Origin of the sequence: Rahnella sp. AA, assembly GCF_002834385.1 — a bacterium.
Taxonomy (GTDB): Bacteria; Pseudomonadota; Gammaproteobacteria; order Enterobacterales; family Enterobacteriaceae; genus Rahnella.
The window spans coordinates 1-115343 of sequence record NZ_PITQ01000009.1 but is presented as its reverse complement, the minus strand read 5'-3'; the positions used below and the strand labels follow the sequence as shown (position 1 = coordinate 115343).

The 115343-nt window shown below is 54.3% G+C and carries 100 protein-coding genes (1 of these 100 running past the window's edge); 52 read left to right on the top strand and 48 right to left on the bottom strand.

Features of this window, described 5'->3' with window-relative positions:
- Positions 1–129 carry the final stretch of a YchO/YchP family invasin gene (locus tag CWS43_RS20235; protein ID WP_101078887.1) on the top strand. 1377 nt of this gene lie to the left of the window's left edge, so 129 of the gene's 1506 nt are visible here — the last part of the coding sequence; its start codon lies beyond the left edge, outside the window; the stop codon is at positions 127–129.
- Between the two features lie 3 nt (positions 130–132).
- On the opposite strand, the gene narL is transcribed toward CWS43_RS20235, so the two are convergent.
- Positions 133–783, bottom strand: a complete 651-nt coding sequence (narL, locus tag CWS43_RS20230; protein WP_101078886.1) for a two-component system response regulator NarL — start codon at positions 781–783, stop codon at positions 133–135.
- Positions 780–2570: a nitrate/nitrite two-component system sensor histidine kinase NarX gene (gene narX / locus CWS43_RS20225; RefSeq protein ID WP_101078885.1), complete on the bottom strand. Its 1791-nt coding sequence runs from the start codon at positions 2568–2570 to the stop codon at positions 780–782. The genes narL and narX overlap by 4 nt, the downstream gene beginning before the upstream one ends.
- A gap of 365 nt (positions 2571–2935) precedes the next feature.
- Here narX and CWS43_RS20220 point away from each other — a divergent pair, with 365 nt between their 5' ends.
- The gene (locus CWS43_RS20220) at positions 2936–4354 is read left to right on the top strand and encodes a NarK family nitrate/nitrite MFS transporter (protein WP_101078884.1); all 1419 of its coding nucleotides are present in this window, start codon (positions 2936–2938) and stop codon (positions 4352–4354) included.
- A gap of 35 nt (positions 4355–4389) precedes the next feature.
- On the opposite strand, the gene CWS43_RS20215 is transcribed toward CWS43_RS20220, so the two are convergent.
- Positions 4390–5283 carry a LysR family transcriptional regulator gene (locus CWS43_RS20215; RefSeq protein ID WP_101078883.1) on the bottom strand — a complete coding sequence of 298 codons (894 nt, stop codon included), beginning with the start codon at positions 5281–5283 and terminating at the stop codon, positions 4390–4392.
- 264 nt (positions 5284–5547) lie between these two features.
- Here CWS43_RS20215 and CWS43_RS20210 point away from each other — a divergent pair, with 264 nt between their 5' ends.
- Positions 5548–5799, top strand: a complete 252-nt coding sequence (locus CWS43_RS20210) for a YdgH/BhsA/McbA-like domain containing protein (RefSeq protein ID WP_101078882.1) — start codon at positions 5548–5550, stop codon at positions 5797–5799.
- A gap of 503 nt (positions 5800–6302) precedes the next feature.
- Positions 6303–7217 carry an AraC family transcriptional regulator gene (locus CWS43_RS20205; protein ID WP_101078881.1) on the top strand — a complete coding sequence of 305 codons (915 nt, stop codon included), beginning with the start codon at positions 6303–6305 and terminating at the stop codon, positions 7215–7217.
- Between the two features lie 54 nt (positions 7218–7271).
- On the opposite strand, the gene rcnR is transcribed toward CWS43_RS20205, so the two are convergent.
- Entirely contained in the window at positions 7272–7544 is a 273-nt protein-coding gene (rcnR, locus tag CWS43_RS20200; RefSeq protein ID WP_101078880.1) for a Ni(II)/Co(II)-binding transcriptional repressor RcnR, read from the bottom strand.
- A gap of 121 nt (positions 7545–7665) precedes the next feature.
- On the opposite strand from rcnR, the gene CWS43_RS20195 reads away from it, so the two are divergent.
- On the top strand, positions 7666–8574 hold the full coding sequence (locus tag CWS43_RS20195) for a nickel/cobalt efflux protein RcnA (protein ID WP_101078879.1): 909 nt from the start codon (positions 7666–7668) through the stop codon (positions 8572–8574).
- A 96-nt stretch (positions 8575–8670) separates the two neighbouring features.
- Here the strand turns inward: CWS43_RS20195 and CWS43_RS20190 are convergent, their stop codons facing one another.
- The 3 genes from CWS43_RS20190 to CWS43_RS20180 form a co-directional block, all read right to left on the bottom strand.
- Positions 8671–8943, bottom strand: coding sequence for a YqjD family protein (locus tag CWS43_RS20190; RefSeq protein ID WP_101078878.1), 273 nt, complete (start codon positions 8941–8943; stop codon positions 8671–8673).
- A 112-nt stretch (positions 8944–9055) separates the two neighbouring features.
- Positions 9056–9859: a DeoR/GlpR family DNA-binding transcription regulator gene (locus CWS43_RS20185; RefSeq protein ID WP_101078877.1), complete on the bottom strand. Its 804-nt coding sequence runs from the start codon at positions 9857–9859 to the stop codon at positions 9056–9058.
- A gap of 23 nt (positions 9860–9882) precedes the next feature.
- Positions 9883–10920: an alcohol dehydrogenase catalytic domain-containing protein gene (locus tag CWS43_RS20180; protein ID WP_101078876.1), complete on the bottom strand. Its 1038-nt coding sequence runs from the start codon at positions 10918–10920 to the stop codon at positions 9883–9885.
- Positions 10921–11110: 190 nt separating this feature from the next.
- On the opposite strand from CWS43_RS20180, the gene CWS43_RS20175 reads away from it, so the two are divergent.
- The 8 genes from CWS43_RS20175 (at position 11111) to CWS43_RS27695 (ending at position 17398) form a co-directional block, all read left to right on the top strand.
- Entirely contained in the window at positions 11111–11566 is a 456-nt protein-coding gene (locus tag CWS43_RS20175; RefSeq protein ID WP_101078875.1) for a PTS sugar transporter subunit IIA, read from the top strand.
- A gap of 118 nt (positions 11567–11684) precedes the next feature.
- Complete coding sequence (locus tag CWS43_RS20170; protein WP_101078874.1) at positions 11685–13109, top strand: PTS fructose transporter subunit IIC; 1425 nt, start codon at positions 11685–11687, stop codon at positions 13107–13109.
- A gap of 26 nt (positions 13110–13135) precedes the next feature.
- Entirely contained in the window at positions 13136–13405 is a 270-nt protein-coding gene (locus tag CWS43_RS20165; RefSeq protein ID WP_101078873.1) for an HPr family phosphocarrier protein, read from the top strand.
- A gap of 80 nt (positions 13406–13485) precedes the next feature.
- Complete coding sequence (gene deoC, locus CWS43_RS20160; protein WP_101078872.1) at positions 13486–14163, top strand: deoxyribose-phosphate aldolase; 678 nt, start codon at positions 13486–13488, stop codon at positions 14161–14163.
- 66 nt (positions 14164–14229) lie between these two features.
- Positions 14230–15249: a Gfo/Idh/MocA family oxidoreductase gene (locus tag CWS43_RS20155; protein ID WP_101078871.1), complete on the top strand. Its 1020-nt coding sequence runs from the start codon at positions 14230–14232 to the stop codon at positions 15247–15249.
- A gap of 199 nt (positions 15250–15448) precedes the next feature.
- Positions 15449–16378 (top strand): LysR family transcriptional regulator, encoded by a 930-nt coding sequence (locus CWS43_RS20150; RefSeq protein ID WP_101078870.1) that lies wholly within the window; start codon positions 15449–15451, stop codon positions 16376–16378.
- A 100-nt stretch (positions 16379–16478) separates the two neighbouring features.
- The gene (locus CWS43_RS20145) at positions 16479–16973 is read left to right on the top strand and encodes a DUF2501 domain-containing protein (RefSeq protein ID WP_101078869.1); all 495 of its coding nucleotides are present in this window, start codon (positions 16479–16481) and stop codon (positions 16971–16973) included.
- Between the two features lie 302 nt (positions 16974–17275).
- Entirely contained in the window at positions 17276–17398 is a 123-nt protein-coding gene (locus tag CWS43_RS27695; protein WP_255414164.1) for a hypothetical protein, read from the top strand.
- Between the two features lie 34 nt (positions 17399–17432).
- Here the strand turns inward: CWS43_RS27695 and CWS43_RS20140 are convergent, their stop codons facing one another.
- The 11 genes from CWS43_RS20140 to CWS43_RS20090 all read right to left on the bottom strand — a co-directional run bounded on the left by CWS43_RS20140 (position 17433) and on the right by CWS43_RS20090 (position 28377).
- Positions 17433–17663 carry a hypothetical protein gene (locus tag CWS43_RS20140; RefSeq protein ID WP_101078868.1) on the bottom strand — a complete coding sequence of 77 codons (231 nt, stop codon included), beginning with the start codon at positions 17661–17663 and terminating at the stop codon, positions 17433–17435.
- Between the two features lie 304 nt (positions 17664–17967).
- Complete coding sequence (gene nth / locus CWS43_RS20135) at positions 17968–18606, bottom strand: endonuclease III (RefSeq protein WP_101078867.1); 639 nt, start codon at positions 18604–18606, stop codon at positions 17968–17970.
- Complete coding sequence (locus tag CWS43_RS20130; protein ID WP_101078866.1) at positions 18599–19297, bottom strand: electron transport complex subunit E; 699 nt, start codon at positions 19295–19297, stop codon at positions 18599–18601. Before CWS43_RS20130 ends, nth begins: the two co-directional genes overlap by 8 nt.
- Entirely contained in the window at positions 19290–19922 is a 633-nt protein-coding gene (gene rsxG / locus CWS43_RS20125; protein WP_101078865.1) for an electron transport complex subunit RsxG, read from the bottom strand. The genes CWS43_RS20130 and rsxG overlap by 8 nt, the downstream gene beginning before the upstream one ends.
- A 9-nt stretch (positions 19923–19931) precedes the next feature.
- Entirely contained in the window at positions 19932–20984 is a 1053-nt protein-coding gene (gene rsxD, locus CWS43_RS20120; protein WP_101078864.1) for an electron transport complex subunit RsxD, read from the bottom strand.
- Positions 20985–23108 carry an electron transport complex subunit RsxC gene (gene rsxC / locus CWS43_RS20115; protein WP_101078863.1) on the bottom strand — a complete coding sequence of 708 codons (2124 nt, stop codon included), beginning with the start codon at positions 23106–23108 and terminating at the stop codon, positions 20985–20987. It abuts the gene before it with no gap.
- A 1-nt stretch (position 23109) separates the two neighbouring features.
- Complete coding sequence (gene rsxB, locus CWS43_RS20110; RefSeq protein WP_101078862.1) at positions 23110–23676, bottom strand: electron transport complex subunit RsxB; 567 nt, start codon at positions 23674–23676, stop codon at positions 23110–23112.
- Positions 23676–24257 carry an electron transport complex subunit RsxA gene (gene rsxA, locus CWS43_RS20105; RefSeq protein WP_101078861.1) on the bottom strand — a complete coding sequence of 194 codons (582 nt, stop codon included), beginning with the start codon at positions 24255–24257 and terminating at the stop codon, positions 23676–23678. Before rsxA ends, rsxB begins: the two co-directional genes overlap by 1 nt.
- Before the next feature lie 39 nt (positions 24258–24296).
- Entirely contained in the window at positions 24297–24737 is a 441-nt protein-coding gene (locus tag CWS43_RS20100) for a DUF2569 domain-containing protein (protein WP_101078860.1), read from the bottom strand.
- Between the two features lie 255 nt (positions 24738–24992).
- The gene (gene dcuC, locus CWS43_RS20095; protein WP_101078859.1) at positions 24993–26357 is read right to left on the bottom strand and encodes an anaerobic C4-dicarboxylate transporter DcuC; all 1365 of its coding nucleotides are present in this window, start codon (positions 26355–26357) and stop codon (positions 24993–24995) included.
- An 811-nt stretch (positions 26358–27168) separates the two neighbouring features.
- Positions 27169–28377 carry an FAD-dependent oxidoreductase gene (locus CWS43_RS20090; protein WP_101078858.1) on the bottom strand — a complete coding sequence of 403 codons (1209 nt, stop codon included), beginning with the start codon at positions 28375–28377 and terminating at the stop codon, positions 27169–27171.
- A 290-nt stretch (positions 28378–28667) separates the two neighbouring features.
- Here CWS43_RS20090 and CWS43_RS20085 point away from each other — a divergent pair, with 290 nt between their 5' ends.
- From CWS43_RS20085 to CWS43_RS20060, 6 genes are all read left to right on the top strand, one after another.
- On the top strand, positions 28668–29381 hold the full coding sequence (locus tag CWS43_RS20085; RefSeq protein ID WP_101078857.1) for a FadR/GntR family transcriptional regulator: 714 nt from the start codon (positions 28668–28670) through the stop codon (positions 29379–29381).
- A complete protein-coding gene (locus tag CWS43_RS20080) occupies positions 29368–30546 on the top strand; it encodes an aminotransferase class I/II-fold pyridoxal phosphate-dependent enzyme (protein WP_101078856.1) in 1179 nt (392 codons plus the stop codon). The genes CWS43_RS20085 and CWS43_RS20080 overlap by 14 nt, the downstream gene beginning before the upstream one ends.
- 65 nt (positions 30547–30611) lie before the next feature.
- Positions 30612–31895: a sugar ABC transporter substrate-binding protein gene (locus tag CWS43_RS20075; protein WP_101078855.1), complete on the top strand. Its 1284-nt coding sequence runs from the start codon at positions 30612–30614 to the stop codon at positions 31893–31895.
- 58 nt (positions 31896–31953) lie between these two features.
- Positions 31954–32877 (top strand): carbohydrate ABC transporter permease, encoded by a 924-nt coding sequence (locus CWS43_RS20070; protein WP_101078854.1) that lies wholly within the window; start codon positions 31954–31956, stop codon positions 32875–32877.
- A 10-nt stretch (positions 32878–32887) separates the two neighbouring features.
- Positions 32888–33730: a carbohydrate ABC transporter permease gene (locus tag CWS43_RS20065; RefSeq protein ID WP_101078853.1), complete on the top strand. Its 843-nt coding sequence runs from the start codon at positions 32888–32890 to the stop codon at positions 33728–33730.
- Between the two features lie 4 nt (positions 33731–33734).
- A complete protein-coding gene (locus CWS43_RS20060; RefSeq protein ID WP_101078852.1) occupies positions 33735–34829 on the top strand; it encodes an ABC transporter ATP-binding protein in 1095 nt (364 codons plus the stop codon).
- Between the two features lie 698 nt (positions 34830–35527).
- On the opposite strand, the gene CWS43_RS20055 is transcribed toward CWS43_RS20060, so the two are convergent.
- Positions 35528–36820 carry an MFS transporter gene (locus tag CWS43_RS20055; protein ID WP_101078851.1) on the bottom strand — a complete coding sequence of 431 codons (1293 nt, stop codon included), beginning with the start codon at positions 36818–36820 and terminating at the stop codon, positions 35528–35530.
- 142 nt (positions 36821–36962) lie between these two features.
- Between CWS43_RS20055 and CWS43_RS20050 the strand changes: the two genes are divergently transcribed.
- The 4 genes from CWS43_RS20050 to CWS43_RS20035 all read left to right on the top strand — a co-directional run bounded on the left by CWS43_RS20050 (position 36963) and on the right by CWS43_RS20035 (position 41755).
- Entirely contained in the window at positions 36963–37862 is a 900-nt protein-coding gene (locus tag CWS43_RS20050) for a LysR family transcriptional regulator (RefSeq protein ID WP_101078850.1), read from the top strand.
- Positions 37863–38030: 168 nt separating this feature from the next.
- Entirely contained in the window at positions 38031–39254 is a 1224-nt protein-coding gene (locus tag CWS43_RS20045) for an ROK family protein (RefSeq protein WP_101078849.1), read from the top strand.
- 208 nt (positions 39255–39462) lie between these two features.
- Positions 39463–40149, top strand: a complete 687-nt coding sequence (gene bioD, locus CWS43_RS20040; protein ID WP_101078848.1) for a dethiobiotin synthase — start codon at positions 39463–39465, stop codon at positions 40147–40149.
- A 109-nt stretch (positions 40150–40258) separates the two neighbouring features.
- Positions 40259–41755, top strand: coding sequence for an MDR family MFS transporter (locus tag CWS43_RS20035; RefSeq protein WP_101078847.1), 1497 nt, complete (start codon positions 40259–40261; stop codon positions 41753–41755).
- On the opposite strand, the gene CWS43_RS20030 is transcribed toward CWS43_RS20035, so the two are convergent.
- The 5 genes from CWS43_RS20030 to CWS43_RS20010 all read right to left on the bottom strand — a co-directional run bounded on the left by CWS43_RS20030 (position 41752) and on the right by CWS43_RS20010 (position 49181).
- The gene (locus tag CWS43_RS20030; protein ID WP_101078846.1) at positions 41752–43410 is read right to left on the bottom strand and encodes an iron ABC transporter permease; all 1659 of its coding nucleotides are present in this window, start codon (positions 43408–43410) and stop codon (positions 41752–41754) included. The genes CWS43_RS20035 and CWS43_RS20030 overlap by 4 nt on opposite strands.
- Before the next feature lie 47 nt (positions 43411–43457).
- Complete coding sequence (locus CWS43_RS20025; protein WP_369825903.1) at positions 43458–44399, bottom strand: ABC transporter substrate-binding protein; 942 nt, start codon at positions 44397–44399, stop codon at positions 43458–43460.
- A gap of 86 nt (positions 44400–44485) precedes the next feature.
- A complete protein-coding gene (locus tag CWS43_RS20020) occupies positions 44486–45235 on the bottom strand; it encodes an ABC transporter ATP-binding protein (RefSeq protein WP_101078845.1) in 750 nt (249 codons plus the stop codon).
- A gap of 709 nt (positions 45236–45944) precedes the next feature.
- Positions 45945–47450: an L-arabinose isomerase gene (gene araA / locus CWS43_RS20015; RefSeq protein ID WP_101078844.1), complete on the bottom strand. Its 1506-nt coding sequence runs from the start codon at positions 47448–47450 to the stop codon at positions 45945–45947.
- 51 nt (positions 47451–47501) lie between these two features.
- On the bottom strand, positions 47502–49181 hold the full coding sequence (locus CWS43_RS20010; protein ID WP_101078843.1) for a ribulokinase: 1680 nt from the start codon (positions 49179–49181) through the stop codon (positions 47502–47504).
- 415 nt (positions 49182–49596) lie between these two features.
- Here CWS43_RS20010 and CWS43_RS20005 point away from each other — a divergent pair, with 415 nt between their 5' ends.
- From CWS43_RS20005 to araC, 4 genes are all read left to right on the top strand, one after another.
- Positions 49597–50583 (top strand): arabinose ABC transporter substrate-binding protein, encoded by a 987-nt coding sequence (locus CWS43_RS20005; RefSeq protein WP_101078842.1) that lies wholly within the window; start codon positions 49597–49599, stop codon positions 50581–50583.
- Positions 50584–50710: 127 nt separating this feature from the next.
- Positions 50711–52294, top strand: coding sequence for an L-arabinose ABC transporter ATP-binding protein AraG (araG, locus tag CWS43_RS20000; RefSeq protein WP_101078841.1), 1584 nt, complete (start codon positions 50711–50713; stop codon positions 52292–52294).
- Positions 52295–52312: 18 nt separating this feature from the next.
- The gene (araH, locus tag CWS43_RS19995; protein WP_101078840.1) at positions 52313–53317 is read left to right on the top strand and encodes an L-arabinose ABC transporter permease AraH; all 1005 of its coding nucleotides are present in this window, start codon (positions 52313–52315) and stop codon (positions 53315–53317) included.
- Between the two features lie 177 nt (positions 53318–53494).
- Positions 53495–54430: an arabinose operon transcriptional regulator AraC gene (gene araC / locus CWS43_RS19990; protein WP_101078839.1), complete on the top strand. Its 936-nt coding sequence runs from the start codon at positions 53495–53497 to the stop codon at positions 54428–54430.
- Positions 54431–54826: 396 nt separating this feature from the next.
- On the opposite strand, the gene CWS43_RS19985 is transcribed toward araC, so the two are convergent.
- Both CWS43_RS19985 and uxuA read right to left on the bottom strand, forming a co-directional pair.
- Positions 54827–55129 (bottom strand): hypothetical protein, encoded by a 303-nt coding sequence (locus tag CWS43_RS19985; protein ID WP_101078838.1) that lies wholly within the window; start codon positions 55127–55129, stop codon positions 54827–54829.
- Between the two features lie 32 nt (positions 55130–55161).
- Entirely contained in the window at positions 55162–56346 is a 1185-nt protein-coding gene (gene uxuA, locus CWS43_RS19980) for a mannonate dehydratase (RefSeq protein WP_101078837.1), read from the bottom strand.
- A gap of 196 nt (positions 56347–56542) precedes the next feature.
- Between uxuA and CWS43_RS19975 the strand changes: the two genes are divergently transcribed.
- Positions 56543–57241: a FadR/GntR family transcriptional regulator gene (locus CWS43_RS19975; protein WP_101078836.1), complete on the top strand. Its 699-nt coding sequence runs from the start codon at positions 56543–56545 to the stop codon at positions 57239–57241.
- Positions 57242–57930: 689 nt separating this feature from the next.
- Here CWS43_RS19975 and bcsG read toward each other — a convergent pair.
- Genes bcsG through bcsE form a run of 3 tightly spaced genes read right to left on the bottom strand, consistent with a single transcriptional unit; the run spans position 57931 to position 61411 of the window.
- Positions 57931–59577 carry a cellulose biosynthesis protein BcsG gene (bcsG, locus tag CWS43_RS19965; protein WP_101078834.1) on the bottom strand — a complete coding sequence of 549 codons (1647 nt, stop codon included), beginning with the start codon at positions 59575–59577 and terminating at the stop codon, positions 57931–57933.
- Positions 59574–59807: a cellulose biosynthesis protein BcsF gene (gene bcsF / locus CWS43_RS19960; protein WP_101078833.1), complete on the bottom strand. Its 234-nt coding sequence runs from the start codon at positions 59805–59807 to the stop codon at positions 59574–59576. Before bcsF ends, bcsG begins: the two co-directional genes overlap by 4 nt.
- A 5-nt stretch (positions 59808–59812) precedes the next feature.
- A complete protein-coding gene (bcsE, locus tag CWS43_RS19955) occupies positions 59813–61411 on the bottom strand; it encodes a cellulose biosynthesis protein BcsE (RefSeq protein WP_101078832.1) in 1599 nt (532 codons plus the stop codon).
- 204 nt (positions 61412–61615) lie between these two features.
- Here bcsE and bcsR point away from each other — a divergent pair, with 204 nt between their 5' ends.
- Genes bcsR through CWS43_RS19930 form a run of 5 tightly spaced genes read left to right on the top strand, consistent with a single transcriptional unit; the run spans position 61616 to position 70795 of the window.
- On the top strand, positions 61616–61816 hold the full coding sequence (bcsR, locus tag CWS43_RS19950) for a cellulose biosynthesis protein BcsR (RefSeq protein WP_101078831.1): 201 nt from the start codon (positions 61616–61618) through the stop codon (positions 61814–61816).
- 1 nt (position 61817) lies between these two features.
- A complete protein-coding gene (gene bcsQ, locus CWS43_RS19945) occupies positions 61818–62543 on the top strand; it encodes a cellulose biosynthesis protein BcsQ (RefSeq protein WP_101078830.1) in 726 nt (241 codons plus the stop codon).
- Complete coding sequence (bcsA, locus tag CWS43_RS19940; protein WP_101078829.1) at positions 62540–65155, top strand: UDP-forming cellulose synthase catalytic subunit; 2616 nt, start codon at positions 62540–62542, stop codon at positions 65153–65155. Before bcsQ ends, bcsA begins: the two co-directional genes overlap by 4 nt.
- Complete coding sequence (gene bcsB / locus CWS43_RS19935; protein WP_101078828.1) at positions 65152–67503, top strand: cellulose biosynthesis cyclic di-GMP-binding regulatory protein BcsB; 2352 nt, start codon at positions 65152–65154, stop codon at positions 67501–67503. Before bcsA ends, bcsB begins: the two co-directional genes overlap by 4 nt.
- A gap of 4 nt (positions 67504–67507) precedes the next feature.
- Positions 67508–70795, top strand: coding sequence for a cellulose biosynthesis protein BcsC (locus CWS43_RS19930; RefSeq protein ID WP_369825902.1), 3288 nt, complete (start codon positions 67508–67510; stop codon positions 70793–70795).
- A gap of 854 nt (positions 70796–71649) precedes the next feature.
- Here CWS43_RS19930 and hutG read toward each other — a convergent pair.
- The 3 genes from hutG to hutC all read right to left on the bottom strand — a co-directional run bounded on the left by hutG (position 71650) and on the right by hutC (position 74726).
- A complete protein-coding gene (gene hutG / locus CWS43_RS19925) occupies positions 71650–72486 on the bottom strand; it encodes an N-formylglutamate deformylase (RefSeq protein ID WP_101078827.1) in 837 nt (278 codons plus the stop codon).
- Complete coding sequence (hutI, locus tag CWS43_RS19920; protein ID WP_101078826.1) at positions 72483–73745, bottom strand: imidazolonepropionase; 1263 nt, start codon at positions 73743–73745, stop codon at positions 72483–72485. Before hutI ends, hutG begins: the two co-directional genes overlap by 4 nt.
- A gap of 180 nt (positions 73746–73925) precedes the next feature.
- A complete protein-coding gene (gene hutC / locus CWS43_RS19915; RefSeq protein WP_101078825.1) occupies positions 73926–74726 on the bottom strand; it encodes a histidine utilization repressor in 801 nt (266 codons plus the stop codon).
- Between the two features lie 240 nt (positions 74727–74966).
- Between hutC and CWS43_RS19910 the strand changes: the two genes are divergently transcribed.
- The 10 genes from CWS43_RS19910 to CWS43_RS19865 all read left to right on the top strand — a co-directional run bounded on the left by CWS43_RS19910 (position 74967) and on the right by CWS43_RS19865 (position 86881).
- On the top strand, positions 74967–76340 hold the full coding sequence (locus tag CWS43_RS19910; protein WP_101078824.1) for a formimidoylglutamate deiminase: 1374 nt from the start codon (positions 74967–74969) through the stop codon (positions 76338–76340).
- Positions 76337–76918 (top strand): HutD family protein, encoded by a 582-nt coding sequence (locus tag CWS43_RS19905; RefSeq protein WP_101078823.1) that lies wholly within the window; start codon positions 76337–76339, stop codon positions 76916–76918. The genes CWS43_RS19910 and CWS43_RS19905 overlap by 4 nt, the downstream gene beginning before the upstream one ends.
- 232 nt (positions 76919–77150) lie before the next feature.
- Positions 77151–78131, top strand: coding sequence for an ABC transporter substrate-binding protein (locus CWS43_RS19900; RefSeq protein ID WP_101078822.1), 981 nt, complete (start codon positions 77151–77153; stop codon positions 78129–78131).
- 17 nt (positions 78132–78148) lie between these two features.
- Entirely contained in the window at positions 78149–79030 is an 882-nt protein-coding gene (locus CWS43_RS19895; RefSeq protein WP_101078821.1) for an ABC transporter permease, read from the top strand.
- Entirely contained in the window at positions 79030–79815 is a 786-nt protein-coding gene (locus CWS43_RS19890) for an ABC transporter ATP-binding protein (protein WP_101078820.1), read from the top strand. The genes CWS43_RS19895 and CWS43_RS19890 overlap by 1 nt, the downstream gene beginning before the upstream one ends.
- Before the next feature lie 117 nt (positions 79816–79932).
- The gene (gene hutH, locus CWS43_RS19885) at positions 79933–81483 is read left to right on the top strand and encodes a histidine ammonia-lyase (RefSeq protein WP_101078819.1); all 1551 of its coding nucleotides are present in this window, start codon (positions 79933–79935) and stop codon (positions 81481–81483) included.
- A 61-nt stretch (positions 81484–81544) separates the two neighbouring features.
- Positions 81545–83227, top strand: a complete 1683-nt coding sequence (gene hutU, locus CWS43_RS19880) for a urocanate hydratase (RefSeq protein ID WP_101078818.1) — start codon at positions 81545–81547, stop codon at positions 83225–83227.
- Between the two features lie 181 nt (positions 83228–83408).
- Entirely contained in the window at positions 83409–84563 is a 1155-nt protein-coding gene (hisC, locus tag CWS43_RS19875; RefSeq protein ID WP_101078817.1) for a histidinol-phosphate transaminase, read from the top strand.
- Positions 84560–85708 carry an alpha-hydroxy acid oxidase gene (locus CWS43_RS19870; RefSeq protein ID WP_101078816.1) on the top strand — a complete coding sequence of 383 codons (1149 nt, stop codon included), beginning with the start codon at positions 84560–84562 and terminating at the stop codon, positions 85706–85708. The genes hisC and CWS43_RS19870 overlap by 4 nt, the downstream gene beginning before the upstream one ends.
- Before the next feature lie 81 nt (positions 85709–85789).
- Positions 85790–86881: an iron-containing alcohol dehydrogenase family protein gene (locus CWS43_RS19865; protein ID WP_101078815.1), complete on the top strand. Its 1092-nt coding sequence runs from the start codon at positions 85790–85792 to the stop codon at positions 86879–86881.
- 79 nt (positions 86882–86960) lie between these two features.
- On the opposite strand, the gene CWS43_RS19860 is transcribed toward CWS43_RS19865, so the two are convergent.
- Positions 86961–88904, bottom strand: coding sequence for an exoribonuclease II (locus tag CWS43_RS19860; protein ID WP_101078814.1), 1944 nt, complete (start codon positions 88902–88904; stop codon positions 86961–86963).
- A 148-nt stretch (positions 88905–89052) separates the two neighbouring features.
- Positions 89053–91359, bottom strand: a complete 2307-nt coding sequence (locus CWS43_RS19855) for an FdhF/YdeP family oxidoreductase (protein ID WP_101078813.1) — start codon at positions 91357–91359, stop codon at positions 89053–89055.
- Positions 91360–91836: 477 nt separating this feature from the next.
- Here CWS43_RS19855 and CWS43_RS19850 point away from each other — a divergent pair, with 477 nt between their 5' ends.
- A complete protein-coding gene (locus tag CWS43_RS19850) occupies positions 91837–93006 on the top strand; it encodes a serine hydrolase (RefSeq protein ID WP_101078812.1) in 1170 nt (389 codons plus the stop codon).
- A gap of 73 nt (positions 93007–93079) precedes the next feature.
- Here CWS43_RS19850 and CWS43_RS19845 read toward each other — a convergent pair whose 3' ends face one another.
- The 5 genes from CWS43_RS19845 to CWS43_RS19825 form a co-directional block, all read right to left on the bottom strand.
- Entirely contained in the window at positions 93080–93934 is an 855-nt protein-coding gene (locus tag CWS43_RS19845) for a pirin family protein (RefSeq protein WP_101078811.1), read from the bottom strand.
- A gap of 155 nt (positions 93935–94089) precedes the next feature.
- Entirely contained in the window at positions 94090–94317 is a 228-nt protein-coding gene (locus CWS43_RS19840; protein WP_015697366.1) for a hypothetical protein, read from the bottom strand.
- Between the two features lie 204 nt (positions 94318–94521).
- Positions 94522–95460, bottom strand: a complete 939-nt coding sequence (locus CWS43_RS19835; protein ID WP_101078810.1) for an ABC transporter substrate-binding protein — start codon at positions 95458–95460, stop codon at positions 94522–94524.
- Positions 95461–95469: 9 nt separating this feature from the next.
- Positions 95470–96567 carry an LLM class flavin-dependent oxidoreductase gene (locus tag CWS43_RS19830; RefSeq protein WP_101078809.1) on the bottom strand — a complete coding sequence of 366 codons (1098 nt, stop codon included), beginning with the start codon at positions 96565–96567 and terminating at the stop codon, positions 95470–95472.
- A 176-nt stretch (positions 96568–96743) separates the two neighbouring features.
- The gene (locus CWS43_RS19825; protein ID WP_101078808.1) at positions 96744–97610 is read right to left on the bottom strand and encodes an aldo/keto reductase family oxidoreductase; all 867 of its coding nucleotides are present in this window, start codon (positions 97608–97610) and stop codon (positions 96744–96746) included.
- 97 nt (positions 97611–97707) lie between these two features.
- On the opposite strand from CWS43_RS19825, the gene CWS43_RS19820 reads away from it, so the two are divergent.
- The gene (locus CWS43_RS19820; protein WP_101078807.1) at positions 97708–98610 is read left to right on the top strand and encodes a LysR family transcriptional regulator; all 903 of its coding nucleotides are present in this window, start codon (positions 97708–97710) and stop codon (positions 98608–98610) included.
- A gap of 24 nt (positions 98611–98634) precedes the next feature.
- On the opposite strand, the gene CWS43_RS19815 is transcribed toward CWS43_RS19820, so the two are convergent.
- Complete coding sequence (locus CWS43_RS19815) at positions 98635–99546, bottom strand: LysR family transcriptional regulator (RefSeq protein ID WP_101078806.1); 912 nt, start codon at positions 99544–99546, stop codon at positions 98635–98637.
- Between the two features lie 192 nt (positions 99547–99738).
- On the opposite strand from CWS43_RS19815, the gene CWS43_RS19810 reads away from it, so the two are divergent.
- Together CWS43_RS19810 and CWS43_RS19805 are read left to right on the top strand one after the other, a co-directional pair.
- The gene (locus CWS43_RS19810; RefSeq protein ID WP_101078805.1) at positions 99739–100344 is read left to right on the top strand and encodes a cysteine dioxygenase; all 606 of its coding nucleotides are present in this window, start codon (positions 99739–99741) and stop codon (positions 100342–100344) included.
- Positions 100337–101956: a rhodanese-like domain-containing protein gene (locus tag CWS43_RS19805; RefSeq protein WP_101078804.1), complete on the top strand. Its 1620-nt coding sequence runs from the start codon at positions 100337–100339 to the stop codon at positions 101954–101956. The genes CWS43_RS19810 and CWS43_RS19805 overlap by 8 nt, the downstream gene beginning before the upstream one ends.
- 44 nt (positions 101957–102000) lie before the next feature.
- On the opposite strand, the gene CWS43_RS19800 is transcribed toward CWS43_RS19805, so the two are convergent.
- On the bottom strand, positions 102001–102267 hold the full coding sequence (locus tag CWS43_RS19800) for a DUF3811 domain-containing protein (protein ID WP_101078803.1): 267 nt from the start codon (positions 102265–102267) through the stop codon (positions 102001–102003).
- 168 nt (positions 102268–102435) lie between these two features.
- On the opposite strand from CWS43_RS19800, the gene CWS43_RS19795 reads away from it, so the two are divergent.
- Complete coding sequence (locus tag CWS43_RS19795) at positions 102436–103554, top strand: ABC transporter substrate-binding protein (protein ID WP_101078802.1); 1119 nt, start codon at positions 102436–102438, stop codon at positions 103552–103554.
- An 84-nt stretch (positions 103555–103638) separates the two neighbouring features.
- Here the strand turns inward: CWS43_RS19795 and CWS43_RS19790 are convergent, their stop codons facing one another.
- The gene (locus CWS43_RS19790) at positions 103639–105768 is read right to left on the bottom strand and encodes a TonB-dependent siderophore receptor (RefSeq protein WP_101078801.1); all 2130 of its coding nucleotides are present in this window, start codon (positions 105766–105768) and stop codon (positions 103639–103641) included.
- 195 nt (positions 105769–105963) lie between these two features.
- A complete protein-coding gene (locus tag CWS43_RS19785; RefSeq protein ID WP_101078800.1) occupies positions 105964–106335 on the bottom strand; it encodes a protein YebF in 372 nt (123 codons plus the stop codon).
- Positions 106336–106573: 238 nt separating this feature from the next.
- On the opposite strand from CWS43_RS19785, the gene CWS43_RS19780 reads away from it, so the two are divergent.
- Positions 106574–107446 carry an NAD(P)-dependent oxidoreductase gene (locus CWS43_RS19780; protein ID WP_369825908.1) on the top strand — a complete coding sequence of 291 codons (873 nt, stop codon included), beginning with the start codon at positions 106574–106576 and terminating at the stop codon, positions 107444–107446.
- A gap of 43 nt (positions 107447–107489) precedes the next feature.
- Here the strand turns inward: CWS43_RS19780 and CWS43_RS19775 are convergent, their stop codons facing one another.
- From CWS43_RS19775 to CWS43_RS19765, 3 genes are all read right to left on the bottom strand, one after another.
- Positions 107490–108539 (bottom strand): HlyD family secretion protein, encoded by a 1050-nt coding sequence (locus tag CWS43_RS19775; RefSeq protein WP_101078965.1) that lies wholly within the window; start codon positions 108537–108539, stop codon positions 107490–107492.
- Between the two features lie 47 nt (positions 108540–108586).
- The gene (locus tag CWS43_RS19770) at positions 108587–110323 is read right to left on the bottom strand and encodes an MFS transporter (protein WP_101078798.1); all 1737 of its coding nucleotides are present in this window, start codon (positions 110321–110323) and stop codon (positions 108587–108589) included.
- Between the two features lie 187 nt (positions 110324–110510).
- Positions 110511–110969: a MarR family winged helix-turn-helix transcriptional regulator gene (locus CWS43_RS19765; RefSeq protein ID WP_101078797.1), complete on the bottom strand. Its 459-nt coding sequence runs from the start codon at positions 110967–110969 to the stop codon at positions 110511–110513.
- 226 nt (positions 110970–111195) lie between these two features.
- Between CWS43_RS19765 and CWS43_RS19760 the strand changes: the two genes are divergently transcribed.
- On the top strand, positions 111196–111609 hold the full coding sequence (locus CWS43_RS19760; RefSeq protein WP_101078796.1) for a VOC family protein: 414 nt from the start codon (positions 111196–111198) through the stop codon (positions 111607–111609).
- A 152-nt stretch (positions 111610–111761) separates the two neighbouring features.
- On the opposite strand, the gene gap is transcribed toward CWS43_RS19760, so the two are convergent.
- Both gap and CWS43_RS19750 read right to left on the bottom strand, forming a co-directional pair.
- Positions 111762–112772 carry a type I glyceraldehyde-3-phosphate dehydrogenase gene (gene gap / locus CWS43_RS19755; RefSeq protein WP_101078795.1) on the bottom strand — a complete coding sequence of 337 codons (1011 nt, stop codon included), beginning with the start codon at positions 112770–112772 and terminating at the stop codon, positions 111762–111764.
- Between the two features lie 78 nt (positions 112773–112850).
- Complete coding sequence (locus CWS43_RS19750) at positions 112851–113828, bottom strand: GlxA family transcriptional regulator (RefSeq protein WP_101078794.1); 978 nt, start codon at positions 113826–113828, stop codon at positions 112851–112853.
- Between the two features lie 199 nt (positions 113829–114027).
- Between CWS43_RS19750 and CWS43_RS19745 the strand changes: the two genes are divergently transcribed.
- Both CWS43_RS19745 and CWS43_RS19740 read left to right on the top strand, forming a co-directional pair.
- A complete protein-coding gene (locus CWS43_RS19745) occupies positions 114028–114633 on the top strand; it encodes a transglycosylase SLT domain-containing protein (RefSeq protein WP_101078793.1) in 606 nt (201 codons plus the stop codon).
- Between the two features lie 126 nt (positions 114634–114759).
- The gene (locus tag CWS43_RS19740) at positions 114760–115122 is read left to right on the top strand and encodes a cupin (RefSeq protein WP_101078792.1); all 363 of its coding nucleotides are present in this window, start codon (positions 114760–114762) and stop codon (positions 115120–115122) included.
- Positions 115123–115343: the final 221 nt, after the last annotated feature.

Here is a 115343-nt window from a genome sequence, read left to right as displayed (position 1 = left end):
TATCGTCTGTCGGTGACGGTGGAAGACAGCAAATCGCAAAAGGTCACCTCGAACTGGATCACGCTGACCGTTTCCCCGCCGCTGACGGCGCAGCCGCAATACAGCGAAGACGCCGGGCTGAATTTCTGACCGTTAAATCACATTACTCTGCAGCACCCAAACTGCCGCTTCGACGCGTGATTTTAGCTTCATTTTTTTCAGCAAGTGCTTCACGTGAACTTTCACCGTGCTTTCGGTGATGTTCAGGCGGCGGGCAATCATCTTATTAGGCAGGCCTTCCGCGATAAGCTTGATGATGTCGCGTTCGCGCGGTGTCAGGGACTGAATATCACGGTCACCGCTCGGGCGGCTTTCACGCAAACTCGCCGCCAGCACCGGCGTCAGCGCTTCACTGAGCACCATTTTGCCCGCTGCTGCGTTATGCAGCGCCGTGAGCAAATCTTCCGGTTCCATATCTTTAAGCAGGTAACCGTCAGCGCCACGTTTTAACGCAGTTACCACATCATCTTCATGATTTGACACACTAAACACAACGACGCGGCCTGAAAGGGAGATTTCGCGCATCTTATCCAGCGTATCCAGGCCGTTCATGCCGGGCATATTCAGATCCAGCAGGATCAGATCCGGGTCGAGCTGTTTCGCCAGTTCGACACCTTGTTCGCCGTTGCTGGCTTCGCCAATGACTTGCAGGCTGGCATCGATCGCAATCAGCTGTTTTACGCCGTTGCGCAGCATAGGATGATCGTCAATCAGCAAAATTGTGGAAGGGGTAATGTCGTTCATACTTGCTCCTGAGGATTGACTGGCAAGGCTTCCGGGCGAAAATGCACTGTGACTTCAGTGCCGCCTTCCGGGCGCGGGGCGACCCGGCATTTGCCATGTAATGTGCTGGCACGATCTTGCATGATGATCAGGCCGTAATGGTTTTGACGCCCTGCGTCAGGGGAAATGCCTTCACCGTTGTCGCAAATACGCAGGGTGATTTCGCCTTCATCGGCGTGCAACGAAAGGGAAACTTGTGTCGCTTTCGCGTGCTTATACGCATTGTTCAGCGCTTCGCGGGCAATGTGTAACAGGTGAATGCCCTGATTCGCCGGAACTGAACGCGGCGGAATTTGATAATCAAAATCTATCGCAAGCCCCATGCGGCGCGAAAATTCGTCTACCGTATGTTGCAGCGCAGCCCGCAGGCCGGGCGTATTAATCGTCAGGCGGAACGTGGTCAGCAGTTCGCGCAACTGGCGGTAAGCGGTGCTCAGTTCTTCGCGCATCTGCTGCAATAGCGCGTTGTCTTCCTCGCACAGCCTTTCCTGATGCATCTGCAAACAGGCCACCTGAATTTTCAGGCAGGAAAGCGACTGCGCCAGCGAATCGTGAAGCTCACGGGCAATGGCCGAACGTTCCTCCATCAGCATCAGTTGCTGTTGATCTTCTGCCTGCCGCGCCAGCATCAGCGTGCTGGTCAGTTGCTCAAGCAGCGTATTCACCAGTTGTTGCTGATCGTCATTAAGATGCTGCCCCGGCGGCAGTTGCGCCAGCAGAACGCCATAGTTTTCGCGCTCATCGCGCAGGCTCCAGCTCAGGGACTCACCGTTTTCCCCCGCATGTTCTCCCACTTTCGGGCTGACCGGCTGGCGCGGCGAGGCCTGGCTGAATTCATTAAACACCTCAGCGCCGTTATTTTCGTATTGCCGCACCTGCACACCACTGAGCGGCGTCAGCGATTGCAGTTCTTTCAGCACCGGCTGCATCCGTGTTTCAAGCGGTGCGCTGGTGTGCAGCTGGCGACTGACGCGGTAAAGATAATCCAGCACCCGGTTTTTTTGCTGCAGATCGGCGGTTTTTTCCGCCACACGTTGTGCCAGGTTATCGACCATTTCGGCCAGCGCCGCCGACATGCTGTTGAGTGAATCACCAAGGATATCCATTTCGTTATGCGCGTTGCCGGTCGCCACGCGCTTGCGTTCATAACGGCGGCTGAAATCACCGGCGGTAATCGCGCTGGCCTGAGAAAGCAGGCTCCGCCATGGCGTCAGCAGATGGCGGCGGAGGAACCAGATGGTCAGCGCCAGCAGGATCAGCGTGAAAGCCACCAGACCACGCTGGATCATCGCGATTTGCTGCAAATGATATTCGGTTTTGTGCTCCAGCTCCGCCACCAGCACGTCGAGCTGGCCGACAAATACGGCCATATTGGCGGAGACGTCCTGCGGATGTTTCGCCGCCAGAACCTGATCGCGCAACGTCGTTTGCCAGTAATGGCGCAGGGCAAAAAATTGCGGCTGGAGGTTTTCACGCTCGACGGCCTGCAATAAATCGGCACTGTTCTGGTCAATCTCCATCTGCCGGATATACACGGCATTTTTGCCGTTCAGCGGCACTTCCGACAACAAACGGTAACTTTGCATACGCAGCGAACCGGCTTTATTAATGGCATGGGCGTTACCTTCAATACTTCCCGCCATCCAGGCCGCCATGCTCATTCCGCCAATGCCCAGCAGGCCGAGCAGCAGCATCAGCAACGTGATCTGGCTGATAAGCGACAGAGAAGGCAAAGCGCGTTTAAACATAACTGGAGTTCCTGGATTAATGTCGGAAGCGATAAATACCGTGTAAAGCTGAGACGCCCTTAATAACTGAGTGGGCATTTTTTATGATCAGGGGGAGTTTCCCTATACCTCTTTGTGATTACTCCTTTATTTCCGTCCGGGTGATGCCCGTAATAATCTGCAGCGGGTTAACTGACCAACTCAATGAATTCTAGCACTTTATCCTAAATACGTCGGGTACTCACAAAGGATTCAGGGGCTTTTTCCCGGCTTTTTACACCCGCCGTTGCGTTGATTTGCATCAACATGCGGGGGCGGTGCTCTACCTAGTGTGTGCGGCATAACTCAGTTATTACAACAATAACGCGCTGCTACTCGAGGTACTTATGTCACACACATCTGCTCCATCAACGGAAAAGCCGTCACGCCTGTTGCAGGACTGGCGGCCTGAAGATCCGGCATTCTGGGAAAAAACCGGGCATAAAGTGGCAAGCCGGAATCTCTGGATTTCAGTGCCTTGCCTGTTACTGGGTTTCTGCGTCTGGATGCTGTTCAGCCTGGTTTCTGTAAACCTCAACAAAGTCGGCTTTAATTTCACCACCGACCAGCTGTTTATGCTGACTGCCATTCCTTCCGTTTCCGGCGCACTGCTGCGCGTGCCTTACTCGTTCATGATCCCGCTGTTTGGCGGTCGCCGCTGGACGGCGATCAGCACGATCTTCCTCGTGCTGCCGTGCGTCTGGCTGGGTTTTGCGGTGCAGGATACAACAACGCCGTACAACATTTTTCTGATTATCGCGCTGCTGTGCGGTTTCGGTGGCGCAAACTTCGCGTCGAGCATGTCGAACATCAGCTTTTTCTTCCCGAAAGCAAAGCAGGGCGGCGCGCTGGGTATTAATGGCGGGCTGGGTAATCTGGGCGTCAGCGTGATGCAACTGGTGGCTCCGCTGGTGATTTCCCTCGGCGTGTTTGCGGCGTTCAGTGATAAACAAACGCTGGCGAACGGTGCTGACATCTGGCTGCAAAATGCGGCCTGGGTCTGGGTACCGTTCCTGATCCTCGGCACGATCGCGGCCTGGTTCGGCATGAATGATCTGGCATCGTCCAGAGCGTCAATCCGCCAGCAATTGCCGGTACTCAAGCGCGGCCATCTGTGGATCATGAGCGTGTTGTATCTGGCGACATTTGGTTCGTTCATCGGCTTCTCTGCCGGTTTTGCGATGCTGACGAAAACGCAGTTTCCGGATGTGAATATCCTGCAATACGCCTTCTTCGGCCCGTTCTTCGGTGCGCTGGCCCGCTCCGCAGGCGGAATGCTGTCTGACCGTCTGGGCGGGATCCGCGTGACGCTGGTGAACTACATTCTGATGGCTATTTTCGCCGGCTTGCTGTTCCTGACCCTGCCGGTGAACGGTGCGGGCGGTAACTTCCCGGCCTTCTTCGCGGTCTTTATGGTGCTGTTCCTGACGGCCGGATTGGGAAGTGGTTCCACTTACCAGATGATTGCGGTGATTTTCCGTAAACTGACCACTGACCAGGCTAAAGCGTGCGGTGCAACCGACGACGAAGCGCTGCGCGAAGCAGTCACGGACACCGCTGCCGCACTGGGCTTCATCTCTTCCATTGGTGCCATCGGCGGTTTCTTCATCCCTAAAGCCTTCGGTACGTCACTGGCGCTGACCGGTTCACCGGCGGGCGCAATGAAAATCTTCCTGGTATTCTACGTCGTCTGCGCCTTGATCACCTGGCTGGTGTACTGGCGTAAGCTCAATAAAGGCTTTGCGACTAAGCAAGCCAGAAAATAATTGGCAGAGAAGGGGCTTCGGCCCCTTTTTGTTGATCACACCCTGTGGCGCAGCGACTCAATCAGTAAGGCAAAGGCAGGGGTATGTTGCTCGCGGTTGGGGTAATACAGATAGTAACCGGGAAAAAACGGGCACCAGTCATCCAGCACCTGGATAAGCTCGCCTGATTTCAACTGCGCCTGCACCGTATCCTCAGGAAGGCACGCCAGCCCGAATCCGGAAACCGCGGCGTCAATGCGCTCCACCAGGTGATTGAACGTGACCTGGCCGTCTACTTTCACTTTCATCTTTTTACCGTCTTTCTCAAACTCCCAGTGATACATCCCCCCGGTCGTCGGAAGCCGCATGTTAATACAGCGATGGCTTTGTAAATCACCGGGGACATCCGGGGCAGGGTATTTGCTGAGATAATCCGGTGAACCGACGACAATCATGCGTAAGTCAGGGCCAATTCTAACCGCAATCATATCTCTGGCAATGGATTCACCGAGGCGGATACCGGCATCAAACTGGTCATCGACAATGTTGGTGAAAGCATTGTCCACCACCAGTTCGACATTAATCTCAGGGTAGAGGGCGAGAAACGTTTTGAGTTTGGGCCAGACGACGGCTCTGGCTGCGTGCTCACCAGCGGACAGGCGAATATTACCCGCCGCGATGCCGTTGAGTCGCGTAATGGCTTCAAGCTCACGTTCGATATCGGCCAGACGCGGTTCCAGGCTGGCAATCAGTTTTTCACCCACTTCAGTGGGGGCGACGTTCCGGGTCGTGCGCGTCAGCAGGCGCATATTCATGCGTGATTCCAGCCCTTTAATCGCGTGGCTGAGAGCTGACTGAGAAACACCAAGTTTGGCAGCGGCTTTAGTGAAACTTCTTTCGCGTGCGACGACAAGAAATAAGACCACATCATTAAAGTTTTTCTTGAGCACAACTCACCTCTTTCCCTTCGCCGGTTATTCTGACATTTTTGTCAGAAATATAATGGTGCATTTTTATCAGATGGATGATATAGGGCTTTAATACTTTCCCTACATGCCATTTTTATTAATGAGCGCAATTCATAACGTTAATCAATCTGCCTGTCTAACTCTGTTTCTTCGTTGCTGATATTATTTAGTGAGTCAGTGAAGGATGTAAATACTCTATACAGTAACTGACATAACTTTCAATTTATCCCATCCGGAGAACACATAATGAACCGTATCCTGACTGCTGTATTTTTAGCCTCACTGACTTACACTGGCCTCGCGTGCGCGGCACAGCAGGTCAGTTCCCCCGCGGGTAAAGTGAAAGTCGGGGTAGTCTCAGTTTCGCATCTTCTTACCGTCGATGAAGTTGAGCACGCGCTGAGCAGTAAAGCTGATGCTGCAGGCGCAACGTCTTATCGTATTATTGCGGTGGGTGGTCAGAACAGAATGTTCGGTGTTGCAGATATTTATAAATAATGGCACAGACAATTGCAATAAATTTACCTTTACGCCAATCTATGAGGCGGTTGAAAAATTGGGGTGACAACTCTTAATTTATGGTTTTTATTTCCCCGCAAGGTGGCGTGAAGTCATGGCCGGCATTTGACCGGCCAGCTAATCGCCTCTTTTATTCATGATTAAATCAGCACGCATCAATAACGCCCTGTTATTTAACACTCTATTTCCGCCCCCGTTTACCGGCTTCATCGCTATTATTTTATCCTTGCAGCCAGCGTGAAAATTCATTCCTTACAATCCCCCCTATGCCTGAGACTACCCGGGGTTTCAGCATCTTGCCCTTATCCCGTCATTTCTTAGCGGATTGTTATTATCAGCATAAGTAGTGGAAAATGTTTGCCCGAAAAGATGTCATTTTTGCCCGATATGACATTTAACTTTCCCGTGCTGTGGGTGTTTGTCAGCAAGAATAGAAGACGATAGGATATAAAGATGATGACGAATACCGGAAACAAGACAGAATGTTAACTGACAGCTTGCTAAAAATGCTTGCAGCCCTGGTCAGTGAATTTGCCCAAAAAGACGGCGAGCCGTTGATACTGGATAATGACCTGATCGCTTTTCGCCGCACACTGACGACTGAACTTATCCCCTGTATTTACGAGCCCAGCATTGCGCTGATCCTCCAGGGGAAGAAAAAAATCCTGCATGGCGGCAAGGTCTATGAATACGGGCCGGGCAGCTTGCTTTTAACGACGCTGGATGTTCCCGTCATGTCCTGCGTCACCGAGGCAACGGCGGCATCTCCCTACGTCGGGCTGTTATTCAAACTGGATACTGGTCTGCTGGCCGAAAATATAGATCTGGTCAGCAGCCCGGCAGGAACGGGTTCCGTGAATTATCAGCCACTGAGTATCTGCTCGCCTGACCCCGGATTGCTCAGTGCCTTCACCCGCATGGTTGAAGTCTCGCAATCGCCGGTGCTTAATCCTTTACTGGCGCCGTTGCTGAGAAAGGAAATTGTGATCCGCTTATTGCACGGGGAGGGCAGTGCACACATCCGGCATGCTGCACAGAGAAATGAATCAGTCAGCAAAATCTCCCGTGCAATATCCTGGCTGAAAGAGAACTACACCCAACCGTTCAGTCTGGAGGATTTGGCAGGGAAAGTTTTCATGAGCCCTTCAACGTTTCGTCAGTATTTTAAAAGGGTCACAGGTGTCAGCCCCCTGCAATATCAGAAAAGTTTGCGTCTTCACCAGGCGCGAAAATTGATGGTAAATCTGGATATGGACGCCGGACGGGCCAGCCTGGAAGTCGGGTATGAAAGTGTTTCGCAGTTCAGCCGGGAATACAGCCGGCTTTTTGGTCTGCCACCGCTCAGGGACAGCAAAATTTTGAAAGCCAGTTTTATCTCGCCGGATAATGTTCACTGAGATGTAATGGCCAGAATGACGCCGGGCGGTGGGTATCGCCCGTGAGGTGTGAAATTATTTTATATAGGAATTTAAAACACTTAGCACAACGTCCAGATCGGTTTCGCGCTTCACCACATCGTCTTCATGCACGATATGTTCAGTAAGATGTCCTTTAATGACTTCCCGCATCAGACCATTCACTGCCCCGCGAATTGCCGCGATCTGCTGCAAAACAGCAGCGCATTCATGGGGTTCATCCAGCATTTTATGTAATGCCGCAACTTGCCCCTGAATTTTGCTGGTTCGCGCTTTCAATTTTTGTTTATCGCGGATGGTATGAGACATGTTAACTCCGTTAATGATGCTGATTCTTATTAAGCATAACATTTTCGGTATACTGGGGGGTAGTATTTGATACTGGGGGGGAGTACTATCATTTCGTCTAATGTAATCGAGAATCATTAACATGAATGACTTTTCAGCACTTTTGCAGCAGGGTAATGCCTGGGTATTTATTCCGAGCGCCATATTGTTAGGGGTTTTGCACGGCCTTGAGCCGGGTCACTCGAAAACGATGATGGCGGCATTCATCATCGCCATTAAAGGCACCGTCCGGCAGGCCGTCATGCTCGGGCTGGCGGCCACGGTTTCACATACTGCCATCGTCTGGCTGATTGCGTTTGGCGGGATGGTCATCAGTAAGCGTTTCACCGCCGAATCGGCTGAACCCTGGCTCCAGATGGTCTCAGCGGTGATTATTCTCGGGACGGCCACGTGGATGTTCTGGCGGACATTTCGTGGGGAAAGCGCGTGGAAGCAGCAACAAAACGGCGCGGGGCATACACACGCTCACGGTGCTCATGGCCACCACCACGATCATCCGCATGATCATCATCACGATCACGGGATTCTTCAGGCGGCCAGCGTGCCTCACGCCATTCACGCCAGGCCGGTGAACCTCACAGGGTTTCGCGTTAATGTCGCTGCGCAGGAATATCAGGACGCACACGAAAGGGCGCATGCGGGGGATATCGCGCGGCGATTTGCGACACAGGAAGTCACCAACTGGCAGATTCTGTTCTTCGGCCTGACCGGCGGGTTGATCCCGTGTCCGGCGGCGATCACCGTGTTGCTGATTTGCATCCAGCTGAAAGCCCTGGCGCTGGGTGCCGCGCTGGTGGTGTGTTTCAGCCTCGGGCTGGCGTTAACGCTGGTGACGGTGGGGGTCGGCGCGGCGGTGAGTGTCCGGCAGGTTGCAAAACGCTGGAGCGGATTCAATACCCTTGCACGGCGCGCCCCGTATTTTTCCAGCGTGCTGATCGGTATCGTCGGGATTTATATGGGCGTACACGGATATATCGGGCTGGCGTCGTAAGGAAGAGAACCGGCGGGGTGATTCACGAGGCAATAAAACAAAGAAAGCCCGACGGGCTTTCTTTTGCTGAAGCTTCAGACTGGTTAACCGTAAGGCTTATTTGCGGCCAAGCAGTAAACCGAGCACGACACCGATAGCGCCTGCGGCGATCAATCCTGACAGCGGATTTTCTTTAATCTTTTCTGCAACATCCGAAACCGCGTCACTTGCCTGAGCAGAGTATTTGCGCGCCGCGCCTTTCAGCTGATGTTTCGGTGAGTCCACAAAGTCCCCAAATTGCTTCTGCGCTTCGCCAGCGAACTCGTTCGCTTTGTTTTCGACCTTATCAGCCAGACGATCTGCATCGTTATCGAATTCTTGAGACGACATTTTAGTGCTCCTTTGTTTGTGCCAGCTGTTAAGCGTAGTCGGAAAACCTGATGTCTGCCGGTTTCCCGCACAGCGGCATGGCACAATTAGGAAGATTACCTAATAGCAATTATTACCCGCGGCCTATCGCTGAGCCGTTGCAGACCAACATTCCCTGCGCTTCCAGCCCTGAACGGACGTCATCTTTAATGCTGTCGGTGATGAAAATATTGATATCGGAGATATCGGCAAATTTGGCGAAAGCGTCACGGCCTATTTTGGTTGAATCCGCCAGCAAAATCACACTGGTCGAACAGGCAATCATCTTCTTTTTAAATGCCGCCTGCCGCACATCCGGCGTCGTCGCGCCATTTTTAAGCGTAAAACCATTGGTGCCCATGATGGCTTTATCGATGATCAAATCAGACAAACTGTTGTCATTACTGAACGGGATCACGCAGTGAAGTTGTTTGCGCACCGCGCCGCCAATAAAGAACAGATTCACCACGCCCGGCGAATCTTCCAGCGTCAGGGCAATTTTTAAATCGTTGGTGATCACCGTCAGTTGCTGGCGTTCACCCAGAATTTTCGCCAGTTCCAGCGTGGTGGTGCCGGTATCGAGTAACAGCGTATCGCCGTCTTCAATCTGCTCAAGTGCGAGTTGCGCAACCATGACTTTCGCATCATGGTTGCAGACCTCTTTTTCCGTGGACATCATTTCCACGCCGGTTTTACTGCGGATCAACACGCCGCCGTGCGTCCGCGTCACCAGCATGTTCTTTTCCATTTCACGAAGATCATTACGGATCGTGGAAGTCGAGACTTTAAAGATCTGGCAAAGCTCGGCGACCGTGGCTTTCTTGTTTTCCTCCACAAACGCAAGAATGGCTTGCTGGCGTTCGAGCGAAAAAACTTTATCTTCCGAATGATCGTTCATGATTTTTCTCAGTGTCCGGCAGGTTATAAAACGAAGGCCACTTTCAGCGCCTTCCCCGAACGGGCGGCGCTGAAAGCCTCGTCATATTGTTCAAGAGTGTACTTGTGAGTCAAGATTTCTTTCAGATTAATCAGTCCATTGGAAATCATTCTCAGGCTTTCGCGATACTGACGTAAATTCTGCCCGCTCATGCCGGTCACCGTGATCTGCCGGTAATGAATAATGTTGGTATTCAGGCTGACCATTTCTTTACCGTGCGGCAAACCGCCGAAGAACAGCACGCGGCCATTCAGCGCCGTCAGTTCAAAGGCCAGCGACTGAATTTCCGCACTCGACGCCGCCGTAATCACCACGTCACAGCCGCGATTTTGCGTAATGCGCATGACGTCGGCCAGCGTATCGGTGCCGCTAACCGGCACAAAGTCCGGATCAAAATTGCACGCCATCGCCAGCCGTTCCGGGTTGATGTCACTGATCAGCACTTTTCCGGCACCCGCCGCTTTATGCAGCATGGCGTGCATCAGGCCAATTGGCCCCGCGCCGATCACCAAAACCGTATCGCCGACGCGGGTATGGCAGCGCTCGAAGGCATTATAGACGCAGGAAAAAGGCTCAATCAGCGCGCCTTCTTCAAACGAAACGTGGTCCGGCAACGCCACGATATTTCCCTGCTGCACGGCGCGGGCGGGGATCACCACATAACGGGCAAATGCGCCGTTTTTCTGAATACCCAGCGCCTGGAAATCCTTGCAGGTTTGCGTATTGCCGCTGATGCAGCTGTCGCAGGTGCCGCATCCGTAGTTAGGGGCAACCGCCACGCGCATTCCCACACGCCATTCCGGGCTGACGTTCGCCCCGGTTTTCTCAATGACGCCCGATAATTCATGCCCCAGCGTTAACGCCTGCGGTGACTGGCGATGGCCATTGGCAAACATCCGCAAATCGGTACCGCAAATCGCCCCGACTTTACAGGCCAGCAGCACTTCGTCTGGCGCGATTTCGGGTTCAGGCAGATCGGTTAAACGGAGTTCACCTTTGGCAAATAACTGAATTGCTTTCATAACAGCCTCTCAATGGTTACAGGACGGAGCGTCTTTTGCTTAACGGGGTGTTGATCAAAAAATCGACTCAATGTGAATTCTTGTGAGTTTAGTCATGTAATTACCGATGTCAATTGTTTACTATCGTTTTGCTCTTGATTCACGCATAAACGATAATAAACGATAATTAACAGCAAAAAGGACAGCCAGTATGAGGATTTTTTCAGAAGACACCGTAATGTTGCGTCTGGACGTTGAGGATAAAGACGACGTTCTGCGGCAGATGGGCAAAAAGATCGAAGCGACCGGCTGCCTGAAGCCGGGTGGTTTCGAACACTTCATGGCGGCTATCCGTAAAAGAGAAGTTGAGTTCTCAACGGCAGTCGGCTACGACTTCGCCATCCCGCACGGCAAGAGTGACGCAGTTGCGTTGCCGGTTGTTGCCTTTGCCCGGCTGGCGAGGCCGGTTTTATGGGATGCCGAAGAAGATGACCGGGCGCAGTACGTTTTCATGATTGCCGTTCCGGCAGAAAGCGCGGGTGATGAACACATCAGGATCCTGATGAAACTCGCGGGCGCGATTATGGAAGATGATTTCCGTGACCAGATTGCTGCGGCAAAGGATGAAGCGCAGGTCATTGAAATCATGACCCGTTACGTTGATTAACCATTTCACGTTCTGTTCTGGCCTGAATTCATCTGATATCGATAGAAAACGACAATCAACAGAGTGAATCAGCAGTAAATGACAGGCCGGAAAAGTCACCCTTTATGGAGCCAGAATCATGTCGACCAGAGAAAAGTTTTTTGTCGCAGTAACGGGATGTCCGACGGGGATCGCCCATACGTTTATGGCGGAAGCCGCACTGAAAAAGGCCGCTGAAAAAGCCGGTGCGGGGATCCGCGTTGAAACCAACGGGGCCGTGGGCATTGAAAACGCGCTGACGGCAGAAGAAATCGCCCGGGCCGATATGGTGATTCTGGCGTCCGACAAAGCGGTGGAAATGGCACGCTTCGACGGTAAGCCGTTAATCCGCGCATCGGTCGGCCACGGCGTTAAAAAAGCCACTGAACTGGTGGCCAGGGCGATGGCCGGTGAAGAAGACGTTTACCGGCACGAACAAACCGCAACCCCTGATCATGAAAAACCTGCCGCCGAAAAAGCAGAGCGTCAGGGCGCCGGGCGGTCTGTCTATATTTCCCTGATGAACGGCGTGTCGAACATGTTGCCGTTTGTGGTCGCGGGCGGTGTGTTAATCGCCATTTCCTTCTTCTGGGGCATTTACTCATTTGACCCGACCAGCGCGCAATACAACCCGATTGCCGCCAGCCTTTTTAAACTCGGCAAACTCTCGTTTTCCTTAATGGTGCCGGTCTTCACCGCGTTTATCGCGTACTCCATTTCGAACCGCCCCGGTTTTGTGGCCGGATTCGTCGGCGGCCTGCTGGCGACTGACATCGGCGCAGGCTTTCTCGGCGGCATTATCGCGGGCTTTTTCGCCGGTTATTTCATGAAATGGATGCTGCACATCACCCGGTCATTTCCCCGTTCGCTGGAAGGTTTCAAGTCCATCTTCCTGATGCCGCTGATGGGTGTTCTGGTGGTCGGCGTCTTCATGCTTTCTGCCGGTTCGACCATCGCGGCATTAAATAAAGGCATGATGGTGTGGCTGGCCGGGCTGGAACACGCGAACCCGTTATTGCTCGGCATTGTGATTGGCTGTATGAGCGCGTTTGACCTCGGCGGCCCGGTGAATAAAGCCGCGTACGTTACGGGAACGATGTTGCTGGCAGAGCAAGGCAACGCATTATTTATGGCCGGCGTCATGACCGCCAGCATGGTGCCGCCGCTGGTGATTGCCTTTGCGACCGTGATGTTCAGAAAGTATTTCGAAAAAGAAGAACAGGCCGCCGGGCTGGTGAACTTTATTCTCAGCGCGACGTTTATTGCCGAAGGCGCGATCCCCTTTGCCGCAAAAGATCCGCTGCGTGTGATCCCGATACTCATGCTGAGCGCCTCGATCGGTGCCACGCTGACGTTCTTCTTTAAAGTTGCGGTGCCAGCCCCGCACGGCGGGCTGATTATTCTTCCGCTCGTCACGCACGGTTTACTTTGGGTAATGGCTATTCTCAGCGGCGGACTGACCGGCGGCATTATTTACGGGTTATACCGCAAGGCTAAATTTAATAAATCCGTGCTGGCTGTTTAAAAACATTAATAAGGAAGCAGAACGTTATGATTACATCGAAAATACGTTTTATTAATCCCATGGGATTTCACAGTCGTCCCTGCGCAACATTTTCGAAAATGGCGAAGAAATTCAACTGCAACGTCAGACTGGTGAATAAAGAAAAAGAAGCCGATGGCAAAAGTATGCTGGCGCTGATGAAACTCGGCATCGTTCATGATTCGACGATTACTTTACTTTGCGAAGGCGAACAGGACAAAGAGGCCAGCGAAATACTGAGCCAGTATTTATCCACGCTGGTGGAAGAGGCGGGCTGAATCCATTTTCGTCGTAACCCATAAATTTATTTGCCGGCAGGCAATTCCCTGAATACTGAAACCTGATTAAGGAATAGAAAATGAAATATTCTGCTGAAAAACTGGCTGCATTCTTTGACCATACCAATCTTCATGCGTATGCGACCAAAGATGATTTCCAAAAACTGTGTGATGAAGCGAAAGAATACGGTTTTGCTTCAGTCGCCATCAACTCCTGGCCGGTCGCCACCTGCCGCGAAATGCTGAAAGGTTCATCGGTGCTGACCGGCGCGGCGATTGGTTTTCCGCTGGGCCAGATGACCATCGCTGCCAAAGTGTTTGAAGCACAGGACGCCGTTAATAATGGCGCCCAGGAATTCGATTACCTGCTCAATGTCGGCAAAGTCAAAGAGCATGACTACGCGTATATCAGAGCGGAAATGGCCGCGCTGGTGGCTGTCGCCAATAAAGCCGGGATTGTGTCGAAAGTCATTTTCGAAACCTGTTACCTGACGACAGAAGAGATTATCAACGTGGCAAAAATCGCCTCAGAAGTGAAACCAGGCTTTGTTAAAACCTCCACCGGATTCGGCACGGCGGGCGCAACGACTGAACATGTCAGACTAATGAAGGAACACGCGGGGGAACACGTTCAGGTTAAAGCTGCGGGTGGAATTCGCACACTGAGTGACGCGCTTGCCATGATTGACGCGGGCGCAACGCGTCTGGGCAGTTCTGCGGGAATACAAATCGTCAATGAACTCATTGCCGCGAAATAGCATTCAGGAAACTGGCCTGTGATGCAGGCCGGTAAATAACGAAACGTGCCCTGACTGAGGCTGAAAATGAATAAAATGATTAATGTGTGCCTGATTGGCTGTGGCCGCGCGGGGATGATTCATGCCCGGAATTATAACGGCAATCTCCGTCATGCCCGGTTAATGGCAATATGCGATCCCGACGCGGAAAATCTGGCGGAAGTACAGAAAGAACTTCAGGTGGAATATCAATATACCGATTATCGCGAAGCCCTGAATAACGAAAGCATTGACGCTATTGTGGTGGTGACACCCACACATTTACACCGGGATATTGTGGTTGCCGCCGCGAAAGCCGGAAAACATATTTTCTGCGAAAAGCCGATGGCCGGAACGGAAGAAGAATGCAACGACATGATCGACGCGTGCCGGGAACATAACGTCAAATTACAGTTGGGCTTTATGCGCCGTTTTGATGAGAATTTTAAAACGGGCAAAGAGGTGATTGAAAATAAAACCGTTGGTGAAGTGACGTTACTGAAATCACTGACGCATGGCCCGAGCGAGCCTAAAGAGTGGATGTTCGATATTTCAAAAAGTGGCGGGCCGGTTGCTGAAGTGAACAGCCACGATCTCGATACGCTCAGGTGGTACGCCGGAGCCGAAGTGAGCATGATCCACGTCATCGGCCATAATTTCCGTTCACCGGAAAAATCTGCGGAATACCCTGATTATTACGACACCTGCGCAGTCATGATGCAATTCACCAACGGCATCATCGGCATGATCGACGGCGCGCAGTACGTCCAGTACGGCTACGATGCCCGCGCGGAAATTCTCGGTACACACGGCATTGTCAAAGTTGGCCGCCAGAACAGCAATAACGTGGAAGTAGTGACGCGCGACAAAACCATTCAGGCGCAATCTATGCCGTCCTGGACGAAGTTATATCAGGAAGCCTACGTACGCGAAGCCGAAGCCTTTATCGACGCCATCCGTCACGACACCGAAACGCAGGTCACCGGTCACGACGGGAAAATGGCGCTGATACTGGTCCGGGAAGGGCTGAAGTCGCTGCGCGAAAAACGTCCGGTCTTTATTGAATAGTCTGCCCTTATGAATAAGCTGCGAGTTATAAAGTAATCAAATGTGATTCCGGCATGATTTCCTGCATATCCCGAAAAACAAATTTCGTGAATGTGGGATATCATGCGGTATGCATCATCCGGGAAGTCGCTTTCCGCGGGCAATTCCGTTCACATTGTGTTCTGAATTAATCACTGTAACTCAATGAATATTCAATAAAATGGACATCAAACAGCTTATTTATTTGTGCAATCTTGAACGGGAACGTCATTTCGGGCGGGCGGCGGAAGCGAGTTTTGTCAGCCAGCCGACGCTGTCGATGCGGCTCAAAAACCTTGAAAAAGAGCTCGGGCTGAACCTGATCAACCGGGGCAACAACTTCGAAGGATTCACCGCCGAAGGCCTGCGGGTGCTGAGCTGGGCGCGCGAAATTGTGGCGGTTTACGAAGGCCTGAAGCTGGAGGTGGAATCTCTCAAACAAGGCATGAGCGGGACGTTACGCATTGGCGTCATGCCGCAGTGCAGCGTTTCTCTGGCGCAGCTGATCAAGGCGGTGAGCCAGGCGCATCCGGGGCTGGATTACCGCGTGTCGGAAGTCAGCGCCGATCAGCTGATTGAAGCGCTGAGCAGCCATTCCGTGGATGTCGGCATCGGCTTCTTCGAATTCTCGACCCTCAACGAACTGCGTTTCCAGCTGGTGTCGCTTGATGACGGCGGCGTGGACGTGGTGTATCACCCGGACCATTTCCCTGAGCTGGACAATATCGGGCTGATGACCGCCGAACAGGCCGCGGCGTTGCCGTTGTGTCTGTCCGAGCCGAGCCGTTATTTCCGCCGGTATCTGGATAATTTCTTCCGTCAGGCCGGGCTGGAACTGCATCCGCGTCTGGAAAGTACCTCGATATTTCAGCTGATGCAGGGCGTGTTTGTCGGCATTGGCTGCGCGCTGGTGCCGAGCGGGCATCTGATTGATGAAATGCATCCGGCACTGAAACGCTGCCCGCTGGACATCACGCCAATGACCCGTCACGCCGCGCTGGTGGTGGCCGAACCGGGCAGGGCGACGGCGCTGGCACAGCATTTCTTCACCGCTGCCGGTCTGTGGCTGACGCAGCAACAACCGCTTAAACCCCCGTCGACGATCAAATAAAACCGGCATTGCCGGTTTCTCTCCCATTTTCCTATTGATGAATTCATCATTTAAGACCAAGCTTTCCCGCAATATATAAGTGAAATGAATGGAGTAGCACATGAAAGCATTAAAAGCTGGCGTTCTGGCAATCGTCGCGGGCAGCCTGTTAGTGGCAGCCTCCGCACAGGCATCAAATAATCTGCTGGGACAACTGCAACAGGCAGCCACCGACGGCCTGAACAGTGCGGGAACAACCTCAGGGACGGGAACCACATCATCACTGACTTCACTGCTAAACGGCGGCGATAAAGCGCTGACCTCCACCAGCGCGACCAACGTCGCCGGTGTATTGCAGTATTGCGTGAAAAACAACGTACTTTCCAAAGCCAGCACAGAAAACGTGAAAGATCAGCTGCTGAACAAACTGGGGATCCAGAGCGCGTCCGGCGCTGAAAGCAAGGACTACCAGCAGGGGCTGGGCGGGTTGCTGAAAACCGGTAAAGATCAGAGCGTTGACCTGAATAATCTCGGGAGCGGGCTGACGCAGGTGAAAGAGAAAGTGAAAACCAAAGCATGTGATGTGGTGCTGAAGCAGGCGAAATCATTCATCTGATGATTGCAGAGGCCGCTGCAATGGCGGCTTTTTACTTCAAATTCAAATTCAAATTCAAATTCAAATTCAAATTCAAAATCAAAATCAAAGTCGTGGGCGTCGGCCCACAACGACCAGAGGGAGAATAAACCTTCTCCCTCTGGACTCCCGCGTTTTTTAAAACAAGCGCTGCCGCTTGCTAGCTATGTTTCAGCAACTTCCGCTACTGCCGCAAAATCCCGCCGCTGCGCGGTTCCCTTCCGTCGGGTTACAAACCGCGCGAAAAGAGTCGCGGTTTTCCACCTCTCCATACGGCGCGATTTTTGAAAGCGGCCACTGGCTTTTTAGTTCGCAACCTTGCCATGCCATTCATTATTTTGAAAAACGAAGAAGCATCAGAATCGATTCTTTTGAATGGTGAGATGGCGCGCTCAAAATCCAGCTGAACGGAGCGGCTTCGAGCCTAAGGTCTCGAAACACTCATTCAGCAAGCTTTCTGAATGCGGCCAGGGGCTTTTTAGTTCGCAACCTTGCCTTGCCATTCATTAATTTGAAAAACGAAGAAGCATCAGAAGCGATTCTTTTGAATGGTGAGATGGCGCGCTCAGAAATTTTGCTGACCGAGGGTTCGAGACCGCAAGGCTCGAAGCCCGTAGGGAAGGGACCGCGCAGCGGCAAGATTTCGCGCCACACGCTGATGTGCCAGAACATGTCCATCGGTCCGGCGATGGCACGGAGTAAAAAAAGCGTGGGAGATCAAAGAGGGAGGCGCTTTCCTCCCTCTTTGGCGGTTTCGGCGCAGTGCGCTAAGTGATCACCGCAATTGAGAAACCGAAACTTTCTCGGTCGGAGAATTCAGCCCACTTACGGCAAGTGAGAAACCGAAATAGTCTCGATCCCGTTAAAATCGCGTTTGGGTGGCAACCCAAGGTCTTGATTTTCAACTTAAATTCGAATTCGAATTTAAGATTTAAGTTGCAATTGAAAATAAAACGGGTTCAAAGGGATCTCCCTTTCACTCCGCATAAACCTTCTCTTTACTCTCACACAAATCTTCAATCAAACACGATCCGCACCGCGGTTTCCTCGCAATGCACGTATAGCGCCCGTGCAGGATAAACCAGTGATGGCAATCGAGCTTAAACTCGGCGGGGACGACTTTGAGGAGTTTTTCTTCCACGTCATCGACGGTCTTACCTGGCGCGAATTTCGTCCGGTTACAGACGCGGAAAATATGCGTGTCGACGGCAATGGTGGGCCAGCCGAAAGCGGTATTGAGCACCACGTTAGCGGTTTTACGCCCGACGCCCGGCAGGGCTTCCAGCGCGGCGCGGTCTTCCGGCACTTCGCCGTTGTGTTTTTCCAGCAAAATCCGGCAGGTTTTGATGACGTTTTCGGCTTTTGAATTAAACAGGCCGATGGTTTTGATGTATTCCTTCACACCGTCCACGCCGAGCGCCAGAACGGACTCCGGCGTGTTGGCGACCGGATACAGTTTCGCGGTCGCTTTGTTCACGCTGACGTCCGTGGCCTGCGCGGAAAGTAACACTGAAATCAGCAGTTCGAACGGCGTGGTGTACACCAGTTCGGTCGTGGGATGCGGGTTGTTGTCCCGCAAACGGCTGAGGATCTCAATGCGCTTTTCCTTATTCATGAACACTTCCCTTTGGCAAACTGTCTTCGGCGGCAACGTGCTGCACCGCTTTTCGCGCTTTCATGCGCTGATCAATCAGGTATTTAGCCGCCAGCAAAAGGCCCAGACCGATAAACGCGCCCGGCGGCAGCATCGCCAGCAGGAACGGGTTATCCAGATGAATCACTTCAACGCGCAGCACTTTCGCCCAGCCGCCGAGCAGCAAATCTGCGCCGTTAAACAACACGCCGCTGCCGAGAATTTCACGCATCGAACCAAGGACGAACATTGCGCACGTCGCCCCGAGGCCGGTCATGGCACCATCCAGCGCCGCCAGATGCACCGGGCTGGTCGCGGCGCAGGCTTCCGCGCGTCCGACCACCACACAGTTGGTCACAATCAGCGGGATGAAAATCCCCAGCGCCTGATACAAACCAAAGGCATAGGCGTTAATCAGCATTTCAACGGTACTGACCACCGATGCGATGATCAGCACGTAAATCGGGATACGGATTTCATCCGGGATCCACTTACGGAACGCGGAAATCATGCCGTTAGTACAGGTCAGCACCAGCGTGGTGGCCAGCCCCAAACCTAAGGCGTTGGTCGCGGTGGAGGTCACGGCCAGCAGCGGGCAAAGCCCCAGCAGCTGGACCAGCGAGGAGTTATTGGTCCACAGACCCTGAACGATTATCTTTCTGGCTTCACTCATCACGGGCTCCACAAGGGGTGAGGTGGGAAAGCTGAGACGGCACCGTCCCGATAAATAACGCCGTGCGTTTTACCGAGCGCACGACAGCGCGCGGGGTAATGGTCGCGCCGGTAAACTGATCAAACATACCGCCATCTTTCTTCACCGCCCAGCGTTCATCGGTCGCACCGTTAACGGTCTGATTGGCGAAATGCTTGATCCAGTCGGAAATACGCACTTCAATTTTGTCACCCAGCCCCGGTGTTTCATGCTGTTCCAGCACGCGGGAGCCGTAGACTTTGCCATGAAAATCAGCGGCGACCAGCAGCTGGATTGCGCCGGAATAACCGTCTGGCGCGGTGGTTTCCACCACGGCAGCCACGGGGTCGCCGCCTTTGCGCGCCAGATACATGCGGTGCGGTGTGGCGGTGCCGAGTGATTCATCGGTGACGTTGTAACATTCGTCCTGCATGTTGTTATCGTAAACGCTGGCCGGGATCACCTGATCAAACAACGTTTTTTGCTGTAACAGCGCCTGATGTTCAATCGTCGGCTTGGTCAGCAGGTTTACGATGGCGGTCATGCCGGTCATCAGTGCGCCAAAGAAAGCCAGAATCAGGCCGTGGCGTCGCATTGTAGCTAGCATAATTCTTCCTCAGCGATGCCCGTAAACACGTGGTTGAGTGTAGTGGTCAATCAGCGGCACGGTAATGTTGGCCAGTAAAACGGCAAAAGCCACGCCGTCAGGATACCCGCCGTACGTGCGGATAAGCCACACCAGCAAACCAATTAATGCACCGAAAACCAGACGGCCTTTAGGCGTGGTCGACGCCGTGACCGGGTCGGTAGCGATAAAGAAGGCACCGAGCATGGTCGCACCGGAGAACAAGCCGACCAGCGGTGAAGAATAGCTTTCCGGTGCCAGACCCCACGCGATGGCGGCGCAGAACGCCAGCATACCGAGCATCGCCACCGGAATGTGCCAGCTGATGATTTTACGCCACATCAGGAACAGGCCACCGGCCAGAAAACCGAGATTAATCCACTGCCAGCCCAGACCCGCCAGCGTGCCGCCAAACAGCGGGGTTGCCAGAATCTGATCGGCGGTATGGCCGGAGCGTAAGCCGGTTTTAAATGCATCCAGCGGCGTCGCCTGCGTCACGCCATCCACGTTCATCTGCAACTGATAGGCGGTCAGATCCTGCCCGCTGTGGCCGGTGAAAATGGTCAGCAGCGTGTCGGTGAAGCTGACGTGATGATGTTGCAGGGCGTCCGGTGGCAGCCAGGTGGTCATCTGCACCGGGAACGAAATCAGCAGCACGACATAACCCACCATCGCCGGGTTAAACGGGTTTTGCCCCAGACCGCCATACAGCTGTTTGGCGATGATGATGGCGAAAAACGTTCCAAGCACCACCATCCACCACGGGCCGAGCGGCGGCAGGCTGATGCCGATCAAAATAGCCGTCAGCAGGGCGCTGTTATCGCCCAGACGTTTTTTTACCGGCTGTTTGCGCAGCTGCAAAACCGCACCTTCTGCCAGTAAAGCAATCACGATAGCCAGTGCGAGCTGAACCAGCGTTCCGTAGCCGAAAAACCAAATCTGAGCGATCAGACCCGGAATACACGCCAGAATCACCATCATCATGATGGTGCTGGTATTTTGGCGGTTATGTGTAAAAGGTGAACTTGCGATCCTGAAGGCCATCTATTCCTCGTTCGACATTGTCTGAGCGGCTTTACGGGCCTTAACTCGGGCGATCGCAGCAGCCACGGCGGCTTTGCGTGGATCGCTTTCTTGTTGTGTTGTCTCTGGTTCTGATGATGCGTCGTTGTCCGCAGCGGATTCTTCGGCGTCACTCTGCGCTGCGGCTTTTTTAGCTTTCGCACGGGCAATGGCGGCGGCGACAGCGGCTTTACGCTTGTCGTCAGCAGAAGGCTCAGCCGGTGACGTTGTCACGTTTTCGTCAGTATTGACCTGCACGGCGGCGGCTTTCTTCGCTTTCACACGGGCAATCGCCGCAGCCACGGCGGCCTTGCGGTCGTCTTCTGCCGGCGCTGGCGGAGTAACAGTGAGCTCGCTGTCGGTGGCTTCCACCACCACGCCATTTCCCGCTTTCTTCGCTTTTACGCGGGCGATGGCGGCAGCCACGGCGGCTTTGCGATCGTCTTCTGCGGTCGGCGGCGTTTCAGGCACCGGTTCAGATGCCACCGGGATTTCCTGTGCAGCAGCCGCTTTTTTGGCTTTAGCGCGGGCAATGGCAGCGGCCAGTGCGGCCTGACGCGGATCCACTTCTGCCGTTTCGGTCACGGCTTCGGCGACCGGTGCGTCGTCCACCGGCGTTTCGCTCAGCTTCACGGCGGCTTTCTGGTGTTTCTCTTCCCGGGCGATTTTCTCGCGTTCCATGCGCGCCTGTTTGGCTTCGAAACGCGCTTTGGCTTCGGTAGCACGGGCGGTTTCGCTGTCGATGGCGCGGATTTCGGCCTTTTCCTGACGGTAATACTGCACCAGCGGAATGTTGCTCGGGCAGACGTACGCACAGGCGCCGCATTCGATGCAATCGAACAGGTTATGGTTGCGCGCTTTTTCGTGTTCTTCGCCGCGGCTGAACCAGTAAAGCTGCTGCGGCAGTAAACCGGCCGGGCAGGATTCCGCGCACAGGCTGCAACGGATACAGGCTTCTTCCGGCTCAGGCTGGCCGAGTTCCGATTCGGACGGAGCCAGCAGGCAGTTGGAAATCTTAACGACCGGCACATCGAGCGACGGCAGGGTAAAGCCCATCAGCGGCCCGCCCATGATCACCATCTTTTTGTCGCCCTGCGGCTGCAATGCGCCTTCCTGCATCAGATGCGAAACCGGTGTGCCCAGACGCGCCCAGACGTTGCCGGGTTTTGCCATCGCTTCACCGGTCAGCGTCACGACACGTTCGATCAGCGGTTCGCCGTCGAGTATTGCGCGCTTGATCGCGTAAACCGTGCCGACGTTTTGCATCAGCACGCCGATTGACGACGAGTGATGGCCTTTCGGCACTTCAAGGCCGGTCAGAATTTTGGTCAGCTGTTTGGCACCGCCGGACGGATATTTGGTCGGCACCACGCGCAGTTCGAAGCGGATACCGTTAGCCAGATCCTGCTGCGCAGTGGCTTTAATCGCGGTTTTAAACGCCGCAATGGCTTCCGGTTTGTTGTCTTCGATGCCGATGAGAACGCGTTCCGGGCTGAGCATATGGCAGAGAATGCGCGTACCTTCGAGGATCTGATCCGCGTGTTCCTGCATCAGCCGGTCATCGGCGGTAATGTAAGGCTCGCATTCGGCGGCGTTGAGGATCAGCGTGCGCGTGGATGTCAGGCCGCCCGCGAGTTTGCTGGCAGTCGGGAAACCTGCGCCGCCCAGTCCGGCAATACCGGCCTGGCTGATGCGCTGGTTCAGATCCCCGGCAGAAAGCTGGCGGTAATCGGCCACAATGTCGCGTTCGCACCAGGTGTCCTGACCGTCGGCTTCAATCAGAACGCAGAGTTCTTTCAGGCCGGAAGGGTGCGCGGTGATGTGCGGTTCGATGGCGGTAATCACGCCAGACGTCGGTGCGTGAACCGGTACGGTGCGGCCACGGCCTGTTGTCAGCGGCTGGCCTTTTAAAACCCGGTCACCGGCTTTTACACACAGCTCGCCTTCAGGGCCAAGATGCTGCTGAAGGGGAATGATAAAGCGCTCAGGCAACGGCACGTTGCGCAGCGGAACGTGGCTCGACTGTGTCTTCATTTCCGGCGGATGAATACCACCGTCGAAGTCCCAGACTTTGTCTTTTTTGAGCGCGGCAAACAGATTAAACATGTTACTCCGCATGGATGACCTGAACCGGAATGGATTGCAAATCCCACTTCCAGTTTGCGGTGGTGGTTTTTACCGGCAGCATTTCGATGCAGTCGGTCGGGCACGGCGCGACGCACAGGTCACAGCCGGTACATAAATCAGTAATTACGGTATGCACGGCGCGGGTTGCGCCCACAATCGCATCGACCGGGCAGGCCTGAATGCATTTGGTGCAGCCGATGCAGTTGCTTTCGTCGATGTACGCCACTTTGCGCACCGGCACGGCGGCGGCAACGTCTTCGCCCATCGGCTGTGGCTCAACGTTGAGCAGGGTGGCCAGCTTGAGCATGACCGCTTCGCCGCCCGGCACACATTTGTTGATGTTGTCGCCATTGGCCACGGCTTCGGCGTAAGGTTTACAGCCGGGATAACCGCATTGCGCACACTGGCTTTGCGGCAGGATATCGTCAATCTGATCGACAACCGGGTTGCCTTCAACGGCAAAACGACGCGATGCGTAACCCAGCAACAGGCCAAAAACCAGCGCCAGTGCGGTCAGCGCGCCAATCGCTACCCATAATTCAAACATTAGAATTTCACCAGACCCGTGAAGCCCATAAAGGCCAGTGACATCAGGCCCGCCGTGACCAGCGCAATCGAAGAACCTTTGAACGGTGCAGGCACGTCAGCGACAACCAGACGCTCACGAATGGCGGCGAACAGCACCATCACCAGCGAGAAGCCGAGTGATGCGGCAAAACCGTAGAGCGCGGACTGCATGAAATTCAGCTGCTGGTTGATGTTAAGCAGCGCCACGCCGAGCACGGCGCAGTTGGTGGTGATAAGCGGCAGGAAAATACCCAGCAGGCGATACAGCGACGGGCTGGTTTTGCGCACGACCATTTCGGTGAACTGCACGACGACGGCGATCACCAGAATGAATGCCATGGTGCGCAGATACACCAGGCCCAGCGGCATCAGAATGAAGGTGTTGACCATCCACGAACAGATATTCGACAAGGTGATCACGAACGTGGTCGCCAGGCCCATGCCGATGGCGGATTCCAGTTTTTTGGACACGCCCATAAACGGGCAAAGTCCGAGGAACTTCACCAGAACAAAGTTATTCACCAGCATGGTGCCGACAAACAGTAATAAGTAAGAGGTCATGACAATTGCCCGGACATAATAAACATTAAAACTTCAGGGTTATTCCGTGAAGGTTTCTTTCACCCGCAGTGAGCGCTTGAAATAAGGCACAAACACCGCAGCGGCCAATAAAGGTAACAGCAAGTTACGCACGGCCAGATCATCGGTAATTGGCGAGAATGCAAAGGCTTTTACCGCCAGCAATACCGTACACAGCAACCAGATAATATACATTTTCGGTAACGCCCTGGCACGCTTACAAAATTGCCAGAGAACCGCAAGCGTAAATAGCCCCATCGCTAATGTGGTCACCACGGAGAAATACCATTGCAGCGTAAAGGCCTGCGAATTGGTGATTAAATATTCGCGCGACTCCGGCATAAATATGGCCATTGAAAACAGGAACAGCATTAATACAACGCTCAGCAGCGTGACAATCAGATACGCCATCGGGGCCAGTAACCACCCGCCGATTCGTTTGTAGCCCGGATTATTCGACATAAAAAGCCTATATTACGCGGATTTCGCCATCACTCAGACGGGGCGTTTTCCCCGACCTTCAAGGCGCAGTAGCTTAACCTGAGAGGGTGATTCTCGTTATCGTATTTATGTGATCAATACTTTCATCCTTCACGCTGTCTCTGTGTTGTCTTCCTTCGCGCACCCCGGTCACATACTTTTGTATGCTCCCGGGGATTTGCTCAGTTGCCGCCTTGATACAGCGCGAATGATTTCAGTATTAGAAAAGGAGGGAAATTAGTGAACAGGAACCAGAATTTCTGTGGCGACAATAACCACTATCAGCCCCACAAGAACCGGCACGGAGGTGCGTTTAACCACTTCGAACGGGGAGATTTTTGCCATACCCGCCACGGCGACCACGACGCCGGAGACCGGTGAAATGGTGCGTCCGAGGTTAGACGCCTGCAACATCGGGATCACCAGATATTCCGGGTTGATGCCCATTTTTGCCGCCAGTTTAGGGATAAGCTCCACGAACGCATAAAACGACGCATTGCCCGAGCCGGTGGTCATGGCCGCCAGAACGGTGATGGTGACCAGCACCAGCATCATAATAATGCTGCCGGAACCGAAGTTTTGCGCCAGCCCGATCAGGCTGCTGATGAAGCCGACGGTGCTAAGCCCCTGAGCGAAGACGCCTGCCGCCACCAGCAGCATCACGACGTTGGCAAACGCATCCGCCATGCCGCGGTACGCCACGTCCAGCCCGGCAAACACGGTTTTCCCGTTGCGGTTTCGCACTGTTTCGATCAGTGCAGTCAGCACCATGCAGATCACCAGGATGGTAATGATGTGCAGATTCGGGCCCCATTTACCGTCAAAAATCAGTACCCCGATAATCGGCGTGAAAGGCAAAATGGCGTAAAACGCCGGGGCGTTGGTTTCGATGGCGTCGTCTTTGTTGGAATCTACGCTGTCCGTCACGGCGGTATCGCGCTTATCCAGATAACGCTGCCAGAAGAAATGCGCGACGGCCATCGCCACAATGGCGGCAATCGAAATCGGCAGGGTGACTTTGAAGGCAAAATCTACCAACGGCATGTTGGCCGCCTGCGCTGCCAGCACCACATCACCGGATGTCGGGGAAAGAATAATGGCCGCCGGAGACGCACAAATCGCCGCCGCCGCGCCGCGGCTGATCCCGACGTTGACCATAATCGGGAACAGCGTCGCCATCAGCAGCACGCCGAGACCGGTCGCGGAAGACACCGCCAGCGACATCAGACACGCCAGAATATAGGCCGCGACCATCAGAATATACGGCGAGTTAATCATTTGTAGCGGACGTGACGCGAGTTTCACCACCACATCGTTAGCGCCGATATGCGTCATGTACGCTGCGAAACCGCACAGCATCATGATCATCATCCCGAGATCGCCACCGCGGCTCATCAGCAGGATTTTGACGTATTCCACGATATCCGTGGCATTCCAGCCGGTGCTCTTTGTGCCTTCCGGCAATACGCTGTGGCCCATCAGGGCACTGATAATCAGCAATAATAACCCGCCAACCATCAGCACGCCGGTGGGTGAATATCCTTTGATGATGTACCGCCCGACAAACACGGCGACCACCAGACCTATCAATAACTCTGTCATACATGTATTCCCCGAGATTAAATTTGGATCCAAGTGAAAGGCGGGCACTTTGAACAATTAACCGGTCCGGCGTAATGACGCTTATCAATTATCGGTGATGAAATAGAAGGGAGGATTGATATTTGTGATGCGTGACCGACATCACCAGATGGTTTTTGCGGTGCTCGCTCAGCTAAGGTCAAGACCTTGGGTTGCCGCCCAAACTGGCTTTAGGTCAAAATCAAGACCTTGGGTTGCCACCCAAACTGGCCTCAAGGAGCGCCTGTCGCCGCGCCCCTTGAGAATCCCGGGCTCTTTCACTGCGCGCTATCGCTCGCTGGCACTGTTTCAGCAATTCCGGCTAGTGCCGCAAACGCCGCCGCTGCGCGGTTCTTTCGCTTCGGGTTCGAACCTGCTCGAAAAAAGACTCTCGCTGTTTCTCACCACTCTCTCAACGTCGTTTTGATAGCGGCCAGTGACTTTCTGATTCACAACCTCACTGCTGATGGTTATTGAAAAGATGCCGTTGAATTCAGATAAGCCAGTGGCCGCTTTCAGAAAGCTTGCCGAGCGAAGTGTTTCGAGACCAATGGCTCGAAACCGAGTAAGGGAACCGCGTAGCGGCAAGTTTTCGCGGCAATAATTGCGGCTTCTGAAACAGTGCCAGCGAGCGATAGCGCGCAGTGAAAAAAGCGTGGGAGATCAAAGAGGGAGGCGGTTTCCTCCCTCTTTGGCGGTTTCTGCGCAGCTCGTTAAGTGATCACAGTTATTGAAAAACCGAAATTTTCACCTTTTCAAAAAGTTTTAAAGCCTTTTCCCAAAAGGCTTACGCTCACAGTTTCGGGATCTCCCGATAAAACCCGACTCCGATCAGCCGTCCGAACAGGAAGGGAATAAACTTCCTTCCCCGTAGCCAGCTTTCAAGCCGTGAAGGGGCGCGCTTGCGGGGTTTTTGCCCGGCCTTACTGATCATAATCTGTAACGTCTGCGTTGCCCACGTGGGGAAAGTCCGTCGCCGCTGGATGCGTTTCAGGTGACGGAGTGTCAGACGCCCGGATTTCAGCGGTTGCGCGATAATATTTGCGGTTGCCACGGCATCCTGAATCGCCAGATTTACGCCGACGCCGCCAATCGGGGACATCGCGTGGGCGGCGTCGCCGATGCATAACAGGCCGGGTTTAGCCCATTCTTTGAGGCGGTCGATGCGGATCACCAGCAGGCGCACATCGTCCCAGCTTTGAATGTCTTCGCCCAGACGCTCACGCTCAAACGGTGAGACTTCGGTCAGCAAATCCAGAAAAGGCGGGATGCCGCGTGCTTTGAGCGCGTCGAGGCTGTCTTTCGGAATCGAATAACCGCACTGCCAGTAATCGCCGCGGTCGATCATGATGAAGTTTTTCTTCGGCCCGCGATGTCCCATCGACCACTGCGGGTCGTCCGTGCGTTTATTGATTTTCAGCCACAGCACGTCACGTGGTGCGCCGAAACGGCGGATTTCCATCCCGGCCTGCTCGCGCACAATCGAATTTCTGCCGTCACAACCCACCACCAGATCGGCGTCGAAATGCTGCGTTTCACCGTTAACGTCCGCCAGAACGCCGGTTACCTGAGATTTATTCTCCCGCAGCGAAAGCACCTGTGCATTGTGGATCAGCCGGAAATTCGGCAGCAGGGCGGCCTTGCTGGCGATGAAATTCAGGAAATCCCATTGCGGCATAAAAGCGATGAATTTGCACTTCGTCGGCAGATGAGTGAAATCCGCCAGCGTGGTTTCTTTGCCGTTGATTTCGCCGTACAGCTTCCCGGCGCGCTGATGCGGCAGGGCGAGAAACTCATCGAGAAAACCCAGTTGCCAGATGATGTCCAGCGTCGAGGGGTGAATGGTGTCGCCGCGAAAATCACGCAGAAAATCCCGGTGTTTTTCCAGCACCGTCACGTCAATTCCCTGACGGGCCAGCAGGTAGCCCAGCATTAATCCGGCAGGGCCGCCACCAACAATACAAACGGTGGAGACGGAGGCGCGGTCAGTGTTCGTGGTCATGCAAACCTGCCTGATGAAATGAATTTACATGATAACAATTATCATTTGCGCTACCGGGCGTCAATCCATTGCGTGCTACATCCCTGAACAAATCCTGCACAGTGACGTAACAAAACCGGTGCTTTTTGCACCATGCTGATCGCGGTTTTATTGCCCGTGTTGGTGCGTAAATACGCTATTTTATTGAAAATCATTGAGTTAGCGCGTTATCTAAAAATTGGCAAATAAATTGCAAAGTGGTCCACAGGTTGAGTTGTTGGGCCAATTCTGGCCGATGTGTGGAGAACAATATGCACGGTGAGCTGAATTTGTTGCACCCGATCGCTCCTCAGCAAAGTGACACGCTGGTGCTTGATGCGCTGACCCGCTATGTGGCGCAGTCCGGCACCCGCGTGGGTGAAAAATTGCCGCCCGAACGCGTGCTGGCGGAAGGGCTGGCGGTGAGCCGCAATACCGTCCGCGAGGCGCTGAAACGCTGGGAAGCGCTGGGCATTATCGTGCGCAAAAAAGGCAGCGGCACTTTCCTCCAATCTGAAGTCACCGCCAACGACAGCTTTCTGTCCCTGCGCTTTAAAAACGACTCCGCCACCATGCTTCACGCGCTGGAAGTCCGGCGGATTATTGAATGCGAAGCCTCGGCGCTGGCGGCGGTCAGGGCGACGGAAAGCGATTTGCTGTTCATCGAACAAAAGCTCGATGTGATGGAAAAAGTACATCTGAGTGTCGGTTCCGCCGGAGCCGAAGACTGGCAGTTTCACGCCGCGATTTACACCGCCGCGCACAATCCGCTGCTGCTGCAAATGGTCGGCGGGATCTACGACTTACTGCACGCATTTTTTGAATCTCCGCCGGAACAGGCGCTGTTCAGCGACTCTTTTCCGCTGCACCGGACCTTATTTGAAGCCATCGCGCGGCGCGAGCCGGAAACCGCACGCAGGCTGAGTAACGACATTCTGAACATAACTGAACGTGACATGAAGGAAGTGATCAATGCAGCAAGATGATAAAAGCCCGCACGATGATTTGCACGAATACACCCGTTTAGTCCACGACGGACGCCATGATCGCGGCGCGATTTCGCCGCCAATTTACCAGTCATCGTTATTCAGTTTCACCGATTATGACAGCATGATCGCCCGTTTTCGCGGCGACAGCGATCACGCGCTGTATTCCCGCGTCGATAACCCGACGGTGGTGGAATTGCAGAAAAAGGTCGCAGAACTGGAGGGCGGCGAAGCCTGTCTGGCCTTCGGCAGCGGCATGGCGGCGATCAGTAATTCCATTCTGAGCGTGGCCGGGCCGGGCGACAAAGTGGTGTGCGTGAATCACGTTTACCCGGATACCTACCGTTTCCTGCGCGGGTTCTGCACCCGTTTTCAGATTGAGGCTCAGTTCGTGGATGGCAGTTCACTTCCTGCACTGGAAGAGGCGATTCAGGGCGCGAAACTGCTGTATCTGGAAAGCCCGAACAGCTGGGTGATGGGCGAGCAGAACCTGAAAGCGATTGCCGCACTGGCAAAAAAATACGGCGTGATCACGATGATCGACAACAGCTGGGCATCGCCAATTTTCCAGAAACCGCTGGCGGCCGGTATCGATCTGGTGATCCATTCCGCATCCAAATACATCAGCGGACACAGCGACGTGGTGGCTGGTCTGGTCATCTCCAGCCAGGAGCGTATTGGCGCGATTACCCGTCACATCAGCCCGTTTTTAGGCGGAAAACTGTCGGCCAACGAAGCCTGGCTGTTGTTGCGCGGCCTGCGGACTTTGCCGCTGCGTATGCGTCAGCATCACGAAAGTGCGCTGGAACTGGCGCGCCGCTTACAGGGCTATTCGCGCATTACGCAGGTCAATCACCCCGGTTTAGATCCGCTGCCGACGTCCACGCTCACCGGCTACAGCGGCCTGTTTTCTTTCGAACTCAGCGAAGGCATCGACATTCCGACGTTCTGCAACGCGCTGAAATTGTTCCGGATGGGCGTGAGCTGGGGCGGTTTTGAAAGCCTGGTGATGCCCGCCATTTCCGTGCTGAATCAGGCGGGCGAATTTAACTCGGCGATTGATTTTGGCGTATCGCCACGGGTGATCCGCATTTCTATCGGCCTTGAAGACACCGGCGATCTGTGGCGCGACCTGAAAAACGCCATCGAAAGCGCCTGTTCCTGAACCCGGTTAAAACATCAACGACTGTTCCTGTGATCCGACCCTTAGCTCCGTGGAGAACCAAGATTATGCGACACCCGAAACGTCATGCTTTGCTCAGCGCGCTGGCCCTCAGCGTCAGCCTGTTTTCCTGTGCCGGTTTTGCCGCCACCAAACTGACGCTGGTGGAAGTGATTACCAGCCCGGCGCGTACCGAAATGCTGCAAAAAATGTTGACCGCGTACAAGGCGCAACATCCGGATGTCGAGATTGAAGTGGTGTCACTGCCTTGGGGGCAGGCGTTTGAAAAGCTCGGCACGATGATTCAGAGCGGGCAATATCCGGACGTCGTGGAAATGCCCGACACCTGGCAGGGTTTGTACGCCAGCAACGGGATGCTGGCCGATCTTGAGCCGCGCCTGAAAAGCTGGAGCGGTACTCCGGATCTGACCGATAAAACGCTGACAATGGCGCGTTCTTCCGGCGGCACGGCGACCATGATCCCTTACGGTTTCTATCTGCGGGCGATGTTCTGGAACAAAAAACTCTTCAGGCAGGCCGGGCTGACTGACGCGCCGAAAACCATGGACGAATTCATGGCCGATGCGAAGAAAATCAGTGCACTGGGCAACGGCATCAGCGGATATTGCATGCGCGGCGGCGTCGGCGGCACCAACGCCTGGATGATGTTTATGGCAGCGATGAACGGCTCGCCGGACTTCTTCGATAAAGACGGCAACAGTACGCTGACGCATCCGGGCGCAATTAAAGGGGCGCAGTTCCTGGTGGACATGTACCAGAAAGGTTACGCGCCGAAAGACAGCGTGAACTGGGGTTTTAACGAAATTGTCTCCGGCTTCTATTCCGGGAAATGCGCGATGCTCGATCAGGATCCGGACGCGCTGATCGCCATCAAAAACAGCATGAACCCGGACGATTTCTCGGTCGCGCCGATGCCGCTCGGGCCGAACGGTAAAGCCTATCCGACCATCGGTTACACCGGCTGGTCGATGTTCAAACAAGGCAAAAATCAGGATCAAAGCTGGGATCTGATTTCCTTCCTCAGCAACAAAGAAAACAACCTGACGTGGTCGAAATTCGTCGGCACGCTGCCGATTTATAAAGGTGCGGAGCAGGACGCGTATTACCACGCGCCGCAGTTCGCCGGCTGGTTTGCCGAGCTTAACAGCCCGGATTACATCCCGCTGACCATGCCGACGCACCTTAAAGGCTGGGGTTATTTCAACTCGGTGATTGTAAAAGACAGCTCGCAGGAAACGCTGCTCGGCCAGAACGACACCGAAAGCATGGTGAAAGACTGGGCGAAATACCTGACCAAAGAGCAAAAGGCGTGGCTGGCTACGCAGAAGTAAGCATCCGGCTCCGGCACGCGGTGCCGGAGTTAACACCTTTTACAACTGGAGACGCGTCATGATGTTGGAAGTTTCACCGCCAGACACCGCTGCCGCGCCGCGCTTTCCCCGTTTGCGGGCGCTGCTTGAACCCTGGGTTTATCTCAGCCCGACGATGGTGCTGATTGGCCTGTTCATTTTTGTACCGATGGCGATCGGCATTTCTTATGCTTTCCAGAATATTCAACTGCTTAATCCGTTTGATACCGGCTGGGTCGGGCTGGATAACTTCCGCACAATGTTCGACGACCGGCATTTTTACGCCGCGCTGCGCCACACCTTCAACTGGACTGCCACGTCGTTGGTTTTACAGTTTGCGCTGGGGCTCGGTCTGGCGCTGCTGCTTAACCGTGAATTCCCTGGCCGCCGCTGGGTGCAGGCGCTGGTGTTCCTGCCGTGGGCGGTGCCTGCTTTCCTTTCCGGCCTGACCTGGGCGTGGTTGCTGAATCCGGTGATCGGCGTGCTGCCATACTGGCTGACGGATTTGCACATTATTTCTGAGCCTTACAACATTTTGTCAGACCCGACGCTGGCGCTTTACGGCCCGGTGCTGGCGAATGTCTGGTTCGGCATCCCGTTTTTTGCCATCACGTTGCTGGCGGCGTTGCAGTCGATTCCGAAAGATTTGTATGAAGCGGCGGCGATGGACGGCGCATCTGGCTGGCAGCAGTTCCGCAAAGTCACGCTGCCGTTTCTGGCACCGATGATCGCGATTACCGTCATGCTGCGCACCATCTGGATTGCCAATTTTGCCGATCTGATTGTGGTCATGACCGACGGCGGCCCGGCGAATTCGACGTCGATTCTGTCGAGTTTCATTTTCACCACGGCCTACCGGAAACTCGACTTTGGCTATGCCTCGGCGATGGCGGTATTTCTGCTGGTTCTGATGACGCTGTACGCGCTGGTTTTACTGCGTATCCGCCACCAGCTGTTGAAATAAGGAGAACCCGATGAACGCACTGTCATTAAATTTGTGGCTCCGCAAAGGCGGACACCGGCTGGGGATCCTCTTTTACCTGCTGTTCGCGCTGTTTCCGATTTACTGGCTGATCAAGATTTCGTTCACGCCGGACAAACTGCTCTACAGCGAAGGCGTGCGGATGTGGCCCAGTGAACTGACGCTGGTACATTTCCAGCGCGTGTTTACCGAAAGCCAGTTTCCGCTGTATTTCTTTAACAGCTTGATTGTGTCATTCGGCACGGCATTTCTGACGACCGTGATCGCCGCCGGTGCAGGTTTTGCGTTTTCGCGCTTCAGCTTTCGCGGCAAAACCGTGATGGCGGCGCTGCTGCTGTTCACGCAGATGTTCCCGCTGGTGATGATCCTCGCGCCGATTTACAAAGTGATGGCACCCCTCGGGCTGACCAACAGCCTGCTGGGGCTGATCCTGATTTACACCGCGTTTAACGTGCCGTTCGCCACTTTTCTGATGCAGTCGTTTTTCGACAGCATTCCGAAAGATCTGGAGGAGTCGGCGATGCTAGAAGGGTGCAGCCGTTTTATGGCGCTGCGCAAAGTCATTATACCGCTGACGCTGCCGGGGATGGCCGCCACGCTGGGGTTTGTGTTTACCGCCGCGTGGAGCGAACTGTTGTTTTCGCTGATGCTTATCAACAAAAACGAGGTGATGACCTTCCCGGTCGGGCTGCTCAGTTTTGTATCGAAATTCGCAGTTTCCTGGGGCGACATGATGGCGGCGGCGGTGATGGCGCTGATCCCTGCCTGTCTTTTCTTTGCATTCATTCAGCGTTACCTGGTTCAGGGGCTGACGGCTGGCGCGGTTAAAGGATAATTTTATGGCTCAGATTACGATTTCCGATCTTCAAAAACGTTACGAAAATGTCGAAGTGTTGCGTCATATCAACCTGACGATTCAGGATGGCGAATTTGTGGTGTTAGTCGGGCCTTCGGGCTGCGGAAAATCCACTTTGCTGCGCACTATCGCCGGGCTGGAACTGGCGACGGCGGGGGACATTCACATCGGCACGCGCCTGATGAATCAGGTCGCGCCAAAAGACCGCGATATCTCGATGGTGTTTCAGAGTTACGCGCTGTATCCGCACATGACTGTCGCGCGGAATATGGGTTTCAGCCTTGAAGTACAGAAACGCCCTAAAGCCGAAATCGACGCAGCTGTGAACAAAGCGGCGGATATTCTTGGGCTGACGGCGCTGTTGCATCGTCGCCCGAAAGAGCTTTCCGGCGGTCAGCGTCAGCGCGTGGCAATGGGCAGGGCGATTGTGCGCGAACCGCAAGTTTTCCTGTTCGATGAACCGTTGTCCAACCTTGACGCTCAGCTGCGCGGGCAGATGCGCATTGAAATCAAAAGCCTGCACCAGCGCATGCGCAACACCATTGTTTACGTCACCCACGATCAGGTCGAAGCCATGACGCTTGCCGACCGCATCGTGGTGCTTAACCACGGCGTTATCCAGCAGGTTGGCACACCGCTGGAACTTTACGACACGCCCGCCAATAAATTCGTCGCCAGTTTCATCGGTTCACCCTCAATGAATTTCATCAGCGGCACGATAGAACTGGGTGACAGCGCACCGCAGCTGCGCATCAATGCCAGCCAGACGCTGCCGGTTGATCCGCGCATCCTCAATTTACACAGTGCTGCGCCGGTGATTTACGGCGTGCGCCCCGAAGCCATTGTCTTGTGCGAACAGGGCGCGCCGGGCGCGGTTCCGCTCGACGTCACGCTGATCGAACCTACCGGCCTGAGCGAGCTTATCCACGGTACTTTCGGTGGAGAACGGCTGAGTGTTTACAGCATGGTGAGATCCGGTGCCGCACCGGGGGACCGGGTTTGGGTGCAGATTGATACTGCGCGGATGCAGTTGTTTGAGGCCGACAGCCAGAGGAGGCTTTCTAAACTTGATGAGTGATTCGGGCTGGCAGCCTTGAACCCGCTGCGGATTAGCTGAGTTTGGTTTTTCACTGGCAGTGAGGCGCTTACAGCTGACCGGGGATATTTCGGATCTTCCATTGCGGTTATCGCTCAGCTCAGTTCAGGTCAAAACCTTGGGCTCGCCGCCCAAACTGGCCCAAAGGGCGCGTTAACGCGCGCGCCCTCTGGACACCCGCGCTTTTTAACTGCGCGCTATCGCTGGCTGGCTACGTTTCAGGCACTACAGCTATTGCCGCGAAAACTTGCCGCTGCGCGGTTCCCTCACTCGGTTTCGAGCCACAGGTCTCGAAACACTCACTCAGCAAGCTTTCTGAAAGCGGCCGGAGGCTTATCTGAATTCAACGGCATCTTTTAAATAACCATCAGCAGTGAGGTTGTGAATTAGAAAGTCACTGGCCGCTATCAAAACGACGTTGAGAGAGTGGTGAGAAACAGCGAGAGTCTTTTTTCGAGCAGGTTCGAACCCGAAGCGAAAGAACCGCGCAGCGGCGGCGTTTGCGGCACTAGCCGGAACTGCTGAAACAGTGCCAGCGAGCGGTAGCGCGCAGTTAAAAAAACGCAGGATTCCAAAGGGTTTCGTTTAAAACCCTTTGGGCCAGTTTGGGCGGCGAGCCCAAGGTTTTGACCTTAAAGCCGGTTTGGGTGGCAACCCAAGGTCTTGAACTTGAAGTTGATTTAGACCGGCTTAGCTTCAGCCAATCGCATCAGCCGGAATCCGACTCCGACACCCACCATCAACATCAAACTGATAAACCCTGTAATTCCGACCCACCCGTAGGCGTGCCAGAAGAATCCCCCTAATGTCCCGGCGACGCTCGAACCCGCGTAGTAACAGAACAGATACAGCGACGAGGCTTGTCCTTTGGCGCGACGGGCACGGCGACCGATCCAGCCGCTGGCAACCGAGTGGGCAGCAAAGAATCCGCCAGTGACCAGGATCATTCCGATGAAAATCAGCCAGACGGGCGAGAATGCGGTGATCAAAATACCGACCAGCATGATGGCGGTGGAACCAATTAACACCGGGCCGCGGCCATACACACCGGTCATCACACCGGCTTTCGGCGAGCTGTAGGTGCCCATCAGATAGACAATCGACAAGATACCGACGATGGCCTGACTCAGGTTGTACGGCGTGGCGAGCAGGCGGTAACCGATGTAGTTGAACATGGTCACAAAGCTGCCCATCAGCAGGAAACCTTCGGCAAACAGCAACGGCAGCCCGCTGTCGCGCCAGTGCAGTTTAAAGTTAATCAGTAATTTGCGCGGTTTGAGCGAACTGGCGCGGAAATGTTTTGATGGCGGAAGGATGCGCCAGAACATAATGGCAGCGGCCAGCGCGAAGAAACCGACGACCGCCATGGCGATACGCCACGAGAAGAAATCCGTCAGAACGCCGCTGACCAGGCGTCCGCTCATCCCGCCAATGGAATTCCCGCTGATGTATAACCCCATCGAAAACGCCACAACGCTCGGGTGAATTTCTTCGCTCAGATACGTCATTGCTACCGCTGCCACGCCGCTCAGCGACAAACCAATCAGCGCGCGCATGATAAGAATAGCGTCCCAGCTTTGCATAAAGGAACACACCAGCGTACAGCCTGCGGCCAGTAACAACGCCACCACCATCACCGATTTACGCCCCACGGCGTCCGATACCGGGCCGGTAAAGAGCAGGCCAATCGCCATCAGGCCGGTCGATAACGACAGCGACAAACTGCTGGTCGCGGGCGATACGCCGAAATCATGCGACAACACCGGCAGGATCGGCTGGACGCAATAGAGCAGGGCGAATGTCGCCAGGCCCGCTGAAAATAAGGCCAGCGTGACGCGGATAAACTGCGGTGTCCCGCGTTTGATAAAAGGGGTTTTCAGGCCGGAACGGGCGACGGAGGCTTGAGGATTTAATTCGTCGTCATTAACAGAGTCATTGGCTGGTGCAGCGGAGATCCGCTGGGAGGTTTTCACTGTAATTCCTTAACGCGATGAGCTGTAAAACTAAATTTTAAAATGTATGAAAATTTTAACAGTGGCCGTTATATTGTCTAATATATTAATTTCGCAAAATTGATATTTTATAAATATCAATGAGGATAAATTGATCTAAACCATGAGCCACATAGAACTGCGTCATTTACGGTATTTCATCGCGGTCGCCGATGAACTGCATTTTGGCCGTGCCGCCGAGCGGTTACACATTTCCCAGCCTCCGCTCAGCCAGCAAATTCAGGCGCTGGAAACCCACGTTGGCGCGGCGCTGTTTTACCGCAACAACCGCAGCGTGCGGCTGACCCAGGCCGGGCAGGCATTTTTGCAGGAAGCGCGGCAGATTTTGCAGCGCGTGGATGATGCTTCTGCACAGGCTGCGCGGATCCATCGGGGTGAATCGGGCAATCTGACGTTAGGGCTGACTTCATCAGCCCCGTTTTTACGCCGCGTTTCACGGGCTCTGCACCATTTCCGGCTGACCTATCCGGGCGTCAATATTCGCATCGAGCAGCTCAACAGTAAGCAGCAAATCGGCCCCCTGCTGGAAGGTAAGTTGGATCTGGGCATTATGCGTAATGGTGAATTACCGGAAGAGCTGGAACATCATCTTGTGTTGTCCGAACCGCTGATCGCCGTTGTCCATAAAGACCATCCGCTCAACGCACTGAGTGACGGTGAACTGACATTTCAGCATCTGGCCGATCAGCCGTTCGTGTTTTTCTCTAAAGATGTGGGGACATCCTTATATGACGATATCCTCGGGCAACTGAAAGCACAGGGAATTACACCCTATATCACCCAGGAAGTGGGGGAGCCGCTGACCATTATCGGGCTGGTGGCCGCAGGGCTGGGAGTCTCGATTTTGCCCGCATCCTATCTGCGCATTCAGGTCGAAGGGGTACGTTATCTGCGGTTTGGTTCAATGGAGGGGACAACGCAGCTCTGGCTGGTGAATCACGGGAGGCGGCCGGTGACGGCAGCGACACAGGCATTTATGGATTTACTGCTGCGGGAAGTTTGAGAGCTGACGGGCTGAAGCTGCTGTATTTCCAGTCAATTCTGAGCGTGTTTTCACGCAATTTGTGCACCAAATCACATAACGAATCAAATAGTTGACGACATATAACAAAAACTTCAACATAGCCCTAATCTTTATTTTGAAGCGCGAAAAATTACAGGAGTTCCTTGAGTGATCCCCGACGGGCAACCCGGACACATAGACCAAATAAAACAAACGAATGTCGGTGCTGTATATCGCCTGATAGATCTGTTTGGTCCCATTTCGCGCATTGAGCTTTCTAAAAAAGCACAACTGGCACCGGCCAGTATCACTAAGATTGTCCGTGAACTGTTACAGGCACATCTGGTACTTGAAACTGAGTTTCAGGATCCGGGCAGCCGCGGGCGCCCCGCGATTGGTTTAGCTCTCGATACCCAGGCCTGGCACTACCTTTCTGCACGCATAAGCCTGGGTTCGATCACTTTAGGATTACGGGATCTGAGCAGCAAACTGGTGGTGGAGGAAGTGCTCCCGCTGCCGGAACAGGCACATCAGCCGCTGCTTAAACGCATCATTTCTGAAATCGATCAGTTCTTTATCCGCCATCAGCGCAAACTTGAGCGCCTGACGGCCATCGCGATTACCTTGCCGGGCATGATTGATGCGCGCAGGGGCATTGTTCACCGCATGCCGTTTTATCATGACGTTTTCGATATGCCGCTGGGTGATACGCTTTCAGAGCACACGGGCCTGCCAGTGTACGTTCAGCACGATATTGGCGCGTGGACGCTGGCGGAGTCGTTATACGGCGCGTCCCGCGGCTGCAAAAATGTGGTGCAGATTGTGATTGACCATAACGTCGGTGCCGGGGTCATTACCAGCGGACGCGTTTTACACGCAGGCAGCAGCAGTGTGGTGGAAATCGGCCATACGCAGGTTGACCCTTACGGTAAGCGTTGTTATTGCGGCAACCACGGCTGCCTGGAAACGGTCGCCAGTACCGACAGTATCCTCGAGCTGGTGCGTCAGCGTCTGACGGCATCAGTGCCCGCCAGCTTGCTGCATGGCGTGTCGCTGACAATCGAAGCCGTGTGTGACGCGGCCAACCGTGGCGATCAGGTGGCGCGTGACGTGATCATTGGTGTCGGGCAGAGTGTCGGGCGCATACTGGCGATTATGGTCAATCTGTTTAATCCGGAAAAAGTGTTGATCGGCTCACCGCTTAATTTATCTCAGGATATTCTTCATCCCGCGATAATGTCCTGTATTCAGCAGCAATCGCTTCCTGCCTATAGCGAAAACATCAAACTGGAATCGACACAATTTTATAATCAGGGAACTATGCCCGGCGCAGCATTAGTGAAAGATGCGTTATATAGCGGATCGTTACTCATCAAACTGCTACAAGGCTAAGTTTTATATAATGTTGTCGTATATTTCAAAATAATAACGAATAAGCTTTCCGCATTAACCGCACAAACAGTCAACAAAACATTGCGCTAACGCAAACCGCTCTCATCTCGCATCGCCTAGACTTTCTCTCGTTACTTTGTCTCCGGCGCTGTTTTCTTACCGGAGACTATCTTTCAATAAGACGGAGAGATCCCGGAGCCTGAATTCCATGTTAACGCACTTTTTCGTCACGGGTACGGATGCCCGTGTAGGTAAAACCATTGTCACACGTGCCTTGCTTCAGGCCTTAGCCGCGCAGGATCGCTGCGTTTTAGGCTATAAACCTATTGCAACAGGCAGCCAGGAGCTGGCCGACGGGGTTCGAAATAAAGATGCGGTAACTCTCCAGCAGTCATCTTCTATTTCTTATCCTTTTAATAAAATAACGCCTCTGGCCTTAGCAGATGAAGATATTTATGCCAGCCAGATCCCGGAGAATATTTTTGAAATAATGACCAATGGCCTTAACTTCATGCGTGAAGAGGCTGATTCAGTGGTTGTTGAAGGATGTGATGGCTGGAGAACATTGATTACTCCGCATCTTTTATATTCGGACTGGGTACGCCAGCAAAATATGCCGGTGGTACTGGTCGTCGGTATTCAGGAAGGCTGCGTCAGCCATGCCTTATTAACGGCTCAGGCTATTATTGCCGATGGTTTGCCGCTGCTCGGTTGGGTGGCTAACCGGGTCAATCCTTGCCTGGCGCACTATCAGGAAACGATTGAGGCCATTGGTGCCAATATTTCCGCACCGTTGCTGGGGGAAATCCCTTATTTGCCGCGTGCGGAGGGTCGTGATATGGCGAAGTTTATCGACCTGTCGAGCTTTAACCTGAAAACCCTGACCAAAGCCTGATTTGCCCTTTTCAATATCAGAGAGGCTCTGAGTGCACCACTCAGGGCCTCTTTTTTGGCTATAATTTCTGAATCTGCCTGAGCGCACAATGATAAAGAAAACAGAGAACATGGCCGTCAATCATCCAGCTGCAAACGTATCCGCCGTCAAAGCCTCTCACCGTCCGCTTATTCTCACCGCCTGTATGCTGTCGATGTTTATGGCTGCCGTGGAAGTGACCATTGTCGCGACGGCAATGCCAACAATTATCGGGGATCTCGGCGGTTTTTCGCTGCTCGGCTGGGTCTTTGCCGTTTATCTGCTGACGCAGGCGATAACCGTGCCCATTTACGGACGGCTGGCGGATCTGTATGGCTGCCGGAAAATATTTTTTATCGGAACAACGTTGTTTCTTCTCGGTTCCGTTCTGTGCGGATTTGCCTCTTCTCTCAGCTGGATGATCGCCTTCCGCGCATTGCAGGGGCTGGGCGCGGGGGCGATTACGCCAATTGCGACCACGCTGATTGCCAATGTTTACGGCCCGCAGGAGCGGGCGAAAGCACAAGGATACTTGTCCAGCGTGTGGGGCGTTTCGGCAATTGTCGGCCCGCTGATGGGGGCGTTTATCGTTTCGCATTTCCCGTGGGCGGTCGTGTTTTGGGTCAACGTGCCGATTGGTCTGGTGGCGATGGCCATTCTGGTGAAATACCTGCCGCCTGATATTAAGCGTCAGCAACATAAACTGGATCTGGCCGGAACGGGGTATCTGACGCTGTCCGTGGCGGCGTTGCTGCTGGCATTGCTTCAGGCAGAAGAGCTGGGGTACTGGGCGCTGGCGCTGACCGGGCTGGCAATACTGAGTGGTTTACTGCTGGTTCGTCAGGAGCGTAAAACACCGGAGCCGCTGTTCCCGCTGGTGCTTTGGGAAAGCAAAGTGGTGATCGCCGGGAATATCGGCGGCCTGATTATCGGTGCCACAATGATGGGCATCAGCGCATTTTTGCCCACCTATGTGCAGGGTGTTCTCGGCGGTACTCCGCTGCAGGCGGGCACAACGCTGGCCCTGATGTCTGTCGGCTGGCCGCTGGCGAGCATGCTCAGCAGCCGTCTGATGCAGGCCACGTCTTACCGTGCGACGGCAGTTATTGGCGGCTTATTGTTAGTGGGCGGAAGCCTGGCGTTACTGCTTTTGTCACCGACGTCCGGCCTGTGGTTTGCGCGCCTGGCGGCATTTTCTATCGGTGCGGGAATGGGGTTGTGTAACACGACATTTATTGTGTCGGTGCAAAATAGTGTAGAACCCGCAATCCGGGGTATTGCAACGGCGTCAACGCTATTTACCCGCATGCTCGGCTCCGCCATCGGCACCGCACTCCTTGGCGCGACGCTGAATCTTAATTTGCAAGCCCGTCTGCCGCAGGTGAACGACCCGGTGCAGCAACTGATGGATAAGGCGACGCGCAGCACCATGGAAAGCGGCTATCTGGCTGCGCTGACCGACAGTGTGGCGGCGTCCTTACATTGGGTCTTCGTGATCTCCGCCGTGATTTCTGTGCTGGCGATCGCTGCGGGTTTGCTCATCCCCTCCGGCGACCGCCCCCGCACAGAACCCCAGCGCGAAAGCTAAGCCGCTTGCCGTTGCTGTAGCCTGAATGCGATTAACATCAGCGTCAGGCTGAGCAACACGGCGATGGAGGCCATTGCCATACCATCACCTACCGAACCCTGCTCAAACTGCCGCCACACGTAGACCGAAACGGTCTGCACGCCCGCCGGTGAAAGCAGCAACGAGGTCACCAGCTCGCGCGAGGCGACGGCAAACACCATCATCATCGACGCCAGCAGGCTGGGGAATACCAGCGGCAGTAAAATCAAACGCAGCGTCTGCGCTGCCGTCGCACCATGCACCCGCGCCGCCGCATCCAGATTTCCACCAATCTGCTTTAACGCCGCACTGACATAACGGACCGGATAGGGCAGCAGCAGGCAGCAGTAGGCAAGCAGCAAAATCCCCCAGGTATTGTAGGGCGTGACCGGCCAGAAGCTGCGGTTCCACGCCAGGATCAGCCCGACGCCGACCACGATCCCCGGCAGCGCCGCCGGTAACAAAGACAATCCGTCAATCAGTGCCGCACCGCGAATTCGTCTTGCCACCACCAGCCACGAGGCCAGAAATCCGGTCGCGCCAGCGATTAACGCTGTTCCGAGCGCCAGACTGAGGCTGGTCGACAACGCGCTGAGCGCATCACCGTGTGCGGCAAACAGATTGCCGAAATGGCGCAAGGTCAGGTTGGAGAACGTGAGCCCGCCCGATAGCGTGCCGGAAAACGCCGTGATCAGCGTCGAGACGATTGGCAACGCAACCGCAACCAACGCCACCAGTATGAACAAGGCCAGCACCGGAATTGTCCAGGCCGCCAGCGGTTTTTGTGTCACATCAGCCGGTCTCCCCGTCATGCTTTCGACATTTCTGCCTGCCAGCACGGCGCGCTGTACGCTGTAGGCACACAACGCGATGGCGACCAGCATCAGTGAGAGCACCGCCGCGCCGGGCATATCAATCGGCCAGTCGGCAAGACGCTGTTCAATGCCCGTGGTCAGCATCAGGATCCCGCTGCGTGAACCTAATGCGCCGGGCACGCCGTATTCTTCAATGGATAACGTAAACGCCAGCAATAAGCTGGAGGCGATAGCGGGCAATGCCATCGGCAGGGTGACCCGGATAAACGCCTGCCACGGGCCCGCGCCGTGAATGCGCGCGACGTCTGCCAGACGGCTGCCGCTGGCGGCCATGCTGCGTGACACCGCGAAATACACCACAGGAAAAACGTTCAGTGTCATCACCACTACCATGCCCGATACGGAAAACAGGAAGTCATTGAGATGCAACCACGGCACCAGCTGTTGCACATACCCGTTGGTTTGCAGCGCCAGCATCCATGACAGGGCGGCAATATAAGGCGGAAGTAAAAAGGGCACCAGAAACAGAACATCCCACAATGCGGCGCCCGGCAGGGCAAACAGTCCGCGCAGTGCACCCAGCGGAATGCCGATTAATCCACTGCACAGCGCCACGCCCAGACCGACTTTCAGCGTGGTAACCAATAATTCTCTCAGCGCAGGTTCGGCGAAAACGCGGGTAAATGCGCTGAAAGGGGCAGAATAATGGCCGGTATCCAGATGCGGGAAAACCGCCTGAAGGACCACAAAACTGACCGGCACGGCGACCAGCAGTAACAGAGCAATGCCCGTTATCCCCGGTAAAAAAGCATTTTTATTCATTGATCAAATCTCAGGGACGGGCCGCTTTTTAGCAGCCCGTAAAGGGATTACTGCTGACCGAACAGCTTCGCGAAGCGGTCGAGAACGTCTTTACGTGATGCAGAAGCCTGGGAAGCCTCTGGCAATAATTTCAGCGATTTAAACAACGGACGTTTGGCGTCGATATCGGTGCGAGCGGGCATCAGCCACGCATCGGCTACCAGTTTCTGGCCTTCAGGCGAAAGCGCGTAATCGATAAACGCCTTGGCTTCTTTTTGCTGCTGACTGGATTTGAGGATCATCATCGGACGCGGGGCGATCACGGTGCCGCTGCTCGGGAAAATCACTTTAACGGATTCGCCGTCCTGCACGCTGGCGTAAGAGACGTAATCCACTGCGCCAAACACGGCGGCTTTCGCGCCCTGCAACACCGGCGTCAGCGCCTGTGCGTTTGGTCCGGCGATAATCATGCCGTTGGCTTTCAGATCTTCAAACAGTTTCCACGCCTGCTGCGCGTGGGCATTTTGTAACCCGATCAGCAAATCCAGCGACGCACCGGAAAGCGAAGGGTCAGGTGTGGTCACTTTGTCTTTAAATTCCGGTTTGGCTAAATCGCCCCAGTCTTTTGGCTCAGTGGTACCGCTTTTAGTGTTCCACACGATGCCCAGCGCGGAAATCCCCTGTGCGACGTAGTAAGGCGTTTTAAATTGCGCTGGAACCTGCTCTGCGTTCGGGCTTTGATATTCAAGCAGCCAGCCGCGTTTTTCGAGATCGGTTGCGGTATCCCAGGATGCGGAGATCAGAACGTCAGCACGCGGATTGGCCTGCTCGGCGTCCAGACGGGCCATTACTTTGCCGGTGGTGGCCTGGAAAACATCCACTTTCACGCCGGTTTGTTTTTCATAACCTGCTGCCAGTTTTTTTGCCAGAGAACCCGGCCCGGCGGTGTAGAGCGTCAGCGCCTGCGCGCTGCCAGCTGCCATTGCGAGAGAAAGAGTCATTGCTGTCATTACGCCTGTTTTAGTACGGGAAAACGTTGTGTTTTTTTTACGAAAAGTGCTGAGTGTGCGGTTCATCATTTTCATTCCATCAAAGGTTAAGCAACAAAAGGTGAAACAACGGAAGGGTCAATCAAATCAATACTGGCAATAGCGCCTTTTTCCATGCGTGCAATGCGGTGGGCAAGCGCGTGGGCTTCATGCTGATCGTGTGTGACATACACGGCCGTCGTGCCGAGCTGGCGCAAAAGCGTTGCCATCTCTTCACACAGGCTTTCGCGTAAATCGCGATCGAGATTCGACAGAGGTTCGTCAAACAGCAGAATGCGGGGTTCGGCGACGATGGCGCGGGCGAGAGCGACGCGTTGTTGCTGCCCGCCGGAAAGCTCAGAAGGGCGGCGCGAAGCGAAATCCGCCAGCCCGACGCGGGCAAGCGCGGCCATCACTTTTTCTGCCTGCGCCTGACCTCTGATGCCACGCATTTGCAGCGGAAAGGCGACGTTTTGCCGGACGCTCATGTGCGGCCACAGCGCGTAATCCTGGAAGGCCATGCCGAGATTGCGTTTTTCCGGCGGGAGGCTGAATTTCCCGTTGGCAACGGTTTCGCCGCCGAAGCTGATTTGCCCCGACGCAGGATGCAGCAGCCCGGCCAGCATTTTGAGTAACGTGCTTTTGCCGCAGCCCGAAGGCCCCAGCAGGGCGAGGATCGTACCTTCCGGCACGGTCAGATTGACGTGATTGAGCACCGGGTTGCTCCCAAAAAAATGAGAGACCTGTTGTATGTCTATCGCGGGGGGAGAAGACATGCGCGACGGCGCATTCCCGCTGGTATTCGCTGGAATGGTCATGGTTGGTACTATCCTCTTTGGGATTTATTAGTGGGGGTGAGGGTAAAGGGGGAATGTGACCGGGATGTGACACCTTTTAGAAAGGTGACCAAATTGCCTTTGCAGGCGGCTTAACGGATGACCGAGAATATTTCGGTTTTTCAATTACGCTGATCGCTCAGCGGCTGGTGCCGAAACCGACCAAAGAGGCCCAGGACGGGGCCTCTTTGGAATCTCCACGTCTTTTTCAACACGCGCTGTCGCTTGCTGGCTAAGTTTCAGCAGCCACAGCTATTGCCGCGAAAACTTGCCGCTGCGCGGTTCCCTCGTCTCGGTGTTCGAGCCTGGGGTCTCGAAACGCTCACTCAGCAAGCTTTCTGAAAGCGGCCGGAGGCTTTTTAATTTCAAAAACCAGCCAGCATTAATCTTTCGAATTACATAGCCATTAGCCGCTTTCAAAAATCACGCTGAAAGGAGAGGTGGAAAACCGCGTATTTTTTCGCGCGGTTTGTAATCCGACTGGAAGGAACCGCGCAGCGGCGGGATTTTGCGGCACTAGCAGAAATTGCTGAAACATGGCCAGCGAGCGATAGCGCGCAGTTAAAAAGCGTGGGAGATCAAAGAGGGAGGCGCTTTCCTCCCTCTTTGTCGGTTTCGGCGCGGCGAGTTGAGTTGTCACCGCCCGTGAAAAACCGAAATTTTCACGGATTTAATTTCTTAAAACAGCCCCTTAGCGGCTACAAAGCTTGTAATAAACTTCATTCCACCGGATCTGATTCTTGAAGTCCGCCAGCGTTGTATCGTTATCAATGACTAATAACTCAATCCCGGAAAGCTCCGCATACAACCGCAGTGCATCAATATCCAGCGCCTGAGAGAACACCGTGTGGTGCGCGCCACCGCCGAGGATCCAGGCTTCTGCCGCCGTTGCCAGGGAAGGCTGGGCTTTCCATATCGCGCGGGCGACAGGCAATTTTGGCAGCGGATGCGGTTGCTCAACGGTATCGACCAGATTCACCAGCAGGCGGAAACGGTCGCCCATGTCGATGACGCTGGCGTTGAGCGCCGGGCCGGCCGGGGTGGAGAAAATCAGACGCGCCGGATCCGCCTTGCCGCCTATGCCCAGATATTGCGCATCCAGCAGCGGTTTTTCTTCTTTAGCAATCGACGGGCACACTTCCAGCATGTGCGAACCGACCACCAGATCGTTACCCGGTTTGAAGTTGTAGGTATAGTCTTCCATGAACGACGTGCCGCCTTTCAGGCCGCTGGCCATTACTTTCATGATGCGCAGCAGGGCTGCCGTTTTCCAGTCACCTTCGCCGCCAAAGCCGTAGCCTTTTTGCATCAGACGCTGTACCGCCAGCCCCGGCAGTTGTTTCATGCCGTGCAGGTCTTCAAAATTGGTGGTGAATGCGCCGAATTTCCCCTGTTCCAGGAAACGGGTCATCCCCAGTTCGATTTTTGCCGCGTCCAGCAGGTTTTCGCGACGTTCGCCATTGAGTTTCACGGCATCCGTCAGGCGGTAAGTGGATTCATACTCTTCCACCAGCGTATCGATGTCGGCTTTGCTGACTTCGTTGATCACACTGACCAGATCGCCGATACCATAAGCACTGATGCTGTAGCCAAACTGAATTTGTGCGGCCACTTTATCGCCTTCTGTCACCGCTACTTCACGCATGTTATCGCCGAAACGCGCCACTTTCAGATGCTGACTTTCATTTTTCGCCGCAGAAACGCGCATCCACTGGGCGATACGGCGGTGTGATTCGCCATCCTGCCAGTGACCGGCAACCACGGTGTGCTGCTGGCGCATACGCGCGCCGATGAAACCGAATTCACGGCCGCCGTGCGCGGTCTGGTTCAGGTTCATAAAGTCCATATCCATGGTATCCCACGGAATTTCAGCGTTGAACTGCGTGTGGAACTGCAGCAGCGGTTTGTGCAGGATACTCAGCCCGGCAATCCACATTTTTGCTGGCGAGAAGGTGTGCAGCCAGGTAATCAGGCCGACGCAGGAATTCTCATAGTTGGCTTCGCGGCACAGCGCGGTAATTTCGTCCGGCGTGGTCACCAGCGGTTTGAGCACCAGTTTGATCGGTAATCCGGCTTCTGAGTTCAGGCCATTGACCACCTTCTCGGCGTTCTCTTTGACCTGACGTAATGTTTCCGGCCCGTACAGATGCTGACTGCCAATAGCGAACCACACTTCGAGATGTTTAAACGCGTCCATTAATTACTCCTGAATTTCAGATGTTTGAAAAAGCCGTTTTCGAATAAGTATTTAGTGTGCTGTCTTCGCTGCAAACAGCGGTTCAGTGGTGGCACACCATTGCTGATAGCGTTCGTACAGGCGCTGATATTGTTCGACCCGCTGCGGGTCCGGCAGCAATGTGCGTTCGATGCTGCAGGCCATTTTTTCCTGCGCGGCAGGGACGTCTTTAAATTCTCCGGCCGCGACGGCGGCAAAGATGGCTGCACCCAGCGCGCAGCATTGATCGGAGGCGACAATCTGCAACGGACGATTCATCGCGTCGGCACAGACCTGCATGATGACCGGCGATTTACGGGCAATGCCACCAAGCGTCAGGACGTTTTCCACCGGAATATCCTGCTGTTCGAAGCACTCCATAATGGCGCGCGCACCAAAGGCGGTGGCCGCAATGAAGCCGCCGAACAGCTCCGGAGCTTCGGTGCCCAGATTGATGTCAGTAATGACGCCTTTCAGACGCTGATTGGCAAATGGTGTGCGACGACCGTTAAACCAGTCGAGCACCAGCGGCAGGTGATCCAGTTTTGGATTGGCGGCCCAGGCGGCCGTCAGATCCGGCAGCAGGTTTTTTTGCAGGCTGGTTAACTGAGTTTTGAGTTCAGGGTGCGCTTTGGCGGCCTGAATCAGCGGCCAGCTCAGCAGGCGGCTGAACCACGCGTACATATCACCAAACGCGGATTGTCCGGCTTCCATTCCGATCATTTCCGGCACAACGCTGCCTTCAACCTGACCACAAATCCCGGCTATTGCGCGGTCGTTAACGCGTTCTTTATCGGCAATCAGGATGTCGCAGGTGGAGGTGCCGATCACTTTGACCAGCGTGTAAGGCTGCGCACCGGCACCGACCGCGCCCATGTGGCAGTCAAACGCACCACCGGAAAGCACAACGCTTGCCGGTAAGCCCAGGCGCTGCGCCCATTCCGGGGTGAGTGTGCCCACGGCCTGTTCGGCGGTGACGGTTTCGGTAAACAGCGGATACGGCAGGTTTTCCACTAATAACGGGTCGAGCGCGGCGAAGAAATCTTTCGGCGGCAGACCACCCCACGACGGATGCCAGAGCATTTTGTGCCCGGCGCTGCAACGGCCACGTACGACTTTGTCCGGCGCGGTGGTGCCGGAAAGCAGGGCGGGAACCCAGTCGCATAATTCCACCCAGGAGGCGGCAGCTTTAGTGACGGCGCTGTCGGCGCGGGAGACATGGAGAATTTTGGCCCAGAACCATTCGGAGGAGTAAACGCCGCCGATATAGCGGGAATAGTCAGGGAAATCGCCGCTGCGGCACAGACGGTTAATTTCTTCGGCTTCTTCTATTGCCGTGTGGTCTTTCCATAACACGAACATGGCGTTCGGGTTTTCGGCAAACTCCGGGTTCAGTGCCAGGATGTTGCCGTCTTTATCCACCGGTGCGGGGGTTGAGCCGGTGGAATCAACGCCGATACCGACCACGCGTGCAGCGCGTTCGTGTCCCAGACGTTGTACCACGTTTTTAATCGCCTGCTCCATCGCCTCTATATAGTCGAGCGGATGGTGGCGGAACTGATTTTTTGCCGCGTCACAGTAGCGGCCCTCATTCCAGCGCGGGTAGTAAACCACGTCGGTTTCCATCTCTGCACCGGTCTGACAATCAACGGCCAGTGCACGGACGGAATCGCTGCCAAAATCAAGACCAAGAGCAATCGCACCTTGCGTCATTCTTTCTTACTCCTTCAGGTTTGCCGTAGTCATTACGGCGGCGAATCGAATTGCTCTAACAGTAGGAGGATGGCAAAAAGTGAGTGAGGAGGCGTTAGCTGGAAGTATGCACAAACCTGCTCCGAATGATGTTTCTGTGAGGTTGGTCAAATGTTAGCATTTGGCTAAAATCGCTATATCTATGTACGAATCTGCTGTTTTCCCGCCGTGTGATAGCGCTCTACATTCCTCTGCAAAATTACCGCTAAAACTTAACCCGTCTTACAAGAGAGTGTGACGTAAATCCGCTTATACCGGACTTCGCCGCAGTTTCACTTTGTTTCCTTACGCTACTGATAACGTTTTCACGACGACGGCAGACCCCCCGGTTTCTGACCTGAATCGCGAAAAACAACAATAAAAGTCGGAGAACATCATGCATAAATTCACTAAGGCATTAGCGGCGGTTGGTTTAGCTGCCGTTATGTCACATTCAGCTATGGCAGCCGAAAATCCGAAGCTGGGTTTTCTGGTTAAGCAGCCGGAAGAGCCGTGGTTCCAGACTGAATGGCGGTTCGCTGATAAAGCCGGTAAAGACCTGAACTTTGAGGTCATTAAAATTGCCGTGCCTGATGGCGAAAAAACGCTGAATGCAATTGACAGCCTCGCGGCAAACGGCGCGAAAGGCTTTGTTATCTGTACACCAGACCCGCGTCTTGGCCCGGCCATCATGGCCAAAGCCCGTAGCTATGACATGAAAGTGATCCAGGTCGATGACCAGTTTGTGAATGCCAAAGGCAAACCGATGGAAGAAGTGCCATTGGTGATGATGGCCGCGACCAAAATCGGCGAACGTCAGGGACAGGAACTGTATAAAGAAATGCAAAAACGCGGCTGGAAAGCTGCTGATACCGGTGTCATGGCTATCACGGCTGATGAGCTGGACACCGCACGCCGCCGTACTTCCGGCTCAATGGACGCGCTGAAAGCCGCCGGATTCCCGGAAAAAAAAATCTATAAAGTCCCGACTAAATCTAACGACATCCCGGGTGCGCTGGATGCCGGTAACTCCCTGCTGGTGCAGCATCCTGAAGTCAAAAACTGGCTGATCATCGGCATGAACGACAACACCGTTCTGGGTGGCGTGCGTGCAACAGAAGGTCAGGGCTTTAAAGCGGCGAACGTCATCGGTATCGGCATCAACGGTGTGGACGCGGTGAATGAGCTGTCAAAAAGCGCACAGACCGGCTTCTACGGTTCCCTGTTACCGAGCCCGGATATCCACGGTTATAAAAGTATCCAGATGCTGAACGAATGGGTGACCAAAGGCGTTGAACCACCGAAATTCACTGAAGTTACGGATGTTGTATTAATTACCCGCGACAACTTCAAAGAAGAGTTAAAAAAGAAAGGATTAATGTGATCTCCGGAATCATTTGAAACGAGCATTAGATAACGCTGCTGCACAACGGACGACAGGAAGTTGTTGGAACTGTTTTCTGCTGTGCAGTGGCGTGCATTTAACTTCAATTAACTTCCAGGTAGCCACTATGACTCAGCAATCTTCAAATAAGACGCCTTTGCTGACACCGTCACTGACGGAGTTTGATGCGGCCAGGCCGTATCTGGAATTCCATGACATTGGCAAAACTTTTCCGGGTGTGAAAGCGCTGGACGGAATTTCATTCAATTGTTATGCCGGGCAAATTCATGCGCTGATGGGCGAAAATGGCGCGGGTAAATCCACGCTGTTAAAGATCCTCAGCGGCAATTATCAGCCCTCACAAGGCAGTATTCATATTAAAGGCCAGCAGGTTGCCTTTAATAACACCACCGATGCGCTTGATGCAGGGGTGGCCATTATCTATCAGGAATTGCATCTGGTGCCGGAAATGACGGTGGCAGAAAACATTTATCTCGGGCAGTTACCCAGCAAACATGGTTTTGTAAACCGTAAGCTGCTGCGCTACGAAACCAAAATTCAGCTTGAGCACCTCGGGCTGGATATCGACCCCGATACGCCGCTGAAATATCTCTCCATCGGCCAGTGGCAGATGGTGGAAATCGCCAAAGCGCTGGCACGTAACGCCAAAATCATTGCGTTTGACGAACCGACCAGCTCGCTGTCTGCCCGTGAAATTGAACAATTGTTCCGCGTTATCCGCGAGTTACGTGCCGAAGGGCGCGTGATTTTGTATGTGTCGCATCGCATGGAAGAAATCTTCGCATTAAGTGACGCTGTCACCGTTTTCAAAGATGGCCGTTACGTACGCACCTTCGATGACATGTCGCAGGTGGATAACAGCAAACTGGTGCAGGCCATGGTGGGCCGTAATCTCGATGATATCTATGGTTACGCGCCGCGTCCGCATGGCGAAATCCGGCTGGCGCTGGATGAAGTCAAAGCGCCGGGTGTGAGAACACCGGTCAGCCTGACGGTACGTCAGGGGGAAATTGTCGGCCTGTTCGGGCTGGTCGGTGCCGGGCGCAGCGAGCTGATGAAAGGATTATTTGGCGGCACGCGCATTACCGGCGGAACCGTCAGGCTGGACGGTAAAGCGATGAATATCCGCAAACCGGCAGATGCCATTCGCCAGGGCATTATGTTGTGCCCGGAGGATCGTAAAGCCGATGGCATTATTCCTGTCCACTCTGTGCGCGACAACATCAACATCAGTGCCCGCCGTAAAACCGTGAAAGTGGGGTGCCTGATTAACAACGCCTGGGAAGCTAGAAATGCGCGCAAACATATTGACGCGCTGAACATCAAAACGCCGAGCGACCAGCAGCTGATCATGAATCTCTCCGGCGGCAATCAGCAAAAGGCCATTCTTGGTCGCTGGCTGTCGGAAGACATGAAGGTCATTTTGCTCGACGAACCGACGCGCGGCATTGACGTCGGCGCTAAGCATGAAATCTACAACGTGATTTATTCACTGGCGAAACAGGGTATTGCGGTGCTCTTTGCCTCCAGTGATTTACCGGAAGTGCTGGGTCTGGCCGACAGGATTGTAGTGATGCGCGAAGGCGCCATCTCCGGCGAACTGTTGCATGACGACGCTACCGAAGAAAAAGCGCTGGGGCTCGCGATGTTGCGAACGCCAGATCTCGCCACTGCCCCTGACGCTGCCTGACTGAGGAGCAAAAATATTATGTCGAGTATGACAACCAATTCAGCCAAACCGGATCAACCTTCTGCTGCGTCACGCAGCGGGCAAGGGCTGATGCGTATCTGGGACAGTTACGGCATGCTGGTGGTGTTCGCCGTGCTGTTTATCGCCTGTTCTGTTTTTGTGCCAAATTTCAGCTCTTTCATCAATATGAAAGGCCTGGGGCTGGCGATTTCAATGTCGGGCATGGTGGCCTGCGGGATGCTGTTCTGTCTGGCGTCCGGTGACTTCGACCTGTCCGTCGCCTCGGTGATTGCCTGCGCCGGTGTTACCACGGCGGTGGTGATCAACATGACCGAAAGCCTGTGGATTGGCGTTGCCGCCGGTCTGTTACTTGGGATGCTGACCGGTTTATTGAACGGTTTTGTTATCGCCCGCCTGAAAATTAATGCGCTGATCACCACTCTCGCGACCATGCAGATTGTGCGCGGTCTGGCGTACATTATTTCTGACGGTAAAGCCGTTGGTATCGAAGATGAACGCTTCTTCGCGCTCGGTTATGCCAACTGGTTCGGTCTGCCTGCGCCGATCTGGCTGACCGTCGGCTGCCTGATTATCTTCGGCCTGCTGCTGAACAAAACCACCTTCGGGCGTAACACGCTGGCGATTGGCGGTAATGAAGATGCGGCGCGGCTGGCGGGTGTTCCGGTGGTTCGCACGAAAATCATCATCTTTGTTTTATCCGGGCTGGTATCGGCGGCAGCGGGGATCATCCTGGCGTCACGTATGACCAGCGGCCAGCCAATGACCTCTCTGGGTTTTGAGCTGATCGTTATCTCCGCCTGTGTGCTGGGCGGCGTGTCCCTGAAAGGCGGTATCGGCAAAATTTCCTACGTGGTATCAGGGATCCTGATCCTCGGCACAGTGGAAAACGCCATGAACTTGCTGAACATTTCGCCGTTCTCGCAATACGTCGTACGTGGCTTGATCCTGCTGGCGGCGGTGATTTTTGACCGTTACAAACAGAAAGCGAAAAAGACGGTTTAATCCCGTTTTGTGATAACGCTTTCATGCAGTAATCCCGACGGCATTTAACGCCAGTGAGGGTTAAATGCCGTAAAAACGCGTGTTCGTTCACAAATTAGTAACGTTTACTGGCAGCGTTTTCACCGCCGATTAGAATAGATGAAAAGTCCATAACCACGTGAAGTTTCGGGAGGTTCGATGTATCACCGTATGATTCAGGATCAGCAGCAAAATCCGCTGTTACCGGGTTACAGTTTCAATGCCTATCTGGTCGCCGGTATGACACCGATCCTTGCTGACGGGCCGCTGGATTTCGCGATTGACCGTCCTGGCGGCATGAAGGGCTACATTCTCAATCTGACGGTGAAGGGCCAGGGAAAAGTCTTTGATGGCGAAGATACCTTCTACTGTAACCCCGGCGATCTGCTGCTTTTCCCGCCAAAGGCCCGCCACCTCTACAGCCGTTCTGCCAACGCCGATTCCTGGTATCACCGCTGGGTGTATTTCCGTCCGCGCGCATACTGGGCTGACTGGCTGGAATGGCACACGAAAACGCGTGACGTCGGGCGTCTTTCCCTGCCGAATAATACCTTGTTGCTGGAATTTGACCGGCTGTTTGCCAATATCGAACAAACCCAAAAATCGGGGCGTCGTTTCTGTGAAGAATTAGGGATGAATCTGCTGGAGCGCCTTTTGCTGCGCGCGATGGAAGAAGATCCGCAGAGCCCGCAAAAAATTATGGATCCGCGCGTCATCGAAGCCTGTCAGTTTATTACCGGCAACCTGGCTGGCGAACTGCGTATCGATGAAGTTGCGCGTCACGTTTGCCTGTCGCCATCGCGTCTGGCGCATTTATTCCGCGAACAGGTCGGGATCAACATCCTGCGCTGGCGTGAAGATCAGCGCGTGATCCGCGCCAAACTGTTGTTACAAACCACCCAGGAATCGATTGCAACCATCGGCCGCGTGGTGGGTTATGACGATCAGTTGTATTTCTCGCGTGTTTTCCGCAAGCGGGTAGGGGTGAGCCCGAGTGATTTCCGCCGTCGCAGCGTAGAGATTAATTATCCGGCTAAACCCTACAAGTCACACCCGTGGCCGGAGCAGGAGAATCAGGTTTCATATCATTTCTGATTTGCAGAGGCCGCTGCAACTGGCGGCTTTTCGCTTGCAGTGAGGGCTGACTACTCGCTAATGACCGAGAAAGTTTCGGTTTCTCAATTGCGGTGATCGCTTAACACGCTGTTCCTAAACCGACAAAAGAGGGGCAAGACGGCCCCTCTTTTGAATCTCCACGTCTTTTTTACTGCGCGCTATCGCTGGCTGGCTATGTTTCAGCAGCTCCGGCTATTGCCGCAAAATCCCGCCGCTGCGCGGTTCCCTCCCGTCGGGCTACAAACCGCGCGAAAAGATTCGCGGTTTTCCACCTCTCCATACGGCGCGATTTTTGAAAGCGGCCAATGGCTATGTCATTCGGAAGAATGATGTAGGGTATTTTTGATTTTGAATTTAGAAAGCCTCCGGCCGCTTTCAGAAAGCTTGCTGAGTGAGTGTTTCGGGACCGTGGGCTCGAAGACCGAAATGAAGGAACCGCGCAGCGGCAAGTTTTCGCGGCAATAGCTGTGGCTGCTGAAACTTAGCCAGCCAGCGGTAGCGCGTGTTGAAAAAAGCGAGGAGGGATGCAAGGGAGGAAAAGCACTTTCCTCCCTTGCTCGGTTTCGGCACCAGCCGCTGAGTGATCACCGCAATTGAAAAACCGAAATTTCCTCGATCCGCTATGAGCACCTTCACTGCAAGTGAAAAACCGAAATATTCCCGGTCAGCAGTGAGCAATCACAATTCTGTTGTTAGCCTGAATGGCAAATTCACTCGCTAAAAAAACTTTGCTTCAATGCCCGCTCAACTCCCCGCAGCTCCGCGAGCCCGCGTAAGCGGCCAATCGCCGAGTACCCAGGATTCGTCTTCTTATGCAGGTCATCGAGCATCTGATGGCCGTGATCAGGACGCATCGGGATTGCGCGCAGATTACCGGCTTTCCGGCGGGTTTGTTCTTCGGCCAGGATCGCCTTGATGACTGCGACCATATCCACATCGCCGTCTAAATGATCGGCTTCGTGGAAGCTGCCCGGGATCTCTTCACGCTGGGTGGCACGCAGATGGATAAAGTGAACGCGGTCGGCGTAGGTTGTCATCATCTTCACTAAATCATTGTCTTCGCGAACGCCGTAAGAACCGGTGCAGAAACAGAAACCGTTGTGGATGCTGTCGACCGCTTCTTTCAGCCATTGCATATCTTCAATGGTGGAGATAATGCGCGGCAGGCCGAGAATAGGGCGCGGAGGATCATCCGGGTGAACCGCCAGACTGATCCCGCACTGTTCTGCTACAGGCACGATGCTGCGCAGGAAGTGCGCCATGTTTTCACGCAGTTTGGCTTTATCGATACCGTCGTAAGTCGCCAGACGCGCACGGAACTGATCCAGCGTATAGCCTTCTTCCGCGCCCGGTAAACCGGCAATAATGTTGGAAACCAGCTGGTCTTTCTCTGCCTGCGTCATCGCAGCAAAATAATCAGCAGCCTGTTTTTGTTCTTCCGCGCTGTAATCGGATTTCGCGCCTTCACGTTTCAGAAGATGCAATTCGAAAGCGGCGAACGCGATATGGTCAAAACGCAGGGCACGGGAACCGTCCGGCAATAAATAGCCCAGATCCGTACGCGTCCAGTCCAGAACTGGCATGAAGTTGTAGCAGACAGTGTCGATGCCACATTCCGCCAGGTTACGGATAGATTGCTGATAATTGGCGATGTGCTGATCGACGTTTCCGCTGCGGGTTTTGATTTCCTCATGCACCGGAATACTTTCCACCACAGACCACACCAGACCTTTAGCTTCCAGCTGCGCCTGACGTTTTTTGATTTCATCTACAGGCCAGACTTCACCGTTCGGAATATGGTGCAGGGCGGTCACCACGCCGGTCGCGCCGGCCTGACGTACATCATCCAGTGAAACCGGGTCATTCGGGCCGTACCAACGCCAAGTCTGTTCCATGTGTTTTCCTTAAAATTGTTATCTGACATCTGAATGTAGTTGACGCATGGCCGGTGATAAGTTCAATCTTAATGCGCGGTCTGGTCAGGTGGTCTGCTGGTCAGGCCATCAGACCGACATATGATTCAGCATCGAACCGATCATTAATGTGATCGGGATAACAGATTTGGGATCCCGCACCTGCATGGAGAAAATAATGGATTTACCCACCCTGAAAGTCGAAAGGCTCTATCGCCAGATTTCTAATGTATTGATTAATTGCATTAATACCGGTCAGTTTGCGCCGGGGGCGATGATCCCTTCTGAGCGTGATCTGGCTAAACAGCTGGGCGTCAGCCGCTCATCAATCCGTGAGGCGCTGATTGCGCTGGAGATCACCGGCTGGGTGGAAATCCGCACAGGCACCGGCGTTTACGTCAACGACCCGCTTCCGCAGGCTGCACCGGTGACACTGATCCCTGCATCAGAAGAAGAGTTCAGCCTGCAATCGCTGGTCAAGGCGCGGCAGATTTATGAATCAATGACGGCCGAACAGGCGGCTTTAAACGGGACGGACGATCAGCGTGCAAAGCTGAAAGAAATTGCCAGTGAGCTCAATGAGCTGAATGCTAACAACGACGCGTTTCTGGAGGCAGACCGTCGTTTCCATCTGATGATCAGTGAAATGACCGGCAACGAAGTCCTGCACGACATGATGGGATACCTGTGGGATAAACGCCGTTCCCGCCGGTTTATGCGGCTTGAAAGCCATTACACCGAAGTCGATTTCGCCCGTGAAATGAACGCCGACCACCAGGGAATTTTGGACGCCATTCTGGCCCGGGATGGCGCCGGAGCGAAAGCGCGAATGAGCAGGCATTTGCAACATGTGTACGATCAGTTATTTGCGGAGTAAATGATGCCTGAGCGGGCATCGGGGGCGCTTTTTAGTTCCAAATTCAACGTCAAAACCTTGGGTTGCCACCCAAACTGGCCTCAAGGAGCGCCTGTCGCCGCGCCCCTTGAGAATCCCGGGCTCTTTAACTGCGCGCTGCCGCTGGCTGGCTATGTTCCAGCATCTCCGGCTAGTGCCGCAAACGCCGCCGCTGCGCGGTACTTTCGCTTCGGGTTTGAACCAGCTCGAAAACAGACTCTCGCCGTTTCTCACCGCTCGCTCAACGTCGTTTTGAAAGCGGCCAGAGGCTCATAGTTCTCAACCTTGCCCTGGCATTTATTTTTCAAAAACCAAAGAAACACTCGGTATTTTTTATGGTGAGATGGCGCGCTCAAAATCCAGCTGAACGGAGCGGCTTCGAGACCAGTGGCTCGAAGACCGAGTGAAGGAAGCACGAAGTGCCTGGATTTGCGCCACACGCTGGAATGACAGAACAGGTCCATCGGCCCAGCGATAGCGCGCAGTAAAAAGACGTGGAGAGTCCAGAGAGGGGCCGTCCTGGCCCTCTCTGGTCGGTTTCGGCGCGAGCCGCTGAGCGATCACTGCAATTGAAAAACCGAAATATTCACGATCCGCTTCCGGCGCTTCACTGCAAGTGAAAAACCGAAATATTCCCTGTCAAGCCCTGGCCATCACTGCAAGTGCCCCCCTCAGCTCGGGTACGGCACCCAGCCCCCTCCATTTAACCGGATGTAAATTTTCCCCTGATACTCCATCACTACCGAGTTTTCATTCTCTGAAACCAGCGGAGTCTGCGGCAGGTTTGAGGCGAAGGTTTTCCAGTCCATGGTCGGGCTGGTGAAGACTTTGCCATCTACCGCGCGGGAAACCATTTCGGAAATCGCGATATAACTGCTCGGGGCGTCGATTTTCATCGGCGTCGGGGCGTGGGGTGCCTGCATACCGAAGAATTTCACGCCAACAGGAATGTGTGTAATACCGGGGCTTGGGATATCACGCAGGCCGGAAATCTGCATTTTATCGCCCACCAGCGCCGCACCGTGTTCCGGCACGACGACCAGCATCACTTTACGGCCAGATTTATCCAGCTGATCCATAAAGGTATTGAGCTGATTAAGCAGCGTTTGCGCCCGGTTATGATAGTCCGCACCTTTGTTACTGCCCACATAACGGTTGCCGTCGTGCAGCGCAATCAGGTTGAAGAAGGTCGCGGTACGCGCAGTCCCGGCTTTTTCCTGGTTTTCCAGCCAGCGGGTGAACAATTGCCCGTCGTTGAAAATCGGTGAACCGTCGAAGGAGGTCAGTTCATAACCCAGACCGGCCTGTGACATCAGCGGGGCTTTCATGTCCGCGTCGTCGCGCAGGTTATTGATGTAATTACCGAACTCGCCCGTGTGGTCCATCGCCAGCTGGCTGGTGAAGCCCAGACGCGCCAGATCGTCAAACAGATAACATTGCTGTCCAGCAGGCTGGTACAAATCATGGTGCGACGTCTGGCCACAGCTTGCACGTAGCAGACGAATTGACGCCGGGCCGCTATAGGCAGTTGCCGAATTGAAATTGCTGAATACGAAATCGAAGCGCGACCATAACGGTGAACTGGAAAGATTCACCGCATCAAGATCTGACCAGGCCAGTGAGCAAATGTTGATGACCAGCAAATCGAATGGCTGCGCATCGGCTGGCAGGGCATCCGGGAATTTAGTGACCTTACGGCTTTCGTTCTGATAGAACTTTTCTAAATAAGCGCTCAGATTGGCGTTGGTCGGCGGGCCGCTAACGGTGTTGTCCGCGGCTGCCGGTTGCACCGTTGCGGGCGCTGCCGTGGTGTTTTGCGCGACGGCAGCGGCGGGCGAATGTGCAAAAATCGGGGTAATCACGCCGCTCAGGTTGACCCACAGCAGTGCCAAAACGGTAAACGTCGTCAGACGGATCCACTGCGAGATAAACAGGTAGCCGACCAGCAACGCGAAACCGACGGCTATCCACTGCCAGTTGATAAAACGATCGGCCAGTTCAAGCAAATAGCTGACACTGAAACCGGCAACGTCCGCGCCCTGATTCACAATCGAGCGCCAGCCCGGCAGCCAGGTGTCGTGGTACAACAGCGCCAGGCCAAACGGCAGGGCTATCCACTGACGCCAGCGGTGTAGCCGCAATGAACGCAGAGGGAACAGCAGCACAGCAGCAAACACCAGGTTGCTCAGCGCATCAAAGTTCAGATAACCCTGTGTCAGCAGGACAAATTTAAGTAAAAAATAGTAGTTCCAGGCGCCAAGGCCGCGCCAGGATTGCCAGACCCGCAAACGCGGCGAAGAAGAGTGCGATTCATTCATAGTGAAGTCTTGGATTTCCCTGTTACCGGAGAAGCGTCTGTCAGTGTTTCGGAACGTTTTCGGTTCTTATTAATCATGCTGGCAGTCATCGGGGTTAAATAACGTGGCGAAAGAAAACGTGTTGCAAAACGATTTTTCCAGCGCGGCAGGCGGCTGCGCAGGGCGTATCCCAGCGGGATAAAAAGGATTGCAGCAACAACGAAAATTTCGAAAATATCCTGAATGTCCATTTCTGTTACTCCGGTGCCTGAACGACAGGCGAATCACTCACGGCGAGCGTGATGGGGACAGGCTGATGAACCAGCGCACGTTTTAACGGCTCGTTTTTTTGCTGCACAAAAGCCTCGGCGGCTAGCACCGGTTTTGCCATTGGCGGTTTGGAGGCCAGACGGCGCACTTCAGTCTGGATATCCAGCTCCTGACTCCAGAATGTCTGGCTGGTAAAGACCTCCTTAACCGGCAGGGTAAACAGAAATGCCAGCACATTCTCAACATCGCTGACCTGACAGTTGGACAGGAACAGATACAGATGGCGTTCAGTAACGGTCAGGATATCGCCGTCACGACGCAGTGAGCAAAGAGACATCGCCTGTTGCGGGCTGATCCCGGTGGCCGGGCGCAGGGAAATTAATATCCCACGGGATTCGGTCGCGAGCGCGGCGTGATTCCAGATATCACGCATGACTTCGCAGAACACCGGCAGCGGCAGGTAGCCTTTATGATGGGTGGGTAACCGGCTGTCGAGCAGCAGCTCGATATCTTCCGGGACATGGCGGGTAAAACTGAGATTTTGCAGATCATCCAGCAGAGTCAGAAAGTTAGAAAGTCGCGCGGCCTGCGGAACAACCAGATTACCGCCGCAGGCCTGCAACAGACGCTGGTCAACATAGCGCAGCGAAGAATGCATTTCCCGAACAACGATTTTCAAACCGTTACCACGCTGAATACGTAAGCGGTGGATCTGACGGGCGAGAACGTCAACCTCGTCACTGCCGCTGAGCGCAAAAATCACCGTCGCTGAGCGTGCATGCGCGGCTCTTTCTGCCAGCGCCTGGTTATCATCAAACAGGAACCAGCGTTCTGAAAGTGCAGGTGCGCCTTCCAGAACAGAACGCTGTGCCAGCAGCATCCACTGGTCATCGCCGGTTTGTTCAGAAAGCGAAGAGGGGGCATTTTTTTGAATTTCCCACCCAATCTGCCGTGCGGTCAGCGGGTAAAGTGTATTGGCTTCCACGCCTAAATTGTCGTGCCACCAGGAAATACCCCACTGGTTAGGCTCCACGTCCGTTTTTAAATCTGCAACGCCGTATATATTGCGATGGTATAAATGCAGCTGAGTTTTAACCGAATTAATACCCGCACCGTAGCAGATAATAAGGAGTGTAGCCCCCTTGTTATTCACGCTGGTTCGCATTTCACTCAGCCAGCGTGCGAAATGTTTATCATTTACTTCCTGCCATGAACTGGCCGGAAGTAATAAAATCATTAATGACGCTGCGTGATTAGGCAATCGATTAATATCAGCGGCTAATGCAAGTAACGCTTTCTTTCCTTTGGCAAGTTGGTAATAAAACGTTTTTTTCTGATGTAACTTCAAATGCGTGAGAAGAATATCGTCAGCGGCTAGTCTATTTTCTTCATCAGTGCAAACTAAATTGTGCTGTGGAAAAAATACACTGACAGGAACCTCACCTTGCTGAGCTTCAAGCGCCTGCCCGCAAAGACGATACGCCGCATCCTGGCTATCCGCGTTGACCCAGTAAAGCCCCTGAGCCTGCATCTGTGCTAATCCATCCCAGAATTGTTTCATGCCCAATGAAAAGGAAAGTGCCATATAGTTAATCTGCTTGTCTTCGTTTTTGATTAAAAGTCTGCTTGGGACACACTGATAAATGTGAGTATAATAAATTCTATCATTGCTACATTAAATAATCATAATTCTTCACAATAATGTTTGATACGAAAATACCTAAGCAAATTCAGGCAATTTTGCCGTGTTGTGGTATCAGCATTTTGATTGAAGCAGGGAGGGGTAACGGTGGGAGCCAATATTGTAGACTCAGAAGAATCCGAGCCAACAACTGATGACGATTTCTTTGCGCTGAGTCACCTTTTTTCTTTGTCTGAATTAAATTACGTAGATATAGCCCGTAAAGAAAAAATTCCGCAACTAATGTCCCGCTGGCCTTTACTGGCAGAGCTGGCGCAATACGATAAACACGGCGCGGAGAAAAAATAAGATGGCTGTCATCGCATTACAGGGTTTTCGTGGCGGCACGGGGACGACGTCCGTGACGGCCGCACTGGCGTGGGGGCTCGCGCAACTTAATGAAAAGGTTCTGGTGATCGACTTCTCACCGGAAAATTTGTTGCGTTTGCATTTCGGCATGCCCTTCGCACAGGCCCGCGGCTGGCATTATGCGCACAGTGCAGGTGAGCACTGGCAACAATCCGCCATGCGCTACCATTCCCATCTCGATTTTTTGCCTTACGGTTATTCATCCCCTGAAAGCGGCAACTTTGCGAAGTTTGACTGGGGAAAGGCCATTGAGCAGATCAAAAACACGGGCGTTTATGATTGGATCCTGATCGACTCCCCGGCTGCCGATCCCGGGCCTGCACAGGCCATTGCTGACAGCACCCTGGTGCTTGTACATGCTGATACCCAATCACATATCCGTCTGCATCAGCACATATTGCCCGCTAACGGGCGTTATCTGCTTAATCAGTTTGTCCCTTCCAGCCAGTTGCAACAGGATATTCTGCTGTTATGGCAAGAAACCTTGCCAGCCCTGATACCCGTAATTTTACACCGTGATGAAGCGATGGCGGAATCTCTGGCGGCAAAACAACCTGTCGGAGAATGGAAGGGCAACAGTAAAATCAGCCGGGAAATGAATACACTGGCTAACTGGTTCCTGCTGAACTTACGCCATCCGAAAGATGTGCGGAGTCAGATAAAATGAATCGCCTGCTGAATTTGTTTCTGGTGCCACCGGTAGTTGCTGAATTACAGCACCGCTACCGGCATTACCGTGCCAGCCATGCCTCCCGCCCGGCCTCAGGAGTCATGCTCTTCTGCGTGGCTGCCTGCTGGCTGCTCCTGAAGTTTGAATCACCGGCGTGGCGCAGGGTGAATGCACAGCGTACGCGCTGGTATCCGCAATTGTCGCCATCGCGCCCGCGCCTGGCGGATCCGCTGCGTTATATTGTCCAGAGCCTGTGGCTGTTGATCATTATACCTGCCGGTGGCGGGCGTGAACGCGTTGTCTATTCGCGCTGGCCGCAACAATGGCGGGAAAAAGCGAACCGCTGGCTGGAGTCATTGCCTAAACAGGTGACGCAAAGCCCGCTTGAAGGGCGTGTTACACGGCGTCTGGGCAAGATGAACCGTATGGGCAAACGTGTACTGATGCTGCTGGCGGGGCTGGTTGCTATCACGCTGGCGATGTTCTGTATTTCACAACCATTTGGTTATATCGCTCAGTTTGTTTTCGTGGTGCTTTTATGGAGCATCGCGATGATTATCCGCCGCATTCCGGGGCGCTTCCCCGCGCTGATGATGATCGTCTTGTCGCTGACCATCTCCTGTCGCTACCTGTGGTGGCGTTATACCTCGACGCTGAACTGGGAAGATCCGTTAAGCCTGATTTGCGGTTTATTGCTGCTGGGGGCGGAAACTTATTCATGGACCGTTCTGGTTCTCGGCTATATCCAGACCATCTGGCCACTCAACCGCAAACCGGTGCCGATGCCTGCGGATGTCTCCACCTGGCCGACGGTTGACCTGATGATCCCGACTTATAATGAAGATCTCAGCGTGGTCAAACCGACGCTCTATGCGGCACTGGGGCTCGACTGGCCGCGTGAGAAACTCACCATTTATCTGCTTGATGATGGCAATCGCCAGGAATTTGCCGATTTTGCACACAAAATTGGCATCAAATATATTGCGCGCAAAACGCATGAACATGCCAAAGCGGGCAATATCAATAATGCATTGAAGCAGGCGAAAAGTGACCTGGTGGCGATTTTTGACTGCGACCATGTGCCGACCCGTTCTTTCCTGCAACTGACCGTCGGCTGGTTCTTTAAAGACAAAAAACTCAGCATGTTGCAAACGCCGCACCACTTTTTCTCACCCGATCCGTTTGAGCGAAATTTGGGCCGCATGCGCCGTACGCCAAACGAAGGTGAGTTGTTTTATGGCCTGGTGCAGGACGGCAACGATCTGTGGGATGCCAGTTTCTTCTGTGGTTCATGCGCGGTGTTACGCCGTGATGTGCTCGATGAAATCGGTGGTATTGCCGTTGAGACCGTAACAGAAGATGCCCACACTTCGCTGAGGATGCACCGCCACGGCTACAGCTCGGCGTATATCCGCATTCCGCAGGCCGCCGGGCTGGCGACAGAAAGCCTGTCAGCACACGTCAGCCAGCGTATTCGCTGGGCGCGCGGGATGGTGCAGATTTTCCGCCTTGATAACCCGCTGTTTGGCAAAGGGCTGAAACTGGCGCAGCGCCTGTGCTATGCCAATGCCATGATGCACTTTCTGGCCGGTATTCCGCGGCTGATCTTCCTGACCGCACCTTTGGCGTTTTTGCTGCTGCACGCGTACGTCATTTACGCCCCGGCGCTGGCGATCGCGCTGTATGTCCTGCCGCATATGATCCACGCCAGCCTGACTAACTCGCGGGTGCAGGGGAAATACCGCCATTCATTCTGGAATGAAATCTACGAAACTGTGCTGGCGTGGTATATCGCGAGGCCAACCACGGTGGCTTTGTTTAATCCACACGCCGGGACATTTAACGTCACGGCGAAAGGGGGACTAAATAAGCACGCTTACGTTGACTGGAAAATCAGCCGTCCTTATCAGATTCTGATGTTGCTTAATCTGGCAGGCCTGTTCTTTGGGATTTACCGCGTGATGTACGGTCGTACAGATGAAATTTTGACGGTGCTGGTGAGCATGGCGTGGGTGATTTACAACATGATCATTTTGGGCGGGGCGATCGCCGTGGCGTTTGAATCCAAACAGGTGCGGCAGGCTCATCGTGTTGAAGCCAGAATGCCTGCTTCTTTATTAAAGCCTGATGGCCACATGTATGTTTGTACGGTACAGGATTATTCGGACAACGGCGTAGGGCTGGAAACAGAGAGCGCCGGCCAGTTCCAGGCGGGTGACAACGTCACCTTGCTGCTGCACCGTGGTCAGCAGGAATATACTTTCCCGATGCAGATCAGCCGTGTCTTTGGCAAAAGCATCGGCATGCAGCTGCTGCCATTAACCACGCAGCAACACATCGATTTCATTCAATGTACCTTTGCCCGTGCTGATAGCTGGGTATTGCGCGAAGACAGTTTCCCTGAAGACAAACCGATGGAAAGCCTGCGGGAAGTGCTGGGGCTGGGTATCCGTGGTTATTTGCGGATGCTGGACATTGCTCCGCAGCGATATCGCCCGCTGACCTCCAGAACACAAACTTTTGGTTGCTGGCTGCTGTCTTTTGCACCGCGTAATCCACCGCTGTCCGTTCAGCCTGATGAATCCAACCTGATGATGACAAAACAATGAAAAGACTTCCTTTAACCACTTTGATGTCATCTGCATTGATGACACTGGCTTTGGGTTCAGCCGCGCCGGCTTTCAGCGAACAGGCTTCCGCCGGCGCTGCGGCGGTGGTTCCCCAAAATGGCACAATGCCTGCGCCTCAGGTGACTTTGCCAATGGTTGCCCCGGCGGTAAATCCGATGATTATTCCGGGTGCGCCGGTACGTAACGTGACGCTGCCGTTTGCTGATGTCGCGCCTACGCCGGGCGCGATCACCTTGCGCGGTATTCAGCCTAACGGGCAAATCGAATTTGGTGTGCGCAGCGATGAAGTGGTCACGCAGGCGACCCTGAACCTGGAGTTCACACCGTCGCCATCATTAATTCCGGTGCAATCACATCTTAAGGTGTATCTCAATGACCAGCTGATGGGCGTTGAAGTGATAGACAAAGACCAGCTCGGTAAGAAAAATCACTTACAGATGGTCATCGATCCACGCTACATCACCGACTTCAACCGTATTCGCCTGGAATTTATCGGTCATTACCAGAACGTCTGTGAAAATCCGGCCAACACCACGCTGTGGCTGGAGATCGGCAAAGGCAGTTCGCTCAGCCTGCAATACCAGAAACTGCCGCTGAGTAATGATCTGGCGCATTTCCCGGTGCCGTTCTTTGATGCCCGCGACAGCCGCCCGCTGAACCTGCCAATGGTCTTCGCGGCGTCACCTGATGCCAGCCAGCAGCAGGCCGCCGCTATTCTGGCTTCATGGTTTGGGACCAAAGCACAGTGGCGCGGGCAGGCATTCCCGACGCTGTATAACCAGCTTCCGGACAGCCACGCGGTGGTGTTTGCCACCAACGATAAACGCCCCGATTTCCTGAAAGACATGCCGCCGGTGAAAGGGCCGGTCGTACAGATGATCAGCCGCGCGGATAATCCTTACGTCAAAATGCTGCTGATTTTGGGGCGTGATGACAACGACCTGCTGACCGCGGTGAAAGGGATCGCGCAAGGTAATATTCTGTTCCGTGGTGAAACTGTCGGTGTGGATAAAGTTGACCAGATCCAGCCACGTCAGCCTTATGACGCACCAAACTGGGTGCGTACTGACCGCCCGATGAACTTCGGCGAGCTTAAACAATACGCTGAACAGTTGCAGTCCGACGGCATTCAGCCTAACCCGATCACTGTGAACATCAACCTGCCGCCGGATCTGTTCCTGATTAACAGTACCGGTATCGATATGCGTCTGAAATATCGCTACACCTCGCCGCAGCTGAAAAACACCTCCCGCCTGAGCATCAGCCTGAATAACCAGTTTGTGCAGGATTTGACGCTGAAAACCGGTCATGACGAAGATTCACAGCTCCTGCATTTGTCCCTGTTACAGGGGCTGCTCGATGGCAGCAAAGATCTGAATATTCCGGCGCTGAAACTCGGTGCGGTAAACCAGATGCGCTTTGATTTTGACTACACCTCGCTGCTGGCAAGCGGGACCGAAGGACGTTGCGAAACTTACACCACCGTGCCAAACCACGTCGTGATTGATGACAGTTCTACCATCGATTTCTCCGGTTACCGTCACTTTATGGCGATGCCGGATCTGCGTGCATTTGCTAATGCCGGTTTCCCGTTCAGCCGTATGGCCGATTTGTCACAAACGCTGCTGCTGGTTCAGCCACAACCTCAGCCAGTCCAGCTGACCACGTTGCTTGATGCGATGGGCAATATCGGCGCACTGACGGGCTATCCGTCCCTCGGCGTCAGCCTGACGGAGGATACCGCGAAAGCCAAGGCCACCGATGCCGATTTACTGGTTATCGGTAACCTGCCTGCTGGCATGCGTGACGACACCATGCGCGATGATAAAAAGGCTAATCTGCTGCTTGATGCGGCGCGCGATGCGGTGAATACACCGATCCGCCAGACCGCCTTACCGGATAACACGGCACCGGCCAGTGATGCGCGCGTGGATGCCAGCGCGCAAATCAACGCGCAGGGGCCGATTGCGGCCATTGTCGGCTTGCAGTCGCCTTATTATGACCAGCGCAGCGTTGTGGCACTGATGGCGAACGGGCAAAAAGGCTTTGAAATGCTCAATACGTCGATGCAAGACACCAAACAGCGGGCGCAGGTCTTTGGTTCGGTGACGGTGGTGCGCGATTCCGGCGTGGAAAGCCTGAAGGTCGGCGATACCTATTATGTCGGTCATCTGCCTTGGTGGGAGCGTGTCTGGAATGCGCTGGCAAACCATCCTGCATTGCTGGCGCTGATGGCGGTGATTGTGGTGATTCTGGCTGCCATCCTGCTGTGGACCGGCCTGCGCTCTCTGGCGCGTCGTCGTCTGTCTGATGATGACCAGGAATAAGCTTGTGAACGTTCGCCGGATACCGTTTATCTTCAATCCGCTGGCCCTGACCCTGGGGCTGGCGTTGCTGGCAGCACCTGCGCTTTCGGCCCCCGTTGTCTCTCCGGAACAATGGTTGCTGGAACAGGTGCGCATCGGGGAGGCCAGCCACCAGGATGATCTGGTGCGTCAGTCTCTGTTTCGCCTGGAACTGATGGACCCGCGAAATCCTGAGGTCCTGTCCGCCCGCCTGCGGCTTTTATTACGTGAGGGCGATCAGGCGACGGCTCAGCAGCAGTTGGAAAAAATTAAACAGATCGCCCCTGATTCTGACGAATACCGTCAGGCGCAGCTCAGCCTGAAAATCGCCTCGCCGGAGATGCAGCAAAAACTTCAGCAGACGCGTTTGCTGGCGACGGCAGGGCGCCTGGATGAAGCCAAAGCGCAATATGACCAGCTTTTCGCAGGTCAGCCGCCAACCTTAGATCTGGCGGTAGAATACTGGCAATTAATCGCCCGCCTCCCGGGGCAAAAGGCCCGTGCGCAGGCGCAGTTACAGGCACTGAATAATCAGTATCCGGGCGATGTGCAGTTGCGCTTGCAACTGGCGCAGATGGCGTTTGATGAAGGTGATAATGCCAAAGCCGTCGGGCTGGTGAAACAGATTGCCACCACCAACGAAGGGCGCTCGCCCGCCGCAGATTTATGGCTGGCAAAAATCAAAGACCAGCCGGTGGGCAATGGCAGCGTTGTCGCGTTGCAACAGTTTATCGCGGCCTTTGATACCGGCCCGCAGGTGATTGCGGCGCAACAGGAACTTCAGCGTCAGCAGGCGTTGCTGGCCGATCCCCACTATCAGGCTCGCGTTCGCGGGCTGGCACAGGTCAGCAAGGGCGGCTCAACGGGCGCAATCGCACCGCTTAAACAGGCGTTGCAGGCTAAACCGAATGATGCCGAAGTGCTGGGTGCGATGGGGCTGGCATATTCCCGTGCCGGTAACCGTCAGCAGGCGCTGAACCTGTTCGAACGTGCTAAAGCCGCAGAAACTGATGGTTATAACTCAGGTAAATGGACCAGCCTGATCCAGACCAACAGTTACTGGCTGAAAATAGATCAGGGTGATAAAGCGCTGAAATCCGGACAGCTTGATCAGGCCGAAGCCGCGTACAAACAGGCGCAGCGTATCGACTCACGCGACCCGTGGGCGCTGATCGGTATTGGCGACGTGGCGGTTGCTCGCAAAAATGACCCGCAGGCGGAGCAGGCTTATTTGCATGCGCTGCGCCTGGAACGCGATAACAGCAGCGCCCAGCGCGGGCTGGTGAATATTTACCAGCGGCAGTCATCACAAAAAGCGCTCGATTACCTTAATTCTTTACCGGCAGCGTCACAGGCCAAGCTGGCGGATAAACAACGTGGTTTACAAAGTGACATTGTCACTGCGCAGGCCGAAAAGTATGTTGCTAACCGCCAGTGGAATCAGGCCGCGAACCGTTATGGCGAAGCCCTGAAACTGAATCCGGACGATGTCTGGACCACCTATCACTACGCCAACGCCCTGCGTGAAGCCGGAGAACCTGCGCAGGCCGATACCGCTTTTGCGCACCTTGCGGCAAAACGCCCGGCGGATCCGGAACAGGTTTACGCCTATTCGCTTTACCTTTCAGGTTCTGATCGTGATCAGGCGGCGTTAGACCATCTGCATACGCTGCCGGAAGCGAAGTGGAACGACAACATGCGTGAAATGGCGCAGCGCATTCAGCTCGATAAAACGCTTACCGATATTGATACCGCAGTAGCAGCGGGCAACAAATCGCAGGCAAAACAACTGCTGCAAACTGCCGATCTGAAAGGCATGAGCCTCAATCAGCAGCGGCGTGTCGCCATGGCCTGGCTTGACGTGGGCGAAACCTCGCGCGCTGCCGCACTGTTACAACCGCTGAAAACTGCGGCCCGTATACAACCCGCCGGGCAGGATAAAGCGCTGATTTATCGCAATGCGGCCAACGTTGAGCAGCAACTCGGCCAGCCTGATCTGTCGCGTCAGGATTACGAACAGGCGATGGTTGCCAGTGGGATAACTGACAGCGTGCCGCAGGACAATGACAGTTACACCCGCCTGACCCGCAACAACGCCAGCGATGACTGGTTGAAACGTGGTATCCGGTCTGACGCGCATGACCTGTACCGCCAGCAGGACGTGAATTTCACCGTCGATACCGATTCCTGGACCTCCAGCGGGACACCGGGGAAATCCGATCTCACCGCCAACACCACCATGTTCCAGGCCGATATGCCGGTTTATCAGGGGCGCGGATTCCTGCGCGCCGACTGGGTGCGCATGGACGCAGGAACGTTCGACAACCAAAACGGCAACTACGAGGCCAGTTTCGGGACCTGTAGTGATCAGAATTGCCGGCGTTACCGCAGCCAGACGGCCAACGGCGTCAGCCTGGGCGCGGGCTGGGAAAACGACAAATGGAAAGGGGATCTGGGCACCACGCCGCTGGGCTTCCCGGTCGTTGACTGGGTCGGCGGGCTGGCCTACAGCGGAGACTGGGGCGATATCGGCTGGACGACCACCGTTTCACGCCGTCCGGTTTCAAGCTCACTGCTTTCCTTTGCCGGTGCAAAAGATCCGGGAACCGGCACCACCTGGGGCGGCGTTCGCGCAACCGGTGCCAGCCTGGGCCTGAGCTACGATCAGGGGCTGGCAAACGGCGTCTGGGCAGACGTCAGCGCACATCAGCTGACGGGTGAAAACGTCGAAGACAACACCCGCGAACGTCTGATGGGAGGTTATTACTACAAAGTCATCAACGAAGATAATCGCCGCGCGACCGTCGGCCTCAGCTCTATGCTGTGGCATTACCAGAAAGATCTCAGCGGCTACACGCTGGGGCAAGGCGGTTACTACAGTCCGCAGCAGTATTTCTCTTTATCGGTGCCGGTGAATTACCGTCAGCGTACCGAAAACTGGTCCTGGCAACTGGGCGGCTCTGTTTCGTGGTCACGCTCGTCGACCAGCGATGAAAAGCGTTATCCGATCCAGAATCTCATTCCTGATTCTCTGCCGGATAAAGGCGCTATCGAAACCGGCAGCAGCGGTTCCGGGTTCGGTTACACGCTTCAGGCGCTGGTTGAACGGCGAGTGAGTTCCCACTGGACAGTGGGCGGGGGGATCGATATTCAGCAGGCGAAAGATTACACACCAAGTCATTTTCTGCTGTACGCGCGATATTCCATGAGCGGATGGCAGGGGGATTTGGATATGCCGCCACAACCGTTAGTACCGTACGCGGACTTTAAGTAATGCCGGAGCGGGCATTGGGCGCTAAGATTTTGGGTTGCCACCCAAGCTGGCCTTAGGTCAAGTTCAAAACCTTGGGTTGCCGCCCAAACTGGCCTGAGGTCAAGTTCAAAACCTTGGGTTGCCGCCCAAACCGGCCTGAGGTCAAGTTCAAGACCTTGGGTTGCCACCCAAACCGGCCTCAAGAGGCGCCTATCGCCGCGCCTCTTAAGAATCTCCGGCTCTTTCACTGCGCGCTACCGCTCGCTGGCACTGTTTCAGCGGCTACCGTTAGTGCCGCAAACGCCGCCGCTGCGCGGTTCTCTCGCCTCGGGTTCGAACCTGCTCGAAAAAGACTCTCGCTGTTTCTCACTCCTCACTCGACGTCGTTTTGAAAGCGGCCAGAGGCTATGTAATTCGGAAGATAGATGCAGGCCGATTGTTGGTTTTAGCGGCTTAGTGGCCTGCTAAACCCCCTCCCGACCTCCCCCTTCGCAGGGGGAGGAGCAAACCAGCCGTTCGTGAAAGCTTGCGGAATTACATAGCTGTTAGCCGCTTTCAGAAAGCTTGCCGAGCGAAGTGTTTCGAGACCTGTGGCTCGAAACCGAGTAAGGGAACCGCGCAGCGGCAAGTTTTCGCGGCAATAGCTGTAGCCGCTGAAACATAGCCAGCCAGCGATAGCGCTTGTTGAAAAAGCGGGGAGAGATCCAAGAGAGGGAAAGCACTTCCCTCTCTTGGGCGGTTTGGGCACCCGGTGTTAAGTGATAACTGCAATTGAGAAACCGAAATTTTCTCGGTTCTTTGAAATCGCCTCACGGCTAGTGAAAAACCGAAACTGACACAGTCCTAAATCCAAGCGTCAGCGATAAAAAGCGTGATTAAACAGCGCCCTGTTTATAACTCTGCGATCCCCACGTCACCATCCCCGCCAGCAACGGTTTCAACAATGCCTGGAGTTCAGAGGCCTTGTCCTCTGAATAACTGAACGGCTCAATCTCCTCCATGTAATTCACCTGCGCCAGTTCCAGCTGAACGGCATGCACATTGTTTTCCGGCTGGCCATAAGCCCGCGTGATGTATCCGCCTTTAAAGCGGCCATTCAGAACATGCGTGAAACGTGTCTGTTGCTGGCAGGTTTTTTCGAGGATTTCACTCAGCCCGGGCGCACAGCTTTCACCGCTGTTGGTGCCGAGATTCAGATCCGGCAACTGGCCGTCGAAAAGACGCGGGATCACGGAGGCAATTGAATGAGCGTCAAACAGCAGCGCATAGCCGAATTCCTGTTTCATCCGCGCCAGTTCTGACTGAATTTTCTGGTGATACGGCTGCCAGATTTCATCGAGATATTGTTGACGCTGAGAGTCAGTCGGTGTCATTCCCGGTTTAAAGGTGGCGCGCCCGTCAAACAATGTGTCCGGATACAAACCGGTGGTGGCCGTGGTGTAGAGCGGTTTATCGTCGGACGGGCGGTTAAGGTCAATCACGAAACGCGAATACTGACCGACCAGAATACTGGCACCCAGCGCGCGGGCAAAGTCATACAGCTGCGGAATATGCCAGTCGGTATCCGAAAGCGGCAGGGCTGCATCACTCAGCCCGCTGGCGACTTCCGGCGTCAGGTGTGTGCCTGCGTGGGGAATGCTGATCAGTATTGGTGCTGTGCCGGGAATGAAATGGTAAGGATCGGCGATGACGTTAGCTGCTGAAAGGCTCATGAACGAAATTCTCCCCGGATTTCTCCGCGATAAACGATAGTGCAGGGCAACTGCCCGCCCAGCCAGTAAACAAGTTCTGCCGGTCGCGACAGCGGCCAGTGGATGAAATCAGCGACTTTACCTGCTTCCAGCGTGCCGTGTGTTTCCTGCAAACCCAGCGCCCGAGCGCCGTGACTGGTGATCCCGGCCAGCGCTTCTTCCGGCGTGAGACGAAACAACGTGCAACCCATATTGAGCATCAGACGCAGCGAAAGCGCCGGAGAGGTTCCCGGATTGGCGTCGCTTGCCAGCGCCATCGGCACGCTGTGCCGGCGAAAATGCGCCACCGGCGGGCACTGCGTTTCGCGCAGCAAATAATAGGCACCCGGCAGTAAAACGGCGACCGTTCCGCTGGCGGCCATCGCTTTAGCGTCGTCTTCGGTAGCGTATTCCAGATGATCGGCGGAGAGCGCGTGGTGTCGTGCGGCGAGCGCGCTGCCGTGCAGTGAGGAAAGCTGCTCTGCGTGCAGTTTGACCGGTAAACCCAACGCGGCGGCGGCAGTAAACACCCGCTCAACCTGCTCCGGCGAGAACGCCAGATGTTCGCAGAATGCATCCACCGCATCGGCCAGATTTTCGCTGGCGACCACCGGCAGTAACGTGTCGCAAATAAGGTCAATATACTCATCGGCGCGGCCCTTAAATTCAGGCGGCAGGGCATGCGCGGCAAGGCAAGTGGATTTCACCTCAACCGGCAACATCACGCCCAGCCTGCGGATCACGCGCAGCATTTTCAGCTCGCTTTCCACACTAAGCCCGTAGCCGGATTTAATCTCAACGCAGGTGACACCTTCGGCCAGCAGCGGTTTGAGGCGAAATAGCGCCTGCGCCAGCAGTTCATCTTCTGTGGCGTCACGCGTGGCGTTAACGGTCGAGAGAATTCCGCCGCCTGCTGCCGCGATTTCGGCATAACTTACACCGTTCAAACGCTGTTCAAATTCAGCGCTGCGATCGCCCCCGAACACCAGATGCGTATGGCAGTCGACAAAACCCGGCGTGATAATGCCGCCGTCAAAATCGTGCTGTTTTGCGTCAGAAAAGGCCGGGCAATCCGCGGCACTACCTGCCCAGACAATCTTGCCACCGGTGACGGCAATCGCGCCGTTTTCGATCAGGTTGTAATGCCCGTCTTTCATTGTGACGAGCGTGGCGCCGCGCCATATGCTGTCACAGTGAGAGGGCGGTTCGGAAGACAAACGGGGGGAAAGTGCTACCGGCATGACAGGCTCCAGGCTGAATTCATCTTGTATAGACAACTAAAGTCAACCTAACGCATAACCGCTAAACCGGCAAGGCGGCCAGCGATAGTTTTTTCTTATTACGAGACGTCTTCCAAAATTTAAACGAAGGGATAGCGGCCCGTAACGACCGCGATTAGGGTATGGCGGAATGAAAAGGCATCAGCCGTGGCTGGTGAAGCGCCCGAACAGCTGGTAACGGGAACCCGGATAAATCAGGCGTGCAGACGTCACCACGCGGCTGCCGCTCCAGGTGCGGCGATGGATTAAGAGGCAGGGCTCATGCTCACTGAGTTGCAAAAGTTCGCGCTGTTCATCGCTGGCACCCACGGCTTCAACGCGGTGTTCACCGGCGGTCAGGGGCGCGATTTCCATCAGATAGGTGTACGGGGTTTGCTTATTGAGCACCTGCTGAAGGTAATCTGGCGCGGTTTCCGGGTTTACAAAGCGGTCTTCAATTTGCACCGGCACATTATTTTCGTAATGCACAATCTGCGAGTAAAACAGCATGGCGCCCGCTGCAATACCCAGCTGAAGTGCCTGTTCGGCGTCGGCCAGACGGGCTTCACAGACCAGAATTTTGCTGTCGTGGCGGTGCCCGCGCTGGGCAATTTCATCGGCAATATTATGCACTTCGAGCATCGGCGTGTAGGCCTTGGCTTCAGCCACAAACGTCCCGACACCCTGCATGCGGATCAGAAAACCTTCGCTGGTCAGTTCGCGCAGCGCACGGTTGATGGTCATGCGGCTGACACCCAGCTCGTTGACCAGTTCACTTTCAGAAGGTACGCGCTGATGCGGCTTCCAGACACCGGCGCGGATCTGCCCGATGATCGCCTGCTTCACGCGCTGATAAATCGGCGCGGGCGTGTCGCTCATGGCCGCAGCCAGTTCGGACAATGTCTGCTGAGACACTCCCTGTTGCGCTGCACTTTGCGAAGAAAGTGATGTGGACTCCGGCATGTCTCTTACCTCTCAAAAAATACACAGGTATCTGGAAAGTTTCCCGGAATGTCCGCCGGTTTCCCTTTGCGCAAAGCAACGGAAAGGCGTGACGGAAAACTAAATTTATAAAAAAAGGATTGTTGCAAGTTTACAGCGCAATCAGGCATATGTATATGTATAGACAAGTCGCTTAAAAGTTTTGCAATTGTTTCTACAAAATTGCGTTTATGTTTCTCATTGCTGATCAGGAACGCTGTTATGCCTGCTTATTTTGCTTCACGCGCCTTACTTGCCCACGGCTGGGCGCACAATGTGCGTCTGGACGTTGATGCCGCCGGAACACTGAGCGCCGTGACGCCCGGTGGTGACCCTGAAGGCTGTATCCGTCTTTCCGGCCCGGTTGTGCCGGGTATGCCAAACCTGCATTCTCACGCTTTTCAGCGTGTAATGGCGGGATTGGCGGAAGTCGCCGGTGATCCGCAGGACAGTTTCTGGACATGGCGCGACCTGATGTATCGCATGGTACAGCGCCTGACGCCTGAACAGGTTGGCGTTATCGCCCGTCAGTTGTACATCGAAATGCTTAAAGGTGGCTATACGCAGGTCGCTGAATTCCACTATCTGCACAACGATATCAGCGGAAATCCTTATGCAAGCCGTGGGGAAATGGCCGCGCATCTGAGCCATGCGGCCGCGCAAACCGGCATCGGCCTGACCATGCTGCCGGTGCTTTACACCTACGCCGGATTTGGCGCTCAGCCCGCGCAGGGCGGGCAAAAACGGTTTATTCAGGATGCCGACGGTTACCTGCAACAGCAGGACATTATCCGCAGCCAGATTAAACACCAGCCGCTGCAAAATCAGGGTTTGTGCTTCCATTCGCTGCGCGCCGTTTCGCTCGAACAAATGCAGCAGGTACTGGCGGCGGGCGATAAACAGTCGCCGGTGCATATTCATATCGCCGAGCAGCAAAAAGAAGTGAACGATTGTCTGGGCTGGAGCGGGCAGCGCCCGATCGCCTGGTTGTATGACAATCTCGACATTGATGCCCGCTGGTGCCTGATCCACGCCACTCACGCCGACCGGTTTGAACTGGCGAGCATGGCGAACAGCGGGGCAGTTGCCGGGCTTTGCCCGACCACGGAAGCCAACCTTGGTGACGGCATTTTCCCCGGTGTGGATTACCTCGCGCAGTCTGGCCGCTGGGGAATTGGCTCCGACAGCCACGTTTCCCTCAACGTGGTGGAAGAACTTCGCTGGTTTGAATACGGCCAGCGGCTGCGTGACCAGCGCCGGAACCGCCTGACCACAACCGCGCAAAATTCTGTCGGCGATGTGCTGTATACGCAGGCGTTACAGGGCGGCGCGCAGGCGTGCGGTGCAGCAATCGGACAGTTATCCGCAGGCTATCGCGCCGACTGGCTGGTACTCGATGGTCAGGATCCTTATCTGTCAGCCGCCAGAGACAGTGAGTTGCTTAACCGCTGGCTGTTTGCCGGAAATACCTGGCAAATCCGCGATGTATTTGTCGGTGGCGTCGCACGCATTGTCGGCGGGCAGCATGAACAGCAACAGGAAGCAGCAGAAGATTTCCGGCACCTGCTGAATCAGCTGGCAGAGGATGCGGTATGAAGAACTGGCAATACTTCTCCTTCGAGAACTTACCGGTAAGCCCGTGGAAAAACGGTGGCGGCGAAACCCGCGAAATCCTCAGCTGGCCGCCGGGTAAAACTGATTTCGACTGGCGCGCCAGTATTGCCACCATCGCACAGGACGGCCCGTTTTCCGCATTTCCCGGCATTGACCGTTCCATCACATTGCTGAGCGGTGAGGGTGTTCATCTGTTTTCTGATCCGGAGATTGATCATCACCTCAGTGAGGCGGGTAAACCTTTCGCATTCAGCGGGGACACTGCGCTGAGCGCGAGTTTGCTGGGCGGAACAACGACAGATTTCAATATCATGACCCGCCGAAACGGGTGTTCTGCGCAGGTGATTTCTGCCACTAAAAGCCTCTGTGTTTCTCTCACTGAGGGTGGCGTGCTGTACGCCATCCGCGGAACGTGGCAATGGCCAGATGGTCGCCAGTTTGGTCGCGGAGAAGGGTTTTTCCACGCAGCTCTTGCTGATGCGCGCCACGACGGGGAAGGCGTGGAAATTACGGCACTTGAGGATAACGGCCTTCTGCTCTGGGCAAAGATAGCGGGTTAGCCGTGCGCTAAAAAAGAGCGTGCTGCGCACCGAATTGATTCATCCGCTGCCTGGCCACCGGGCAGATGGAGACGGGAAACGACGTAAAACGGCCTCTGCCGGAACTGGCACAAAGCTTGCTTTAATACAGTCGACTGACTTGTATAGACAAGAATATACAGTAGCGCAATTTGCCTGAAGCTTTTCACCGCCTCAGGCGTTCCCCCGACAGGTACTTTGGCAGGAGTGGCAGATGAGCAACATGATTTCCAGGGCTGTACTGAAACGTTCGTTGTCTTTGTTAGGGCTGGCTGTAGCGATGGGCAGTGTGACTGTCAGCGCGGCACAGGCGGCAGATACACCGATAGCTATTGGTATCTCAGGGTGGACAGGTTTTGCACCGCTGACGCTGGCGGACAAAGCCGGGATCTTCAAAAAGAACGGCCTTGAAGTCACGCTGAAAATGGTGCCGCAGCAGTCCCGTCATCTGGCGATTGCTTCCGGTTCATTGCAGTGTGCGGCGACCACGGTGGAAACCTATTTAACCTGGAACGCCAGCGGCGTGCCGATTAAACAGATTGTGCAGCTTGATAAATCCTACGGTGCGGACGGTATCGCCGTGCGCAGCGGGATTAACAAAATTACCGACCTGAAAGGGAAAACCGTCAGCGTCGATGCGCCGGGTACTTCTTCTTACTTCCTGCTGGCGTGGATCCTCGATAAAAACGGCATGACAATGAAAGATGTCAAACTCGCAACGCTGGGACCTGACGCGGCGGCGCATGCGTTTATCGCCGGGCAAAACGATGCGGCGGTGACGTACGAGCCTTACCTTTCCACCATCCGCCAGAGCCCGGACAAAGGCAAAATCCTTGCCACGACGCTCGATTATCCGATGGTGATGGATACGCTGGGTTGTACACCAGCCTGGCTGGATAAAAACCCGAAAGCCGCACAGGCGCTGGTGAACAGCTACTTTGAAGCGCTGGATATGATCAAGAAAGACCCTGAGAAATCCAACGAAATCATGGGGGCTGCGGTAAAAGAAACCGGTAAACAGTTTGCAGAAGAATCCAGTTATCTGCGCTGGCAGGATCGTGATGCCAACAAGAAATTCTTCAGCGGTGAAATCGTCACCTTTACCAACGAAGCCGCGCGTTTGCTGACTGAGATGAAAATCCTGCGCAAAACGCCGGACATCAATACTTTATATGACGCGAAGTACGTGAAATAGCCATGAAGGACAACGACATGAACAGTCCTGTCACTCAGGCAGTAAAACATCCCGTTAATGCGCAGTCAGATTTACGCGAGCCGGCACCGTTGCCGGCAAGCAAAAAAATATGGCATAACCCGATGATGGTGCCTTTGCGTCCGGTCGCGGCAAGGCGACGCGGTTTCCTCGGGTTCTGTTTTTTTGTCCTGTTTTTCGCCCTGTGGTCGCTGGTGACGTTTACCGGATTTGTGTCACCGACGTTCCTGGCCAGCCCGGCCAGCATGTTGCAGGAAGGCGTTTTACTGTTTACCGATTTCGATTTCACCACCGATATCGGCATGACCGTCATGCGCGTGCTGGGCGGTTTTGTTCTGGCCTGTGTCATTGCCGTGCCGTTGGGCATTCTGATGGGGTCGTACAAACTGATTGAAGCGTTCTTTGAGCCGTTTGTGTCGTTTTGCCGTTATCTGCCTGCTTCAGCGTTTGTTCCGCTGCTGATCCTGTGGGCGGGTATCGGCGAAATGCAGAAAATCCTGGTGATTTTCATCGGCTCCTTCTTCCAGATAACCCTGATGGTGGCCGTGACGGTCGGCGCTGCGCGACGTGATCTGGTCGAAGCCGCGTACACGCTGGGTGCGACCAATCAGAGCGTGGTTCGCCGGGTGATTATTCCGGGTGCCGCGCCTGAAATTGCCGAGCTGCTGCGGCTGGTGCTGGGCTGGGCGTGGACGTATGTCATCGTGGCGGAGCTTATCGGTTCATCGAGCGGCATCGGCCATATGATTGTTAACAGTCAGGCGCTGCTCAACACCGGGCAAATGATCTTCGGCATTATCGTGATTGGCTGCATCGGTTTGCTTTCTGACCTGTTATTTAAAGCGGCAAACCGCCGCCTGTTTGTCTGGAGTTCACTGTGATGAGCCATCCGAAACTGAGTGTCCGGCAGGTGGAACGTATTTTCACCGGCCCGAAAGGCGAGAAAACGCAGGCGCTGTTGCCGGTGGATTATCAGGTTAACGAAAATGACTTCATCACCATTCTCGGGCCTTCCGGGTGCGGAAAATCCACGCTTTTGCGCATTGTGGCAGGGCTGGATCAGCCAACGCGCGGGGAAGTCTGGCTCGATGGCGAACTGGTTGACGGTCCTGGCGCTGACCGGGGCATGGTGTTTCAAAGCTACACCCTGTTTCCGTGGCTGACCGTGGAACAAAACATCCGTTTTGGTTTGCAGGAACGCGGTGTCAGCAAAGCGGCTCAAAAAGAGCGCAGCGACTATTTTATTAATAAGGTCGGGCTGCGCGGATTTGAGCAGCATTTTCCCCGTCAGTTGTCCGGCGGCATGCAGCAGCGCACCGCGATTGCCCGTGCACTGGCGAATGACCCGAAGATTTTGCTGATGGACGAACCTTTTGGCGCGCTCGACAACCAGACCCGCGTAATGATGCAGGAACTGCTACTGTCGATTTGGGAATCCTCGCGTAAAACCGTGCTGTTCGTGACGCACGATATCGACGAAGCGATTTTCATGGCGAACAAAGTGGCCATTTTCAGTGCGCGGCCGGGGCGGATTAAGACAGAAATAGCCGTCGATTTCCCGCATCCGCGTGATTACACCCTGAAAACGTCACCGGAATTTATGGCGCTGAAAGCGCGGGTGACGGAAGAAATCCGTACCGAAACACTGCAGACGATGGATCACTGATCTTTCCCTGCGGGTAAGCGTTTAACGTTGTTATGTCAGGTATTGCATAAACACCCGGCGGGCTGAGGCCTTAGCCGGGTTTACTTCCCGTTTCACTTGTCTATACAGGAATAGATTATGGCTTCTTCATCCACCGATTTAACCCTTTGCTGCCTGCAACCGGGCCACGTTGACCTGCCGATGCTGCGCAAAATTTATCAGGGCAACGTCCGCCTTGAACTGGCTGAGGAGGCACGTGCTGGCGTACTGGCTTCGCAGGAAACGGTCACCCGCATCGTGGAGTCGGGCAAAGTGGTTTACGGGATTAACACCGGTTTCGGCAAACTGGCGCAGACGCGCATACCTGCTGAACGGCTGGCTGAGCTGCAACGTAATCTGGTGCTGTCGCACAGCGTCGGTATCGGCAAGGATCTGGCGGATAACGTGGTGCGTCTGGTCATGGCAACCAAAGTCCTGAGCCTGTCGCGCGGCCATTCCGGGATCCGCATTGAGGTGATTGATGCGCTGATTACTTTATTTAATGCGGGAGTGTATCCGTGTATCCCGGAGAAAGGTTCGGTCGGCGCGTCCGGTGATCTGGCACCGCTGGCGCACCTTTCCCTGATGCTGATTGGTGAAGGTCAGGTCACGACGAAAGGTGAAAAAATGTCGGCCATCGCCGGGCTGGCAACCGCCGGTCTGGTGCCGTTCGAACTTGGCCCGAAAGAAGGGCTGGCGCTGCTTAACGGCACCCAGGTTTCAACGTCTCTGGCGCTTTCCGGTTTGTTCGAAGCGGAACGCGTATTTTCTGCCGGGCTGGTGGCGGGCGCATTGTCGCTGGAAGCCATCAAAGGTTCGGTAAAACCGCTCGATTCGCGCATTCACGAAGCCCGCGGTCAGCAGGGCCAGATTGGCGTTGCGGCGGCGCTTTCAACTATTCTGGCAGGCAGTGACATTGTCACGTCTCACGCCGATTGCGGGCGTGTTCAGGATCCGTATTCCATCCGCTGCGTGCCTCAGGTGATGGGCGCTTGTCTGGATAACCTGCATCACGCGGCGCGAATTCTTCGCATAGAAGCTAATGCCGCATCCGATAATCCGCTGGTCTTCTCTGAAAATGGCGACGTGATTTCCGGCGGTAACTTCCACGCTGAGCCGGTGGCGTTTGCTGCCGACATCATCGCGCTGGCGGTGGCGGAAATCGGTGCGATTTCAGAACGCCGCATGGCGCTGCTGCTCGATACCGGCCTTTCCGGTTTGCCCCCGTTTCTGGTGAATGACGGTGGTGTGAACTCCGGTTTCATGATTGCGCAGGTGACGGCGGCGGCGCTGGCGTCAGAAAACAAATCACTGGCACATCCGGGCAGCGTCGACAGCCTGCCTACGTCGGCGAATCAGGAAGACCACGTTTCAATGGCGACTTACGCCGCACGCCGTCTGGGGGACATGTGCTTTAACACCAGCGTCGTCGTGGGCATCGAAGCCATGGCGGCCGCACAGGGGATTGATTTCCATCGTCCGCTGCAAAGCTCCGTGACGCTGGAAAACGAAATGACCGTCATCCGCGAAAACGTCGCGTTCCTGGAAAAGGATCGCCTGATGGCGCCGGATGTAGAAATGATGCGCCTCTGGGCTTCCCGTGAACACTGGCCAGCGGCGATTGAAGCACTGCTGCCAAGCTTTGTCTGACCGCAAGCTTTGCCTGATTATTTTTGAGCTAAAACACCCTATTTGAGAGAAGGAACCGACGATGAACGCTCCACAAAAAACGGCTGTTGCCCGCGTTGTTCGTGCGCCGCACGGGACTGAACTGAGCTGTCAGAACTGGCTGATTGAAGCGGCGTACCGCATGATCCAAAACAATCTTGATCCGGATGTCGCTGAGCGCCCGGAAGACCTGGTGGTTTACGGCGGGATTGGTAAAGCGGCGCGTAACTGGCCCGCGTTTGAAGGCATTCTGGAAAGCCTGCGCCAGCTGCGTGAAGACGAAACTCTGCTCGTTCAGTCCGGCAAACCGGTCGGCGTATTCCGTACCCATACCGATGCGCCGCGCGTGCTGATTGCCAACTCCAATATCGTGCCGCACTGGGCAAACTGGGAACATTTCCATGAGCTGGATAAAGCCGGGCTGATGATGTACGGCCAGATGACTGCCGGTTCGTGGATTTACATCGGGGCGCAGGGCATCGTTCAGGGCACCTACGAAACGTTCGCTGAAGCTGGTCGTCAGCACTACAACAGCGACCTGCGCGGCAAATGGATTTTGACCGCCGGTCTGGGCGGTATGGGCGGCGCACAACCGCTGGCGGGCGTTCTGGCCGGGGCGTGCGTGCTGGCGATTGAATGCCAGGAATCGCGTATCGATTTCCGTCTGCGTACCCGTTATGTCGATTACAAGGCGCACAGCATTGATGAAGCGCTGGCAATGATTGAAAAAGCCTGTGCGGAGAAAAAAGCCATTTCTGTCGGCCTGCTGGGCAATGCGGCTGAACTGATGCCACAGCTGGTGGCGCGTGCGAAAGAAGGCGGTTTGCGCCCGGATATCGTCACCGACCAGACCTCGGCGCATGACCCGCTGAACGGTTATCTGCCGGAAGGCTGGAGCCTGGAAAAATGGCAGGAAGCGCGTAAATCGGATCCGCAATCTGTGGTGAAAGCCGCAAAAGCCTCGATGGCAAAACACGTTCAGGCGATGCTGGATTTTCACGCTATGGGCATTCCGACCGTGGATTACGGCAACAATATCCGTCAGGTGGCGAAAGACGAAGGCGTGACCAATGCCTTTGATTTCCCGGGTTTTGTCCCTGCGTATATCCGCCCGCTGTTCTGCGAAGGCAAAGGCCCGTTCCGCTGGGTGGCGCTTTCCGGTGACCCGGAAGATATCTACAAAACTGACGCCAAACTCAAAGAACTGTTCCCGGATAACGCCAACCTGATCAACTGGCTGGACATGGCGCGTGAGCGCATTGCCTTCCAGGGTTTACCGGCACGTATCTGCTGGCTCGGTCTGGGTGAGCGTCATATTGCCGGGCTGGCGTTCAATGAAATGGTACGCAACGGTGAGCTGAAAGCGCCGGTTGTTATTGGTCGCGACCATCTGGATACCGGTTCTGTGGCCTCGCCAAATCGTGAAACCGAAGCCATGAAAGATGGCTCTGATGCGGTTTCCGACTGGCCGCTGCTCAATGCGTTACTCAACACCGCGGGCGGCGCGACCTGGGTCAGCCTGCACCACGGCGGCGGTGTCGGCATGGGCTTCTCGCAACATGCGGGTATGGTCATTGTTGCGGACGGCACTAAAGAGGCCGATGCACGCCTTTCGCGCGTTCTGTGGAATGACCCGGCAACCGGCGTGATGCGTCATGCTGATGCCGGTTATGAGCAGGCCAAAGCCTGCGCGGAACGAAATGACCTGAACCTGCCGATGTTATGAAACCCGTTCGGGCAAGTGATTAATACAGCGGCAATTAAATTGAACAAAATCAGCGGGCAGTGGCGCAGGCCGCTGCCCGTTTTGTTTCTAAAATAATCTGAAAATGCGTTAAAAAGTGGCGTAAAACCGCGCTGACTTCCTGCATACTCGGGAACAGAATCTTCACAGCATGAGGTAAAAGATGGCTTCAGATCAGACCGTTTTTGATGCAGCAAAAGAGAGCCTGAAAAATCTGGCAAGGCCCGCATCACGGGCGCTGGGTGTGTATAACGCAGGGCTTTCAGCCGACGCTGTACAGCAAAAATATGGCGTAGCCCGTATCGCCAAACTGGCGAGCAATGAGAATCCGCTGGGGGCCAGCCCGAAAGTTATCGCAGCACTTGAAGCCGATGCACGTTTCAGCGCGATTTATTCTGATGCCTCGAGCGCTGCATTGCGTGCGGCGCTGGCGAGAGAAACCGGCGTCAGCGCGGAAAACATTGTGGCCGGCAACGGTTCTGAAGATATTTTACACATGCTGGCGCTGGCCTTTCTCAACCCCGGCGACCGCGTCGTCACGCTGATCCCATCATTTGGCCTGCATGAAATTTTCCCGCGCATGATGGGAGCAGACGTTACGCTGGTGGGCGTCAATGCGCAGCAGCAGTTTGACATTGAGGTCTGGGAACAGGCGCTTTCCACACCCGCCAAAATGGTGATTTTCAGCAATCCATCGAACCCGGTGGGCTGCATGCTGGGGCGCGAAGGATTCGCCCGTATTATCGATGCCGCCCCGCAGGATTGCATTCTGGTGATTGACGAAGCTTATTTCGAATATTGCGAAAACGAGCCGGATTACCCTGACAGCCTGCGCGTGCTGGCTGCGCAGCCGCGCCCGTGGATTGTGTTGCGTACCTTCTCCAAAGCCTACGGGCTGGCCGGTTTGCGTATTGGCTATGGTTTAGCCAGCCATCCTGAACTGGTGAATCTGCTCGACCGTGTCCGGACGCCGTTCAACATTAACCGCTCAGCGCAAACCGCCGCCGTTGCGGCTTTGCAGGACAAACAGCACGTTCGTGACAGCATTGCGCTGGTCACGGCGCAGCGTGAAAAAATGGCCGCTGAGCTGACGGCTCTGGGCTTCACCGTTGCGCCGTCGCACGCCAATTTCCTGTTTTTTGACTGCGGTCAGCCGAGCTCTGAACTGGCACAGCGATTGCTTACTTATGGCGTCATTATCAAACCGTGGCGCGAAACCGGTTATGAAAACTGGATCCGCGTGTCAGTCGGTAATGAACAGGATAACCGGCAGTTTATGGAAAGCCTGAAACACATTCTGGCGGAGGAAGCCGCGTGAAGCGTGCTGCGTTAAACATTGAAGAATTGCGCCATCAGGCGCGGTGCGCGTTGCCGCGTTTTGCTTTCAGCTATGTGGAAGGCGGGGCGGATGATGAACAAACGTTGAAAGATAACCGTGAGGTTTTTGCCCGCTGGCGCTTTATTCCGCCGGTGCTGACGGACTCCAGCCAGCGCGATTTGTCCGTCACGCTATGCGGGCAGATGCTTTCTGCGCCGGTGCTGATTGCACCGACCGGTTACAACGGCATGCTGCGTTTTGGCGCAGACGCCATGCTGGCCCGTACCGCCAAACGTGCCGGGATCGGGTATATCCAGAGCACGGTATCCACGGCGTCGATTGAAGAAATCGCGGCGGAAAACCTGCCGCAGCACTGGTTTCAGCTGTACGTATTAAAAGATCGCGCGGTGACGACTGGCCTGCTTGAGCGGGCGAAAGCCGCCGGATGTACCACGCTGGTGGTGTCCGTGGATGCCGTACATTTTGGTAATCGTGAAAAAGATAAACGTAACTACCGGCGGCCAATGAAACTTTCATTGTCGAGCCTGGTGGACGTGGCGCTGCATCCCGGCTGGGTGTGGCGGACGCTCAAACCGGCGGGCATGCCCGGTTTTGGCAATTTAAAACCTTACGTGCCTGCGGATAAACAGCGCGGCGCGGGCGGGGCGAGCTATTTCTCAGAGCAGATGGATACCCGTCTGAACTGGGAAACGATCGGCTGGATCCGCAGCCAGTGGCAGGGCGCGCTGCTGATTAAAGGCATTCTGGCACCGGCCGATGCGCAACGTGCGCTGGACGCGGGCGCGGACGGCATTGTGCTGTCCAACCACGGCGGCCGACAGCTCGACGGTTCGGTCAGTGCGATGGAAGTCTTGCCGGAAATCCGCCAGTTGTGCGGGGCAGATGCCACTATTCTTATCGACAGCGGTTTCCGTCGCGGCACGGACGTGGTGAAAGCGCTGGCGCTGGGCGCGAATGCCGTATTGCTTGGCCGCCCGATGCTCTACGGCGTGGCGGCGGCTGGCGAAGCGGGCGCGCAACGTGCGCTGGAGATTATCTTGCAGGAAGTTGACCGCACGCTGGCGCAGCTTGGCTGCACGTCGGTGCATCAGCTGGGGCCGCATTTGCTGCGTCCTCAGTGGTAATGTGTACAAACTAAAAACAGTAAACATCCTCAGAATTTTTAACCTGAATCAGTCAAACACAAGCATCACGGAGAAGCAGTTATGCAGGCACAGAACATCATCTTCCCGGCGCAAATTCTGCGCGGCCCCGGCGTTATTTCTCAGCTTGGCGATATTTGTGCGTTGCTGGGAAAGCGCGCGCTGGTGATTGGCGGGCATCAGGCCCTGATGGCGGTGGGCGATAAAATTCGTCATCAGCTGGAAGGTTGTGCGGTGGAACTGGTGGGCAGCGAATGGTTTGGCGGTGAAAGCAGCGAAAGCAATATCACGCGTCTGGCGAAAGTGGTGAAAGATAAAAAGGCCGACATCGTGATTGGCGTGGGCGGCGGGAAATCTCTCGATACCTGCAAGGCCGTCGGCGTGGAAACCAATGTGCCGGTGGTGACCATTCCGACCATCGCCGCAACCTGCGCCGCTGTCACTCCGCTGACTATCCGTTATCACGATGACGGGCATTTCCGCGATTTGTTCCCGCTGCCACAGGCACCTGCGGCGGTCATTATCGACAGTGCAATTCTGGCTGCCGCGCCGTTGCGCTGGCTGGCTGCGGGGCTGGGCGATACGCTGGCAAAATGGTATGAGTTCCGCGCCATCAGCCGTCATAACGGCCAGTTAAGCGGCGTTGCGCGATCTTCGAGCGCCAACAGCCGGATTTGTTATGACCTGATCGAATCCTGTGGCCCGGCCGCCTGCGACGCGGTGCGCGCCGGTAAACCGAACGCCGAACTGGATCAGGTGCTGGACGCCATTTTCATGTTTGCCGGTCTGACTTCGCTGATGAGCAGCGGGGCCCACGCCGCCGCATCCCACGCTATTTACGAAGGTTTCACTGTTTGCGATAAAACCCGCGAGTTCGGTCACGGCTTGCTGGTCGGTTTCGGCAACCTTTGCCTGCTGGCGCTGGAAAACCGCAGCGACGAAGAGCTGATGGAAGCCATCAGGCTCGCCCACGCCTGCGCCGTGCCGCTGCGTCTGAGTGAAATCGCCGAGCTGAATGCCGGAGAACTCGACAGCATCGTGAAGGCATCGTTGCATGCACCGGACATGGAAAACATGCCGGAGCCAGTGACGGCAGGGGGATTGTATGAGGCGATCTCGCGGGTAGAGGCAATGGCAGATTTGTTGGATGCCTGAGCGGCCACAGGCATCCAGGCACAAAAAAAGCCGATTCCCATGAACCGGCTTTTTAAGATCAAACCCCATCACCTGATGGTCAAACCGCCGGTTTGGCAATCACATTGCGATTTTCCATCCGTACTTCCGCGATATTGACATCAATGATGTCACTCTGACGATAGGCGACTTCGCCTTTGATCAGCACGGTGCCGGTGTCTGCGCTGCAAACCAGCTCGTCGCGCACGCTGTGCAGGAACGGAGCCGGGATGAACGCGACCGCGCCGATATCTTGCAGACGGACGCGCAAACCACCTCGGGTCACATCGATAATTTCAGCACTGAATTTCACATCCGTGCCGACTTTATCTTCCAGATAACGGGCATACAGCCAGTCACCGACATCGCGCTCGGCCATGCGGTTTGCACGGCGGCGTTCGGCTAACTGAACGGTCATCTCGTCCTTCGGTTTCTCTGCGGACTGTTGCAGGATCATCGCTTTCAGCAGACGGTGATTCACCATATCGCCGTATTTACGGATAGGTGACGTCCAGGTCGCATAGGCTTCCAGACCCAGACCGAAGTGCGGCCCCGGTGTGGTGCTGATTTCCGCAAAGGTCTGGAAACGACGGATACGGCTGTCGAGGAACTGTGTTGGTAAGGCATCCAGTTTACGGCGCAGCGCACAGAAACCTGGCAGCGTCAGCAATTCTTCAGCATTGGCTTCCACATCGTTAGCCTGAAGCACCGTGACAGCGTTTTCGACCAGCAGCGGATCAAAGCCGGTGTGCACGTTGTATACGCCGAAACCGAGGCTGTCGCGCAGCGCAATAGCGGCACAGACGTTAGCAGCGATCATGGATTCTTCAACAATGCGGTTAGCGATACGGCGGTGCTCAGCGACGATTTCCAGAACGTTGCCTTTTTCACCCAACACGAAGCGGTAGTCAGGACGGTCTTTAAACACCAGCGCGTGTTCGGTACGCCATGCGCTGCGCACGTCGCAAACGCGTTTCAGCAGACGTATTTGATCAGCAATTACATCGCTGGCCGGTTGCCATGCGCTTTTCTCATCCGCTTCCAGCCAGTCGGACACATCGTCATAAGCCAGTTTGGCTTTTGATTCGATGGTGGCGGCGAAGAAACGAATGTCATTGCCCAGTGCACCATCGGTGCCCAGGGTGACGGAACAGGCGAGAACCGGGCGGCTGACGTCCGGCCACAGAGAGCACACGTCGTCGGACAATTCACGCGGCAACATCGGGATGTTAAAGCCCGGCAGATAGTTGGTGAACGCACGTTTTTTGGCGATGTTATCGAGTTCGCTGCCTTCGGAGACATATGCCGTCGGGTCAGCAATCGCGATGGTCATCAGCAAGGTGCCGTCGCCGTTGTCTTTCACATACAGCGCGTCATCCATGTCCTGCGTGCTGCCGCTGTCGATGGTGACAAATGGCAGGGCGGTCAGGTCTTCACGGGCCAGACCTTCATCGCGCAGTTCAGCGATATCGGATTTAGGCGCTTCACGCTCAAGATTATGGCGTGCCAGCGTGACCCACCACGGCGCGAGATCGTCTGTGCCGGTGGTGATCCACTCGGTGATTTCAGCCTGGAAGCTGTGATCGCCTTCTTTCAGCGGGTGGCGGCGCATTTCAGCGACGCACCAGTCGCCATCACTGACTTCATGATTGATGTTACGGGCGACGCGGCACTGAATGGCGTCTCGTAATAAAGGATGGTCAGGGATGATGGAAAGACGGTCATCTTTCTTCGTCACTCGACCTACAAAACGGCTGAGGAACGGCTCAACCAGCGTTTCCGGCTGGACGACTTCACGTTCTTTTTCGGTTTGCAGGGAGGCGATTACGCGGTCCCCGTGCATGACTTTTTTCATGTACGGAGGCGGAATGAAATAGCTTTTTTGGCCGTCTACTTCAAGAAAGCCAAAGCCTTTCTCAGTGCCTTTCACAATGCCTTCGACACGTGGGGTCTGAGAGTGAAGTTGCTGTTTTAGCTGCGCGAGCAGCGGGTTATCTTGAAACATATCGTCCAGAGAATTAGGGTTAATGTAGCTCGATTAGCGGCAGACAGTTTTACGCGATTAAGCCCCTTCGGGCAAGCTCTTACTGCTGATAACCCTGATGCAGGAAAGGACTTATACCCGCATCAATAACGGGTATAAGTGAGTTGTTTTATGCGATACGTTGCAGGTCAACTTTTTGCTCGCAGCGACGGATGGTCACCGGAACGGCTTTTGAGGTCGGAGTGTGGGTCTGGTCGCCAAAACTGGACATCGGAACCAGCGGATTGGTTTCCGGGTAATACGCCGCCAGATTCCCGCGCGGGATATCATAGCTCACCAGTTTGAAACCGGTGACTTTGCGTTCAATACCGTCGTTCCACAGGGTTTCGATTTCCACCAGTTCGCCGTCGTTCAGACCTAAATCGGCCAGATCCTGCGGGTGAATAAACAAGACTTCACGCTGGCCGTATACGCCGCGATAACGGTCATCGAGGCCGTAAATCGTAGTGTTGTACTGATCGTGCGAACGCAAAGTTTGCAGGGTGAACGGGGCATTCTGGTCACCCATCGGGATTAGCACTTCAGGCAGCGGAGACGCGCTGAAATTGGCCTTACCGCTCAGGGTATTAAATGTCAGCTCTGCGGCAGCATTGCCCAGATAGAAGCCGCCTTTGATATCGCAACGTGCGTTGAAATCCTTGAATCCCGGGATGGTGGCTTCGATATGATCGCGGATCAGGTTGTAATCATCGGCCAGCGCCATCCAGTCGAGGTATTTGTCACCCAGCACGGCGTTGGCGATACCGCAGACAATCGCGGTTTCTGAACGCTGCTCTTTAGATAACGGGATACCCACGCCTTCGGACGCATGCACCATGCTGAAAGAATCTTCCACGGTGATGAACTGAGAACCGGTCGCCTGCATATCCAGTTCGGTCCGGCCCAGTGTCGGCAGGATCAGCGCTTCAGCGCCCGGCGTCAGGTGTGTGCGGTTCAGCTTGGTGCTGATCTGCACGGATAAATCCAGATTGCTCAGCGCCTGTTCGGTACGCGGAGTATCCGGTGCTGCTGCCGCCAGATTCCCGCCAAGGCAAATCAGCACTTTCGCATCGCCACGCAGCATAGCTTCCAGCGCTTCAACGGTGTTATGGCCGGGAACGCGCGGTGGGGTGAATTTGTAGTGGCTTTCCATCGCATCGAGTAAGGCTTTCGGGGCTTTTTCGTCAATCCCCATCGTGCGGTTACCCTGCACGTTACTGTGGCCGCGCACCGGGCATAAACCGGCACCGGGTTTACCCAACTGACCAAACAGCAGTTGCAGGTTAGTGATTTCACGGACTGTCGGCACGGAGTGCTTGTGCTGTGTGACGCCCATCGCCCAGGTACAGATCACGCGTTCGGCATTCATATAAATGGCCGCTGCTTCACGCAGGTCTTGCTCACTCAGACCCGACTGCCCGGTGATTTTTTCCCAACTGGTGGCATCAACAACGGCCAGATACTCATCTACGCCGGCACAGTTTTTGGCAATGAATGCTTCATCAAACAGGGAAGGCTGGCCTGAGGCAATGCGTTCACGCTGGGTTTGCAGCAACGCTTTTACGATACCGCGCACGGCAGCCATGTCACCGCCCAGATTTGGCTGGTAATACGCCGAACTGATGCGACCGGCTTTCGGTGTCACCACTTCCAGCGGTTTTTGCGGATCGGCAAAACGTTCGAGACCACGTTCACGCAGGGTATTGAAGCTGACGACTTTTGCGCCACGGTCAGAAGCATGACGCAAACTGTGCAACATACGCGGGTGGTTAGTGCCCGGATTCTGACCAAAGACGAAAATGGCATCGGCTTTCTCAAAGTCATCCAGACGGATGGTGCCTTTGCCCACGCCGATACTTTGCTTCAGGCCCACGCCGCTGGCTTCATGACACATGTTCGAGCAGTCAGGGAAGTTGTTGGTGCCGAACATGCGGCCAAAGACCTGATAAAGATAAGAGGCTTCGTTACTGGCACGACCGGAGGTGTAGAAATCTGCCTGATCCGGGCTTTCAAGGCCTTTGAGATGGCTGGCGATCAGCGAAAATGCGGCGTCCCAGCTTATCGGCTCGTAATGGTCGGTCGTGCGGTTATAACGCATCGGGTGGGTCAGACGCCCCTGATACTCGAGGAAGTAATCGCTTTGTGCGCGCAGTTTACTGACGCTATGCTGAGCGAAGAATTCCGGCTCAACGGCTTTACGTGTGGCTTCCCAGCTGACGGCTTTAGCGCCGTTTTCGCAGAAACTGAAGGTGCTGTGATTATCGTCACCCCAGGCACAACCCGGGCAGTCAAAACCGCGACCTTTATTAACACGCATCAGGTTACGCAGGTTTGAGAGAACTTTCTTGCTGTCGAAGACGAAACGGGTGGTAGATTCCAATGCACCCCAGCCGCCGGCCGCGCCGTGGTAGGGTTTGATCTCAGTTTTAAATTTCATGATTATGCTTCGCAGGTGGTTTTTGTCTGGTCTGTAAACAATCAGTACGGTGAATTGTTAATCTGATTGTTAATTTTATGTCACAAGTTTAGGAGGGAGATACGCTGGCGTCTAATCGAATGCCATGATGGTGTGATAAGAACCATCTATCGCAGAAAAATATCACGGAATAACGCAAATTATACCGGTGCTACAGGCTTCTGAACTCAATTTCATCAGGAGGGAAAACAGCGGGTTGTGATAACAAAATCAAATGATCACCCGGCGGGCGGTTAGCGGCACGGGTTAACACAATATGTAACAGAACCGTTTCACTATGAAATGCTTAGCAAAAGACTAAGGGTTTTTCTGAAGAGGGTTTTAAGGCACCCTATGCGGCAAATTGTTTTTCATGATTTTTTTGTATATTCTCGCCGCCTTTTTGTGATTTGAAAAATGTTGCTGGCAGAAAAATATTGCGCGCTTAAGGAAGATTCAGTGAAACGTAGTGTAATGAGTGTCTTATCTTGTGTATTGATGTTTTCCGCAGGCAGTGCGAAAGCGATCGCACCACTGGATTTCCCTGTCGTGCCGCCGAGCATTGATGCGGCTTCATTTGTGCTGATGGATTATGCCAGCGGTGACGTGCTGGCCGCCGGTAACCCGGATGAACGCCGTAATCCGGCCAGCCTGACCAAACTGATGACCGGTTATGTCATTGACCGCGCGCTGGATCATAAAAAAATCACCATGGACGATGTGGTGACTGTCCCTCAGGAAGCCTGGGTAGCCGGCAATAAAAGCCTGGCAGGTTCTTCCCTGATGTTCCTCAAACCGGGTGACCGCGTGTCCGTCCGTGACCTGATCCGTGGCATCATCATCACCTCCGGTAACGACGCGTGCGTGGCGATGGCGGATTACGTGGCAGGAAGCCAGGATTCTTTCGTCGGCATGATGAACCAGTACGTGGTGAGCATGGGGCTGACGAACACCCATTTCGAAACCGTACACGGCCTGGATGCGCCGGGTCAGTTCACTACGTCTTATGATCTGGCAAAACTGTCCCGCGCGATTATCGGCGGTGAGCCAGAGGAATACCGTATGTATGCCGAGAAATCGCTGACGTACGACAACATCACTCAGCAAAACCGTAACGGCCTGTTGTGGGATAAAAACCTGCAGGTGGATGGCCTGAAAACGGGTCACACCGAAAGCGCCGGTTTCAATATTATCGCGTCGGCCACGCAGGGCGATCGCCGCCTGATAGCTGTCGTCATGGGTGGGAAAAGCTCAAAAGGGCGCGAAGAGCAGGCACGCAAACTGCTGACCTGGGGCTTCCGCGAATACACCAGCAAGCAGATCTTCAAAGCGGATCAGACCGTTTCTAACGAGCACGTCTGGTTTGGTGCGAATTCTCAGGTGAAAGTCGGCTCCCTGAGCGACGTGTTTATCAGCGTTCCGCAGTCTGACGCCGATAAACTGAAAGCGCAGTATGTGCTGACCAATCCGCAGATTGACGCGCCGCTGAAAAAAGGCCAGGAACTGGGCAGCATCAATATTGTGGATAACGGTAAAGTGATCAAAACCGTTCCGCTGGTAGCGCTGGAAGACGTAGCGCAGGGCGGGATTATCAGCCGCGCGATTGACTACGTGAAACTGAAAATCTAAGTTCTGCTCCTTCCCCTCTCACGAGGGGAAGGTTGGGATGGGGTGTGGGTCTACCCCTTGCTAATAAAATTCCTCATAGCTTCACATCAAACTTTCCGGCCTGATAATCCAGAATCGCCTGATTAATTTCGTGCACCGTGTTCATCACAAACGGGCCGTGAGAGACCACCGGCTCATTGATTTTATCAGCGTGTCCGAACAGAAACGTGGCGTCATCGGTTGCGGTTATCGTCACACGATCATCACTGTCATCCAGCTCAATCAGATGCCAGGCCTGTGCCGCAATATCATCGATTTTCAGCCGTCCTTTCACCGTATACAGGAAAACCTGACGGGCAGCCGGTGCATGCAACGTTACTTCGCTGCCCGCGCTCATCTGAACGGTCATCAGGGTGACATCCGTCAGTGATTTTACCGGGCCAGTGACGCCTGCCACACTGCCGGAGATCAGGCTGATTGTGCCATTTCCTTTGCTCAGTGGAATTTGCGGGATATCTTGTACCTGCAATCCTACATAGCTCGGGGCCGTCATTTTCAGGCGTGACGGTAAATTCACCCAAAGTTGCAGAATTTCCAGCTCGCCGCCGTGGCGTTTGAACGCTTCCGGGGAAAGTTCGGAGTGAATCAGGCCCGAACCGGCCGTCATCCACTGCACGCCACCGGTGCCGATAATACTTTCATGACCGCCGGTATCGCTGTGCGCCAGTTCGCCCCGAAGGATAAACGTGACCGTTTCAAACCCGCGATGCGGGTGCGGGCCGAACGGCAAACCGAGGTTGTCCGGTGCGTAAACCTGCGGGCCGTGGTGATTGAGAAACAAAAAAGGATCGAGCTGCTCGAGTTCCGGCCCCGGAACCGGACGGCGGGTTTGCAGATCGCGAATGTCATCACGATAGGCTTTGTATTGCTTAACAATTTTTCGGGTCATGGCGAGGTTTCCGTTAACACACTGGATAATATCGAAGACTAGCGGGTTCCGCGGAGGTTGTCACAGCTGATTGTTAACAAGGTGTAATTTGCGCTGAAAGGGCAAACAAAACGCGGGCGGTTGGCTCACAACCGCCCGTAAATTCAGTGGTGATGTCAGAAAACTTTCGACGAGAAATCCGTTTTCACTTCGCTTTCGATGTAGGTATTTAGCCCCCATCCGGCACGGGCGAGTTCCTTCATTTTTTCGAGATGCTCCGGCCCCGGATGGCGGATATCGTAGAGATAAACGTGATTGTTTTTGAAACGAACCTTGATCGAGTTGGCATCAATCTGGAAGCTGACAACCTGTGAATCACCACTTTTGTTGGCGTAATTTTCCATGCTGCATCCTGTTAGCTGAGCCTGATGACGGGCGACGTCTTCTATTAACCACGTCTGATTTTTTCGTACAGGGCGGCAGTTCACAGTTTGTGAAACACAGGGAAAACAAAGCTTATCAGTGTGTTATGGCTCACGATGAGAGACATCAAAATATAAACGCCCGCGCGGAGCTGGCGTTTGTACTGATGTTGATAAACAGACCGGTTATTTCAGCAGGAAGGAATGGTCAAAGGTGCCGGTGACATTCAGCGCTACCGGCAACAAGCCCTGCGCATGATAGAAATCGGCGGTTTGCTGTTGCTGCGTTTGCGTGGCTGCGTCGACAGGCTGCCAGTAGGATTTACGGCGTTCAAACGACAGCTTTGCCGCGTCCAGCGGAAAGCCAATAATTTTCGCCAGCTTTTCGCTGTAGGCATCCAGATTTTTATACGCCCAGACCTGTGCGTCGCTCAGCCGTTGCAGGTAATCGGCAATCGCCTGGCGTTTGTCCTGGTCTTTAAGTGCCGTATCGGTCGCTGCGAGGAAACTGTTCCCCGACCACAAACCGCGCCCGTTCACCAGCACACGCAGGTGATCCTGCGTTTCAGCAAACGCTGTGTACGGTTCCCACGTTGCCCAGACATCCACAGAACCCTGCGTCAGAGCCAGTTTGGCATCACTCGGCGGGAGAAAACGGAACGTGACATCCTTAGCGCTTAACCCTGCGGAAGCGAGCGCCTTCAGCGCCACAAAATGCCCGATAGAGCCGCGGTTGGTGGCTATACTTTTGCCTTTTAGATCCGCCGCCGATTTGATCGGGCTGTCGGCTTTCACCAGCAATGCGGTGCCGTAAGCGTCAGATTTGTCGACGGCGATGGCTTTCACCTGCGCGCCAGCCGCTTCGGCAAATAACAGCGGCGCGTCGCCAATAATGCCGACATCCACGGCCTGTGCATTCAGGGCCTCCGCCAGCGGGGCTGCGGCGGGGAATTCTGACCATTCAATTTTGTAGGGCAGATTGTCCAGTTTATTCGCCGCTTCCAGCTGCGCCCGCATATTCCCTTTCTGGTCGGCAACGCGCAGGGTGACCTGACCGGCAAGGGCGTTTGACACGCCGCCGATTAAAGACAGCATTAACAGCAGATTTTTTATATTCACTCGCATCGGGATCCCTTAAACCAGCGTGGGCTGGGTGTTCTGACGGGCTGCCTGACGTGCGGCGATTTTTGCACGGGTCAGGGGAATCAGGTGTTTGCCATACTCAACGGCGTCGTTAAGCGGGTCAAAGCCACGGATCAGGAAGGTGGTAATCCCCAGATCGTAATATTTCAGCAGGGCATCAGAGACTTGTTCAGGCGTACCGACCAGCGCTGTGGAGTTTGACCCGCCGCCGATCAGCCCGGCGATACCGGTCCACAGGCAGGAGTCCAGACGGTCGCCTTGTGCCACGGCATTCAGCAACCGCTGTGCGCCGACGCTTTGCGGTTTCGGTGCCAGTGTCGTGCCTTTTTCCGCCTGCTGTGCAGTGGCCTTTGCCAGAATTTCGTCTGCTTTTGCCCAGGCTTCTTCTTCGGTATTGCCTAAAATAGGGCGGAAAGAAATGCTGAAATCAATTTCACGCTGATGTCTGGCCGCAGACGCTTTTACCGCCCCGACGGTTTCTCTGGCGCTTTCCAGCGGTTCGCCCCACAGCGCAAAGACGTCAGCCTGCTTACCGGCGACGCGGATGGCGTCATCAGACGATCCGCCGAAGAAGACCGGCAAGTGTTTCTGGTAAGGTTTGATGGCGGAGAAGGCGTTTTCTGCCTGATAAAATTCGCCCTGATGGTCGTAGCCTTTTTCCGAATACCAGCTCTGTTTCAGCACATCGATATATTCGTCGGTGCGGCGGTAGCGGGAAGCTTTCAGTTCAAAATCACCATCGCGTTTTTGCTCTGCGTCACTGCCGCCGCTGATGATGTGTACCGCCAGACGGCCTTCCAGCAGGTGATCGAGCGTTGCCAGTTTACGGGCGGCCAGGGTCGGCGCGACAAATCCGGGGCGGTGCGCCAGGAGGAAATGAATGCGGGAAGTACTGGCACCCGCGTGGGCGGTCACCAGAAACGCGTCCGGCTGGTCGGAAGCATAAGCCACCAGAATACGGTCAAAACCGGCATCCTCATGGGCTTTGGCAAAATCGGCAATATATTTTTTATCGAAAATCGGGCCAGTTGGCGGGATGATCTCAGAAGCCAGGCGATGGCCGATCATACCGATAAATTGCACACTCATGGGCTGTCACTCCTCGGGTCAGAGGCCAGCGGGATGGTGGCTGCGCTGGCAGGAGTTAACACCATAAATGGGATGTTACTATGTTAAAAATTAATTATATGGATAAGCTAATATAAAATTTGTGCATTAAACGAATCGACAAGAAAGGAGCGTCCCTGCTCTTCAGGATGTGGGAATTAACGCTTCTGGCCGATACGGTTGAGTTTCTCCAGGGCATCAGCAGGTAATGTCAGTTTTGCGCTGGCCAGATTCTCCTGCAAATGTTCAGGTGATGAGGTGCCCGGGATTAACAGGATATTCGGGGATCGTTGCAGCAGCCAGGCAAGAGCAACCTGCATCGGTGTGGCGTTCAGAGATTGTGCCACCTCGCTGAGTTCACCGGACTGGAGTGGCGAAAAGCCTCCCAGCGGGAAGAACGGTACCCAGGCAATATTTTGCCCGGCGAGCTGATCAACCAAAACCTCTTCATGACGGACAGCCAGGTTGTACAGGTTCTGCACGCAGGCAACCGGGGTCATTTTTTGTGCATCGGCAATCTGCCTGGCCGTGACGTTGCTCAGCCCGATATGACGGATCAAACCGCGATCTTTGAGCTTAATCAGTGCTTCCAGTGGCGCTTCGAGCGGGCCTTCCGCCGGACCATGTGTATCGAACATGCTGCGCAGATTCACAACATCCAGAACATCCACCCCCAGATTGCGCAGATTGTCTTCAACGGCGCGGGTCAGATCTTCTGCACTGAACGCCGGTAGCCAGTTTCCTTTTTCATCACGCTTTGCGCCGACTTTCGTCACAATGCATAAATCACTGGCATACGGGTGTAGCGCTTTTTTGATCAGCTGATTGGTGACATGCGGGCCATAAAAATCGCTGGTGTCGATGTGATTAACGCCAGACTCAATGGCGTCACGTAAGACCTGAAGCGCTTTTTTCTCGTCGGCGGGTGGGCCAAAGACGCCCGGACCAGCCAGTTGCATTGCGCCGTATCCGATACGGTTAATCTGGCGATCGCCGAGGCGATAAGTAAGAACCGGTTGTGACATGAAACACCTCCAGAGTAAGTGACCTGTTAATTGTATGCGCTCATGGCGTGTGCAACTATCGGGGTAATAAACGACATACTGTACGGGATGACGGACAATGAAACTTGATATAGCACTGCTGCATGCGGTTGTCGCCGTGGCAAAAGCGGGCGGATTTCGCGAGGCTGCACGTGTCACCGGCAGTAATGCCTCACGTCTGAGTGATGCGGTACGCCGGGCAGAGGAGCAACTGGGTGTCCGGTTATTTCACCGAACCACCCGCACGGTAGCGCTGACCGAAGCCGGAAGAGGGTTAATGGAACGTCTGTTGCCCGCCATGAATGAAATCGATGCAGCGCTGGATTCAGTCAACAATTATCGCGAATCGCCAGCGGGCACATTACGGCTTAATGTGCCGGTCAGTGCGGCGAGACTGATTTTACCGTCAATCGTTCCGGCTTTTTTGCTCCGATACCCGGATATCCAGCTGGAAATTGTGGCCGAAAGTAATGTGCAGGATGTATTTCGTGAGGATTGCGACGCGGGTATCCGCTATGACGAATCCCTGGAACAGGATGTTATTGCATTGCCCATCGGGCCACGCCGGCAGCGATTCGCCCTGGCAGCATCGCCGGCTTATCTTGATCTTCATGGCCGGCCTGAGCATCCCGGCGATCTGACACAGCACCAGTGCATCCGCGGGCGTTTTGCCAGCGGCATCATGCCCGACTGGGAATTCGAACGGGAAGGGGAAACCGTTCGGGTGAAAACACGCGGACAACTGGTGGTCAGTATCGGCGCTGCGGTCGATCTCGCCGTCGAAACGGCGATTGCCGGAGGGGGGATCATTTATCTGTTCGAAGAGTGGTTACGTCCGGCGATAGAAAACGGGGAACTGGAGGCCATTCTGCATCCGTGGTGGCTGAGTTTTTCCGGGCCTTACCTTTATTATCCTGACAGGCGTCTGATCCCGGCCCCTCTCAGGGCATTTATCGATTTTATCCGTGAAAATAACCTTTAGCCGTTTCAATGAACATACCGGGAATTAGTCGTCATTCCCGGAGGGTACTGCCAAATCCAGCCCGTTCGCGATTGCCGCCGCAAAAGCGTCGATCGCCGGGATCTGACTGGCAGGCACATTGGGATAAACGAGCCACAGCTGGCTGCGTGGCGCGAAATCTTTCAGCGAATACAGCTCGAGTTCAGTGCGCAGCGCGTGATGTTCGACCAACGCGCGCGGCATCAGCCCCAGACCGCGCCCTTCGGCGATGAGTGAAAGTTGCAGCGTCGTGCCAAAGGCTTCGAGATTGATGAGTAAAGGTAAACCCTGTTCGGTCAGTGCCCGTTGCAGGGCGGCGCGAAAACCACAGCCCTGCGGGTTGAGGATCCAACCGCGCTGATAACAATCTTCAAGGCGCTGCGGTAATACACCGGAGGCTTTAGGGCCGACAACAACCAGATCGACCGCACCGAGTGGCTGATTTTCCACACCTTCCGGGAACTGTTTGCTGGCGGGGAACAACACGACGGCGGCTTCCAGCTCCTGCCGCTGCACGCGCAACAATAATTCTTCTCCCCATCCGCTCGAAAGTCGTGGCTGGATATCCGGGAATTGTGCAGAAAGCTGTTTTAGCGCCGGCAAGAGGCTGCTTTCACTCAGGCTTTGCGGCACCGCGAGGCGCAGTAACCCGGACGGCGGGCTGTCAGCAGCAACCAGATCGCTGAGCGCATCCACTTCACGCAAAACATTCCGGCACTGCTGATAAACACGGTTTCCCATCAGCGTGGGTTTCAGTGGTTTGGTCTGGCGGTTTAGCAGCGGGATGCCCAGCGACTCCTCGAAATTTTGTACCCGACGGGTAATCGCCGGCTGCGTTAGCCCCAGTTCATCGGCGGCGAGCCGTGTGGATTGCAGGCGGATCACAGCAACAAAAGCAGTCAGGTCTTCAATTTTCATGGGAACTCAGTGTCAGAAAAAATCGTTATGAATGACGGCAGGATAAATCAATTTTCATTATGAAGCTGGATCCTGTTGCACATTTTTATGTGTGATTTGCATATTAGCTTATCCATAAAATGAATTTTGGTTGGATTTCGCCGGTGCTAGCCTGTGTGAAATACCGCATGCTGACAGAATAAGAGGAAAGCAATGACGACTTTACAGGTAGCGCCGCTGCGGGCGTTTCTGGCGGATTTCACCCGTCTGGTTCAGGAACCTTATGATCAGGCGCAGACCCTCACGCGTGGAGGTCAACTGCTGGGCGCACTGGTGCGTAATGATGACTGGTTGCCTGAGGTGTTTGCACAACCTCATCCGGCGCATTATCAGCAATACCTGTTGTATGCCGATCCGCTTTCGCGTTTTTCAGTGGTCAGTTTTGTCTGGGGGGCGGGGCAAAAGACACCGATCCATGACCACCGCGTCTGGGGGCTGATTGGTATGCTGCGTGGCGCCGAGATTAGCCAGAATTATGCGCATCAGCCGGATGGCTCCCTGCAACCGGAAGGGGACCCCGTCACGCTGCGACCCGGAGACGTCGAGAAAATTGCCCCGGATGTGCTGGATATTCATCAGGTCAGCAATTTTTACAGCGACCAGGTTTCTGTCAGCATTCACGTTTACGGCGGCAATATCGGCGCCGTATCACGGGCGGTATATGCACCTGACGGCACGGAAACTACGTTTATTTCCGGCTATTCCAGTCCATTTCTTCCCAATATCTGGGATCTGTCTAAAGAGAATCATCATGGCTGAATCACACCCGTTATCTTTGCGTCATTTTTCGCAATTGCGTGATGCCCTGCGCGAGGGGCTCGAAGTCGCACTGATCGACGTCCGTGAAGAAGCGGCGTTTGCCACCGGGCACCCGCTGTTTGCCGCTAATCTGGCGCTGTCAAAGCTGGAACTGGAAGTGCTGGATCGCATTCCGAATCGCCAGACGGCAGTGACGCTTTATGACAACGGTGAATTTTATGACGTCCGGCTCGGTGAACGTAAAACAGCCCGTGCTGCGGCGTTACTCAAATCGCTGGGTTATCAGGATATTGCCCTGCTGGCAGGGGATCTGGCGGGCTGGAAAGAGGCGGGCGGTGAGATTTTTATTGATGTTAATGCGCCGGGTAAAGCTTTTGGGGAATGGGTAGAACATCATTATGTGACACCGTCACTGAGTGCCGGTGAAGTTCTGGCATTACAAGCGCAGGGGGCAAACATTAAAATACTGGATGTCCGCCGCTTCGATGAATTTCAAACGATGAGCATCCCGGGCGGTATCAGTGTTCCGGGCGGCGAACTGGCGCTGCGTCTGCGCGACGTGGTACCGGACGAAAATACGCAGATAATCGTCAACTGCGCCGGTCGCACCCGCAGCATTATCGGCACGCAGTCGCTGATTAATGCCGGGTTTACGCAACCTGTCGCCGCGTTACGTAACGGAACAATTGGCTGGACGCTGGCGGGGCAAACGCTGGCACATCAGCAGACCGGACATTTCCCGGCGCTCACTGAGGATTCCCGCCGCATAGCGCTGAAAGGCGCGCAGGCTCTGGCGGTGCGTGCGGGTGTTCGTAATGTGACGTTGTCACAAGTAAATGACTGGCAGCATGACGATTCACGCACGCTCTATCTGTTCGACGTGCGTACCGCTGAGGAATATCGGGCCGCTCATTTACCGGGTGCACGGCATGTCCCTGGCGGGCAACTGATTCAGGAAACCGATCACTACGCCAGCGTGCGCGGCGCGCGTATCGTGCTGGTCGATGATGACGGGGTGCGTGCCCGCATGGCCGCATCCTGGCTGGCGCAAATGAACTGGGAAGTCTATGTCGCCGGAGTCAATGCGGAGGATTTCACTGAGCAGGGTGACTGGAAAGCGCAGGTCGCGGCGGCACCGGCGGTGGAGTCCATCACGGCAGAGCAGTTGCTGAACTGGCTGAGTGATAACAGCACCGGCGTTATCGATCTCACCACCAGTGCGAATTTCCGCAATCGTCGTATTCCGGGAGCCATCTGGACAACAAGAGGGAATATTCCGCAGGTTATTGCCGGACAGCCCGAAAAACAGCGGTGGATCGTTACCTGCACCAGCGGTTTGCTGGCGCGTTATGCTGTCACAGAAGTGGCGGCATTAACCGGTAAACCGGCTTATTTGCTGGAAAAAGGCACGGTTGGCTGGATAGCTGAAGGGCTGACGCTGGAACGCGGTGATTCCCCGTATCTGAAAAATCCGCAGGATCGTTACGCGCGTCCATACGAAGGGACAGATGTCAGCCCGCAGGCGATGCAGGATTATCTTGACTGGGAATATGGTTTAGTCGAACAACTGGCAAAAGACGGAACGCATGGTTTTAAATTGCCTGAGGCTTAAGAGCTGAGACCTCTGCGTGAGGAACGCAGAGGATCAGTCAATGTTTAACGGCGGCCGCGCGGGTGGGTGCGGGCAGTCCAGTCATAAGTCGCTGATGTGCTGGGTACGGCTTTGTTACGGCGTTTTTCAGCACGCGCTCTGGCCGCGACTTTTTCTTTTTCTTCCATCAGCTTGTCGATGTAATCATCTTTAATCCGGTTGTTTTCCGAATTTGTCAGTTCACGGCCCTGTGCTTTGCGGGCTTTATCCAGCAGTGTTTTCAGTTCCCGCTGTTCGCTTTCCGTCATTTCTTGTTGTGTCAGTCTTTTCATGGTTGCAGCATCCTGTGAGGAAAGTGGCTACCAGTGTAGTCGCTAACGCAGGAAATTACTTGAAGAAAACACACAGATACCGTGGATGTAGTAGTCGCGATCCTACACGTTGCAGCATCTAACGATAATCATTATCATCTCAGGCTTTGCTATTGCTCCTGAGGTGTTATGCGCAAGTTAAGTCAGTCGCTGCTGGTTTCCTGTTTGTTATTTGCCGGGCTGGCGCAGGCCAGAACCGTGACGGATATTGCCAACCGCACGGTGGAAGTGCCTGATAATCCACAGCGTATCGTGGTGGGCGAAAGCCGCATGCTGTATACACTGGCGCTGGTTCAGGACGGTGATCCTGCACAGCATGTCGTTGGCTGGCCGGGAGACATGGCCCAGCTTGATGCGCAAAGCTGGTCAATGTACGTAAAAGCCTTCCCGCAAATTGCCAGTATTCCGTGGCTTGGGCAGAACAACTACACCCAGATGAACGTCGAAAAGGTCATTGCGCTGAAGCCGGATCTGGTGATTTTGCCGGTCTACGCCAGAAAACAGACCGATCGCGATCAGATGGAAATCACACTGACTAATGCCGGGATCCCGGTGATCTACGTAGATCTCCGCGTGGATCAGCTGCATAACACTATCCCCAGCGTCAAACTTCTCGGTGAGGTACTGAATCATCCGGAGAAGGCCGGGCGCTTTATCGCTTTTTATCAGCAACATATGGATCGTATCCGTGAACGCATTTCCGCTTATCAGGGCAAGCGGACGACCATCATGCTGCAACTGCATCTCGGGCGTCGTGAAGGCTGTTGCACCACGGTATCGCACGGTAATCTTGCCGACCTGCTGACTTTTGCGGGCGGGGATAATATTGCGCAGGGCGCGTTTAACAGCGTGTACGGTGATCTGAGTGCGGAGAAAGTCATTACGGATAACCCGGATGTTTATATCACGACGGGCATGGCCGGCCCGGAAGGGAAAAGAGTGTCTGACCTGATGCTGGGGCCGCAGGTTACGCAGGCACAGGCAGAGCAGAGTTTCCGTGAAGTGATGGATAAACAGCCGGTGCTTTCAACGCTAAAAGCCGTGCGGGAAGGGCGTGCGTACAGCGTCTGGCATAATTTCTACCTGAGCCCGTACCATATGGTTGACGTCGAAGTTTTTGCGAAAACGATGTATCCGCAATTATTTAAAGATGTGGATCCACAACAGACGATGAAAGATCTCTATGCACAGTTTCTGCCGGTGCCATTTAGCGGAACGTACTGGGCAACGCTGCCGCCAGCGAAATAATTCCGCCACAACCTCCTGAATCACTGGCAATAAAAAACCGGCACAATGGCATGCCGGTTTGTTTTTATATCAGAACCTCTTCTGTCAGAAATCTACCGCCGCAGAGAGCACCACGTTGCGCGGTTCGCCTTCAATCACGCGCAGGTTTCCGGCGCTCGACGAGTAATACTCTTTATCGAACAGGTTATTTACGTTCAGCTTGATTTGCGTATGTTTGCCCAGCAGCTGATTGTCCCAAGCCACAAAGGCGTCGGCCACGGTGTAATCCGGCATAGTGAAACTGTTTTCCGGATCACCGGCGCGGCTGCCAACATAACGCGCACCGCCGCCAATACGAATATCCCCCGGCACCACCGACCAGCGCAGGGTATGACTGAGATACAGGCTGCCCATATTGGTCGGGGCATTCACCAGACGGTTACCGACGTTGGATGAGTTCACGTTATCTTCGGTGATTTCGGTTTTGTCATAGCTGTAATTGGCGGTGACATTCCAGTCCTTGGCGATTTCACCGTTAAGCTCGACTTCCGCACCGGTTGACCGCGCTTTCGGGATATTGCGCGTCACGCCGTTGATGTAGACCGACATATCTTCTTCATCAATACGGTACACCGCCAGCGTGGCATCCAGACGTGGCGAAATCTGCCATTTGGTACCGACTTCGTACGTGGTGCCCAACTCTGGTTTGGAGACATTGCCGTCATCGTCCGTATCCGTCGATGGCGTGAATGACTTGCTGTAGTTGGCATAGAAGGACAGATCGTCGGTCAGCTTATACACCACGCCAATCTGCGGCAGGAACTTGTTATCGGTATCGTCCAGACTTTGTGTCGGTGTCACGAAACCGGAGGTCTGCTTCTGGTTGTAATGCTGGTAACGGCCACCCACGACCCCAATCCATTTATCGGTCAGATGAATGCTGTCTTTGAGATAGATGGATTTGTTGTAGAGCGTATTGCGCAGATTACTGTTGCTGTCGGAATAGGTGCTGCTGTTGGTGGTGGGCTCCACGCCGTACACCGGGTCGTACATGTTGAACGTGCTGAAGGTTTTGCCGCGATAAGAATACTGCTTATAGGTTTCGTTCTTCTCATAATCAACGCCAATCAGCAGGTCGTTCATCATGCCGAAGATGTTCTGGTTGCCAATCCAGTCCCATGACGTGTAACTGGTCTGATGGTTAAAACCGCGGTTGGCATCGGCGCGGCGGGTGACAGCGCCGGTTTGCGTATTAACGGCGGTGGCGCGCACTTCATTGCTGTCATAACGACGTTGCTGCCAGGCATACGTCAGACGGGTTTTCCAGTCGTCGCTGACCTGATATTCCCAGGTGGTATTCAGACGTTTGGTTTTACCCCAGGCGTGGTTTGCCAGTTCGTCCAGACGGCGGTTATACGGGATATCGACCGGTTTGCCGTTGATGAACGCAGTTCCACGGTCATAGGGAATATCGTATTTGTATTCCTGATAACTGATATTGAAACTGGCTTTCTCACCGAACCAGCTCAGGGACGGTGCGAGCAGGGTATGCGAATCGCTGCCGAAGTTACGCCAGTAATCTTCATACTGACGCTCGGCGATCATGCGGAATGCAAAACCGTTGCCCAGCGGGCCGGTGACGTCAATCGTCCCCGCACCGCCGCCGAAACCGCCTGTGCGGCCACTGACGCGGGTATTCCAGTCATATTGTGGCTTTTTGCTGATCATGTTGATCACGCCGCCGGGGTTTTGGATCCCGTACAGCAAAGACGCCGATCCTTTCAGCACTTCGATATGATCGATAGTGGAATCAAAGCCCAGCCCCTGATTACTGCGCACGCCGTCAATCAGAATGGAACCGTCGCTGTTAGCGCCAAATCCGCGTTTCACGAAACCGTCTTCCGTGCCGCCCAGCGTATTACCCTGCGTCACGCCGCTGACGAACTTCATGGCGTCATCGAGCGAGGTGACGTCGTAATCCTGAATCATTGACTGTGTGACGACGCTGACGGACTGCGGCGTTTCGCTGAGTGGCGTATCGCCTTTGCTGGCCGTCGAACTTTGCGATGCGCTGTAATCGGTGGTATCGAGCGCACCGGCCTGCGCATTGACGGTAATAGAATCCTCAGACGTTTGTGTCGCGGCCAGAAGGGGGGAACAATGCAAAATAGCCAAAGCCAGCACGGATTTTTTGAATCCGCTGGCCGCCCTGCGTGGGGCTTTTATACCAGACATGTGAATATCCCTGAAAAGAATAACAAAAAGTATTAAATGCAAATGATAACGCTTTGCATTCTAATCAAGGGTTTTACAAAGCGAAACAAATTTAACAATTTCAATAGTTACATTTCGGGGCTGAAGAGGGCTGGCGCGGGGAAAACACAGGTGTCTGACGGTTTCCTCCCCGGTGAAGAGGAGGAAAAGCGGGAATTATTCGACGGTAGAATATTTCACGTAATGGTTTGAGCAGTTGAAATGCGCAACATAGCTGAGCGTGCCGTTCGGGCCTTTCGCGCTGAACGGAATGTTATAGGTTCCTTTATCTTCTTTGACGTCATCGCTGATGAAGTTCAATGCCGGAACGGATGTGCCCATATTGTCTTTGTCATTGCCCCAGTTCGGAATACGGTTTTGCATATAGTCGCGGGTTACGGTATCGATAGCATTATTTTTCGTAATTTCTGTACATGCCCCTTCCGCTGAGCGCTGCATCCACCACGGATAAACGTACACTGACCCCAGCATCAGCACCATCAATGCGAAAATGACTGAAACGATTCCGATTAAAACAACTTTACTCATAATGCTTGCTACTCCTGAAAATAATCAGTCAAATCATAGGCTGCCTGGATAGAACAATATTAATCATAGGCATGAAAGCGCGTATGTTACGCCACTTCGCCAGGAGAGGTTAAGTAATATCAGCCCTTCTGTTGCATTCGGTTACAGAACCCAGTGCGGCAGTCAGAACCTCTGGTGTTAGCCTTTTTACAACATACATTGTTTACACAAGGAGTAAGGGATGAGTCAGCAATCTGTTATGCAACAACCGACTGTCGCAGTGCTTGGCCTGGGGGCGATGGGGCATGCTTTCGCTGCCAATCTGCTTAAAAAAGGGTTCACTACCCGCGTGTGGAACCGCACCGCTTCGCGTGCTGATGGCCTGGTGAAAGCAGGCGCCATTCGTGGCATGACGCCACGTGAAGCCACTGAGGGAGCCGATGTTGTCATTACGATGTTGTCCGACGGCAAAACTTCGCTGGAGGTGTATCAGGGCGATAACGGGCTGCTTGCCGGTCTGAAAAAAGGCGGAATTATTGCCCAGATGGGCACACTGGGCGTTGAGGGCACTGAATCCCTGATTGCCCTGATTAAAGAGCAACGTCCGGACGTTGTGTTTTTTGATGCGCCGGTTTCCGGCACTAAAGCACCGGCGGAACAGGCACAGATTGTGGTGTTAGCCAGCGGCGATCGTGAGGCCGGCACGGCCATTGAACCGGTTTTTGCCGCGATTTCCAAAGCGACAAAATGGCTGGGTGAGGCCGGGCGTGCATCAAAAATGAAACTGGTCGTGAATGCCTGGCTGATTGCCATGATGGAAGGGATCGCTGAAAGCACGCAACTGGCGGAAGAATTAGGTTTCACCACGGATGATTTGTGGAACGTGCTGGAAGGTGGCCCGCTGGCAGCCCCTTACATCAAAGGTAAAATGGAGATGTTCAAAAGCGGCGATTATACCCCGCAAATGCAACTGACCTGGGCGCTGAAGGATATTAATCTGGCCATTGAAGCGGGTAAAAGGCTTGAACTGCCCGTGATGAAACGCATCAGCCAAACCTGGCAGGGTGCGGTTGACAACGGCTACGGTGAACAGGATCTGGCGGTAGTTTATCGCTACCTTGGCAACCAATAAAATGCAGAACGCCGCATCAGTGCGGCATTCTGTTTTGCCTGTTTTAACTGCCCGGAGCCTGTGCCGTGTCGACGCTGACGATTGTCGACATGCCGGGGCGCAGCCGGTCGCTCTGTGGTTGGTCCGGATCCAGCTCAATGCGTACTGCAATACGCTGCGAAATCTTGGTGAAATTCCCCGTCGCATTATCCGCTTTCAGTACGCTAAATTCTGACCCCGCCGCAGGCGAAATTCTAACGACATGACCTTTAAACGGATGATCGTTCAGCGCATCCACCGTGAACGAAGCGGGTGTACCGACGGTCATCCTTGCCAGCTGGCGCTCTTTAAAATTGGCCGTGATCCAGACCATTTTGGGTGTTATCGATGTCAACTGGGTACCGGCACTGACGTATTGCCCCAGACGTGCACTGACTTCGCCAAGCTGTCCGTCAGACGGTGCAATAATCTGGGTGTGCTGCAAATTGATTTGAGCCACCCCGACCTTTGCCTGAGCGGCTTTCAGTGCGGCGGCCAGCGAGGCTTTGCTGGCATCCACCAGAGCCAGATCCTGACGGGCAATATTCACCGAAGCCCGGGCTTTGGCCACACTGGCTTGTGCCGTCAGTAAAGCGGTATGAAGTTCATCACCGGTGGTTTTCGAGACAAGACCTTTCTCCAGCAGGGGGCCATTACGGCCTGTATCAAGCGCCGCCTTGCTTTGTGTGGCCTGAGCGCTTTGCAATTCTGCCTCCGCCAGTTGCAGGCTGGCCGCGCTGGATGCGCGATTTTGCTCAAAATTTTGCAATGTGACCTGAGACTGTGCCGCTGCAGCTTCAGCCTGCAAAAGTTCTTGCCGGTACGTGCTGTCGTCGATCACAAACAGGACATCCCCTTTTTCAACCTGGACAAAATCCTGCACTTTGACTTGCGTGATATAACCGGAAACCTGCGGGCTCAGCAGGGTGACGTTACCGCGCACATAAGCGTTATCGGTAGATTCCACGCGGGAGTTGAAAGGAAACAATTGCCAGCTGTACAGCACGATCATAACCCCGATAATACCGAGGCAAAGCACCACAATAATGGAGGGATAACGAAAGATATTTTTCATCAGTTTTTCCGTTTTACTCTTTTTGTTCGTCAACAGAATCAATTCACTTATGCGACTGCTTCAGCAGTTGCACGTTTCTTCGTCTGGATCCGTCCGACAATAATATGTGCCACCAGGATGGCAAAACAGCCCAAAGACAGATAGAAAACCACTCTGAATACATCGTTGTATGCCAGCAATCCGGCCTGCTGAGTCACTTTCTGACTTAACTGAGCCAGCCCCTCGGCGCTCAGCTGCGTATTGTCACTGAGTACGGGTTTCAGCAAGTGGCTGTACTGGTTGACTCTTTCAACCACCAGCGGGTTTTGCAGCGTGATGTTCTCCACCAGCGTGCTGGAGTGAAACTTTTCCCGCAGAACCTGAATGGTGCCGAGAAATGCGCTGCCGACCTGTGCACCGACGTTCTGGGTCGAAAGAAACACCAGAATAAAGCTGATGATCTGGCTCTGGCCAAACTGCAAGGCTCTGATAAAGCCGAGCCACAGCGAGGTCGGCAAAAATATCGCGCCGGCAAAAGCGATCATCCCCTGTGTCATATAAAACTGCTCAGGGCGGGTATCCACGGTGGAATTAGCATCCATGAGTGACGCCACGGCTATCAATGCGATGGAAAACAAATGGATATAAACAATCCGGTTGGCCTTGTGAATGATGCTGACCACCACCAGACCCGCCAGTGTTGCTCCCAGAATGACGCAAAACAGGGTGACCAGTTGATCATTGAGCAACCCGACCAGATTGAGAAATCCGACCATGCCGGTGGTTTGCTCTGACAACAGCATGCGTATAAATAGCATCGAACCAGTAAACAGCAGCATTTCTGGCGTCATCAGCCAGCGTAAATCGATGATCGGATTCTTGCGTTTCAGTTCGACCATGAAAGACAGCGTCAGCGCAATAATCCCCACCACCAGTACCTCGCCAATCCAGTCTTTTTCCTGCCACCAGTAATAGCGGCCCATCGTCAGCACGACAGACATACAGGCCACCGCCGTGGCAATAAGCGGATAACTGATCCAGTCGGTGCGCTCAAACACTTTCACCCGTGGCGGGTGGGTCAGTGGCAGGATCCAGATAATTGCCAGGCAAATCAGCGAAAGACCTGACTCCAGAGTAGTCAGCTGATGCCAGTGCCCGAGGTCTAACAGATGTGGGGAAATAATGCGTGAAACCGGCAGGGCGATCTGGCTGCCTGCCAGGCCAAAACACAACCCTGCCGTCAGCTTTCGGGCAGGCGGAAAGATCTCAAACATATAAAATAACGCCAGCGGGCCGAGTGATGCCATGGCAAAACCCATTACCGCACGCACGGCCAGCGCCGTCTGAAAATCATGCGTGAAGGTTTGTGCCAGGGATGCGACCGCAAAAAACAGCAGGCCATACTCGCCGAAACGCCGAAAACCAAACTGGGTGCGGATTTTGTACAGCAAAATAGTGCCCGTCACGCTGGTCGCCGTGTAAGCCGCAACCAGCCAGTAACTTTCTACGTTTGAAATACCCAGTGAGCCCTGAATGCCCGGCAAATTAGAGCTGACCAGATTAATTCCCAGCCCCTGAGTCATGCCGATAATCAGCGAGGCCAGCGCATAGACCGCTATCCGCAGGCGCGGAAATTGCCAGAGCCAGTTGCTGACCTGCACAGCAAAAGGATGGTGTTGTGACGTTGGGATCGTCGCATTTTTTGGTGCTTCAGGCTGTGGAGATACCGCTTTTTGTGATGAAGCATCCCGTGTTGATAATTCACCGGCATCCTGCCGGACATCTGAATCAGAACCCGTCGTCATCGCGTTGCCTTGTTAGTCGTTACTTAACGAGTTTGTAGCTAGCTACATAATGTAATAAGGCATTTCAGATGTGTCTAGCTCAATTATTCATATTGGTGATATTTACAGACGTAAATAGCGAATAACTAATCAGTCACGAAAGTGATTAATCGCGGTGAAAACGGGCTCAGAGGAAAGAAAACGCCACTTAAAGTGCGGCGATATTGGCGGTAATACAGGCAAGAACGCCACGGGCGATATCCACATTTTCTTTCGGAATACCTTCCATGACGCGGATGAGAATATCGTCTGTCATACGCCGGACCTGGTTAGCCAGCTCGGTGCCAGCTTCCGTCAGTTTGATCTCTTTTGAGCGACGGTCTGTTTCCCCGGGGCAGCGCTCCAGCAGGCCAAGTTCAGCCAGGCTGTCAAACAGGCGGATGGCCGTAGGGTGCTCAACTTCCAGTAAAGCGGTCAGTTCGCCCTGTGGCAGCCGGCCACTGGCGGCTTCCAGATGTAATAGCACTTGCCCGCGGGCCAGCGTCAGCCCGATGGTTTTAAACCGTGCATCGCAATAGGTACGCAACTGACGGCCAATATGAATAGTTTCCGGTAAAAAACGGACAGTAGGAGAGGTTGCTTCCGGACGGCGGCGTAATGTGGTCAAAGGGGATCCTCATTGTCGGGCGTAAGCAGATTTTACAGTGGCGTCAGAGTAGCACGATGTGCAACATTTACCAGAAAAGGGAGGTCTCCATTAACATTTTGAGACAAGTGGAAGTCCCTTCCAGATTCAGCATTTATTTCCGCGCAGCGCTATCGACCTGCGGTAATCTGTTTTGGCGTAACCGTTAACCATGCAAAAACAATCTTAAAATTCTGGAGGAGCTCTCATGCAACCCGTCATCAACATGATTACCCTGGGCGTTAAAGATTTAGCCGTTGCAACGGAGTTTTACCAGCGGGGACTTGGGTTTCCTAAGGTCGCGATTGATTCTGAAGGCGTCAGCTTTTTTGAACTGGCGGGGGCGTGGTTATCTTTATTCCCCTGGGATGAACTGGCAAAAGATGCACTGGTCAGCCCGGGCGGCCAAGGGTTTCGCGGCATGGCGCTGGCCCAGACTGTCGCCAGCGAAGCGAAAGTGGATGATATTTTAGCGCAAGCCGTCAGGGCGGGTGGAAAACTGATAAAACCAGGGCAAAAAGTTTTCTGGGGCGGATATTCCGGATATTTCGCCGATCCTGACGGACATCTCTGGGAAATAGCGTATAACCCATTTATGAAAATAGGCCCGCAGGAAGAATGATTTTAGCTTTGGGTCATACTAAACGTAGTAACTCCTGCGGCTTTAGTTACAACATACAGTTTGCTTTATAAACCATTTACCTGTCTGAACCTTCAGAGAAAACACCGCCATAGGGCGGTGTCAGCTAACAAACTCAGGCAGGAAAAGGGGGGTTATAATCCACGTTTTTCCATCAGCAGGGCCAGGTCAACCAGACGGTTTGAGAAGCCCCATTCGTTATCATACCAGGCCAAAATCTTGACCAGCTTACCGCCGATAACCAGCGTTGAAAGTCCGTCAACAATGGAAGAACGCGGGTCACCGCGGTAATCACTCGAAACCAGCGGTTCTTCGCTGTAACCGAGAATTCCTTTAAGCGGGCCAGATTCTGCTGCTTTACGGAACGCCGCGTTAATTTCTTCAACGGTCGCTTCACGTTTCAGGTTTACGGTTAAATCCACAATCGACACGACCGGAACCGGCACGCGCAGTGAATAACCGGTCATACGTCCATCCAGCTCAGGGATAACTTTCCCGATCGCTTTTGCCGCGCCGCTTGAATACGGAACAATTGAAACGGCTGCGGCACGTGCTCCGCGCAAATCTTTTTCTGGCTGGTCATGCAGCGCCTGGCTGTTGGTATAAGCATGCGTGGTATTCATCAGACCATGCTCAATCCCGAAGGTCTGATGCAGGACCTGCGCCGCAGGGGCCAGGCCATTAGTGGTGCAACTGCCGTTGCTGACTACTTTGTGTTTAGCGGGATCGTATTGGCCGTCATTGACGCCCATTACGATGGTAATATCGTCATTTTTAGCTGGGGCAGAGATGATGACGCGTTTGGCGCCCCCTTTGGTGATATGCACTTCCGCTTTGGTTTTTTCAGTGAAAAAGCCTGTCGCTTCAATCACAATATCCACACCCACGCTGCTCCAGGGAATCGCTGCCGGATCCCTTTCGGAGAACACACGGACTGCTTTGCCATCGACCAAAAGCTGACCTTCGCCCGCTTCGACGCTGGCTTGTAAGGTGCCAGAAAGGGAATCATATTTCAGAAGATGGGCCAGTGTCTTACTGTCGGTAAGATCATTAATTGCCACCACCTGGAAATCATTGCGGCCGAGTGCAGCACGCAAAACATTCCGTCCAATCCTGCCGAATCCATTGATACCTACTTTGACCATGACGAACTCCTTAGTTATCTGACTTGTGATTACTGTAGTCCGATGGGAATATGGCGTAAATGACAATAAAGAATCAATTTACGCCAACACGCGTGGGCAAAAGCGCTCTCTGTATTCTTTAGGGGTCAGTTGCAGATTTCTTTCAAAAACACGGCGTAAATTCAGGCCGCCGCCAAAGCCGGTGGTGATCGCGATTTGCCCGATGCTTTGCTTCGTTTGCTCAAGCAACCGTCTGGCAGCACTGAGCCGTACTTCTTCGACATATTTAGCCGGTGTTATTCCCGTTTCGCGGGTAAAGACTCGCGTGAAATTCCGCGGGCTCATCGCGACACGCTCAGCCAGATTTTCCACTGATAAATCGCCGCTGAGATTCTCCGAAAGCCAGGATTGCAGTTCACGGATAGGGCCGTCACTTGCCTGATTTAAAAGATAGCGGCTGAATTGTGCCTGTCCACCCGGACGCCGGAGAAACATCACTAAATCCTGGGCAACATCTCTGGCCAGGCTAAAGCCAAAATCATCTTCAACCAGGGCAAGGGTGAGATCAAAGCCAGAGCTGACGCCGCCGGATGTCCATATCGGGCCATCCTGAACATACATAGGGCCGCGTTCCACAGTCACTTGTGGAAACTCGGCCTGCAAAGTATCAAGCAACCGCCAGTGAGTGGTGGCATGCCGACCGTTCAGGAGGCCGCTTTTAGCCAGCAACATTGCGCCACCGCAAATGGATACCACGCGGCGGGCATGAGGCGCAGCTTGTCGCAACCAGCTCACAACGTGCGAACCTTCTTCTTCAGTCAGCCCCTTACCGGTGATCATAATGGTGTCACGGGGAAGTTTGGGGTCGAGATCACAGAGGCGATGATCGGCCAGCAAGTTCAAACCGGAGACACCATGGACCACCCGGTGCGGTTGCGTGGTGGCAACCGTGACCTGATAGGAGGGCGTCTGGGAATCTTTTGGCAACAGCCGGTTCGCCTGCATGAGGATGTCAGCGATACCTGCCGCTTCGAATAACATGCCCCCGTCGGGGACGATAATTAAAAATGTTGTCATGGCATTAAAAATACAATCTGTATTAAATAAGTCAACACGCCTTTCTGGCGAAGCCGGTGAAAGAGAAAACGGCAGAGAGCTAGTATTGCGCATTTTTGGCACACGCGAAATGTGAAAAAATTCAATTAAACCATGATACTCAATGACGTTAAGAGTATCTTGTCAGCGTTTAAAATGACGCATTCAACCGTGAGATTTCATGAATTCATTACTCAAACAACCGTCACGGATCAGCCTGTTGATCATGCTGATGATTCTGGCGGGCTGCTCAAGCAAAACGCATTATAAAAAATACGATACCTACGCCTATGATGATGAAATTGAAGATGCGGCCGATAATTACAAAGTCGACCGGAAACTGATTAAAGCAATCATCCAGGTTGAGTCCAGCTACAATCCGGACGCCGTCAGCCCGTCGAATGCCATCGGACTGATGCAGCTTAAAGCGTCAACCAGCGGCTGTGATGCATACCGGTATAAAGGAAAACGTGGTTGTCCGAGTGACAGACAATTGCATGACCCGGAAACCAACATTGATTTGGGCACAGCATATCTGAGCGGATTACAGCATCAGCAATTAAACTGGATCAACGATCCGCTGACGCGTCGCTACGCAACCGAAGTCGCTTATGCCAACGGTGCCGGTGCTTTATTGCGGACATTCTCCGCAAATCGTCAGACGGCAATTCAGATGATCAACCAGCTGACTCCGGAAGCCTTTAACTGGCATGTCCGTCAATATCATCCGGCACCGCAGGCACCCAGATATATGGCGAAAGTCGAAAAGGCCTATGCCGGGTTATAGCTAAAACCGGCCAAAATGAAGAATGCGCTACGTGAATTCTGCAGCATTATGGTACTGCCAGAAATTTAGAATTCACGTAGCGTTGTCAGTTTGTACTGGCTGAAATCCGCCGAAAGGAGAGTCCGCATGCTGTCTAATTTATTCGCCGGTTTACCGGTTACTGCCAGTGCGCAGGAAAGCGAAACCTTCGACGCGCTGTTAAACATTCCTGGCATGCGTATCGAGAGAATTGTTTCGACCGGACAGGCAACTCCGCCTGATTTCTGGTATTGCCAGAAACAAAGCGAGTGGGTCACGGTTCTGCAAGGTTCAGCCGGTTTGCGAATTGAAAACGAAACGCAGGTGCGGGTAATGTACGCCGGTGACTGCATCAACATTCCGGCGTTATGCAAACACCGCGTGGAGTGGACAGTCGCAGATGAAATTACAATCTGGTTGGCCGTGCATTATGGCGATATTGAAGATCAAAATGCAGACGAAGAGTCATGAAAAAGAAATGGAACGACAGGCGAGACGGTGGATTGGTGACGGGTGCGTGGATTGATATCCTATTTAACATAATATACATTATGCGTACCTTATATGTTAGTGCAAAGCGATAATGTCGTGTTTTAGCAAAGTTAAAATGTCGTACTCCGGTTAGCCTGTTCTTATTCAGGCAGCCAGGAGTATCACTATTATGTTGGTCACCATGAGCCAGAAAGAACTCG

Bases quoted from the DNA above. Each gene is read 5' to 3' on its own strand.
- bcsA (WP_101078829.1), top strand. From the start codon at position 62,540: ATGAATCGCCTGCTGAATTTGTTTCTGGTGCCACCGGTAGTTGCTGAA.
- CWS43_RS20190 (WP_101078878.1), bottom strand. From the start codon at position 8,943: ATGTCGTCTCAAGAATTCGATAACGATGCAGATCGTCTGGCTGATAAG.
- CWS43_RS19815 (WP_101078806.1), bottom strand. From the start codon at position 99,546: ATGAAAATTGAAGACCTGACTGCTTTTGTTGCTGTGATCCGCCTGCAA.
- CWS43_RS20020 (WP_101078845.1), bottom strand. From the start codon at position 45,235: ATGACCATTCCAGCGAATACCAGCGGGAATGCGCCGTCGCGCATGTCT.
- CWS43_RS20195 (WP_101078879.1), top strand. From the start codon at position 7,666: ATGAATGACTTTTCAGCACTTTTGCAGCAGGGTAATGCCTGGGTATTT.
- CWS43_RS20150 (WP_101078870.1), top strand. From the start codon at position 15,449: ATGGACATCAAACAGCTTATTTATTTGTGCAATCTTGAACGGGAACGT.
- CWS43_RS20080 (WP_101078856.1), top strand. From the start codon at position 29,368: ATGCAGCAAGATGATAAAAGCCCGCACGATGATTTGCACGAATACACC.
- CWS43_RS20170 (WP_101078874.1), top strand. From the start codon at position 11,685: ATGTCGACCAGAGAAAAGTTTTTTGTCGCAGTAACGGGATGTCCGACG.
- CWS43_RS20145 (WP_101078869.1), top strand. From the start codon at position 16,479: ATGAAAGCATTAAAAGCTGGCGTTCTGGCAATCGTCGCGGGCAGCCTG.
- CWS43_RS19780 (WP_369825908.1), top strand. From the start codon at position 106,574: ATGCAACAACCGACTGTCGCAGTGCTTGGCCTGGGGGCGATGGGGCAT.
- deoC (WP_101078872.1), top strand. From the start codon at position 13,486: ATGAAATATTCTGCTGAAAAACTGGCTGCATTCTTTGACCATACCAAT.
- CWS43_RS20090 (WP_101078858.1), bottom strand. From the start codon at position 28,377: ATGACCACGAACACTGACCGCGCCTCCGTCTCCACCGTTTGTATTGTT.
- rsxG (WP_101078865.1), bottom strand. From the start codon at position 19,922: ATGCTAGCTACAATGCGACGCCACGGCCTGATTCTGGCTTTCTTTGGC.
- CWS43_RS20165 (WP_101078873.1), top strand. From the start codon at position 13,136: ATGATTACATCGAAAATACGTTTTATTAATCCCATGGGATTTCACAGT.
- CWS43_RS19795 (WP_101078802.1), top strand. From the start codon at position 102,436: ATGCGCAAGTTAAGTCAGTCGCTGCTGGTTTCCTGTTTGTTATTTGCC.
- CWS43_RS19825 (WP_101078808.1), bottom strand. From the start codon at position 97,610: ATGTCACAACCGGTTCTTACTTATCGCCTCGGCGATCGCCAGATTAAC.
- araA (WP_101078844.1), bottom strand. From the start codon at position 47,450: ATGGACGCGTTTAAACATCTCGAAGTGTGGTTCGCTATTGGCAGTCAG.
- CWS43_RS20010 (WP_101078843.1), bottom strand. From the start codon at position 49,181: ATGACGCAAGGTGCGATTGCTCTTGGTCTTGATTTTGGCAGCGATTCC.
- CWS43_RS19785 (WP_101078800.1), bottom strand. From the start codon at position 106,335: ATGAGTAAAGTTGTTTTAATCGGAATCGTTTCAGTCATTTTCGCATTG.
- bcsF (WP_101078833.1), bottom strand. From the start codon at position 59,807: ATGGACATTCAGGATATTTTCGAAATTTTCGTTGTTGCTGCAATCCTT.
- bcsQ (WP_101078830.1), top strand. From the start codon at position 61,818: ATGGCTGTCATCGCATTACAGGGTTTTCGTGGCGGCACGGGGACGACG.
- bcsE (WP_101078832.1), bottom strand. From the start codon at position 61,411: ATGGCACTTTCCTTTTCATTGGGCATGAAACAATTCTGGGATGGATTA.
- CWS43_RS19775 (WP_101078965.1), bottom strand. From the start codon at position 108,539: ATGAAAAATATCTTTCGTTATCCCTCCATTATTGTGGTGCTTTGCCTC.
- CWS43_RS20085 (WP_101078857.1), top strand. From the start codon at position 28,668: ATGCACGGTGAGCTGAATTTGTTGCACCCGATCGCTCCTCAGCAAAGT.
- CWS43_RS20180 (WP_101078876.1), bottom strand. From the start codon at position 10,920: ATGAAAGCAATTCAGTTATTTGCCAAAGGTGAACTCCGTTTAACCGAT.
- CWS43_RS20005 (WP_101078842.1), top strand. From the start codon at position 49,597: ATGCATAAATTCACTAAGGCATTAGCGGCGGTTGGTTTAGCTGCCGTT.
- CWS43_RS20220 (WP_101078884.1), top strand. From the start codon at position 2,936: ATGTCACACACATCTGCTCCATCAACGGAAAAGCCGTCACGCCTGTTG.
- uxuA (WP_101078837.1), bottom strand. From the start codon at position 56,346: ATGGAACAGACTTGGCGTTGGTACGGCCCGAATGACCCGGTTTCACTG.
- araG (WP_101078841.1), top strand. From the start codon at position 50,711: ATGACTCAGCAATCTTCAAATAAGACGCCTTTGCTGACACCGTCACTG.
- CWS43_RS19895 (WP_101078821.1), top strand. From the start codon at position 78,149: ATGAACAGTCCTGTCACTCAGGCAGTAAAACATCCCGTTAATGCGCAG.
- dcuC (WP_101078859.1), bottom strand. From the start codon at position 26,357: ATGACAGAGTTATTGATAGGTCTGGTGGTCGCCGTGTTTGTCGGGCGG.
- CWS43_RS20070 (WP_101078854.1), top strand. From the start codon at position 31,954: ATGATGTTGGAAGTTTCACCGCCAGACACCGCTGCCGCGCCGCGCTTT.
- CWS43_RS20205 (WP_101078881.1), top strand. From the start codon at position 6,303: ATGTTAACTGACAGCTTGCTAAAAATGCTTGCAGCCCTGGTCAGTGAA.
- CWS43_RS19835 (WP_101078810.1), bottom strand. From the start codon at position 95,460: ATGCGAGTGAATATAAAAAATCTGCTGTTAATGCTGTCTTTAATCGGC.
- CWS43_RS19750 (WP_101078794.1), bottom strand. From the start codon at position 113,828: ATGACAACATTTTTAATTATCGTCCCCGACGGGGGCATGTTATTCGAA.
- hutH (WP_101078819.1), top strand. From the start codon at position 79,933: ATGGCTTCTTCATCCACCGATTTAACCCTTTGCTGCCTGCAACCGGGC.
- rsxD (WP_101078864.1), bottom strand. From the start codon at position 20,984: ATGGCCTTCAGGATCGCAAGTTCACCTTTTACACATAACCGCCAAAAT.
- CWS43_RS19855 (WP_101078813.1), bottom strand. From the start codon at position 91,359: ATGAAATTTAAAACTGAGATCAAACCCTACCACGGCGCGGCCGGCGGC.
- hutG (WP_101078827.1), bottom strand. From the start codon at position 72,486: ATGAGCCTTTCAGCAGCTAACGTCATCGCCGATCCTTACCATTTCATT.
- CWS43_RS19760 (WP_101078796.1), top strand. From the start codon at position 111,196: ATGCAACCCGTCATCAACATGATTACCCTGGGCGTTAAAGATTTAGCC.
- hutI (WP_101078826.1), bottom strand. From the start codon at position 73,745: ATGCCGGTAGCACTTTCCCCCCGTTTGTCTTCCGAACCGCCCTCTCAC.
- CWS43_RS20155 (WP_101078871.1), top strand. From the start codon at position 14,230: ATGAATAAAATGATTAATGTGTGCCTGATTGGCTGTGGCCGCGCGGGG.
- CWS43_RS19890 (WP_101078820.1), top strand. From the start codon at position 79,030: ATGAGCCATCCGAAACTGAGTGTCCGGCAGGTGGAACGTATTTTCACC.
- CWS43_RS19860 (WP_101078814.1), bottom strand. From the start codon at position 88,904: ATGTTTCAAGATAACCCGCTGCTCGCGCAGCTAAAACAGCAACTTCAC.
- CWS43_RS19820 (WP_101078807.1), top strand. From the start codon at position 97,708: ATGAAACTTGATATAGCACTGCTGCATGCGGTTGTCGCCGTGGCAAAA.
- CWS43_RS19900 (WP_101078822.1), top strand. From the start codon at position 77,151: ATGAGCAACATGATTTCCAGGGCTGTACTGAAACGTTCGTTGTCTTTG.
- bcsG (WP_101078834.1), bottom strand. From the start codon at position 59,577: ATGAATGAATCGCACTCTTCTTCGCCGCGTTTGCGGGTCTGGCAATCC.
- CWS43_RS19740 (WP_101078792.1), top strand. From the start codon at position 114,760: ATGCTGTCTAATTTATTCGCCGGTTTACCGGTTACTGCCAGTGCGCAG.
- CWS43_RS20050 (WP_101078850.1), top strand. From the start codon at position 36,963: ATGAGCCACATAGAACTGCGTCATTTACGGTATTTCATCGCGGTCGCC.
- CWS43_RS19905 (WP_101078823.1), top strand. From the start codon at position 76,337: ATGAAGAACTGGCAATACTTCTCCTTCGAGAACTTACCGGTAAGCCCG.
- CWS43_RS20035 (WP_101078847.1), top strand. From the start codon at position 40,259: ATGGCCGTCAATCATCCAGCTGCAAACGTATCCGCCGTCAAAGCCTCT.
- CWS43_RS20100 (WP_101078860.1), bottom strand. From the start codon at position 24,737: ATGTCGAATAATCCGGGCTACAAACGAATCGGCGGGTGGTTACTGGCC.
- CWS43_RS19865 (WP_101078815.1), top strand. From the start codon at position 85,790: ATGCAGGCACAGAACATCATCTTCCCGGCGCAAATTCTGCGCGGCCCC.
- CWS43_RS20075 (WP_101078855.1), top strand. From the start codon at position 30,612: ATGCGACACCCGAAACGTCATGCTTTGCTCAGCGCGCTGGCCCTCAGC.
- CWS43_RS20025 (WP_369825903.1), bottom strand. From the start codon at position 44,399: ATGACAGCAATGACTCTTTCTCTCGCAATGGCAGCTGGCAGCGCGCAG.
- CWS43_RS20065 (WP_101078853.1), top strand. From the start codon at position 32,888: ATGAACGCACTGTCATTAAATTTGTGGCTCCGCAAAGGCGGACACCGG.
- CWS43_RS20060 (WP_101078852.1), top strand. From the start codon at position 33,735: ATGGCTCAGATTACGATTTCCGATCTTCAAAAACGTTACGAAAATGTC.
- araH (WP_101078840.1), top strand. From the start codon at position 52,313: ATGTCGAGTATGACAACCAATTCAGCCAAACCGGATCAACCTTCTGCT.
- CWS43_RS19745 (WP_101078793.1), top strand. From the start codon at position 114,028: ATGAATTCATTACTCAAACAACCGTCACGGATCAGCCTGTTGATCATG.
- CWS43_RS19830 (WP_101078809.1), bottom strand. From the start codon at position 96,567: ATGAGTGTGCAATTTATCGGTATGATCGGCCATCGCCTGGCTTCTGAG.
- CWS43_RS19975 (WP_101078836.1), top strand. From the start codon at position 56,543: ATGGATTTACCCACCCTGAAAGTCGAAAGGCTCTATCGCCAGATTTCT.
- bioD (WP_101078848.1), top strand. From the start codon at position 39,463: ATGTTAACGCACTTTTTCGTCACGGGTACGGATGCCCGTGTAGGTAAA.
- CWS43_RS19800 (WP_101078803.1), bottom strand. From the start codon at position 102,267: ATGAAAAGACTGACACAACAAGAAATGACGGAAAGCGAACAGCGGGAA.
- CWS43_RS19840 (WP_015697366.1), bottom strand. From the start codon at position 94,317: ATGGAAAATTACGCCAACAAAAGTGGTGATTCACAGGTTGTCAGCTTC.
- rcnR (WP_101078880.1), bottom strand. From the start codon at position 7,544: ATGTCTCATACCATCCGCGATAAACAAAAATTGAAAGCGCGAACCAGC.
- CWS43_RS20030 (WP_101078846.1), bottom strand. From the start codon at position 43,410: ATGAATAAAAATGCTTTTTTACCGGGGATAACGGGCATTGCTCTGTTA.
- CWS43_RS19805 (WP_101078804.1), top strand. From the start codon at position 100,337: ATGGCTGAATCACACCCGTTATCTTTGCGTCATTTTTCGCAATTGCGT.
- CWS43_RS19845 (WP_101078811.1), bottom strand. From the start codon at position 93,934: ATGACCCGAAAAATTGTTAAGCAATACAAAGCCTATCGTGATGACATT.
- CWS43_RS19910 (WP_101078824.1), top strand. From the start codon at position 74,967: ATGCCTGCTTATTTTGCTTCACGCGCCTTACTTGCCCACGGCTGGGCG.
- hisC (WP_101078817.1), top strand. From the start codon at position 83,409: ATGGCTTCAGATCAGACCGTTTTTGATGCAGCAAAAGAGAGCCTGAAA.
- CWS43_RS20185 (WP_101078877.1), bottom strand. From the start codon at position 9,859: ATGAACGATCATTCGGAAGATAAAGTTTTTTCGCTCGAACGCCAGCAA.
- CWS43_RS20210 (WP_101078882.1), top strand. From the start codon at position 5,548: ATGAACCGTATCCTGACTGCTGTATTTTTAGCCTCACTGACTTACACT.
- CWS43_RS20140 (WP_101078868.1), bottom strand. From the start codon at position 17,663: ATGTTCTGGCACATCAGCGTGTGGCGCGAAATCTTGCCGCTGCGCGGT.
- araC (WP_101078839.1), top strand. From the start codon at position 53,495: ATGTATCACCGTATGATTCAGGATCAGCAGCAAAATCCGCTGTTACCG.
- CWS43_RS20175 (WP_101078875.1), top strand. From the start codon at position 11,111: ATGAGGATTTTTTCAGAAGACACCGTAATGTTGCGTCTGGACGTTGAG.
- CWS43_RS19790 (WP_101078801.1), bottom strand. From the start codon at position 105,768: ATGTCTGGTATAAAAGCCCCACGCAGGGCGGCCAGCGGATTCAAAAAA.
- narL (WP_101078886.1), bottom strand. From the start codon at position 783: ATGAACGACATTACCCCTTCCACAATTTTGCTGATTGACGATCATCCT.
- bcsB (WP_101078828.1), top strand. From the start codon at position 65,152: ATGAAAAGACTTCCTTTAACCACTTTGATGTCATCTGCATTGATGACA.
- CWS43_RS20130 (WP_101078866.1), bottom strand. From the start codon at position 19,297: ATGAGTGAAGCCAGAAAGATAATCGTTCAGGGTCTGTGGACCAATAAC.
- CWS43_RS19770 (WP_101078798.1), bottom strand. From the start codon at position 110,323: ATGACGACGGGTTCTGATTCAGATGTCCGGCAGGATGCCGGTGAATTA.
- CWS43_RS19810 (WP_101078805.1), top strand. From the start codon at position 99,739: ATGACGACTTTACAGGTAGCGCCGCTGCGGGCGTTTCTGGCGGATTTC.
- hutU (WP_101078818.1), top strand. From the start codon at position 81,545: ATGAACGCTCCACAAAAAACGGCTGTTGCCCGCGTTGTTCGTGCGCCG.
- narX (WP_101078885.1), bottom strand. From the start codon at position 2,570: ATGTTTAAACGCGCTTTGCCTTCTCTGTCGCTTATCAGCCAGATCACG.
- hutC (WP_101078825.1), bottom strand. From the start codon at position 74,726: ATGCCGGAGTCCACATCACTTTCTTCGCAAAGTGCAGCGCAACAGGGA.
- rsxA (WP_101078861.1), bottom strand. From the start codon at position 24,257: ATGACCTCTTACTTATTACTGTTTGTCGGCACCATGCTGGTGAATAAC.
- nth (WP_101078867.1), bottom strand. From the start codon at position 18,606: ATGAATAAGGAAAAGCGCATTGAGATCCTCAGCCGTTTGCGGGACAAC.
- rsxB (WP_101078862.1), bottom strand. From the start codon at position 23,676: ATGTTTGAATTATGGGTAGCGATTGGCGCGCTGACCGCACTGGCGCTG.
- rsxC (WP_101078863.1), bottom strand. From the start codon at position 23,108: ATGTTTAATCTGTTTGCCGCGCTCAAAAAAGACAAAGTCTGGGACTTC.
- gap (WP_101078795.1), bottom strand. From the start codon at position 112,772: ATGGTCAAAGTAGGTATCAATGGATTCGGCAGGATTGGACGGAATGTT.